115 protein-coding genes, 7 tRNA genes, 1 other RNA gene and 1 pseudogene (2 of these 124 cut by a window edge) are annotated in these 115,343 nt (G+C 30.0%); 89 read left to right on the plus strand and 35 right to left on the minus strand.

Annotated features, from left to right (window positions below):
• The 11 genes from dnaA to bhDAH_RS02220 all read left to right on the plus strand — a co-directional run.
• Window positions 1-972, plus strand: the 3' portion of a protein-coding gene (dnaA, locus tag bhDAH_RS02170) for a chromosomal replication initiator protein DnaA (protein WP_012422201.1). Its footprint begins 483 nt before the window's first position; 972 of the gene's 1,455 nt are visible here — the last part of the coding sequence; its start codon lies beyond the left edge, outside the window; it ends in the stop codon at window positions 970-972.
• A 241-nt stretch (window positions 973-1,213) separates the two neighbouring features.
• Window positions 1,214-2,374: a DNA polymerase III subunit beta gene (dnaN, locus tag bhDAH_RS02175; RefSeq protein WP_012422202.1), complete on the plus strand. Its 1,161-nt coding sequence runs from the start codon at window positions 1,214-1,216 to the stop codon at window positions 2,372-2,374.
• A 19-nt stretch (window positions 2,375-2,393) separates the two neighbouring features.
• Window positions 2,394-3,461, plus strand: a complete 1,068-nt coding sequence (gene recF / locus bhDAH_RS02180) for a DNA replication/repair protein RecF (protein ID WP_012422203.1) — start codon at window positions 2,394-2,396, stop codon at window positions 3,459-3,461.
• Window positions 3,442-3,741: a DciA family protein gene (locus bhDAH_RS02185; RefSeq protein ID WP_012422204.1), complete on the plus strand. Its 300-nt coding sequence runs from the start codon at window positions 3,442-3,444 to the stop codon at window positions 3,739-3,741. The genes recF and bhDAH_RS02185 overlap by 20 nt, the downstream gene beginning before the upstream one ends.
• A 90-nt stretch (window positions 3,742-3,831) precedes the next feature.
• Window positions 3,832-3,987, plus strand: a complete 156-nt coding sequence (rpmH, locus tag bhDAH_RS02190; RefSeq protein WP_012422205.1) for a 50S ribosomal protein L34 — start codon at window positions 3,832-3,834, stop codon at window positions 3,985-3,987.
• On the plus strand, window positions 3,968-4,312 hold the full coding sequence (gene rnpA / locus bhDAH_RS02195) for a ribonuclease P protein component (protein WP_012422206.1): 345 nt from the start codon (window positions 3,968-3,970) through the stop codon (window positions 4,310-4,312). Before rpmH ends, rnpA begins: the two co-directional genes overlap by 20 nt.
• Window positions 4,309-5,946, plus strand: coding sequence for a membrane protein insertase YidC (gene yidC / locus bhDAH_RS02200; protein ID WP_012422207.1), 1,638 nt, complete (start codon window positions 4,309-4,311; stop codon window positions 5,944-5,946). Before rnpA ends, yidC begins: the two co-directional genes overlap by 4 nt.
• Window positions 5,943-6,665 carry an RNA-binding cell elongation regulator Jag/EloR gene (jag, locus tag bhDAH_RS02205; RefSeq protein WP_012422208.1) on the plus strand — a complete coding sequence of 241 codons (723 nt, stop codon included), beginning with the start codon at window positions 5,943-5,945 and terminating at the stop codon, window positions 6,663-6,665. The genes yidC and jag overlap by 4 nt, the downstream gene beginning before the upstream one ends.
• Before the next feature lie 152 nt (window positions 6,666-6,817).
• Window positions 6,818-7,876, plus strand: coding sequence for an NAD-dependent epimerase/dehydratase family protein (locus bhDAH_RS02210; protein ID WP_012422209.1), 1,059 nt, complete (start codon window positions 6,818-6,820; stop codon window positions 7,874-7,876).
• Window positions 7,877-8,027: 151 nt separating this feature from the next.
• The gene (fbaA, locus tag bhDAH_RS02215) at window positions 8,028-9,107 is read left to right on the plus strand and encodes a class II fructose-bisphosphate aldolase (protein ID WP_012422210.1); all 1,080 of its coding nucleotides are present in this window, start codon (window positions 8,028-8,030) and stop codon (window positions 9,105-9,107) included.
• Between the two features lie 227 nt (window positions 9,108-9,334).
• Window positions 9,335-9,745: an Hsp20/alpha crystallin family protein gene (locus bhDAH_RS02220; RefSeq protein ID WP_012422211.1), complete on the plus strand. Its 411-nt coding sequence runs from the start codon at window positions 9,335-9,337 to the stop codon at window positions 9,743-9,745.
• A gap of 47 nt (window positions 9,746-9,792) precedes the next feature.
• Here the strand turns inward: bhDAH_RS02220 and aspS are convergent, their stop codons facing one another.
• From aspS to bhDAH_RS02255, 7 genes and pseudogenes are all read right to left on the minus strand, one after another.
• A complete protein-coding gene (gene aspS / locus bhDAH_RS02225) occupies window positions 9,793-11,550 on the minus strand; it encodes an aspartate--tRNA ligase (RefSeq protein ID WP_012422212.1) in 1,758 nt (585 codons plus the stop codon).
• A 3-nt stretch (window positions 11,551-11,553) separates the two neighbouring features.
• A complete protein-coding gene (locus bhDAH_RS02230; RefSeq protein WP_411431482.1) occupies window positions 11,554-13,614 on the minus strand; it encodes a cation:proton antiporter domain-containing protein in 2,061 nt (686 codons plus the stop codon).
• Between the two features lie 56 nt (window positions 13,615-13,670).
• The gene (locus bhDAH_RS02235; RefSeq protein WP_012422214.1) at window positions 13,671-13,952 is read right to left on the minus strand and encodes an HPr family phosphocarrier protein; all 282 of its coding nucleotides are present in this window, start codon (window positions 13,950-13,952) and stop codon (window positions 13,671-13,673) included.
• A gap of 14 nt (window positions 13,953-13,966) precedes the next feature.
• Window positions 13,967-14,263: an HPF/RaiA family ribosome-associated protein gene (locus bhDAH_RS02240; RefSeq protein ID WP_043924441.1), complete on the minus strand. Its 297-nt coding sequence runs from the start codon at window positions 14,261-14,263 to the stop codon at window positions 13,967-13,969.
• A pseudogene (locus tag bhDAH_RS02245) lies at window positions 14,253-15,488 on the minus strand (RNA polymerase factor sigma-54). The gene bhDAH_RS02240 and the pseudogene bhDAH_RS02245 overlap by 11 nt, the downstream one beginning before the upstream one ends.
• A gap of 2 nt (window positions 15,489-15,490) precedes the next feature.
• Window positions 15,491-16,024 carry a chromate transporter gene (locus bhDAH_RS02250; RefSeq protein WP_043924521.1) on the minus strand — a complete coding sequence of 178 codons (534 nt, stop codon included), beginning with the start codon at window positions 16,022-16,024 and terminating at the stop codon, window positions 15,491-15,493.
• Window positions 16,021-16,605 carry a chromate transporter gene (locus bhDAH_RS02255; protein WP_012422217.1) on the minus strand — a complete coding sequence of 195 codons (585 nt, stop codon included), beginning with the start codon at window positions 16,603-16,605 and terminating at the stop codon, window positions 16,021-16,023. Before bhDAH_RS02255 ends, bhDAH_RS02250 begins: the two co-directional genes overlap by 4 nt.
• A 173-nt stretch (window positions 16,606-16,778) precedes the next feature.
• Here bhDAH_RS02255 and bhDAH_RS02260 point away from each other — a divergent pair, with 173 nt between their 5' ends.
• The gene (locus tag bhDAH_RS02260; protein WP_012422218.1) at window positions 16,779-17,645 is read left to right on the plus strand and encodes a mechanosensitive ion channel family protein; all 867 of its coding nucleotides are present in this window, start codon (window positions 16,779-16,781) and stop codon (window positions 17,643-17,645) included.
• Here bhDAH_RS02260 and bhDAH_RS02265 read toward each other — a convergent pair.
• Window positions 17,642-18,793 (minus strand): glycosyltransferase, encoded by a 1,152-nt coding sequence (locus bhDAH_RS02265; protein ID WP_012422219.1) that lies wholly within the window; start codon window positions 18,791-18,793, stop codon window positions 17,642-17,644. The genes bhDAH_RS02260 and bhDAH_RS02265 overlap by 4 nt on opposite strands.
• Window positions 18,794-18,852: 59 nt before the next feature.
• On the opposite strand from bhDAH_RS02265, the gene holA reads away from it, so the two are divergent.
• Window positions 18,853-19,836 (plus strand): DNA polymerase III subunit delta, encoded by a 984-nt coding sequence (gene holA / locus bhDAH_RS02270; protein WP_012422220.1) that lies wholly within the window; start codon window positions 18,853-18,855, stop codon window positions 19,834-19,836.
• A gap of 93 nt (window positions 19,837-19,929) precedes the next feature.
• Here holA and uvrC read toward each other — a convergent pair whose 3' ends face one another.
• Window positions 19,930-21,738, minus strand: a complete 1,809-nt coding sequence (gene uvrC / locus bhDAH_RS02275; protein WP_012422221.1) for an excinuclease ABC subunit UvrC — start codon at window positions 21,736-21,738, stop codon at window positions 19,930-19,932.
• A 119-nt stretch (window positions 21,739-21,857) separates the two neighbouring features.
• Here uvrC and bhDAH_RS02280 point away from each other — a divergent pair, with 119 nt between their 5' ends.
• From bhDAH_RS02280 to bhDAH_RS02295, 4 genes are all read left to right on the plus strand, one after another.
• Entirely contained in the window at window positions 21,858-23,375 is a 1,518-nt protein-coding gene (locus bhDAH_RS02280; RefSeq protein ID WP_012422222.1) for a fibronectin type III domain-containing protein, read from the plus strand.
• Window positions 23,368-24,675 carry a tetratricopeptide repeat protein gene (locus bhDAH_RS02285; protein ID WP_043924442.1) on the plus strand — a complete coding sequence of 436 codons (1,308 nt, stop codon included), beginning with the start codon at window positions 23,368-23,370 and terminating at the stop codon, window positions 24,673-24,675. Before bhDAH_RS02280 ends, bhDAH_RS02285 begins: the two co-directional genes overlap by 8 nt.
• A gap of 68 nt (window positions 24,676-24,743) precedes the next feature.
• Window positions 24,744-24,833 (plus strand) — tRNA-Ser (locus bhDAH_RS02290).
• Between the two features lie 66 nt (window positions 24,834-24,899).
• Window positions 24,900-24,986, plus strand: a tRNA-Ser gene (locus bhDAH_RS02295).
• Window positions 24,987-24,994: 8 nt separating this feature from the next.
• Here bhDAH_RS02295 and bhDAH_RS02300 read toward each other — a convergent pair.
• Window positions 24,995-25,705, minus strand: coding sequence for a DUF3298 domain-containing protein (locus tag bhDAH_RS02300; protein ID WP_012422224.1), 711 nt, complete (start codon window positions 25,703-25,705; stop codon window positions 24,995-24,997).
• 128 nt (window positions 25,706-25,833) lie between these two features.
• Here bhDAH_RS02300 and bhDAH_RS02305 point away from each other — a divergent pair.
• The 17 genes from bhDAH_RS02305 to bhDAH_RS02390 all read left to right on the plus strand — a co-directional run bounded on the left by bhDAH_RS02305 (window position 25,834) and on the right by bhDAH_RS02390 (window position 38,554).
• Window positions 25,834-25,907, plus strand: a tRNA-Arg gene (locus bhDAH_RS02305).
• Between the two features lie 15 nt (window positions 25,908-25,922).
• Window positions 25,923-26,009, plus strand: a tRNA-Ser gene (locus tag bhDAH_RS02310).
• Window positions 26,010-26,011: 2 nt separating this feature from the next.
• An RNA gene (gene ffs / locus bhDAH_RS02315) (signal recognition particle sRNA small type) lies at window positions 26,012-26,109 on the plus strand.
• A gap of 173 nt (window positions 26,110-26,282) precedes the next feature.
• Window positions 26,283-27,935: a DNA polymerase III subunit gamma/tau gene (gene dnaX / locus bhDAH_RS02320; protein ID WP_012422225.1), complete on the plus strand. Its 1,653-nt coding sequence runs from the start codon at window positions 26,283-26,285 to the stop codon at window positions 27,933-27,935.
• A gap of 3 nt (window positions 27,936-27,938) precedes the next feature.
• Entirely contained in the window at window positions 27,939-28,238 is a 300-nt protein-coding gene (locus bhDAH_RS02325; protein WP_012422226.1) for a YbaB/EbfC family nucleoid-associated protein, read from the plus strand.
• A 3-nt stretch (window positions 28,239-28,241) separates the two neighbouring features.
• On the plus strand, window positions 28,242-28,826 hold the full coding sequence (gene recR, locus bhDAH_RS02330) for a recombination mediator RecR (protein ID WP_012422227.1): 585 nt from the start codon (window positions 28,242-28,244) through the stop codon (window positions 28,824-28,826).
• Between the two features lie 218 nt (window positions 28,827-29,044).
• Window positions 29,045-29,554, plus strand: a complete 510-nt coding sequence (locus bhDAH_RS02335) for a nucleoside-diphosphate kinase (protein WP_012422228.1) — start codon at window positions 29,045-29,047, stop codon at window positions 29,552-29,554.
• A 9-nt stretch (window positions 29,555-29,563) separates the two neighbouring features.
• Window positions 29,564-30,382, plus strand: coding sequence for a DNA adenine methylase (locus bhDAH_RS02340; protein ID WP_012422229.1), 819 nt, complete (start codon window positions 29,564-29,566; stop codon window positions 30,380-30,382).
• A gap of 237 nt (window positions 30,383-30,619) precedes the next feature.
• On the plus strand, window positions 30,620-31,153 hold the full coding sequence (locus bhDAH_RS02345) for a hypothetical protein (protein WP_411431478.1): 534 nt from the start codon (window positions 30,620-30,622) through the stop codon (window positions 31,151-31,153).
• Window positions 31,150-31,860: an LptA/OstA family protein gene (locus bhDAH_RS02350; protein ID WP_012422231.1), complete on the plus strand. Its 711-nt coding sequence runs from the start codon at window positions 31,150-31,152 to the stop codon at window positions 31,858-31,860. Before bhDAH_RS02345 ends, bhDAH_RS02350 begins: the two co-directional genes overlap by 4 nt.
• A complete protein-coding gene (lptB, locus tag bhDAH_RS02355) occupies window positions 31,838-32,629 on the plus strand; it encodes an LPS export ABC transporter ATP-binding protein (protein WP_043924443.1) in 792 nt (263 codons plus the stop codon). The genes bhDAH_RS02350 and lptB overlap by 23 nt, the downstream gene beginning before the upstream one ends.
• Window positions 32,626-33,315 (plus strand): peptidoglycan editing factor PgeF, encoded by a 690-nt coding sequence (gene pgeF, locus bhDAH_RS02360; protein WP_012422233.1) that lies wholly within the window; start codon window positions 32,626-32,628, stop codon window positions 33,313-33,315. The genes lptB and pgeF overlap by 4 nt, the downstream gene beginning before the upstream one ends.
• Before the next feature lies 1 nt (window position 33,316).
• Entirely contained in the window at window positions 33,317-34,063 is a 747-nt protein-coding gene (locus tag bhDAH_RS02365; RefSeq protein WP_043924444.1) for a Nif3-like dinuclear metal center hexameric protein, read from the plus strand.
• 9 nt (window positions 34,064-34,072) lie between these two features.
• The gene (gene lspA, locus bhDAH_RS02370; protein WP_012422235.1) at window positions 34,073-34,585 is read left to right on the plus strand and encodes a signal peptidase II; all 513 of its coding nucleotides are present in this window, start codon (window positions 34,073-34,075) and stop codon (window positions 34,583-34,585) included.
• 238 nt (window positions 34,586-34,823) lie between these two features.
• Complete coding sequence (locus bhDAH_RS02380) at window positions 34,824-35,642, plus strand: TIGR00282 family metallophosphoesterase (protein ID WP_043924445.1); 819 nt, start codon at window positions 34,824-34,826, stop codon at window positions 35,640-35,642.
• Between the two features lie 66 nt (window positions 35,643-35,708).
• On the plus strand, window positions 35,709-36,989 hold the full coding sequence (murA, locus tag bhDAH_RS02385) for a UDP-N-acetylglucosamine 1-carboxyvinyltransferase (protein WP_043924446.1): 1,281 nt from the start codon (window positions 35,709-35,711) through the stop codon (window positions 36,987-36,989).
• A 218-nt stretch (window positions 36,990-37,207) separates the two neighbouring features.
• Window positions 37,208-38,554, plus strand: a complete 1,347-nt coding sequence (locus bhDAH_RS02390) for an MATE family efflux transporter (RefSeq protein WP_012422239.1) — start codon at window positions 37,208-37,210, stop codon at window positions 38,552-38,554.
• A gap of 243 nt (window positions 38,555-38,797) precedes the next feature.
• On the opposite strand, the gene bhDAH_RS02395 is transcribed toward bhDAH_RS02390, so the two are convergent.
• A complete protein-coding gene (locus tag bhDAH_RS02395) occupies window positions 38,798-39,172 on the minus strand; it encodes a hypothetical protein (protein ID WP_417852128.1) in 375 nt (124 codons plus the stop codon).
• 404 nt (window positions 39,173-39,576) lie between these two features.
• Between bhDAH_RS02395 and tuf the strand changes: the two genes are divergently transcribed.
• From tuf to bhDAH_RS02550, 31 genes are all read left to right on the plus strand, one after another.
• Window positions 39,577-40,761 carry an elongation factor Tu gene (gene tuf, locus bhDAH_RS02400; RefSeq protein WP_012422241.1) on the plus strand — a complete coding sequence of 395 codons (1,185 nt, stop codon included), beginning with the start codon at window positions 39,577-39,579 and terminating at the stop codon, window positions 40,759-40,761.
• A gap of 46 nt (window positions 40,762-40,807) precedes the next feature.
• Window positions 40,808-41,119, plus strand: coding sequence for a 30S ribosomal protein S10 (rpsJ, locus tag bhDAH_RS02405; protein WP_011772424.1), 312 nt, complete (start codon window positions 40,808-40,810; stop codon window positions 41,117-41,119).
• 35 nt (window positions 41,120-41,154) lie between these two features.
• On the plus strand, window positions 41,155-41,784 hold the full coding sequence (gene rplC, locus bhDAH_RS02410; RefSeq protein WP_012422242.1) for a 50S ribosomal protein L3: 630 nt from the start codon (window positions 41,155-41,157) through the stop codon (window positions 41,782-41,784).
• 1 nt (window position 41,785) lies between these two features.
• Entirely contained in the window at window positions 41,786-42,415 is a 630-nt protein-coding gene (gene rplD / locus bhDAH_RS02415; RefSeq protein ID WP_043924447.1) for a 50S ribosomal protein L4, read from the plus strand.
• 21 nt (window positions 42,416-42,436) lie between these two features.
• On the plus strand, window positions 42,437-42,733 hold the full coding sequence (gene rplW, locus bhDAH_RS02420) for a 50S ribosomal protein L23 (protein WP_012422244.1): 297 nt from the start codon (window positions 42,437-42,439) through the stop codon (window positions 42,731-42,733).
• A gap of 17 nt (window positions 42,734-42,750) precedes the next feature.
• Window positions 42,751-43,584, plus strand: coding sequence for a 50S ribosomal protein L2 (rplB, locus tag bhDAH_RS02425; RefSeq protein ID WP_043924448.1), 834 nt, complete (start codon window positions 42,751-42,753; stop codon window positions 43,582-43,584).
• A 9-nt stretch (window positions 43,585-43,593) separates the two neighbouring features.
• The gene (gene rpsS, locus bhDAH_RS02430) at window positions 43,594-43,872 is read left to right on the plus strand and encodes a 30S ribosomal protein S19 (protein ID WP_011772429.1); all 279 of its coding nucleotides are present in this window, start codon (window positions 43,594-43,596) and stop codon (window positions 43,870-43,872) included.
• Between the two features lie 5 nt (window positions 43,873-43,877).
• A complete protein-coding gene (gene rplV, locus bhDAH_RS02435) occupies window positions 43,878-44,240 on the plus strand; it encodes a 50S ribosomal protein L22 (RefSeq protein ID WP_012422246.1) in 363 nt (120 codons plus the stop codon).
• 3 nt (window positions 44,241-44,243) lie between these two features.
• Entirely contained in the window at window positions 44,244-45,074 is an 831-nt protein-coding gene (gene rpsC, locus bhDAH_RS02440) for a 30S ribosomal protein S3 (RefSeq protein ID WP_012422247.1), read from the plus strand.
• A 19-nt stretch (window positions 45,075-45,093) separates the two neighbouring features.
• Window positions 45,094-45,510 carry a 50S ribosomal protein L16 gene (gene rplP / locus bhDAH_RS02445; RefSeq protein WP_012422248.1) on the plus strand — a complete coding sequence of 139 codons (417 nt, stop codon included), beginning with the start codon at window positions 45,094-45,096 and terminating at the stop codon, window positions 45,508-45,510.
• A gap of 3 nt (window positions 45,511-45,513) precedes the next feature.
• Window positions 45,514-45,714 carry a 50S ribosomal protein L29 gene (gene rpmC / locus bhDAH_RS02450; protein WP_012422249.1) on the plus strand — a complete coding sequence of 67 codons (201 nt, stop codon included), beginning with the start codon at window positions 45,514-45,516 and terminating at the stop codon, window positions 45,712-45,714.
• Between the two features lie 5 nt (window positions 45,715-45,719).
• Window positions 45,720-45,974 (plus strand): 30S ribosomal protein S17, encoded by a 255-nt coding sequence (gene rpsQ, locus bhDAH_RS02455; RefSeq protein WP_012422250.1) that lies wholly within the window; start codon window positions 45,720-45,722, stop codon window positions 45,972-45,974.
• 30 nt (window positions 45,975-46,004) lie between these two features.
• Complete coding sequence (gene rplN, locus bhDAH_RS02460; protein ID WP_025406557.1) at window positions 46,005-46,373, plus strand: 50S ribosomal protein L14; 369 nt, start codon at window positions 46,005-46,007, stop codon at window positions 46,371-46,373.
• A 10-nt stretch (window positions 46,374-46,383) separates the two neighbouring features.
• Complete coding sequence (gene rplX, locus bhDAH_RS02465) at window positions 46,384-46,689, plus strand: 50S ribosomal protein L24 (protein WP_012422252.1); 306 nt, start codon at window positions 46,384-46,386, stop codon at window positions 46,687-46,689.
• Between the two features lie 3 nt (window positions 46,690-46,692).
• A complete protein-coding gene (gene rplE / locus bhDAH_RS02470) occupies window positions 46,693-47,241 on the plus strand; it encodes a 50S ribosomal protein L5 (protein WP_012422253.1) in 549 nt (182 codons plus the stop codon).
• A 14-nt stretch (window positions 47,242-47,255) separates the two neighbouring features.
• Entirely contained in the window at window positions 47,256-47,441 is a 186-nt protein-coding gene (locus bhDAH_RS02475) for a type Z 30S ribosomal protein S14 (RefSeq protein ID WP_011772438.1), read from the plus strand.
• A 9-nt stretch (window positions 47,442-47,450) separates the two neighbouring features.
• Window positions 47,451-47,849, plus strand: coding sequence for a 30S ribosomal protein S8 (rpsH, locus tag bhDAH_RS02480; RefSeq protein ID WP_012422254.1), 399 nt, complete (start codon window positions 47,451-47,453; stop codon window positions 47,847-47,849).
• 21 nt (window positions 47,850-47,870) lie between these two features.
• Entirely contained in the window at window positions 47,871-48,413 is a 543-nt protein-coding gene (gene rplF, locus bhDAH_RS02485; protein WP_012422255.1) for a 50S ribosomal protein L6, read from the plus strand.
• A gap of 17 nt (window positions 48,414-48,430) precedes the next feature.
• Window positions 48,431-48,790 carry a 50S ribosomal protein L18 gene (gene rplR, locus bhDAH_RS02490; protein WP_012422256.1) on the plus strand — a complete coding sequence of 120 codons (360 nt, stop codon included), beginning with the start codon at window positions 48,431-48,433 and terminating at the stop codon, window positions 48,788-48,790.
• A gap of 11 nt (window positions 48,791-48,801) precedes the next feature.
• Window positions 48,802-49,296, plus strand: coding sequence for a 30S ribosomal protein S5 (gene rpsE, locus bhDAH_RS02495; RefSeq protein ID WP_012422257.1), 495 nt, complete (start codon window positions 48,802-48,804; stop codon window positions 49,294-49,296).
• 3 nt (window positions 49,297-49,299) lie between these two features.
• Window positions 49,300-49,611 carry a 50S ribosomal protein L30 gene (rpmD, locus tag bhDAH_RS02500; protein WP_012422258.1) on the plus strand — a complete coding sequence of 104 codons (312 nt, stop codon included), beginning with the start codon at window positions 49,300-49,302 and terminating at the stop codon, window positions 49,609-49,611.
• A complete protein-coding gene (rplO, locus tag bhDAH_RS02505; protein WP_012422259.1) occupies window positions 49,604-50,041 on the plus strand; it encodes a 50S ribosomal protein L15 in 438 nt (145 codons plus the stop codon). Before rpmD ends, rplO begins: the two co-directional genes overlap by 8 nt.
• Before the next feature lie 12 nt (window positions 50,042-50,053).
• The gene (gene secY, locus bhDAH_RS02510) at window positions 50,054-51,358 is read left to right on the plus strand and encodes a preprotein translocase subunit SecY (RefSeq protein ID WP_012422260.1); all 1,305 of its coding nucleotides are present in this window, start codon (window positions 50,054-50,056) and stop codon (window positions 51,356-51,358) included.
• Between the two features lie 9 nt (window positions 51,359-51,367).
• On the plus strand, window positions 51,368-51,481 hold the full coding sequence (gene rpmJ / locus bhDAH_RS02515; protein WP_002557090.1) for a 50S ribosomal protein L36: 114 nt from the start codon (window positions 51,368-51,370) through the stop codon (window positions 51,479-51,481).
• A gap of 9 nt (window positions 51,482-51,490) precedes the next feature.
• Complete coding sequence (gene rpsM, locus bhDAH_RS02520; protein WP_012422261.1) at window positions 51,491-51,868, plus strand: 30S ribosomal protein S13; 378 nt, start codon at window positions 51,491-51,493, stop codon at window positions 51,866-51,868.
• A gap of 30 nt (window positions 51,869-51,898) precedes the next feature.
• Entirely contained in the window at window positions 51,899-52,288 is a 390-nt protein-coding gene (gene rpsK, locus bhDAH_RS02525; protein ID WP_012422262.1) for a 30S ribosomal protein S11, read from the plus strand.
• A gap of 15 nt (window positions 52,289-52,303) precedes the next feature.
• Window positions 52,304-53,335, plus strand: coding sequence for a DNA-directed RNA polymerase subunit alpha (locus bhDAH_RS02530; protein ID WP_043924449.1), 1,032 nt, complete (start codon window positions 52,304-52,306; stop codon window positions 53,333-53,335).
• An 18-nt stretch (window positions 53,336-53,353) separates the two neighbouring features.
• A complete protein-coding gene (gene rplQ, locus bhDAH_RS02535) occupies window positions 53,354-53,725 on the plus strand; it encodes a 50S ribosomal protein L17 (protein WP_012422264.1) in 372 nt (123 codons plus the stop codon).
• Window positions 53,726-53,802: 77 nt separating this feature from the next.
• Entirely contained in the window at window positions 53,803-55,344 is a 1,542-nt protein-coding gene (rny, locus tag bhDAH_RS02540; RefSeq protein ID WP_012422265.1) for a ribonuclease Y, read from the plus strand.
• Window positions 55,334-56,125, plus strand: coding sequence for a TIGR00282 family metallophosphoesterase (locus bhDAH_RS02545; protein WP_043924450.1), 792 nt, complete (start codon window positions 55,334-55,336; stop codon window positions 56,123-56,125). The genes rny and bhDAH_RS02545 overlap by 11 nt, the downstream gene beginning before the upstream one ends.
• Complete coding sequence (locus tag bhDAH_RS02550; RefSeq protein WP_012422267.1) at window positions 56,106-56,897, plus strand: TlyA family RNA methyltransferase; 792 nt, start codon at window positions 56,106-56,108, stop codon at window positions 56,895-56,897. The genes bhDAH_RS02545 and bhDAH_RS02550 overlap by 20 nt, the downstream gene beginning before the upstream one ends.
• On the opposite strand, the gene bhDAH_RS02555 is transcribed toward bhDAH_RS02550, so the two are convergent.
• A complete protein-coding gene (locus bhDAH_RS02555) occupies window positions 56,894-57,652 on the minus strand; it encodes a GerMN domain-containing protein (protein WP_012422268.1) in 759 nt (252 codons plus the stop codon). The genes bhDAH_RS02550 and bhDAH_RS02555 overlap by 4 nt on opposite strands.
• An 86-nt stretch (window positions 57,653-57,738) precedes the next feature.
• On the opposite strand from bhDAH_RS02555, the gene der reads away from it, so the two are divergent.
• The 7 genes from der (at window position 57,739) to trxB (ending at window position 72,525) form a co-directional block, all read left to right on the plus strand.
• On the plus strand, window positions 57,739-59,055 hold the full coding sequence (gene der / locus bhDAH_RS02560) for a ribosome biogenesis GTPase Der (protein WP_012422269.1): 1,317 nt from the start codon (window positions 57,739-57,741) through the stop codon (window positions 59,053-59,055).
• A complete protein-coding gene (locus bhDAH_RS02565; protein WP_012422270.1) occupies window positions 59,052-60,305 on the plus strand; it encodes a hypothetical protein in 1,254 nt (417 codons plus the stop codon). Before der ends, bhDAH_RS02565 begins: the two co-directional genes overlap by 4 nt.
• Before the next feature lie 5 nt (window positions 60,306-60,310).
• Window positions 60,311-60,997, plus strand: a complete 687-nt coding sequence (locus tag bhDAH_RS02570; protein ID WP_012422271.1) for an HAD family hydrolase — start codon at window positions 60,311-60,313, stop codon at window positions 60,995-60,997.
• An 18-nt stretch (window positions 60,998-61,015) separates the two neighbouring features.
• Window positions 61,016-68,200, plus strand: a complete 7,185-nt coding sequence (locus bhDAH_RS02575; RefSeq protein WP_043924451.1) for a SpiroCoCo family coiled-coil protein — start codon at window positions 61,016-61,018, stop codon at window positions 68,198-68,200.
• Window positions 68,201-68,211: 11 nt separating this feature from the next.
• A complete protein-coding gene (gene pheS / locus bhDAH_RS02580) occupies window positions 68,212-69,759 on the plus strand; it encodes a phenylalanine--tRNA ligase subunit alpha (RefSeq protein WP_012422273.1) in 1,548 nt (515 codons plus the stop codon).
• Window positions 69,752-71,446: a phenylalanine--tRNA ligase subunit beta gene (pheT, locus tag bhDAH_RS02585; RefSeq protein WP_012422274.1), complete on the plus strand. Its 1,695-nt coding sequence runs from the start codon at window positions 69,752-69,754 to the stop codon at window positions 71,444-71,446. Before pheS ends, pheT begins: the two co-directional genes overlap by 8 nt.
• Before the next feature lie 101 nt (window positions 71,447-71,547).
• Complete coding sequence (gene trxB / locus bhDAH_RS02590; protein WP_012422275.1) at window positions 71,548-72,525, plus strand: thioredoxin-disulfide reductase; 978 nt, start codon at window positions 71,548-71,550, stop codon at window positions 72,523-72,525.
• A 27-nt stretch (window positions 72,526-72,552) separates the two neighbouring features.
• On the opposite strand, the gene rlmB is transcribed toward trxB, so the two are convergent.
• Genes rlmB through grpE form a run of 4 tightly spaced genes read right to left on the minus strand, consistent with a single transcriptional unit; the run spans window position 72,553 to window position 76,879 of the window.
• Window positions 72,553-73,287 carry a 23S rRNA (guanosine(2251)-2'-O)-methyltransferase RlmB gene (gene rlmB, locus bhDAH_RS02595; protein WP_012422276.1) on the minus strand — a complete coding sequence of 245 codons (735 nt, stop codon included), beginning with the start codon at window positions 73,285-73,287 and terminating at the stop codon, window positions 72,553-72,555.
• 1 nt (window position 73,288) lies between these two features.
• Entirely contained in the window at window positions 73,289-74,392 is a 1,104-nt protein-coding gene (dnaJ, locus tag bhDAH_RS02600; RefSeq protein ID WP_012422277.1) for a molecular chaperone DnaJ, read from the minus strand.
• Window positions 74,392-76,290 carry a molecular chaperone DnaK gene (dnaK, locus tag bhDAH_RS02605; RefSeq protein ID WP_012422278.1) on the minus strand — a complete coding sequence of 633 codons (1,899 nt, stop codon included), beginning with the start codon at window positions 76,288-76,290 and terminating at the stop codon, window positions 74,392-74,394. The genes dnaJ and dnaK overlap by 1 nt, the downstream gene beginning before the upstream one ends.
• Before the next feature lie 40 nt (window positions 76,291-76,330).
• Entirely contained in the window at window positions 76,331-76,879 is a 549-nt protein-coding gene (gene grpE / locus bhDAH_RS02610; RefSeq protein ID WP_012422279.1) for a nucleotide exchange factor GrpE, read from the minus strand.
• Window positions 76,880-77,150: 271 nt separating this feature from the next.
• On the opposite strand from grpE, the gene bhDAH_RS02615 reads away from it, so the two are divergent.
• Genes bhDAH_RS02615 through bhDAH_RS02625 form a run of 3 tightly spaced genes read left to right on the plus strand, consistent with a single transcriptional unit; the run spans window position 77,151 to window position 80,803 of the window.
• Window positions 77,151-77,633, plus strand: a complete 483-nt coding sequence (locus bhDAH_RS02615; protein ID WP_012422280.1) for a glutathione peroxidase — start codon at window positions 77,151-77,153, stop codon at window positions 77,631-77,633.
• A gap of 43 nt (window positions 77,634-77,676) precedes the next feature.
• A complete protein-coding gene (gene nadE / locus bhDAH_RS02620; RefSeq protein WP_043924522.1) occupies window positions 77,677-79,227 on the plus strand; it encodes an NAD(+) synthase in 1,551 nt (516 codons plus the stop codon).
• Window positions 79,220-80,803 carry a SpoIIE family protein phosphatase gene (locus tag bhDAH_RS02625; RefSeq protein ID WP_012422282.1) on the plus strand — a complete coding sequence of 528 codons (1,584 nt, stop codon included), beginning with the start codon at window positions 79,220-79,222 and terminating at the stop codon, window positions 80,801-80,803. The genes nadE and bhDAH_RS02625 overlap by 8 nt, the downstream gene beginning before the upstream one ends.
• A gap of 155 nt (window positions 80,804-80,958) precedes the next feature.
• Here bhDAH_RS02625 and bhDAH_RS02630 read toward each other — a convergent pair whose 3' ends face one another.
• Window positions 80,959-81,384: a hypothetical protein gene (locus tag bhDAH_RS02630; protein ID WP_012422283.1), complete on the minus strand. Its 426-nt coding sequence runs from the start codon at window positions 81,382-81,384 to the stop codon at window positions 80,959-80,961.
• Between the two features lie 117 nt (window positions 81,385-81,501).
• Here bhDAH_RS02630 and bhDAH_RS02635 point away from each other — a divergent pair, with 117 nt between their 5' ends.
• Both bhDAH_RS02635 and bhDAH_RS02640 read left to right on the plus strand, forming a co-directional pair.
• Window positions 81,502-83,304, plus strand: a complete 1,803-nt coding sequence (locus bhDAH_RS02635) for a hypothetical protein (protein ID WP_043924452.1) — start codon at window positions 81,502-81,504, stop codon at window positions 83,302-83,304.
• Window positions 83,297-84,082 carry a type III pantothenate kinase gene (locus bhDAH_RS02640; RefSeq protein ID WP_043924453.1) on the plus strand — a complete coding sequence of 262 codons (786 nt, stop codon included), beginning with the start codon at window positions 83,297-83,299 and terminating at the stop codon, window positions 84,080-84,082. Before bhDAH_RS02635 ends, bhDAH_RS02640 begins: the two co-directional genes overlap by 8 nt.
• A 97-nt stretch (window positions 84,083-84,179) precedes the next feature.
• On the opposite strand, the gene bhDAH_RS02645 is transcribed toward bhDAH_RS02640, so the two are convergent.
• The 3 genes from bhDAH_RS02645 to bhDAH_RS02655 are packed head-to-tail and all read right to left on the minus strand — an operon-like array spanning window position 84,180 to window position 86,879.
• Window positions 84,180-84,995, minus strand: coding sequence for a TIGR02757 family protein (locus tag bhDAH_RS02645; protein WP_043924454.1), 816 nt, complete (start codon window positions 84,993-84,995; stop codon window positions 84,180-84,182).
• Window positions 84,979-85,590 (minus strand): glucosaminidase domain-containing protein, encoded by a 612-nt coding sequence (locus bhDAH_RS02650; RefSeq protein WP_012422287.1) that lies wholly within the window; start codon window positions 85,588-85,590, stop codon window positions 84,979-84,981. The genes bhDAH_RS02645 and bhDAH_RS02650 overlap by 17 nt, the downstream gene beginning before the upstream one ends.
• 2 nt (window positions 85,591-85,592) lie before the next feature.
• The gene (locus bhDAH_RS02655) at window positions 85,593-86,879 is read right to left on the minus strand and encodes a hypothetical protein (RefSeq protein ID WP_012422288.1); all 1,287 of its coding nucleotides are present in this window, start codon (window positions 86,877-86,879) and stop codon (window positions 85,593-85,595) included.
• 401 nt (window positions 86,880-87,280) lie between these two features.
• On the opposite strand from bhDAH_RS02655, the gene bhDAH_RS02660 reads away from it, so the two are divergent.
• Genes bhDAH_RS02660 through bhDAH_RS02675 form a run of 4 tightly spaced genes read left to right on the plus strand, consistent with a single transcriptional unit; the run spans window position 87,281 to window position 92,417 of the window.
• Window positions 87,281-88,039, plus strand: a complete 759-nt coding sequence (locus bhDAH_RS02660) for an MBL fold metallo-hydrolase (RefSeq protein WP_012422289.1) — start codon at window positions 87,281-87,283, stop codon at window positions 88,037-88,039.
• Between the two features lie 19 nt (window positions 88,040-88,058).
• Window positions 88,059-88,820 (plus strand): exodeoxyribonuclease III, encoded by a 762-nt coding sequence (gene xth / locus bhDAH_RS02665; protein WP_012422290.1) that lies wholly within the window; start codon window positions 88,059-88,061, stop codon window positions 88,818-88,820.
• Window positions 88,821-88,842: 22 nt separating this feature from the next.
• Complete coding sequence (locus bhDAH_RS02670) at window positions 88,843-89,589, plus strand: hypothetical protein (RefSeq protein WP_043924455.1); 747 nt, start codon at window positions 88,843-88,845, stop codon at window positions 89,587-89,589.
• Window positions 89,586-92,417, plus strand: a complete 2,832-nt coding sequence (locus bhDAH_RS02675) for a M16 family metallopeptidase (RefSeq protein WP_012422292.1) — start codon at window positions 89,586-89,588, stop codon at window positions 92,415-92,417. Before bhDAH_RS02670 ends, bhDAH_RS02675 begins: the two co-directional genes overlap by 4 nt.
• Here bhDAH_RS02675 and bhDAH_RS02680 read toward each other — a convergent pair.
• The 8 genes from bhDAH_RS02680 to fusA all read right to left on the minus strand — a co-directional run bounded on the left by bhDAH_RS02680 (window position 92,414) and on the right by fusA (window position 98,165).
• Window positions 92,414-93,886: a hypothetical protein gene (locus bhDAH_RS02680; protein WP_043924523.1), complete on the minus strand. Its 1,473-nt coding sequence runs from the start codon at window positions 93,884-93,886 to the stop codon at window positions 92,414-92,416. The two genes, bhDAH_RS02675 and bhDAH_RS02680, sit on opposite strands and share 4 nt — an antisense overlap.
• 59 nt (window positions 93,887-93,945) lie before the next feature.
• Window positions 93,946-94,018 (minus strand) — tRNA-Glu (locus tag bhDAH_RS02685).
• 7 nt (window positions 94,019-94,025) lie between these two features.
• Window positions 94,026-94,098, minus strand: a tRNA-Lys gene (locus bhDAH_RS02690).
• Between the two features lie 96 nt (window positions 94,099-94,194).
• Window positions 94,195-94,268, minus strand: a tRNA-Lys gene (locus bhDAH_RS02695).
• Window positions 94,269-94,317: 49 nt separating this feature from the next.
• Window positions 94,318-94,953: a tetratricopeptide repeat protein gene (locus bhDAH_RS02700; RefSeq protein WP_012422294.1), complete on the minus strand. Its 636-nt coding sequence runs from the start codon at window positions 94,951-94,953 to the stop codon at window positions 94,318-94,320.
• The gene (locus bhDAH_RS02705; RefSeq protein ID WP_012422295.1) at window positions 94,950-95,300 is read right to left on the minus strand and encodes a bactofilin family protein; all 351 of its coding nucleotides are present in this window, start codon (window positions 95,298-95,300) and stop codon (window positions 94,950-94,952) included. Before bhDAH_RS02705 ends, bhDAH_RS02700 begins: the two co-directional genes overlap by 4 nt.
• A 78-nt stretch (window positions 95,301-95,378) precedes the next feature.
• Window positions 95,379-96,074: a Bax inhibitor-1/YccA family protein gene (locus bhDAH_RS02710; RefSeq protein ID WP_012422296.1), complete on the minus strand. Its 696-nt coding sequence runs from the start codon at window positions 96,072-96,074 to the stop codon at window positions 95,379-95,381.
• Between the two features lie 12 nt (window positions 96,075-96,086).
• A complete protein-coding gene (gene fusA / locus bhDAH_RS02715; RefSeq protein ID WP_012422297.1) occupies window positions 96,087-98,165 on the minus strand; it encodes an elongation factor G in 2,079 nt (692 codons plus the stop codon).
• A gap of 525 nt (window positions 98,166-98,690) precedes the next feature.
• On the opposite strand from fusA, the gene bhDAH_RS02720 reads away from it, so the two are divergent.
• The 6 genes from bhDAH_RS02720 (at window position 98,691) to bhDAH_RS02745 (ending at window position 104,265) form a co-directional block, all read left to right on the plus strand.
• Entirely contained in the window at window positions 98,691-98,918 is a 228-nt protein-coding gene (locus tag bhDAH_RS02720) for a KTSC domain-containing protein (RefSeq protein WP_025375539.1), read from the plus strand.
• Between the two features lie 185 nt (window positions 98,919-99,103).
• Window positions 99,104-100,183, plus strand: a complete 1,080-nt coding sequence (locus tag bhDAH_RS02725) for a hypothetical protein (protein WP_012422298.1) — start codon at window positions 99,104-99,106, stop codon at window positions 100,181-100,183.
• 65 nt (window positions 100,184-100,248) lie between these two features.
• On the plus strand, window positions 100,249-100,788 hold the full coding sequence (locus bhDAH_RS02730) for a tetratricopeptide repeat protein (protein WP_012422299.1): 540 nt from the start codon (window positions 100,249-100,251) through the stop codon (window positions 100,786-100,788).
• A gap of 84 nt (window positions 100,789-100,872) precedes the next feature.
• Window positions 100,873-101,508: a hypothetical protein gene (locus bhDAH_RS02735; protein WP_043924456.1), complete on the plus strand. Its 636-nt coding sequence runs from the start codon at window positions 100,873-100,875 to the stop codon at window positions 101,506-101,508.
• Window positions 101,509-101,675: 167 nt separating this feature from the next.
• The gene (locus bhDAH_RS02740) at window positions 101,676-102,896 is read left to right on the plus strand and encodes a ribose-phosphate pyrophosphokinase (RefSeq protein ID WP_012422301.1); all 1,221 of its coding nucleotides are present in this window, start codon (window positions 101,676-101,678) and stop codon (window positions 102,894-102,896) included.
• A 4-nt stretch (window positions 102,897-102,900) separates the two neighbouring features.
• Entirely contained in the window at window positions 102,901-104,265 is a 1,365-nt protein-coding gene (locus tag bhDAH_RS02745) for an FGGY-family carbohydrate kinase (protein ID WP_043924457.1), read from the plus strand.
• Here bhDAH_RS02745 and bhDAH_RS02750 read toward each other — a convergent pair.
• Genes bhDAH_RS02750 through bhDAH_RS02775 form a run of 6 tightly spaced genes read right to left on the minus strand, consistent with a single transcriptional unit; the run spans window position 104,248 to window position 109,440 of the window.
• On the minus strand, window positions 104,248-104,952 hold the full coding sequence (locus bhDAH_RS02750; protein ID WP_012422303.1) for an SPOR domain-containing protein: 705 nt from the start codon (window positions 104,950-104,952) through the stop codon (window positions 104,248-104,250). The two genes, bhDAH_RS02745 and bhDAH_RS02750, sit on opposite strands and share 18 nt — an antisense overlap.
• Window positions 104,953-105,549, minus strand: coding sequence for a dephospho-CoA kinase (gene coaE, locus bhDAH_RS02755; protein WP_012422304.1), 597 nt, complete (start codon window positions 105,547-105,549; stop codon window positions 104,953-104,955).
• A complete protein-coding gene (polA, locus tag bhDAH_RS02760; RefSeq protein ID WP_012422305.1) occupies window positions 105,528-108,245 on the minus strand; it encodes a DNA polymerase I in 2,718 nt (905 codons plus the stop codon). Before polA ends, coaE begins: the two co-directional genes overlap by 22 nt.
• The gene (locus tag bhDAH_RS02765; protein ID WP_012422306.1) at window positions 108,242-108,640 is read right to left on the minus strand and encodes a hypothetical protein; all 399 of its coding nucleotides are present in this window, start codon (window positions 108,638-108,640) and stop codon (window positions 108,242-108,244) included. Before bhDAH_RS02765 ends, polA begins: the two co-directional genes overlap by 4 nt.
• The gene (gene fliS, locus bhDAH_RS02770) at window positions 108,630-109,049 is read right to left on the minus strand and encodes a flagellar export chaperone FliS (protein WP_012422307.1); all 420 of its coding nucleotides are present in this window, start codon (window positions 109,047-109,049) and stop codon (window positions 108,630-108,632) included. The genes bhDAH_RS02765 and fliS overlap by 11 nt, the downstream gene beginning before the upstream one ends.
• Window positions 109,050-109,059: 10 nt before the next feature.
• Window positions 109,060-109,440: a response regulator gene (locus tag bhDAH_RS02775; RefSeq protein WP_012422308.1), complete on the minus strand. Its 381-nt coding sequence runs from the start codon at window positions 109,438-109,440 to the stop codon at window positions 109,060-109,062.
• A 216-nt stretch (window positions 109,441-109,656) separates the two neighbouring features.
• On the opposite strand from bhDAH_RS02775, the gene ligA reads away from it, so the two are divergent.
• Window positions 109,657-111,666: an NAD-dependent DNA ligase LigA gene (ligA, locus tag bhDAH_RS02780; RefSeq protein ID WP_012422309.1), complete on the plus strand. Its 2,010-nt coding sequence runs from the start codon at window positions 109,657-109,659 to the stop codon at window positions 111,664-111,666.
• A gap of 2 nt (window positions 111,667-111,668) precedes the next feature.
• Here ligA and bhDAH_RS02785 read toward each other — a convergent pair whose 3' ends face one another.
• Complete coding sequence (locus tag bhDAH_RS02785) at window positions 111,669-113,924, minus strand: hypothetical protein (protein WP_043924458.1); 2,256 nt, start codon at window positions 113,922-113,924, stop codon at window positions 111,669-111,671.
• A 236-nt stretch (window positions 113,925-114,160) separates the two neighbouring features.
• Between bhDAH_RS02785 and bhDAH_RS02790 the strand changes: the two genes are divergently transcribed.
• Window positions 114,161-115,343, plus strand: partial view of a PH domain-containing protein gene (locus tag bhDAH_RS02790; RefSeq protein WP_043924459.1) — the 5' portion only. The gene runs 683 nt beyond the window's last position; 1,183 of the gene's 1,866 nt are visible here — the first part of the coding sequence; it begins with the start codon at window positions 114,161-114,163; its stop codon lies off the right edge, out of view.

The following is a 115,343-nucleotide window of genomic DNA, read 5'->3' on the forward strand; positions in this document are numbered from 1 at the left end:
AATGCAAGCTTATCAATCGCAAAAAATCCAGGTAAAAAATATAATCCATGCCTAATTTATGGCGGAGTTGGTCTTGGCAAAACACATTTACTTCAAAGTATAGGCAATAAAACAGAAGAATTACATAAAGAATTTAAAATACTTTATGTAACTGCTGAAAATTTTTTAAATGAATTTGTAGAAAGCATAAAAACAAATGAAACAAAAAGATTTAAGAAGAAATACAGATATCTAGATATGCTACTACTAGATGATATTCATGATTTACAGAAAAAAGAAGGTATACAAGAAGAGCTTTTTCACACTTTCAATGCTCTTTATGAAGATAATAAACAAATGGTATTTACATGCGATAGACAACCCTCAGAACTCATAAATTTTACAGATAGACTTAAAAGCAGATTTACAAGAGGATTAAATGTCGACATATCAAAACCAAACTTTGAACTAAGAGTAGCAATTATAGAAAAAAAAGCAGAAGAAGATGGAATTAAAGTTCCAAAAAGCATTCTCAACTTAGTCGCTAAGAAAGTTACAACAAACATAAGAGATCTTGAAGCTGCGGTAACCAAATTAAAAGCTCATATAGACCTTGAAGATATAGAAATTGACACTAGCACAGTAGACAAAATAATTAAAGAGATAATAGTTTATGAGAACGATAACACAAATACGCATAACAAAATAAACATTGAAAGCATAAAAAAAGTTATCTTAAGGGAATTAAAGCTTACAAATAAGGATATTGAAGGCAACAGCAAAAAACCTGAAATCACAAAAGCAAGACACATTTATGCTTATCTTTTGAGGAATTTTACAGAGCTTTCAACAATTGAAATAGGTAAAATCATTGGGGGAAAAACCCATTCAACGGTGCTTTATTCAATAAATAAGATAGATAAAGAGAGAAACAATGACCTAGAAATTAACAATTTAATCATAGAACTTATGAACAAAATAAACAAAAAATAAAAAATCTATAAAATTCAAAATACTTTTGAACAAATCAAACAAATAATTCATCAAAAAACACAAACAATTAGACATATACTATTACTTGTGGTATAAGGAGATAGATAGAATTAGACAATTAGACAGCCCCCTACTAATACAACTATTAAAATATAATAAAAAAACATACAAATAATCAAAACAAAATTTGCATTCATAAAAGCTAAGAAGAGATGATAATATAATACAAGGAGGTAAAACATTGAGTGAGAAATTTATACTTTGCGATACGGAACAAATCTCAGATGAGATTGAAAAAGCCAAAAGCATAATTTTAAACAGAAACATAAATGATATTTGGAGTGCAATGTTGCTTGAAGTAGAAAATTCCAACCTTACGATAAAAGCAACAGATAGGAATATCTTCTTTGAAAGTACAATTCCAATTGTTTCAACAGAAAATTTCAAAGTATTAATTAATGCTTCCAACTTTTCAGATGCTGTAAAGGCACTAAATTTGTACAATGAACTAAAAATAAAATTTAGAGAAGACGAGAACAGACTAAACATTATTGGAGAATCAGAAAATAAGAGTGAGAATTGCACAAACGATCATTTAAGTGAACCCACTTTTTCCAATGAAGATATTGAGAGTTATAATTATGATATAAATGGAGAGACTTATAATTTTACAGTTGATTTGAACCAAAAAGAGTTTAAGAAGATTATAAACAAGATCTCATTCTCAGCATCACATGATGAATCTAAGAATGTTCTAAATGGGATTTATTTCACAAAAAACAAAGATTCTACATTAACACTTGTCTCTACTAATTCGCATAGAATGTCTGTGTATAAAACCGAATTAGTATTTGAAGAGGATATTAACTTCATAGTGCCTGTTAAAATGTTTAACCTTTTAAAGCAAATGATGATAGGAGAAGGCATGATAAAGCTCAAGGTTTCTGATAAGAAGTTTTATGTTGAGTTCAATAATTATAAAATAGCTTGCAGTCTTATAAATGGGAACTATCCTGATTATGAGAGTATCATACCAAATGAACAACAAAACAGATCACTAGTTGAGATTAGTGTTTTAAAAGATAGGCTTGCAAGGGTAAATTCCTACACAGATAAGAGATCTAAAAAGGTTATTCTAAATTTCTCCAGTAAACAACTAAGACTTATGGCAGAAGATCCAATTACAGGACGAAAGGGAGAATTTTTCATACAAGATCCCAATTATGATTATGAGGGGAGTGAGGAGGCTATAGCTATTAATAGTGCTTACCTTACTGAGGCAATGGGTGTATTTGATACTTCAAAGTTAGAGATAAAATTCAGTGGAGGAGGTATATTAAAATTGAATGAACCTGATAATTTTGACTTCATTCATTTAATAATGCCCATGATACTAAACTAAAATTCTTTCTATTGGCAAGATGATAAAGAAAATTGAGTTTTTTAATTTTAAGAATATAAAAAACCAGGTTATTAATTTTGATTTTAATAATATTTATTTTTATGGAGAAAATGGCTCAGGCAAGACTAATATTCTTGATGCTATTTATTGTCTTGCTTTTGCATCTTCATTTCTAGTTAATACCGATAGAGAACTTATTACATATGGCAAGACTGAGTTTTATTTAAAGTGTTTTTATAAAACTAGAGAAAAGGACGCAGAGATTAGTTTATCATTTAGGAATGGGAAGAAAGAAATAAAGGTTAATAATAGCCTTATAAAGGATAGGAAAGATTTGATATTAAATATTCCGGCTATTGTTTTTTCAAATTATGATACTGACTTTATCATTGGAGAGCCTGCTAAGAAGAGATGGTTTTTTGATCAGGCAATAAGTCTTGTTTCTTTAAGTTATTTAGATTCTCTTAGGAAATATAGAAGGATTTTGAAGCAAAGAAATTTGATCTTAAAACAAGGTAATAGAGATTTGCTTAAAGTTTATAATGAAGCATTTGTTGATTATGCTCTTGAGATAATAAGAATGAGGGAAAACTTTATCAAGCATTTTTATGAATTTTTTAAATACTATTATTCATTGATTTTTGATGTTTCTTATAATTTAGAGATTAAATATTTGCCTTCTGTTGCATATTGTGGGAGGGATGAATTTTTGCATCTTTTGTTTTTAAAAGAAAAAGATGAATTTTTAAATGAGAGCACTTTAATAGGTCCGCACAGAGATTTATATGAGATATTAAGTGGTGAGAGAGTGTTTACCCATCATTCTTCAACAGGAGAGACCAGGGCACTTGCTTTGATCTATAGGCTTGTTCAGGTCATTATTTTCAATAAGCGATTTGGTATAGCTCCCATTTTGCTTTTTGACGATGTATTTTTGGAATTGGATAGTACGAGACGGAAGAGAGTTTTTGATATTCTGCCAAAGGATTCTCAATGTTTCTTTACGTTTGTAGATGAATGTTATGATATTAAACAAAAGAGTAATTTTATAGTATATAAGGTTAAGAATGGAAAGATTGAGCTTTAAAAAAGCCGCTGATGTACTTAAAGAATATTTAGATTCAGATATATGTGCTAATGAAAATCTTAATGCTAGTTTTATACTGTCTCAAAGTTGGCAAATTATATTTAAAGACCTTGCAGATAGAGTTAAATTATTGAATTTAAAAGATAATAAAATATTATTTGTTACTGTAGGCAATTCAAGTGTTTTATATAGCATCTCTCTCAATAGATCAAAAATAATAAAATTAATAAAGGAGTCTACAGGTCTTGAAATATTGGATATAAAGGTTTTGATAAGATGATTTTATTGACAATTGCAATTGTATAATATAATATTGTAGTGTTTAACTTATATCTTATGAGTAGAGAATGTTTTTAATTGGAGGACTTTTTTGAAGAGGACTTATCAGCCGAGTCGGGTTAAGAGGAACAGAAAATTTGGATTTAGGGCTAGGATGAAAACTAAGGGCGGAAGACTTATTCTTGCCAGAAGAAGAGCTAAGGGAAGATCAAAATTAACTGTTTCTGATGAAAGAAAGAAATATTAGCATAAAATCAAAGGTAGAAATTCAAGAGCTTTTTAAAAAAGGTAGATTTATTAGGATAGAAGGGATTAATGTATTTTATGAGTTTACATGTTTAGCTATCTCTAGAATACTTGTTACCTTTCCTAGAATTTTTAAAGGTGCTGTTAAGAGGAATCGTGTTCGGAGAATTTTTAAGGAATGTTTTAGAAAACAATTTGCTTTACTTAAAGATAGGTATGTTGACTTTATTTTCGTAGTTTATCCTCAAAAAGCAGATGTTAATTATCATGAAGTTGAGACGATACTAAAGAATATAGTTGTGTATATCATGAAGAGGAATATGTGAGTCAGAGTAAAAGAATTTTAAGAGCCATTTATTTGTCTTTATTTTTTATCGGTATTTTTATGATTATTGATGATATCTTTTTCTCTCACAAATCTCCTTCTGTAATGGATAAGGAGATTGGATTTAACTTAGATAAAGATTTTGATATTGATAATTCTTCAATTGATGAAGATTATGCTTTAAACTTGAGCGCTAATTCTAAAGACATTGATGTTGAGACTGGCATATATTATGCTACTTTTTCGACATTTAGGGGAGATTTAATTTCTCTAAAGCTTAAGGATCATTTAAATTTAGAGAAAGAACCAACAGAAATGGTTAAGGTTAATATGGATAGGGAGAGTCTTTTTTATGTTACCCTTGATAACTTAACTAGAGATTTATTTTCATACGACAGAGTAGATGACTATACGCATGATTTTAAGACCAATTTTGAATATAATGGCAAGTTTTATGAGTACATAAAGAGATATACATTTTCAAACAAAGGCGAATATTTAATCAAGCTTGAAATCTTTTTAAATAATATTGATGCTAATGATAATTCTGATATTGATTCTTATAAGTTTGTATTAAGTTCTGATATTGAAAAGTTAAGCGAGAGAGGTAAGCTGCAATATAATAATTATTTATCTCAAGCTGTTTATTTTGATACTAAGCTTAGATATGGTAAGGATGGTTTAAGTGTTATTAGTCCTAAGTGGGTTGGTTCGGGTACTAAATATTTTGAAGTTTTAGTTTCAAAAGAAAATATGAATGTTGAATTTAAACAGGAAAGTAAAATTTTAAAGGCTTTTATTTTAAACAAAGTAGGTAATAAAAATATTAGTGATACCTTTTATATTTATGCAGGCCCTAAAGATAATGGATATTTAGATCTTTTTAATAAAGAGGATCTAAATAGTTTTGGTTTATCTAATGTTGAATTTGGAATGTCTGTAGAGAAGAGCTTGTTATACTTTATTCAAGTTCCTATGCAATTGATAATGCAAATTTTTTATAATGTTATTCCTAATTGGGGACTTTCAATAATGTTTCTTACAATTGTTGTAAGAATACTTATATTTCCTTTGACTTTTAAAAGTTTTAGGGCTACAGCAGAACTTTCTAAATTACAGCCAAAAATGAAAGAGATACAAGTAAAATTTAAAAATGATCCTAAAAGGTTAAATGAAGAGATGGGTAAACTTTATAGGGAAGAAGGAGTTAATCCTCTTGGAGGATGTTTTCCTATTCTTTTACAACTACCTGTATTTTTTGCTCTTTATGGCCTTGTGAATAATTTCTTTTTGCTAAGGGGGGCTAGTTTTATTCCAGGCTGGATTGATGATTTGTCAATTGGTGATAGCATATATTATTTTGGGTATAAAGTTTTTATGTGGACTGATATTAGAATTTTACCTTTTATTATGATGGTTACTCAGTTAATCTCTACAATAATTAGTTCTAATGTTAGTTTTAAAAGTCTTGGATCACAACAGAAAATTTTATATTTTGGTATGCCCATTATGTTTTTTTTCATACTGTATGATATGCCATCAGGACTTTTAATCTATTGGATTACAACCAATATTTTTACTATTTTGCAACAATACTATATAAAGATGAATGTATCTGAAAGGAGGAACAGATGAGTTATGAGTTTTATGGAAAAACAGAACAAGAAGCAATTAAAAAAGCTATGAGAGATCTTGATTTAAAAGAAGGCGAGTTTGATGTAGAGATTTTGGATAAGGAAAAGGTTGGGTTTTTATTTAAAAAAGAGATGATTAAGATAAAAGTATCCCCTCATGTGAGAGAAGACTCACTAAAATCTGAGGTTCAAGTTAATGAAGATGTTTATAATAAGGCTTTGGATTTTATTCAGGAAATGATAAATAAAATGGGGTATTATGTTGATTTAAAGATTGAATCTAGAGAAGGTGAGTATATTAAAATTTCTATTAAGACAGACAGTCCAAATATTTTAATTGGAAGAGAAGGAAGAAATTTGGATGCTTTGCAGCTTTTGGCAAATGTTTACGTATCTAGACTTATTGGAGATAATGGTAATTTTAATAGAATAATATTAGATATTGAGGATTATAGAGAAAGATTCAAATCAAGATTTATTAATTTGGCAATAAATTCTTTACATAAGGTTAAAAGAAGTAGGCGTTCTATTCTTTTGCCGACAATGAATCCTTTTGAGAGAAGAATTATTCATACTACTTTAAATCGTTATAATGATATTAAGACAGAGAGTGAGGGAGATGGAAATTTAAAGCGAGTTAGAATTTCTTATGTTAGGAGTAGTAAATATAATAATAATTTTCGTAGTTATCAAAAAAGGGATGCTAATGTTAGGAAGTAAAATTTTGACTTCTAATGTTTGTAGGCCGATGATTTAACTTTAAATTTTGCTTAAGCTATAACAACTGATATTTAATTAGTTGGTGCTTTATGGTTATAGGGATTTAAGATAGTCAATTTATTGTTTATGTAGTAATTGATGGAAGTTGTTGTATGAGAGTGTTTTTAACAGGTATTGCAGGATTTATTGGATTTCATGTTGCCAAGAGGCTTGCTGATAATGGGCATGAGGTTTTAGGTGTTGATGTTATAAATGATTATTATGAACCTAATCTGAAATATGAAAGGTTAAAAGCTTTAGGGTTTGATCGTGAGAATATATGTGGTAAAAAAATTCTTCAAAGCAATAAATATGATAATTTAAGTTTTATTTGTCTTGATATTTTAAATAAAGAGCAAGTCTTATCTCTTTTTTCTAGGTATAAATTTACGCATGTTTGTCATTTAGCAGCTCAGGCCGGTATTAGAGATAGTATTGAAAATCCTGATAGTTATATTTCAGTTAATATTGTTGGATTTTTTAATGTTTTAGATGCATGCAGAATACATAAAAGTCATATTGAGCATTTTGTTTATGCCTCAACATCTGCAGTGTATGGAATAAATGAAAAGATGCCTTCAGATGAGGATAGCATTACAGATCATCCTTTGAATTTATATGCAGCTAGCAAAAAATCTAATGAGGTCATAGCACATGCTTACAGTTCATCTTTTAACATTCCGACAACAGGATTAAGATTTTTTACGGTTTATGGGCCTTATGGACGACCTGATATGGCATTATATTTATTTGCAGATGGTATTACAAAACAAACTCCCATCAATGTTTTTAATAATGGAAATATGGCTAGAGATTTTACTTATGTCGATGATGTTGTAGATGGTGTTTATAGTGTACTTAAAAAGCCAGCTGAGAGTGATCGTAATTTTAATACACAAAATCCCAATTCCTCAAGCTCGCTTGCTCCTTATAAGATATACAATATAGGTACTGGACATGCTATTAAGCTTATGGAGTTTATTGATGAGCTTGAAACAAATCTTGGAAATAAAGCTTGTAAAAATTTTTTGCCCATGCAAAAAGCAGATGTTGTGGAGAGTTGCTGTAGTATTTCAAAACTTAAGAATGATTTTGCTTATGAGGCCTTAACCTCTATTAAAGAGGGGATAAAAAAATTCGCACATTGGTATAAATCTAAGATAGTTAAGTAGTGTATTGTTGTGTATCTGTGGCATGGAATTATTGTATTTGTTGTTTTTTTAAGATTTTGTTTTTTAAAAGTAGAGTCAATTTTGGGTTTTAAGGTATATAATAAAAATATATTAAAATATATGTCAATTTATGAGGAAGGAGGTATTGTAGGTGGGTGTGTTAGATAAGATTAAGCCTGGAGTGGTTTATGGTAAAGACCTGCATACTTTATATGAAATATGCAAGAGTGAAGGATTTGCGATTCCTGCAATTAATTGTGTAGGCACAAATTCAATTAATGCTGTTTTGGAAGCAGCTAAAGAAATTAATTCTCCTATTATGATACAGTTTTCAAATAGTGGTTCTGCTTTTGTTTGTGGTAAGGGACTCAAGGTTGAAAAACCTCAGGGAACTTCTATACTTGGAGCCATTTCTGGTGCTATGCATGTTCATTTGCTGGCAGAGTATTATGGAGTGCCTGTTGTGCTTCATACAGATCACTGTGCAAAGAAATTAATTCCTTGGGTTGAGGGACTCTTAGAGTATGGGGAGAAATATTATCAAGAGCATAAAAGACCTTTGTTTTCCTCACATATGTTAGATTTATCTGAAGAGCCAATTAAAGAGAATATTGAGATATCAAAAAAATTTTTAGAGCGAATGTCCAAGATCGAAATGTTTTTGGAAATTGAGCTTGGAATTACTGGTGGTGAGGAAGATGGCGTTGATAATTCAGATAGAGCACAGCATGAGTTATTCTCAACTCCTGAGGATATTTACTATGGGTATTCTGAACTTATGAAAGTTAGTCCTAATTTTCAAATTGCAGCGGCTTTTGGAAATGTTCATGGGGTTTATAAGCCTGGGAATGTTCAACTTACTCCTAAAGTATTAAGAGACGGACAAAATTATGTTATATCAAAGATTAATTCAAGCAATCCAAAACCTGTTTCATATGTATTTCATGGGGGTTCTGGATCTACAATGGAAGAGATCCATGAAGCACTCTCTTATGGTGTTGTTAAAATGAACATTGACACAGACGCTCAGTGGGCTGCTTGGGAAGGTTTATTAAATTATTACAAGAAAAATGAAAATAGATTACAAGGGCAGCTTGGTGATGGTAGTGATGCTGATGTTCCAAATAAAAAATTTTATGATCCAAGAGTGTGGCTTAGAGAATCTGAGATTAGCATGAAGGAACGTGTAAAGCTTGCTTGCAAGAACCTTAATAATATTAATAGAAATTGAGATAAGTGTAATTAAGAATTTGAGTTTTGTCGCCTAAAGAGGCGACTTTTTTATTTATGTGTGTTTATGTATAATAAATGTACGTCTTATTATATTTAATGTTTCATCAATGCTCATCATCATTATGCTTTTTGTTTATTTATTTTTATATTAATTCAATATTAAAATTGAATGCGTGGTATGGTTTTGCATAGGATTTTATATGAATTGGTAAAAAGGAGGTTTATGTGTGGTTAACAAATTATAAGAAAAGTTTTATAGATTTTTTGAATGATGATTTTGATTTTATGCGTTCTGGAGGCGTTCAAAATGTTCCAGTTAATATTAAGGATAAGGGAAAGTCATTTGCTCTTGAAGCTTACTTGCCGGGGATAAAAAGAGACGATATATCAATTGTAATTAAAAATGATTATTTGACAATAAGTTATGAGAGTAAGGATGAGGCGGAAGAGCAAAATGATCAGTACTTGAGAGTAGAGAGAAGAGATATCTCTTTTTCAAGAAGTTTTAGATTGTCTGGAAATATTGATCAAAATAAAATCAAATCAGAACTAAAAAATGGTGTTTTGCTTATTAATCTTCCTAAAAAGCCGGAAGTTGTTGAGAAAACCCAAGAGAAAAAGATTGTAATTGAATAAATTTTGTGGCTTTTAATGAGTTGTAATTAAGGGATGCCATGGCATCCTTAATTTTTATAATTTTCAATTGTTAAATTTAATTCTCTTAGTTGTTCATTTGAAATCCTAGAAGGAGATTTGTCGAGCGGACTGGCTGCGAATGAATTTTTTGGAAAAAGTATTACATCTTTTATTGAACTTGAATGTGTCATAAGCATTAAAAGCCTATCAATTCCAATGGCTATCCCACCATGAATAGGAGCACCATATTCTAATGCTTTTAAAAAGAAACCAAATCTTTCTTCTGCTATTTCGTTTTTAAATCCCACTATGTTAAAAATTCTTTGTTGAAGTTCTCTTGTGTGCACTCTGATTGAACCTGAACCAAGTTCCATGCCGTTTAATACAAGATCATAAACTTCTCCTAAGACTTTACTTGGATTGCTTTCTAGAGTATGGATATATTTTTGCTTGGGAAGTGAGAACATATGGTGGGCTGCTTGATAACTTTTTGTATCTTCATCATACTCAAACAACGGAAAATCATAAATCCATAAAAACTCGAATATGTTCTTGTTTATGAGATTAAGTTCAGTTGCAATCTTGATTCTAACTTGTCCCATGGCTTTGCAAGCAGTTTCCCATGAATCAGCTATAAAAAATATTATGTCGTTGTTTGCAAGTGAATAAGCTTCAATTAAAGTTTGTTTTATTTCATTTAAAAATTTGGCAATTCCTCCTGAAAATTCATTATTTTCTATTTTCGCAAAATAAAGACCACGCGCCTTATAAATTTTGGCATGTTCTTCTAAATTATTAATCTTGCTTCTTGAAAAATTATGAGCTTGATTTTTTATGATAAGTGCTTTTATTGTGCCTTTATTTTGTAGCATGTCTTGAAAGACATTAAATGAAGATTTTTTAAAATGTTTACTCATGTCTTGTATTAATAATTCATACCTAGTATCTGGTTTGTCGCTTCCATATGTATTCATTGCATGTTTGTAAGTCATTTTTTTGAATTTCTTGGGTAAGGCAATATTTAATGTATTTTTGAAAATGGTGAACATAAGGTTTTCCATTAATTTAAATATATTTTCCTTTTTTATAAAGCTCATCTCAAGGTCAAGTTGTGTGAATTCTGGTTGCCTGTCGCCCCTTGAATCTTCATCTCTGTAGCATCTAGCTATTTGAAAGTACTTATCAAGCCCAGCTACCATCGTAAGTTGTTTATAAATTTGTGGTGATTGTGGTAGTGCATAAAAGTGTCCTTTATGTATTCTTGATGGAACAAGGAAATCCCTTGCACCTTCTGGGGTTGATTTGACAAATGTTGGGGTTTCTAATTCTAGGAAGTCTTTTTTTGTTAAGTAATTTCTAATTATATGTGTTACCTTGCTTCTTAATATTATTTTTTGTTTTTGTTCTTCGCGTCTTAAATCTAAATATCTATATTCAAGTTTTGCATTGTCATTTGCATTATTATTGTCTTCAATCATAAAGGGTAGTTCATTACATCTTGAGATTATATCTATATTCTCTGCAAGTATTTCAAATGCTCCTGTTTTCATTTCTTTATTTGCAAGCTCTAAAGGTCTAAGCTCTAATGTTCCTTGAACTTTAATGCAGTATTCCATCTTTATTTGAGATGTTATCTTTAAAAGATTTTCATCACTTACAAGTACCTGTGCTTCATCATATCTGTCTCTAAGATTAATAAATGTAACTTTTCCGTGATGTCTTATTTTTTTGACCCAGGCATTTATTTCTATCCTTTGGTTTACAAGTTTATCGTTTATTTGATTGCATCTAATGGTTTTGAACATAATTTATCCTACTATTATATTATAAATTTCTTTATCGGTTTTAGCTTTAAGCATTGCTTTTTTATTAGAACCAACCTTACCCACAATAGATGATAAGATGCGTGGATAATTAACATGCTCTTTTGCTGGGTATAGTATTAATATAAATATATGGCTTAGATTGTTATCAATGGCATTAAAATCAATTCCATCATGACTGATTCCAATAGCAATATGCATTTTTTTAATTAAATTAGTCTTTAAATGAGGTATTGCAAATCCTTCTTTAAGGGCTGTAGTTATAAGTTTTTCTCTTTCCATTAAGTCTTGTAATATTGTTTCTTTATCAATTTCCACTTTTATTACACTGAGTAGTTCTCTTAATACTTCAATTTTATTTGTTGCTTTTAAATCTAAAATAATATTTTCCTTTTTAATTCTTTTATTTAGAGTGATGTTACTGCGTATTTTATCATAATTTATTGAGTAGTCTAATTTTTGTGCCTTCACAGAGACAGTTTTAACTTCTTCAGTTATTCTCTCTAAGTTTAAAATAGTTTCTCTAAATAAATCTTGTATGATAATTAGATGTTTGTTTGGACATTCAAATGTAATTTTGCTTCCTTCTCTTTTTATTGAGAGTGCAATATCATTGCGTCTTGCATTTATGTATTGTGAGAAGTCATTTTTTATTTGTTGAGTAAAAAATCCCTCGTTTCTAAGTTCATTTTTTAAATCCCATACAAGTATTTTTGTTAGGTTGTCATACTTAAATGATACTGTGATTTGGGTATTTTTTTCTGTTTTAATTTCTTTCTTTAATCCATTTTTATTTATTTGGAATAGAATATTTATTATTGGTGTTGCAATGATTGTTGGCAAGAAGACTATAATTATTATCATTCCAAATATTTTTTGACTTATAAATTCAGAGGAAAGTGCTACATTTGCGATAATTAATGATATTTCACCTCTTGGAACCATTCCAAAAGCTATTCTTAGTGCACCTAGCTTGTTAAAGCCTAAGAAATATGATGGAATGAAACAATATACGAGTTTTGTTGCTATGGCTATGAGACTGAGCAGAGTTCCAAGTATTAAGACTTCTTTTGATAATATTACATTAATGTCGGCCATAAGCCCTATTGACGTAAAAAATACTGGTATAAAAAATCTTTCAAATATTGTTAATTTATCTTGGATTACACATACAATATCCGTTTTTGACATGGCAAGTCCAAATATGTAAGCCCCAATTACAAATGACATTCCTATGTTTTGAAAAAAGCTTGCAATAATAAAGGTGAAAGTAATAGTTATCACGGTTGCTAAAGTTACACTATTAAAACTTTTGAGTAATTTTGAAATTGGTTCTGATAATAAGATCAATATAAATGTTAGACAGAACCAAATTAGTATGTTCTTAATTGTTGCTGTGATTGAGATTGCGATATCAAGATCTGAGAGTGATCTTGTTATCGTTATTACACTTGTTAGCATAATCATTGAGAGAACATCATCAATTATTGAAGTTGATATTATTGTAACTCCTTCTGATGTACTCATTTTTTTCTTGGCTGATAGTATGCTTGCAGCAATTCCTGCAGAAGAAGGTGTTGCAATAATTCCTATAAAAAGAGCTGTGGGGCTAATGAATTGTACATCAAACAAAATAGTAGATATTAATGCAAAACTTGTGAAAGTACCAATGACTTCCGTTATTCCTATTAGTCCCCCACGTGGTAAGAATTTAAGGAATAATTTTAAGTTGGTTTCAAGACCCGCCATAAAGAGTAGTATGATTGAGGCTATTGTTGAAATAGCAAATATCTCTTCATTTATTAAGTGATTCTCACCAACACTAATGATGCCTAATGGAAATAATAAAGGCATTTTAATCTTGCCAAGAAATGTTGGACTTAGAAGTATGCCTGCTGTTATTTGTCCTATTACCTTTGGGATTCCGAATTTGCTCACTAAGTTACCAAGGAGGCTAGATGATATTACAATAATTGCTAGACTCATTATGAAGGAAGAAATTTTGGCGTCTATGTTATTACTTGTATCTTTCATGTAGTCTGCCATTCCAAATGAAAGAATAGGATTTATGATAAATAATGTTTTATATAAGATTTTTTTGTTCATTCTTTCATCTCTTTTTTAAAGTTTGATTCTAATAGTTTTGATAGTTTATCAATTATTTCAGTTGCTTCTTTGCCATTTGCGATGATTTTTATTTTTTCTTTATATATAACTCCAAGTATCATAATTTCAACTGTAGATTTAGCATCAGCTTCTCTTCCATCTTCTGTAACTAATTTTATATTACAAGAAGGGTATTTGCTTGCAAATTCTGCAATCATACTTGATGGCCTTGCATGAAGGCCTTCTTTATTAGTTATTTCAATTATTATTGTTTGCATTTAATTTTACTTGTTTATTTTACTGTATCTTTTTTATTTTTTTCTTTATTTGCTGTATTTTGCAATCTCTCTATCAAGTTTTCTATTGAGTGATATAATTCTTTGCCCTCTTCTTTAATATGTATTATTTTCCCCCAATTAAAGTGAAGGTGAGCATCTATATCGAAAATATCATTTTCTTTTTTTATTGTAATTTTGAGACTTTCTGAATTTTGTTTAATGTGTGTCCCAAGTTTTTCTAATTTTTTTATAATAAAATCTTTTGTACTGTTGCTTAAATGGTAATTAATAGCTTGTATTTTAGGTTCCATAAATTTCTCCTTCAAATTTTAATTCCCTTCTATATTTATTTACAGTTCTTCTTGAAATAGTGATTCCTTTAGATTTTAGTATAGCAGAAATTTGATTATCTACCATATTTTATTTTGTTCTAATATTCCCTTTATTACTAGTTTAATACTTAATTTTGAAAATTCATTTGTTTTTGCACCGTCTACTGAATTAAATAGTTTTCTAATTAGGATTGTGTCCCAGTCGAATTTTAGGTATTTATTTTTTATTGTTCTTGATATAGTTGATTTTAATAGATTAATTTTTTCAGATATGTCAGCTAATTTCATTGGTCGTAGGCTTTTGAAACCTCTTTGCAAGAATTCTTTTTGTAATGTATATATTGCTATTCCTATTTTAGCTAATGTTTCATATCTGTATCTTAAAGATTCAATTAGCCATTTTACTTGTTTATATTTTATTGAATCTTTAATTTTTTGTTTTTTAGCGTCTTTTTTGAAAAAATTAACCCCTTTAATTTTTATCTTCAGTGTATTGCCTTTACTTATAATAATGATATCTGGTTCAATATAGTTATTTGTATCATTTTTGTCTTTAAACCCAAATGTGAGATTAGGAGTAAGCTTAAGTTTAATTGTGTTAAGAGCATCATTTAAATCTTGAGAGTTGATGTTAAGCTCTTCTTTTAGCTTGTCTTGAGTATTTTCAAGCAAGTCTGCTCTTTCAAGAATTTTAATTATATTGATATCTAATTTATGATATTTTGCTTGTAATATTAATGATTCTATGATATTAGGTATGCCAATTTCTATTGGAGCAAATTGTTGAATTAGTTTGATCATTTTAGTTTCCTGGGGCCAATCTTCTTTTTTAAAGAAATCATAAGGGTTGATTATATAAAATCCTTTGTTATTTAGATTATTTATTATGGTTTCTTCTATATTGATCTCAGCTTTGCTGAGTCTTTGAATTTTTAGCTTTAGTAAAGAATATTCTTTAAGAGAAATTGTGAGTGATGTTTTAGCCAGTGCAATCTCATATTGTGTTTTATTATTATAATTTTCTTTGTAGAAAAATTTTTTAAATTTATAAGTTTTTAGTGTTTCGAAAAATATTTTATTTGAGTCTACTTGAAGGTATTAATTATTTTCAATTTCGTTTAATATAACTTTTATTAATTTTTGTTTGTCAAGACTTAGCATTTTTTGTATTAATTTGTGTTAGTTTTAAGTTTTGTTTAATCATTTTTATATAATAATATATATTATTCCACTGGATATGATTAGTATTGCAGGAGTGATGTTTTTGTAAAGTAATAGAATTATTAAGTTCAATCCTGCAAGTGTGAAGCTTTTTAAAATCTCTATATTATTATGGCTTACTTTTAAGAATATGCTTTCAAATAGAATAACTATGGTCATTATCCATAATGCGATAATTACAGGTTTTAGGTTTTCAAGATAGTAATTTAAGAAATTTATCTTATGCAGTATTAATGTTATAAGGGTAATAATTAATATTGGGGCAGTTATTAAACCTATTGTGGCAATGATTGCACCAGTAATTCCAGCTACTTTGGCGCCAACATATGTTGCTATATTGGTAGCAACAGGACCTGGAGTAATTCTAGATATTGTAATGATATTAATAAAATCTTCTTTTGTTATCCATTCCTTATTAGCAATGATTTCTTTATTGATTATCGTTGTGATGCCGTTTCCTCCACCGAAGTTTAAAATTCCTATTTTGAAAAATGTAATGAATAAATTTATTAAAATCAAATTTGTGCCTTTTTCTGGGAAAATCTTTTCTTTACTGTATATGTTACCAAACATATGAATAAAAATACCAGCAATATGTATGATAGGTCTATATGAAGTTTATATAGTGTATATGTTATTAATAAGCATGTTGTCCATTTCGTTATTGATTGCTTTAGCATTTTTTTTGAGAATTCAAGTATGGTCATTGACATTATTATTATTGATGATATTTTTGCGCCTTCAAGGAATTTTTGAAAATAAATGTTATTTGAATTTAAGTTTATATAAAGGGCCATAATTGTTATTACAAATATGGATGGTAAGATTCCAGCGATAGTTAATATAATTGCACCTTTAAATCCTTTAAGTTTTTTACCAACTAAGAATGCAAAATTGATTGCTGTTACTCCGGGAATTACGTTTGATGTTGCCAATATTTCATTGAAGTCTTGCTCAGATATTAACTTTCTTTTATTGACGATTGTTTTTCGAAGCTCAGATATTATTAATAATCCCCCACCAAGTGTGGTTGTTGTTGTTTTTAATACAAGATAGAATAATGTTAGTAATTCATATGATGTTTCTTTTGTCTTATTCATGCATTCCTTATCCTAACTTTAAAGAGTGCGAGTATTAAATTATATTTTATCACAGTGGCTATGTAATATTGATTGTGATAGGTGCTTTTGTATATTAATTTTTTGTTTTGGAGCTGAGTATTTTAAGATTGTATTTTCCTATTATTTTTTTATACTATTAACCATGGTAGCTTATGAATGAACAGTTAGGAACATTGAATTTATTTAAAGAAATATCTATTTTTCAGGATTATATTAATACAATTTTTGAAACGGTACTAGGTTATGGATTAAAAGTTTTAGTAGCACTATTAGTGTGGTACATTTTAAGGTTTGTTATTAAGAGGATGGGTAAGTTTTTTTTTAAGGCTTTTGAAAAATCTAAGTTGGAGACGAAGCTAGATTCTACTGTTCTTAATTTTTTTAAGTCATTTTTTGCAGTGATGACAGATATGGTGTTAATTCTGGTGATTTTGCCTTATCTTGGTGTTCCTACGACTTCTGTTTTTGCTATATTTGGATCTCTAGGTCTTGCAGTTGGTCTTGCTGCTCAAGGAATTTTATCTAACTTTGTTAGTGGATTTATTGTTCTAAATTCCAATTTTTTTAAAATCGGCGATCACATTAGCTGTGATGATGTTGAGGGTGAGGTAAATGATATTCAGATATTTTTTACTACACTTAAGACTGTAGATGGTAAGATTATTAAGATTCCAAATAGTAAGTTTACAAGTACATCAGTTACTAATTTTTCTGCAAATCCTAAAAGGAGGATTGCATTCAGTTTTCAAGTGCCTTATGATACAGATATTGATGTTCTTAAAAGCAAGATAGAAAATTTGGCATTCTCAGTTAATAGGGAACAATATGGTGTTAAGGATCCCAGTGTTATTGTAAAGGAATATACGCCTTATTACGTAGTCATGCAAGTTAGATGTTTTGTAAAGACTGAGTTTTTTTGGGATTTTCAATATTTCATAGCAGAAAATATTAAAGGTATTTTAAGTGATATGGGAATAAAATTTCCCATTCATATTGTGGATTTTAGCAAATTGCATTAATATCTTGAGTTGTTAATGATTTCGGAATAATACTGTTCAATTTTTTCTATAAAGAGTGAGCTTGAAAACATCATAGACGTTTCTTCTGTGGTTCTTTTTAAAGTTTGTAATTTTTCATCGTTTTCTATTATTTCTTTCATGTATTTGTAGATATCTTCATAATTGTTTATTAAGAATCCATTTTTTCCTTGATGGATTACATCTTTGTATATTATGTCATTAATAAGTACTGCAGGTATTCCGGCAGTTAAGGCTTCAATTATTGTCATTGGATATACTTCGCTTTTTGATAAACTTGCAAATACATCGGATATTTTATAATAGTAATACATTTCTTCCCATGGGATTGTTCCAATGAGTATTATTTGTTTTTCAAGTCCATATTGCTTCTTAAATTGCCTTACCTTAGTTTCTTCTTTTCCCCTTCCTATGAGGATGAGCTTGCAATTTTTGTTCTCAATTAAAAGTTTTTTTAAATGTTCCATTAATAAACATATATTTTTTTCTTTATTTATTCTTCCAACAGAGATTATGATTTTATCGTTTGTGCTTATTCCATATTTATTTAGAATTTCTTGTCTTTTTTCTTGGCTTAGGTTTTTTATGAAAAGGTTTCTGTCGACTCCATTTGGGATTATTTTGTAGTCAGCATTTTTTGCAAGATGAAAATATTTATCATGTGCCTTAGTTGATGGATAAATGAAATGATGAATTTGATCATAAAATTGCTTCATCATTTTGTCTGGCTTAATTAAGTATTTAAGAATTCCTAGATAATGTAGATAATAATCCCACATTGTATGGTTTGTATGAACGATTGGGATATTGTATTGTAGGGCTAATTTTTTCCCGATTTTTCCCATAGTGAATTCCGAATGCGTATGAATTATTTCAGGTTTATATTCTTGTATTATATTTTTTATTTTTATCTCGTTTGGAAATGCTAAGTTGGCATCTAATGTGCGGTTCAATTTGATTGAGAAGCATCTGTAAATATGTTCTTCTCTTAAGTCTGATTTTTGAGATTGTGGACAGAAAATATAAACGGTGTGACCTTTTCTTTCAAAGCCTTCTTTAATTTGTTTTATAGATGTTGCTACTCCGTTTTTGTTTGGAAGATATGTATCTGTGAATATTGCAATTTTCATATTTTATCCTAATAATTGGAGTATAACATATTTATTACTTGAATTATAATGTTATTTAAATGCAAGAAATTTATTTACTCTTAGGCAAAGAACAGGGATTAAAAGAAGCTTATTTAAATGATATTTTTAATAAGTTGAATGCTGATGATATATGTATTACTAAGCTTTTTATGTCTGAATTATCATCATATGAGCTTTCTGAGCGGCTTTTGACCAATTCTCTTTTTTCTAAAGGGGAAGTTTTTATTATTTATGAGTCTGAAAATTTAAAAAATAAGAAAGATTTAGAGTTAATTTATAGTACAATCTTAAAGCCTTTAAATAAAATTATTATTTTTATTTCTAATGAAAATTCAATCAGTTTTGATCCTAAAGGTTCTTTGAATATAGTTAAGAAAACTTTTTATGAGCTATCTGATACTGATAAGTTTGTATTTGTAAAGAAAAGTTTTTTCAAGCTTGGAATTAAAATTACAGATAAAGCCATAAATTTAATGCTTTTTATGTTAGATGCAGATACTAGGATTTTGCAGTTTTATATAAATTCCTTTGCCCTTATGATTAAAAATAAAACCATTGATGAACATGATATAAATTCTTGGCTTAGTTTTGTGCGCATTGAGAATTCATTTTCCTTGTTTGAGTCAATTTTGAAAAAAGATATGGAGTGTGCTTTAGTTAAAGTTAAATCCATCTTGGAGCAAGGAGAAGATTTAATTAATATTTTAATGAGTCTTGGTTGGCAATTTAAAAAATTTTTAAAGGTAAAAATAGATTATGAGAGTTCAAATAATATTTCATCTGTCTTTAAAAAGCATAAAATATTTGTCTCACTAGAGAAAATTTATAAGATAGGGCTTAAAAATTATTCAATTTTGGATATCAAATTTATTTTGAAAATATTACATAAGTTTGATCTATATGCAAGGATCTATGGTAAGAATATGCATTTAAATTTATCATATTTTATGATATCAATATTATTAACTAAAGATGACACCATTCTTAATAATTTTTCTTTTAAATCTGAGTGTACTTTTTAAAGTATCTGCTTATCTTAAATTGAATTCATGGATTTATAAAGATTAGAGGTGATATCATTTTTGTCCATTATTTTTAATCATATCAAATGTAAATTAAGACTTTATGGAATATGTATTTTTTAAATTTTGATCTTCTGAAAATTTTTTTATTTTTTTTGCCATTTTAATGTTTATTTTCATTTTCTTAGCTATTTCATCTTCGTTTAGGAGCAATATATCTTTGTATGTTCCAAGTGTTTTTAAAATATTTTTAGCTTTTTCTTCACCAATTCCTTTTATTTTGCTGTAATTCAATTTTATATTTCTGCGTAGTGTTCTATTAAAGCTGTTTGCTCTTCTGTGAGCTTCATCTCGAACATTTTGTAATATCTGAAGAGCAGGATTTCCTTTTGAAAGTTTAATGCCTTGTGTTTTATTTGGCAAAAATATTATTTCTTCTTTTTTTGCTAATGCACAAACAATAACTTCATTTTCAATTTTTAATCCTTTTAAAATGGAATAAGCAGCACTTAATTGACCTTTTCCTCCATCGATTAATATTAAATCAGGTAATGCTAATTGTTCATTAATTAGCTTTGAGTATCGCCTTGATATAACTTCTTTTATTGCCTTAAGGTCATCAATCTCTCCATTATTTAATGAGTTGATTTTATAAACTCTATATCCATCTTTAAAAGGTTTACCCATTTTAAAGCTAACAAGTGATGCTACTGTTTTATGTCCATTAAGATGAGAAATATCAAATCCCTCAATTGTCTTTGGTAGTTTTGTCATTTCAAGAATGTTTTTTAGACTTTCTAGTGCTCTATTTTTTTCGTTATCATATTCTCTTAATGCGATTTTTGCATTAGAAATTGCCATTTCCATTATCTTTATAGTCTCTTTAGTTTCTTCGCATATTATTTCAGTTTTTGTATTTTTAAGTTCGTTTATTAGTTTTGTGATATTTTCAGTCTCAATTTTTTTAAAAATATATATTTTATTTGGTACTATCATGTTTAGGGCTGTATAGTATTGTGTTATAAATTTTGCTGTTAGCTCATCCTCTTCATATATGCTTTCATCAAAATTTATGTCTTTTTCTACTAGTTTGCCGTCTTTGTATTTAAGTATTACTATTGCATTTAAACTATCAGTTTGATGAATGTATATATAGTCTGCACTAAGTTTATTCATTCTTGTAATTATTTGTGTTTGACTTATCTCAATTAATGATCTTTTAGTTTCTTTTAATTTTATTGCTGCTTCAAAATCTTCCTTTTTAATTGCTTCTTTCATTTTTATTTCAGTTTCATCTAAAAGTTTAGATATCTTTCCATTTAGGATATGTCTTATTTTATCTACTTCTTTTTTGTATTGTTCTTCAAGATCTTCTCTGTAGCATACCCCAAGACATTGTCCCATGTGGAAATAAAGACAGGGAGTTTTTGATTTCTTTTTGCATTTTCTAGTTTTAAATGTTTTGTTAATAAGGTCTAATACTAAGTCTAGATTTTTTGCATTAACATATGGACCGAAGTATTCACTTCCGTCATTTATTATTTTTCTAGTTTTAAAGATTCTTGGGTATTTCTCGCAAGTTATTCTTATCATAGGGTACCCTTTATCGTCTTTTAACTTGATATTATAGTCTGGTTTGTATTCCTTGATTAAGTTGCACTCTAAGAGTAGAGCCTCGTATTCACTATTTGTGGTAATTACTTCTATATTTGCTACATTTCTCATTAGTATTTTTGTTTTATGGCTGATTCTTTTTAAAAAGTAGTTTTTTACTCTTGCTCTTAAGTTTTTTGCTTTTCCAATGTATAGTATTTTATTGTTTTGTGAGTACATCTTATAACATCCACTTGTTGTTGGTAATTCTTGTACTTTTTTGTGTAAGTGGTTTAAATGTTCTCTCATATTGTATCTATCATTGCTTTTAAATAATCATTTTTCTTTTTGTGATATAATATTATATCATATTTGAATCGTTGTATATTTTTTAATTCTTTTTCTGTTGAAAAAGATGAAGGTCTGTAATGAGATTGATTTTTATATTTGCGCTGTTTTGTTCGTGTATTTCTAGTGTTTTTTCTCAGGAACTTAAGTTGATTCTTGATTCTAAGGATGGATTTAAATTTATTCAGGAAGCCCATAACGTTAGCTTTACAAAAGGCAATAGAGATGTTCTTGGGATTTATTTGGGTAGATATAAGGGAGCTTTAGATTTTAATAGTGTTGATTTTAGATTAGAAATAGAAAAAGACAATATTGTTAAGGATGCTGCTTTAAACTATTTTGTTGATTCAAGCAATGCAAAGATTTCAAATTCTTTTTATAATATTGCAGGGAATTCTTTAATTTTTTATTCAAGTCGAAATACTATTAAGTTTAAACCATTAACAAAAAAGGCTTTCTTTTATTCAGGTAATGTAATTTCTGATTTTACTATCCAGTTTTGGGCATACCGTTCTACTTCTGTTACCGGAGAGGTTATTGTAAGTTGGAACGGGTATAAGAATATTAAAGGTGTTTGGCTAGATCAAGCCATTCGGTTAGAGAGTGAAGGCGGAACTTTTGTTTGGAATTTTAATAATGTGTTTTTAAACAATAATGGAGAACCGATTAAGATTAAGCTAAAGAGCGATGATGATTTTATTCCAAAAGAGTGGCATTTGCATACTGTGAGGTATAGGCAAAAAGATGGGTTATTGGAATATTTGATAGACTCTAAGCCCCAGGCTATAGAGTATGTGACTGCTGACAAGAGAGAAGGTTTTGGCTATTTGTTAAATATTGGTAATTTCATTGATTTTGCATTGGGACAGTATTTTACAGGGGCTATTGAGAATTTTGAAATTCATAAAAGTTTTGAAGACGTAAATAGTGCTTTCTTTTCAAGAGATAAGGGATATATTATTACAGAACCAATTAAGCTATCTAAGGACTATTCTCAAATTTTATCTATTGAATTTGATAGCGTAAAGCCAAAAGACACAGATATTTTTTATTATTATAGGTTGGATAATAAGGTGTTTTATGAAACAGGTAAGAATGGAGAGATAAAAAAGAATTTAACAGGAGATTGGATTCATTTTGATCCTAAAAATGGATTTCCTAAGTTTGATGTATCAAAATATATTCAAATTAAGGTGGAATTTTATCCAAGTGGTGATCCTGTGGAGAGTCCGGTTCTTTATGGCATGATTGTTACTTATATACCTGAGGCCGCACCTTTTCCGCCGCTAATAACAAAAGCTGTCCCAGGATCTGGTGAGATATTGATTGAATGGTTTCCAGTTATTAATAGTAATATTGGTGGCTATTATATTTATATTGGCGTTAGTCCTGGTAATTATCATGGTAAAGCCGGAAGTATTTTTACATCTCCTATTGATGTTGGTAATCAGACTTCTTTTAGAATTACAGGTCTTGAGAATGGAAGGCTTTATTATGTTAGTGTTGCTTCTTATAATTTAGACAAGAGTGTAAATGAAGCGTCTTTTTCAAAAGAGATTTCTGTCAGACCTATGGAGTTTTTTGAGCAATATGAATAGTATTAATTTTGAGCAAGCCTTAGAGCTTTATAAAAAGGGCGATTTTAAGAATGCTCTTTTAAATCTTGATGTTTTTGATGATAGTTTTGATTCTCTATCTCTTAAGTCTTTAATTTATTTTAAACTAAAGGATTATAAGGCACTCCTATATGTATTAGATACTTATCCTGTTTTAAATGAGTATAATTTTTTAATTAAACTTTTACATTATGGTAAATTTGAGGGTCAAGAAGATGAATTGAGTTATTTCCAAAATTATAATCTTGGTGTTTTTTATTTTGGATTAAAAGATTATGAGAAATCTTTAAGTTGTTTTTTAAAAGCCAATAAGCAACATCCTAGCTTGATTCAGGCTATTAATAATGCTGCTATTTTATTTGAGATTTTGGGCAGGAAAGATGAGGCTATCCAAATGATTGTTAAAGCTGTTGATGTGGATAAAAATAATGCTCTTGTTAAATTAAATGCTTGGTTTTTAAAAAATAATTGTATATTCAAGGATGCTAAACCATTTGAGATAGATGAGAGTTTTAAAGAGGCCAATCTTTCTCTTATTGTTAATTATTTAATGTATTATCTTTATTTTATTGGAGAGATCAGTGGTGCAATTAAACTTTCCGAGAAATTTTTAACAGATTCGAGTTATTCTAAATATATTTGGCATAATAGAGCAACTATTTTGCATAAAATAGGTAATATGACGCAAGCCACTAAATCCTATGTAAAAGCTATTTTAAGTTTTCCCAATATTTATACAATATATAATATGCATATTGCTACAATAGAGCTTTTAAATTTTTCTCCTAAGAGAGCTATTGATAGAATGTTGTTAGATTATCCTAATATGGATTTAGTTTATTTTTATGCATTTTTATTTTTTTTAAGGAATCGTGAGCTTGAAGATGCTCATTTTTATCTTAAAAAGCTTTGTGAAATTAAACCAGATATTTATTCTGCATTTTTAAATTTACTTGAATCTAGAGAAGATATTTTGATTGAAGAACTCTTAGACGAATTTGCAGTGTTTTTAAAGGGCAAATGGACGTTGGAATATTTGTTCTTTATTGACAATTCCTTGAATTTAAAAGATCCTGTTTTTGTATTTGATTATAATACTAGACTGTGTCCATATATTTGGAAAATTAGAGATGAACATATTGAACTTAGAGCTAGCAACAATGAAGTGGAACTTGCTGAGAAAATTTTTTTAGATGAACTTACACGAATTAAATTGGATGTTGCAATTAAAGAGATTAGAGACTTAATTGATGCTTATAGGGATTTTAGGATCAATTATTAAGGCTTTAAAAGTTATTTTTTGTTGACAATGTAATGACTCTAATATACTATTTATTAGTATACTTTCAAGGAGAGATGCCAGAGTGGCCGAATGGGGCTTCCTGCTAAGAAGTTGTCCTTTTAAAAAGGGGACCATGGGTTCGAATCCCATTCTCTCCGTAAGAGTTTTTGTTAAGGCTTATCTTGACAAAGATTTCTTTAGTTTATTAGTATGATAATAATTTAGGAGAGGTGGCAGAGTGGTTGAATGCTACGGTCTTGAAAACCGTCGTGGGTGTAAGCCTACCGTGAGTTCGAATCTCACCCTCTCCGTTTTTATTTTATTTTGAGCATATTGGACAATCTGTTTCCTGGTTTTCGGTATTGTTATCGATTGGAAAGATAAATTCAACTTTTCCATCTACGTGTGGGCGTATTACGATCGGGTCATAAAAAATTACTACATTATTGTTTTTAAAGTAATATTTATATTGTTTGAAAGTTTTTTCAAATTCTTTTTCAAATTCAGATTGATTGTCAGAATAAATACCAAATTTTCTAAAATCTTTCTCTACCTGTTCTCTTAATACTTGCATCAAAGAGTCTAATTGATCTTTTGAAATTATGTCTTTAAGTTTTATTTTTGCTTTTCCCCTTAAATTAATTGGATGATATGTTGTAAGTCCATTTGCATCATATTTGTCTATTGTGTATTGGCTGTATAGAACTGATGTTATTTTAAGGTCTGGGTTTTTGAATATTTCAAAGTCAGAGTTATAAGAAAATTCATAGGCATATTCTTTGGATTTGTTTGTTTTAAGTAATTCGGTTTTATAAATTTTCCATTCTTGTATAAACTCTTCAAATCCAAGTTCTAGGCCTTCTATGGTGGGAATTTGAGCATCGATGTGAAAAATATTATTATTCTCGTCAGTAATGGTCTCTTTGATAATTTTTGTTTCAATATTAATTTCAGTGCTTTCTATTTTTTCCTCATGTTTTGTGCATGACATCATTAATAAAAATATTGCTATTATGAGTTTAATTGCCATTTATTACTCCTTTTTTATAAATGAATCAATATTGTAATCTTTGTAAGAATATTTTTGACTTTTTTTATAAATTTGATTTTATTGTAATAAATAATAATTTTTATTACAATAAAATCAAATGTTTGTTTGTGCCCATAGCTCAGCTGGATAGAGCATTAGATTGCGGTTCTGAAGGTCAGAGGTTCAAATCCTCTTGGGCACGGAAGTCGTTGGTTTTGGAGAGATGGCCGAGCGGCTGAAGGCGCACGCTTGGAAAGCGTGTATACATGAAAATGTATCATGGGTTCGAATCCCATTTTCTCCGATTCCTAGGATCCGCACTATTGGGTGTTACCTAATCCCGTCAGGACTGGAAGGTAGCAGCGGTAAGTAATTACTCAATGAGTGCGTACGTCTTAGGATAAATTTATTTTGGTTTAGTAGGCAAGTATGCTTTTATAGAGTTAATACTTGATATTAAGTATTGATATTATATTTTACATATTGTAAAAGAATAATGTTTTTATTGTTTTAATGCTTTTGATTTTGTGTAATTTAAGGTTTAAGTGAGATTTTTATTGGTGTATGGGGAGATGGGATGATATCTGCAAGAGGTACTGCCATTAAGAGGCGTCCTAGAGATTTTAATTCTCTTGAGGGGCAAGATTTTGTTGTTGAGACCTTAAAACATTCAATAGAGAATAACAGAATAGCAAATGCTTATATATTTTCAGGACCACGAGGAGTTGGCAAGACTTCTTCTGCAAGGGCTTTTGCACGGTGTTTAAATTGTCAGGCAGGACCAACAATTATGCCTTGTGGTGTGTGTTTCAGTTGTAAATCTATTGATAATGATAATAGTCTTGATATTATCGAGATTGATGGTGCTTCAAATACTTCTGTTCAAGATGTTAGACAAATTAAAGAAGAAATAATGTTTCCTCCTGCCAGTTCTAAGTATAGGGTTTACATTATTGATGAAGTACATATGCTTTCAAATTCTGCTTTCAATGCTCTTTTAAAAACAATTGAAGAACCCCCTAGTTATATTGTTTTTATTTTTGCTACGACAGAGGTACATAAACTTCCAGATACAATAAAGAGCAGGTGTCAGCATTTTAATTTTAGGCTTTTACCTTTAGAGAAGATTTATGAGATGTTAAAGCATGTTTGCCTTGAAGATAACATTAAATATGAGGATGAGGCTTTAAGGTGGATTGCTTATAAGAGTGGAGGGAGCGTAAGGGATGCTTATACTCTCTTCGATCAAATTGTGTCATTAAGTAATTCTGACATTAATTTTGAACAAATCAAATCTAAGATGGGATTGACCAGTGATGAATTTTTAGAAAAATTGGCATTAAGCATTCTTAATGATGATTTAAAGGAATTGCTTTGTGTTTTAGATGCTGTATTTTTAACAGGGATTTCATGTGAGCAATTTCTTCTTGATGCAATTGAGTTTTTTAGAGAGATATTATTTCTGAAATTAGACATTAAAAATCTTATGTTTATTGGTATTAAACTTAAGAGTTTAAAAGAAAAATTATCAAGTTTTGATTTGAATCATGTTGAGAGAAGTATTAGTGTATTACTTGAGACTTATAGGAATTTGCAGTTTTCAGTAAGTCCTAAATATGAACTTGAGATTAGTTTTATTAAGATACTTAGGCTTAAAGATTATGTACCTAGTCATTTTTTAATTAAGCAAATTCAAGATATCGAAGCTAAGGTACTTGATGAGGTTAGTTTTGATGTAAATGATGTTGATGTTGATACTGATTTAAAATCAGAATTAGGTAATATTCCTTCAGTAGATCCAGTAAAATTGGGTTTAAGTAAAATTGATACCGCATTAAAGACTGAAGTTAAAGATTCTAGGCGTATTGATTTTGCTGATGGTGATGATATTGATGAGATTTTTATAGAGACAAAAGATAGTTTTGATAAGGTAGATGATAATGATAAAATTAAAGAAAGTTTTATTTATTTAGTATCTAAGTATGTTCAAACTTTAGTATATTCAGGAGAAGTTTTGATTGACAATGGTGTGCTTTATTATAAAATTTTTAGTGGATTTGAGTATAATCAGCTTCAAGCTTATCAGAATGAAATAAGAGCTGAATTTTGTAAAGAATTTCCTAGATTGAATGTTATATTTCAGAAGCAGTTTAAGGATAATGATGATGAGTTTGATAATGAGGTGCTTAAGATCAAAAACATTTTTGGAGCAAGTGAGGTGAAAGATTAGGATATGGCAGTAAATCCATTAGATTTTTTAAAAAATATGACAAGCTTTAAAGATAATATTGATAATCTTAAAAAAGAAATGTCTCAAATTGTTGTCTGTGGCAGGGCAGGAAGCGATGTTATCGTTGTTGAGATGAATGGAGAATTTCTTGTTAAGAAAGTTTCAATTAAAGAAGAATTTTTTAGTGATTTAGATAATGAGGCTCTTGAGCACATGATAAAATCGGCTTTTAATGATGCTATTTCTAAGGTTAAGGAAGAGATAAAATCAAAAACAATGGGCTCTATGCCATTTGGGATTTAAGATTTGATTATACAAGATTTAATTGTTTTAGTTTCTAAATTGCCAGGCATAGGTAAAAAGACAGCATCACGAATGGTTTATGATATTTTGTATAAGGGTGAGGAGTATGCAAAAAATTTGGGACAAATTTTAAGCAATCTCCATTCTAGCATAAGAAAATGTAAAAATTGTTACAATTTTGCTGAGGAAGAATTTTGTGATATTTGTATGGATTTAAGTAGGAATAAAAATGTGATTTGTGTTGTGGAGATGCCGCAAGACTTAGAGGTTATTGAATCTACTGGGGAATATGATGGATTTTATTTTGTACTTCATGGTCATCTTGATCCTTTAAAAGATATTGGTCCAAATAGATTAAATCTTGATAAGTTAGAAGGTTATGTTGGTGCCCTTGAGGCTCAGGAAGTGATTATTGCTACAGAATTTAGCATTGAAGGGGATGTAACTGCAAATTATATTAGTAGTATTTTAAAGAATTTAGATATTAATGTCACAAGAATAGCATCTGGTCTTCCTGTTGGAGGTAGCATTAGTAATGCAGATAAAATGACTACCCTGAGGGCTTTGCGTTTAAGATTTAATATGTAAGATTCAAGATGCATTTATTTTTTATAGATTTTAAAATTGTTTCAAGTGATTTTTGCTCATTTCAAGTATTAATTTTAATTCTTTAATTTATAGTTTGAGAATTAAAGTTTATTTATAATCTTATTTTTTATTTATTCTTTTGAAGCAGATGTTTATAAAGTCAATAACTTATATCTTATAATTAACTTGAATTGTAATGAAAACATTGGGAGGTTTTTATGTCTACTTTAATACAAAAAACTTTATGTATTATTAAACCTGATGGTGTTAGAAGGGGTTTGATTGGTAATGTAATTTCTAGATTTGAGAAGGCAGGATTGAAAATTGTAGCTGCTAAGATGACTTTAGTTAATAGAGCAATGGCCGAGATTCATTATCTTTATGATGATATTGCTGTAAGGCATGGCGAGTTTGTTTGGCGATCTTTAATTGATTTTATAATTAGTTCACCAGTTTTTGTGTTTGTTATTGAAGGTGTTGAAGCTGTTGAGGTTGTTAGAAAATTTTGTGGTTCTACAGAACCAAAAGTAGCTGCTCTTGGGACAATAAGGGGTGATTTTGCTTATCATAGTTTTAACTATGCGAATGAGAAAAAGTTTGCAGTTTATAATGTGATTCATGCTTCCGCTAGTGTTGATGATGCTCTTCGTGAAATACCCATTTGGTTTAAAGAAGATGAAATTTTAACTTATAAAAGGAATGATGAGCTTGAACATTATTATGGTTAAAATATTAATATGAGCGTTGCAATACGGCCTGTTTTGAAATGGGCTGGTGGTAAGAAAAATTTATTGAAAGTTATTTTAAATAATATTCCCCTTTCTTTTAATAATTATATTGAACCTTTTGTAGGGGGAGGGGCATTATTTTTTGCTTTGAATTTGAAAAATTCAATTATTAATGATATAAATTCTAATTTGATTAATTTTTATAGGGAAATTGCCTATAATTTGGATAATTTTTTATTAGAGGTTGAAAAATATAATAATGCTCCTTTAACTAAGGAGCATTATGTTCATATTAGAAATAGTTTTAATAATGAAGATTTAACTAATTTAGAAAAGGCATGTATTTTTCTTTATTTGAATAAAACTTGTTATAATGGTCTTTATAGAGAAAATGGAGATGGGAGATTTAATACTCCTTTTGGTAAATATAAAAAGATTAGTCTTTATGAAATTAAAAATTTACAATTGGCTTCTAAGCTTCTGCGGGAGGTTAAAGTTTTAAGTCTAGATTTTTTTTGTTTACTTGATTTTATTAAAAAAGATGATTTCGTTTATCTTGATCCACCTTATATACCTTATTCAAAGACAAGTAATTTTACAAATTATAGTAGATATGGATTTGATGTTAGAATGCATGAAAAATTACTACATTTTTGTGAGGAAATAGATAAAAAGGGGGCTAAGTTTTTGCTTTCAAATTCTAATACTGCATTTAGTCTTGGGTTATATAAAAACTATAATGTTGCTTTTGTTGATTCTAAAAGATTTATTAATGCAAATCCAGGTGGGCGTGGTAGTATAAGGGAAATTCTAGTGAAAAATTTTTAGTAGTATTGCATAATTGTTATAGTATTTGTGGATAGGCGTAAAGATGAGCTGTTTTAAATGGAAGCAGAGATCTTATATGGGTTGAGTAATTTATATTATAAATTTTAGATTTAAATGATTGTGGATAATAATTGTCTGAGTCTGGTGAATGAGAGCCATATTGAGATTCTGATATTTACTTTTCAATTGGAAAGCTTAAAAGGTGTCTTTTTATAAGCTTATGTAAGGACTTGTATGATGAGATTTGCTTTATTTTATTTTTTGCCGCTTTTGTTTATCTTAAATTGTACTTTTGATTACGATGAACACTCTGGTAGGGCAGAGACTGCTAAAGAGACCCCTTCAATACAAATATTGGGGATTAGTTATCATAATGTTGTAGGTGGGAAGAAGCAAACTGTATTGGAAGCTTTAAGCTTTAATTATTTTAATTATTACAAGATTTATAAAGTTGATAATGGAAGATTTTTGTATCATTCTTTGGAAAATCGGATTTCAGGTAAATTTAGTAGTTTAGAAGGCTCGCATGTTACTAAAGATTTAGATATGAAAGATTCTGTGGAGTTAAAGATAGAAGATATGAATAACTATTATCTGATTAATACCAATAGGCTTTTATGGAAAGATAATGAGAAAAAACTATTATCGCCCCCAAATGAGTCAGTATTTATTAGATTTGATGAGAGTAATATAACTGGAAAAGGATTTTCATATTTTTTAAAGAATAATAATTTTTATTTTTATTCTGGTATTGAAGGACTTGTAAAATGAGAAATTTGATTATCTGTTTAGTTTATATTACTTTTTTAAGTGGTTATGCACAAGATCAAAAGAGTTTTGATAAATCTGAAAAGTTGGCTGAGAAGTTAAAAACTGAAGATGGTACGCAGAAAAAGGGTGAATTTACTTTTAGAGCGGATTTTTCCTATGGTATTATGTCACCTCTTTATAGGAGAATTATTTTAAAGGGAAATCCTGAGGTTATTTCTTCTGATTTTAAGCTTAGGGCTGATGAGATTGAAATTTATGGAGAAGGGAGTGCTTATATTGAGGCCCGTGGCAATGTTTATTATGAAGATTATGTTAATAAAATGAATGTTAAGTCACAATTCTTATTTGTTAATAGGAAATTAGATAGTTTTTATCTTCAAAAAGGTGTTGAGCTTGAAGATTTGGAAAATGAACTTGTTGTTAAGGCTGAGAGAATTGAAGGTAGTCGTAAGACAAGTGTTTATATTATGCAGTATTCTGTTAAGATATATAAAGGTGATATTTTTGCACGAGCTGAGAATGGAATTTATAATAAGGAAGAAAAAGAAATTGTTCTTGAAGGTGTTCCGGTGATTTATCAGGATGATAATTATTATTCTGCTTCAAGGATAGTTTTAAATACAGAAACCAAAAAATATAATCTTGAGGGTGATGTTGAAGGTAAATTTACTCAAGTGGAGGGAGATGTTCCCCAACAGAAAAAATAGAATAAAATCGATTAAAGAAAAGCTTAGCCTTGGTACTGTTACTGATATTGTTCTAAAGGCAGATAACATTGTTAAGAAATATGGAGAAAAATTAGCCGTTAATGGTGTTACTATTGATGTGCATCGAGGCGAAGTTGTAGGTTTGCTTGGGCCAAATGGTGCTGGGAAAACCACAACATTTTATACTATTGTAGGTTTTATTAGAGCTAATAGTGGGCATGTCCTTATAAATAGTCATGATATTTCTGGTCTTAACATGTATGAGCGAGCACGGTTAGGAATTGTCTATCTGCCTCAAGAACCATCTATTTTTAGGGAGCTTACAGTTGAAGATAATATTTTAGTTGCTCTTGAGAGGAGGGAAGATTTATCTCAAGCTGAGCGTAAGATGGAACTTGTAAATCTTCTTAATGACTTTGAAATCAAGAGAATACAGCATCAAAAAGCTTATACTCTCTCTGGTGGAGAGAGAAGGCGAACTGAAATAGCTAGGGCTTTAGCTGTAAGTCCATATTTTCTGTTGCTTGATGAGCCTTTTGCAGGTATTGATCCTATTGCTATTGGAGATATAAAAGATATAATAAGGATTTTGAAGAGTAAGAATATTGGGGTTTTAATTACTGACCATAATGTAAGAGATGCTTTTGATATAATAGATAGGGCTTATATTATTTATCAAGGACAGGTGCTTGATGAGGGCAATGTTGATTATGTTATAAATAGCGAGAAAGCCAAAAAGCTTTATCTTGGTGAAGAGTTTAGATTATGAGAGTAGTAGAGAGGAAATTTTATTATGAGTTTGAATTAGATTCTAGCATTAAATTGATCTATACTAAGAAGCCTTTTGATTTGGATATAAGAGATATTAATAGCGATAATTTAAGTTTTATTCCTAAGGATAAAAAAATAAAATATTTAAAACAATTACATACGAATGTTGTTTATAAAGTTTCTGATGATTTTGTTAATTTTCAGGAAGGAGATGGACTTGTGTCTTCTTCTTGCAATGTTGCCCTTCTTGCTTACTATGCAGATTGTCTTCCGATATATATGTTTGACAAATCAAAAAAATATATCGGGCTTGCTCACAGTGGATATAAGGGTAGTTTTAAGCTTATCATTTTAAAAATGTTACTTATGTTTGAGAGTATGGGTTCAAATTTTGAGGATTTGAAAGTTATCTTTGGGCCTTATAATAGGTCATGCTGTTATGAGGTTTCATCTGAGTTTCTATCAGAAGTGAATTTAAAATTTAGTAAAAAATTGTTAGATATATCTTTTTGTAAAAAGGATGATAAAATATATTTTGACAATGCCAATTTTAATTTGGGATTGATTTCTAATTTTAATTTAGATGTTGAGGATTCAGGTTTGTGTACTTACTGTAATTACAATCTTTATTCTCATAGAAAGTTTAGGGGCAAGAGAAGTTACGCTTCGATTTGGAGAATTTAATTTGACTGTTAAAGAGTTATCATCCAATTTGGATGAAATTTTTAAGGTAAAAGATTATAGGAATATTGATAAGAGTCTTAATGGGCTTCAAGTAGGTAATTTAGAGCTTGAGGTTAAGCGAGTCGCTCTTGCTGTTGATGCAAGTATGGCAACTTTAAGAGAATCAAAAGATTATGATTTTTTAATTACTCATCATGGTATTTTTTGGTCAAAATCAGAAAAGATTGTTTCTGGAATGTATGAAAGAGTTAAATGGCTTATTGACAATGACTTAGCACTTTATTGCGTTCATTTGCCTATGGATGCTCATTCTGTTTATTCTCATAGTAAAGTATTCTCTGATTTCTTGGGGTTTCATAGCCCTATTCCCTTTGCAAATTATAAAGGGTTCAATTTAGGTATTATTTCTATTGCTGGATTTAATTTTTCTGAAATTTTAAAAAGAATTGAAACTCATAATAAACATGTTCTTTATTACAAAAAATTTAAGGAATATGTTGAAAAGGTAGCTATTGTTAGTGGTTCTGGATATTCTTTTTTTGAAGAAGCATTAGAACATGGAGTTGATTTGTTCATAACAGGGGATACCTCCCATCAGATATATCCTTTAGCTGAAGAATATGGTGTGAATTTGATATTTGCTGGCCATTATTTTACCGAAACATTTGGTTTAATCAAATTAATGGAATATTTTAAGATTCAAAAAGAATTAGAGGTTAATTTTATTTTAAAAGATACTAATTTATAAGGATTTTATATGAATATAGATAGAAACAGATTAATTGGCAGTGTTATATTTATCTTTATTTTAGTTTTTATTGATCAATGGTCTAAGTATTTGGTTGTTAAATATATCAGCATTGGAACTGAATATTTATCTTTTTTTGGCGATTTTTTTAAAATAATACATGTGAGAAATACTGGGATTTTATTCTCAATAGGTGCTAATATTAATTCTAGCTTGAAAAATTTGTTTTTTCTTGTAATTCCTATTATTATTTTGGTTTTTGTTTTTTGTTTTATTTTAAAAGAAACTAATAAAATAGCTAGAATTGCTCTTATATTGATTTTATCTGGTGGTATTGGGAATATTATTGATAGGCTTTTTAGACCCTTAGGAGTTGTGGATTTCTTGGACGTGAAATTTTTTGGTATTTTTGGCCTTCAAAGATGGCCAACTTTTAACTTTGCAGACAGCTATGTTGTTATTGGAATAACTTTATTTATAATTTATGATTTGTTTGCCAAAAATAAAAGTACTGATTTATGAATATTTTATACTTTATTTTATGTTCATTAATTAATTTAGCTTTAATGTTTTTGGTTTTTTTTATTGAATTTCTTGTTATTGCTAAACTAAATATTATTGTTTCTTCTGTTTTTCAGTTTATTTTGGTTTTTTTTATGATTATTATTTCAATTGTGGTAAGCTATTTTGTATCAAATATTTTTTTTAAAAATATTATTTCTAAGTTTTTTAATCTGGATAAATAAAGAGAGAGGCTTTGGTGAGTTTGCGGATTTTAGTTGCTGGGGAAGTTATAGGCAAGCCTGGCATTATTGTGATGAAGAATTTTTTGTCTTCTTTTAAACAAAGAAATGGCATTGATTTTGTGATATCTGGTAATAATTTTACTACAGGGTTTCGAGGCCTGTGTAAAAGACATGCATTTTTGCTAAAAAAGTATGGTATTGATGTTTTGACTTTAGGAGAAAATGCGTTTGTAAGAGCTGGACTTAGCGATGAACTTGATAAATATAATTTTATTTTAAAACCTTTAAATTGTCCTGCCAAATTAAAAGGTTATTCTTATTTTATTTACAATGTTAATGGCAGTAAGGTTGCCGTAATTAGACTTGTTGGACAGACAGGAATTACAAAATATAATTTTAATAATCCTTTTTTTGCTTTTGATTATTTTTACGAAAAAATTAAGTTGCATACTAATAATATAATTGTACTCTTTGATTCAAATACTACTGCTGAGGTTAATGCCATGTTTTTTTATCTAAAATCTAGAGTTAGTGCTTGTCTGGGTATTGGGAAGAGAATATTAACAGCAGATCTTAGAATTTTTGATCATACTGCAGTTATTACTGATCTTGGTAGAGTTGGCAGTTTAAATAGTGTTATTGGATACGCACCTAAATTTGAGATAGATAAATTCTTACGAGGTTTTTTAAATAATCGATTTACTGAATCTTGGGATGGGCTTGGTTTTAATGGTGTTATAGTTGAGATTAATGATGGGAAAGCTGTGATGGTTGAAGTTGTAAGGGAATACATCGATTTTGATGCTAGTCTTGAGAATAGTAATAACGTTTAAAACGACACCTTTAATTTTCTAAAATGTGTTTTATTGATGCAAGCTTTGTTTAGTTTGGAGGTAATAATGTATAGCTATCTTTTAGAGGGTGGTTTTAAAATAGGTGGAAAGATAACAGCTAGTGGAAATAAGAATGCAGCTTTGCCTTGCATTGTAGCGGCATTGCTTACAGATGAGGAAGTTATTTTAGATAATGTTCCAGATATTAAAGATGTAGAAGTTATTTTGCAAATTTTAAAGGACATAGGGGTTGAGGCGTTAAGGGAAGGTAATATCCTTAAAATTAAGGCTTTAAATATTATGAAAACTGAGTTAGATTCTTCCTTGACAGATTTAATTAGAGCCTCAATTTTGTTGGTGGGACCTATACTTGCTAGGTGTGGGAGAATCGATATTGCTCCCCCTGGTGGAGATGTTATTGGCAAAAGGCGTCTTGATACTCATTTTTATGGACTTGGTAAGCTTGGTGCTAAGTTAATAGAGAATAAACGGATTGTTTTAGAAATAGATAAATTGGTTGGTGCTGAGATGTTTTTAGATGAGGCATCAGTTACTGCCACTGAGAATATTATTATGGCCGCTGTTCTTGCTGTTGGTGAGACAGTGATAATGAATGCTGCATGTGAACCGCATGTGCAAGATTTATGTAGCATGTTGAATGCTATGGGTGCTGATATTTCTGGTATTGGTTCTAATATGCTTAGAATAAAGGGCGTAAAAAAATTAAGTGGAACTAGATTTCGCATAGGTGCTGATTTCATGCAGGTAGGTTCTTTAATTAGTCTTTCTGCATTAACAGGGGGTGAGCTTGAGATTAACAAGGCTGATCCTAAGAATTTTATCTTAATAAGACATGTATATTCAAGGCTTGGCATTAATTTTGAGTATGACAACGAAAATATATATGTTAAGGAAAAACAGTCTTTAAAGGTGAAATTAGATTTTGGGGGACATATTCCCAAGATTGATGACGGACCGTGGCCAGCTTTCCCAACAGATCTTATGAGTATAATGATAGTAACTGCAACTCAAGTTCAAGGAACTGTTCTTATTTTTGAGAAAATGTTTGAATCAAGAATGTTTTTTGTAGACAAGCTTATTAAAATGGGTGCTCAGATCGTTCTTTGTGATCCCCATCGTGTGGTAGTTACAGGGAAAACTATTCTTAAGGGAAGTAATGTGTCCTCTCCTGATGTTAGGGCTGGTATGTCTTTGCTTATTGCAGCTCTTTGTGCTAAGGGTGAGAGTCGTATTCAAAATGTTTATCAAATTGAGAGGGGATATGAGGATGTTGTTACCAAGTTAAGTTCTCTGGGAGCAAAGATTAAGAGAGTGAAAGAGCAATAAATTTTATTTTTATTAGGTAAAAGTAAGCTTGCCTTTTTAAGAAAGGCAAGATAATAGAATGTTATTTTTAGTGTTATCCAGATTTATGGGTTAGTCATGTGTTTTACATAAGTTTCACAATCTATTTTATTTATTTGTTTTTTTAGAGTTGAATAAAAGCGTGCTTTTTCATAAAACTTGCCAATTTGTCAGTATAATAGAATGCAAGGTATATTTTTATGTCAATAAGTAGGACTAAAATTAGAAAATTAATATTGGAAGACAATTTATATCGAGTGCTTTTAGTTATCAGTTTTCCTATCGTGGCAACTAATGTGTTTCAGGCTTTTTATGAATTTGCAGATATGTTTTATGTTGGGAAGCTTGGGGCTATGCCGCTTGCTGCATTATCTCTTACTGGGCCTATTAATTTCCTTATTATGGTTTTTGCTATGGGAATGGCTACAGGAAGCGTATCGTTAATGTCTAGATGTATTGGGGAAGAGACTTTTGCTAAGTTTTCAAAATATGCAGGGCAATTGATATTTTTAAATTTTGTATTGTCTTTATTTGTTACAGTTTTAGTTTTAATATTTATAGATCTTATTTTAGATGTTATGGGTGTAAGTGGCGAGCTTAAAGAGCTTGCAAAATCTTATTTTTATGTTGTAATCTATGCGATACCCATAATGTTTTTAAGTATTGCTGTTGTATACATATTAAATGCTCAAGGCGAGACTGTCATTTCAATGATGCTAATTTTGGTTGCAAATATTATTAATTTTATTCTTGATCCAATTTTAATGTTTACTTGTAATTTAGGTATTGCTGGTGCTGCTTGGTCTACTCTTTTTGCAAAATTAATGACAGTTTTTTCTTATCTTTTTTTTACTTATAGACTAAATTGTGGACTTAAAGTGCGCTTAAAGGATATTGTTCCAGATATTGCTATAATAAAAAATATTATTAACTTAGGTCTTCCAGCGGCTTTTGGCCATGTTATGGCTTCTTTGTCGTTTTTAATTTTTAATTATATTGTAATTCAAATTGGCTCAAAATTTTTAGCTGCTTATGGCATGGCCAATAATATTATTTCTTTTTTACTTCTTCCTGGAATGAGTATTGGTACTGGAATTGTTTCAATTGTTGGACAAAATCTTGGTGCAAAAAATATTAGCAGGGTAGAAGATACTTTAAAAAAGGGATTTCTTGTTACCTTAATAATAATGATCACAGTTGCATCGTTCATAATATCTTTTAGAGAGATTATAATAAAGATTTTCACAGATGATTTAGAAGTTTTTGATTATGCTAATCGTTATTTATTATTGGCATCAATTGGAACTGTTGGATTTGGATTGCAACAAGTTTTTTTTGGAGGATTGATAGGCGTAGGACTTACAAAGATTGTTATGATTGTTAGTTGTATTCGTCTTTGGATTGTTCGCTTGCCAGTTGTGTTTATCTTTCAATATTTTGGAGTTATAGAAGATTCGTTGGGATATGCTTTTATAATTTCAAATTATGTGGCTTTAATTATTGTGTTGTGTTTGACTTTTACTAGATATTGGATGAAAATACAGTAATATTAATTTATAAATTGGGATTGATTTACATCATATTTTAACTTAAGTTCTTTAGTTCAAGATGCTAAGGGCTTGCCAAAGAGCATTATTTTTAATAATTCTTACCAGAAAAAAATATAATCAATTTAATGAGCATGTTTTGGTTCATTTTATGTTAGTTTTATGTTGGTTGGATTAAAAATCAAGAGTGAATAATATTTATATTAGGAATAGAGAAATTATATAAAATTGGATATTGATAAATTAATCTTGTTTTAAAAATATATAAAATATATTTTTTTGTTTCTTGTTGATATTGATATTTAGTTTAAAAGTTTTTTCTTCTTCTGCTTTAATGCCTTCTTTAATTAGATGACCGGTTTTATTTCCTTTCTTAAAAATTGCTAATGAATTTTGCTTTATATCTGTTTTTCTGTTGTTTTTAAGAGTAATGATTAATTCGTTTTTATTGTTAGTATGAAATCTTATAATTTCAATCTTTTCTGTATTTTTCTTTATGCTGATAATATGGGTAATATCTCTGCTGATTTCTTTTGATTTTACGGAATTGTTTTTTATACATGATATAGTTATGGATACAATGAGTATTGTAATACTGTTTAATAGTCTATGTTTCAAATTGTGTCGTGACATATTGTTATTTTATTGTAATCCTTTAACCGTAATCTTAGAATAATCGGTAAATTTTAATATTCATATCATTATTTTCTTAAAATTTACCTTGTCTTTATGATTGTCAACTGTGCATTAGCACAATATTGCTTGTTTTGTATATTTTATATTAAGACATTAAACGTATTGACTATATTTTAAATAATATGTAGACTAATAGAGTTATTAAGAATTCTTTTAGAAAAACACGAAAAATCGGGTCAATTTCTAAGAAGTTATGTTTTTTAAATATAGTAGTTTTACTTATTTTATGATTGTTGTATCTTAATGAAGAAACAAGGTAGAATTCTTAAAATAAGAGTTTTGAAGAATAGGTAAAAATTGAGAGTATAAATTTTGGGAGGTGATTCATGGCTAAGGAAGTTTTTCAGAGAACAAAGCCGCATATGAATGTGGGTACAATAGGGCATGTTGACCATGGTAAGACAACATTAACAGCAGCTATTAGTATTTATTGTTCAAAGGTAAATAAAGATGCTAAGGCGCTCAAGTATGAAGATATTGATAATGCGCCTGAAGAGAAAGCAAGAGGAATAACAATTAATGCCAGACATATTGAGTATGAAACTGCTGGTAGGCATTATGCTCACGTTGATTGTCCCGGACACGCTGACTATATTAAAAATATGATTACAGGTGCAGCTCAGATGGATGCGGCAATATTGCTGGTTGCTGCTGATAGTGGAGCAGAGCCTCAGACAAAAGAACATTTACTTCTTGCGCAGCGAATGGGAATAAAGAAAATAATAGTGTTTTTAAATAAATTAGATTTAGCAGATCCTGAACTTGTTGAACTTGTTGAAGTTGAAGTTTTGGAACTTGTTGAAAAATATGGATTCCCTGGCGATACACCAATAGTCAAGGGTTCGGCTTTTGGGGCTATGTCAAATCCTGATGATCCTGAAGCTACAAAATGCATAAAGGAACTTCTTGAAACTATGGATAGTTATTTTGATCTTCCTGAGAGAGATATTGATAAGCCATTTTTGCTTGCTATTGAAGATGTTTTCTCTATCTCTGGACGTGGTACTGTTGCTACTGGTCGTATTGAAAGAGGTATTATTAAGGTTGGACAAGAAGTTGAAATCGTTGGAATTAGAGAAACCAGAAAGACAACTGTTACTGGTGTTGAAATGTTTCAAAAGATTCTTGAGCAAGGTGAGGCAGGGGATAATGTTGGTCTTTTGTTAAGAGGTGTTGATAAAAAGGATGTTGAGAGAGGTCAGGTTATTGCTGCTATTGGTACAATTACTCCTCATAAAAAGTTCAAGGCTTCTATATATTGTCTAACTAAGGAAGAAGGCGGAAGACATAAACCATTCTTTTCAGGATATAGACCACAGTTTTTCTTTAGAACAACTGATGTTACAGGTATGGTTAGCTTAGAGGGCAAGGAAATGGTTATGCCTGGAGATAATGTTGACATTGTTGTTGAACTTATATCTTTAATAGCTATGGATAAAAATGTTGAGTTTGCTGTTAGAGAAGGTGGTAGAACAGTTGCTTCAGGAAGGATTCTTGAAATATTGGAATAGTGTAGGGTTTAGAGGTTTTTATATCTCTAAAGTTTAGGAGAATAAATTGATTACTAAAGATAAGATACGGGTAAGACTTTTTAGTTTTGATGTTAAGATATTGGATCAGAGCGCTGAATCTATTGTTAGGGCTGTTCAAAAGTCTAAGGCACAAATTAAAGGTCCTATTCCTTTGCCGACAAAGATAAAGAAATATACTGTTTTGCGTTCTCCTCATGTTAATAAAAAATCAAGAGAACAGTTTGAAATGAGAACTCATAAGAGGCTTATTGATATTTTAGAGCCTACTTCTGCTTTGATGGATTCTTTAATGAAATTAGAGCTTCCTGCAGGAGTGGAGGTTGATATTAAGCAGTAAATAGATTTTTTAAGTTATGAATTTGAGGTGTTTTAATGTTGGGATTGATTGGAAAAAAAGTTGGCATGACGCAGGTCTTTCAAGGCAATGGAGTTGTGGTGCCTGTGACGGTGATAGAATTTGAGCCCAATTATATTATAGGAAAAAAGACGGTAGAGAGAGATGGGTATGATGCTCTGATAATGGGCTCTGTCGATCTTAAGAGTTCTAAAATTTCAAAACCTATAAAAGGTCAATATAAAAACCTAGAAAATGTTGAGCCTAAGAAATATGTGATAGAATTTAAAGGACTTAAAGGTTATGATGCTGGTGATGAGGTTGGCCTTGATGCTTTTAAAGAGATTAAGTATGTAGATATTACTGGTACTACTAAAGGTAAAGGTTTTCAAGGGGCTATGAAGAGACATAATTTTAGTGGTGGTCCATCTTCGCATGGTTCTAAGTTTCATAGACATCTTGGTAGTACAGGTCAAGCTGCTACACCTTCTAGAACCTTTAAGGGCACTAAAATGGCTGGCAGAATGGGTGGAGAGCAACAAACTATTCAAAATCTTGAAGTTGTTTTTATTGATGAGGAGAAAAGAGCCATTTTGGTAAAAGGAGCTGTGCCAGGAGTTAAGGGTTCTTTTGTTATTGTTAAAAAGGCAAAAAAAGTGGGTGTTTAGTATGGAAAGAAAAGTTTTTTCTAAGGATGGACAAGAACTTCGAACTATAGATTTAGAGGATAGAGTTTTTAATATAGATATTAGTTATGGTTCTATATATAATGCTATTAATAATGAGCTAGCTAATCTTAGAGTTGGAACAGCTTCAACTAAAACTAGGTCTGAGGTTAGGGGTAGTTCAAAGAAGCCTTGGAAACAAAAAGGCACAGGACGTGCAAGGGTTGGTACCAAGAGGAATCCAATTTGGGTTGGTGGAGGTATAGCTTTAGGGCCAAAACCAAGGGACTATAGTTATAAGCTTCCAAGGAAAGTTAAACGACTTGCTTTTAGATCTGTTTTAAGTTTATGTGCATCTGCAGAAGATAGATTAAAGATCGTTGAAAATTTTACTATTGAATCAGGAAAAACAAGAGAGCTTGCTTCGATAATGAAGCATTTTGTAAAGATTAATGGTAAAACAGTAATTTTATTGGGCAATGATGATCAGATGGTTAAAAGAGCAGGACGCAATATAAGAGATTTAAAGATTTTATCGTTCAATAGACTTAGAGTTGTTGATTTATTTTATGCTAAAAATTTAATAGCGCTTGAGTCTGCTGTTAATGGGCTTAATGAGCTTTATGTTAAATAAGATGGATAGTAGGGATGAGTTATGAAAGCTTATGATATAATAATTTCGCCTATGCTTACTGAGAAAACTAATATTCAAAGAGAGAATATGAATGTTTATGCTTTTAAGGTTAAAAAGCAAGCAAATAAAAAAGAGATTGGTGCTGCTATTAAGGAACTTTTTAATGTTACTCCAATGTCATGTAATTTGCTTAATGTTAAGAGCAAGGTTAAAACGGTTGTGTCAAGAAAAGGTTATCCTATTGGCAAAGGGAAAACTTCTTCATGGAAAAAGGCGTATGTTTATCTTAAAAAAGAAGATAAGATAGATATTTTTTAGTAGGTTTGGAGAAAAATATGGGTATTAAGACTTATAGGCCAAAAACTTCATCTTTGCGTTATAAGACAACTTTATCATTTGATGAGTTGAGTAAGGGTAATAACCCTTTGAAGTCTTTAACTAGAGGGAAGGTATCTAGGGCTGGAAGAGATTCTTCTGGAAGAATTAGTGTTAGAAGAAGAGGTGGAGGACATAAGAGACGGTATAGAGAGATTGACTTTGGCAGAAGGGATAAGTTCGGTATACCTGCTCGAGTTGTATCTATTGAGTATGATCCAAATAGAAGTTCTAATATAGCTTTGCTTGTTTACAAAGATGGGGATAAGAGATATATTATTGCTCCTAAAGGAATTAAAGTCGGCGATATTTTAGAGAGCGGTCCAAATTCCCCAATAAGGATTGGTAATGCTTTGCCACTTGAGAATATTCCTGTTGGTAAGACAGTGCATAACATTGAGCTTAATATTGGAAAAGGTGGACAGCTTGTAAGAGGTGCTGGGGGATATGCGATGGTGCTTGCTTCTGAGGGAGATTATGTAACAGTTAAGCTTCCATCAGGCGAGATGCGCATGATTTTTAAGAAATGCATGGCAACTCTTGGAGAAGTTGGAAATGAAGATTACGTAAATGTTTCTATTGGTAAGGCTGGTAAGAGTAGATGGCTTGGCAGAAGGCCTAAAGTAAGAGGTGTTGCGATGAATCCTGTAGACCATCCGCATGGAGGTGGTGAGGGTAAGACTTCTGGTGGTCGTCATCCTGTATCACCTTGGGGGCAGCCAACTAAGGGATATAAGACCCGGAAGAAAAAGAAGTATTCAGATAAATTTATCATTAAAAGAAGAAATAAGTAGGAGTGTGTAGTGGCAAGATCTATTAAAAAAGGACCTTTTATAGAAAAAAGTCTTTATCAAAAAGTTTTGGCCTCTTCTGGCAGAGAGAAAAGGGTAGTAATTAAAACCTATTCCAGAGCCTCAACAATAATTCCTGAGATGGTAAGTCTTACTATATCTGTTTACAATGGGAAGTCTTTTATTCCTGTGTATATTACTGAGGATCTTGTTGGGCATAAGCTTGGAGAATTTTCACCTACAAGAATTTTTAGAGGACATGCTAAATCAGATAAGAAGGGAAGGAAGTAGAGTTTATGTTTGTAAATAGAAGATATACTGCAAGAGGCAAGAATTTGCCATCTTCTCCAAAAAAAGTAAGGCCTATAGCCGATAATATACGAGGCAAACCTTATACTGAGGCCGTTGCAATACTTTATTCTATGCCCAATAAAGGTGCTAAACTTTTAGGTAAAGTGGTCAAGTCAGCAGCATCGAATGCTATGTATCATAATAGGAATCTTTCTGAAGATATGATATTTGTAAAGACAGTCATGGTAGACGATGGAAGAAAGCGTAGAAGCATTTGGCCTAGAGCTAGAGGTAGAGCAGACAGGCTTGTTAATAGAAGTTGTCATATTTTTGTTGAAGTTTATGAAAAGATGTATGGTGGAGAATAAGATATGGGTCAAAAAGTACATCCTTACAGTTTAAGAATTAAGATTAATAGGGATTGGAAATCAAAGTGGTATTTTGATAAAAAATTATATTCTGAGATTCTTCACGAAGATTTCTTAATAAGACGAGAAACTATGAAGTTTTTTAAAGGAATTAGATTTGATATTTCTGACATAGAGATTATTAGAAATAATCTTCAAAGAGTGACAGTAGTAGTCTCTACCCCAAGACCTGGTTCTGTTATTGGAGTTAAGGGTGCCAATCTTGAAAAGATTGGGCAGTTATTAACTAGAAAAATATCTAAAAAGATTAATATTAAAATAAAAGAGATTAAGAAGCCAGAATTTGATGCGCAAATTGTTGCTAATGGAATAGCAAAGCAGCTTGAGAATAGAGCTTCTTATAGGAAACTTTTAAAGTCTTCGCTTTTATCTTCTATTTCCAAAGGTGTTCAAGGTGTAAAAATTAAGGTTTCAGGCAGACTTGGTGGAGCTGAGATTGCCAGAAGTTTTGAAGTTAAAGAAGGACGGGTTCCTTTACATACTCTTAGAGCTAATATAGACTATGGTTTTGCCGAGGCTCAAACAACTTATGGTGTTATTGGTGTTAAAGTTTGGTTGTTTAAGGGAGAAGTTTTAGGAAAACAGACTAATTCAGATGCTGGTCAGGTAATTAACAGAAAATCTTCAAGAGAAAAGAGTGAGCATTTTGACAGAAGTAGAGTAGATGATAGGGGTAGAAAAGTTTTAAATGACGATAAATTTTCTAAGGAAAAATTAGAACTTGGATCTAAATCCAATAATGATTTTAAAAAGAAAAATGGTTCTGATGTCTAGAATCTTTAAGGAGCGTTAAATGTTAAGTCCTAAGAAGGTTAAATATAGAAAGAAGCAAAGAGGAAGACTTTCTGGAGAGGCTCATAAGGGTAATAAAATATCTTTTGGAGAATATGGACTTGTTTCTCTTGATACATATTTTATTACTGCAAGGCAAATTGAAGCAGCCCGTGTTGCTATGACTCGTAGGGTTAAAAGGGGAGGTAAGGTTTGGATCAGAATATTTCCAGATGTGCCTTATACTAAGAAGCCGGCTGAAACTAGAATGGGTAAGGGTAAGGGAGGAGTTGATCATTGGAATGCTCCTGTTAAGATTGGGACTGTTATGTTTGAGATGGCTGGAGTGCCTAGAGAGCTTGCTGAGGCAGCAATGATGCTTGCCAGTTCTAAGCTCCCGGTTAAGACTACATTTGTAGTAAGGCGAGATTTGAGGTGAATTATGTTAAAAAAATTTAAGGATCTTACTCTTGAGGATATGAAAGCTAGGAGATTGGCTTTAAGAAAGGAATATATGGATTTAAGATTTAAGGCTGTGGTTGGTCATGTTGAGAATCCTTTAAAAAAACGAGAGCTGAGGCGAGACATTGCAAGGCTTAATACAATAATTCATGAATATGCAATAGGTATTAGGAAGGTTTAAGTATTATGGCAAGGGAAAATAAGAAAGATCTAATTGGAAAGGTTGTTAGTGATAAGATGAGTAAAACAATAGTTGTTGAGATTGTTCAAAGAAAAATGCATCCTATCTATCATAAGTACTTAAAAGTGAGTAGACGAGTTAAAGCTCATGATGAGAGAGAAGAATCAAGACTTGGAGATAAGGTAAGAATTATTGAGTCCAGGCCTATTAGTAAAGAGAAAAGATGGATGCTTGTTGAAATCCTGGAGAGGTCAAAGTAATTCCAGTCATTTTTATAGAGGAGATTGATTATGGTGCAGATACAGACATATTTAACAGTTGCTGATAATACTGGTGGTAAGATCGCACAGTGCATAAAAGTTCTTGGTGGAAGTAAAAAACGATATGCTAGGGTTGGAGACATAATAGTTGTTGCTGTGAAACAAGCAATTCCCAATTCACCTGTTAAGAAGGGAGATGTGCATAAAGCTGTAGTTGTTAGAACATCAAAAGAGATAAGACGTAAAAATGGGACTTATGTTAGATTTGATGATAATGCATGTGTTATACTTGATGCTAATTTAAATCCAAGAGGTAAGAGAGTTTTTGGACCTGTTGCAAGGGAGCTAAGAGATGCTAACTTTATGAAAGTTGTTTCATTAGCTTCAGAGGTAATATAAGGGGCTATTTATGAAGACAAAATTGAAAGTAGGTGATAATGTAAAGATTCTTTGTGGTAAGGATAGAGGGAAGACGGGTGAAATTGTTAGCATAGATAGAAAAAATCTTAAGGTTGTTGTCAAGTCTTGTAATATGGTTAAAAAAGTTATCAAGGCAAGAACCCCTCAAGAAAAGAGCAAGATAATTGATAAAGAAGCACCTGTAGACATTTCAAATGTAATGTTATTTTCAAATGGTATAACTTCAAGAGTAGGGATTAAATTTGAAAATAAAGAAAAAAAGAGATACCTTAAAAAGAATGGGGAGAATGTTTAGCTTATGAGTTATGTTCCTGAGTTAAAGAGGCATTATAAAGATAACGTTATAAAAGAGCTTGTTAGTGAATTTCAATATAAGTCTATTATGCAGGCGCCAAAAATAGAGAAAATTGTTGTTTCTATGGGAGTAGGTGATGCTGTTAAGAATAAAAAGCTTTTAGATTCAGCTATTTCTGAGCTTAGTCAAATTACTGGGCAACGGGCTGTTAAGACAAAGGCTAAGAAAGCTATTGCTGGATTTAAGATTAGACAAGGTCAAGATATAGGAGCTAAGGTTACGCTTCGGGGTAATATTATGTATGAGTTTTTATATAAACTTATTAATTTAGCGTTGCCTCGTGTTAAAGATTTTAGAGGTGTAGATGGCAATGCTTTTGATGGTAATGGTAATTACTCTTTTGGGATAGCAGAGCAAATAATATTTTCTGAGATAGATTATGATAAAATAGAGAGGATATCTGGCTTAAACGTTACGATAGTAACTACGGCTTTAAACGACAAAGAGGGTAAAGCTTTGCTTTCTAAGTTTGGTATGCCATTTAGTAATTAAAGGAGTTTTTATTTATGGCTAAAAAATCAATGATAGTTAAGGCCTTACGAAAGCCAAAATATAAAACAAGGCAAAAGAATAGATGTAAGTTATGTGGGCGTCCAAAGGGGTATATGAGAGATTTTGGTATGTGTCGTATATGCTTTAGGAATCATGCATCTGCAGGATTAATTCCTGGTGTCTCAAAATCAAGCTGGTAAGGAGAATTTATGGCTGTTACGCATTCAGTGGGAGATATGTTAACTAAGATAAGAAATGCAAGTAGGGTGAAGCATGAGTCTGTAGACTTAAAGATGTCTAAAATAAATAAGTCTATCTTAGACATCTTAAGGGAAGAAGGGTATATTAAGGGTTATAATATTTTTGATAATAAGGGCATTTCTTTTATTAAAGCAATACTAAATTATGATAGTAAGAGAAATCCGGCTATAAATAGAATAGATGCTATTTCAACTCCTGGTAGAAAAGTTTATTCTTCATACAAGAATATGCCAAGAATAAAAAATGGATATGGCATATTGATAGTATCTTCTTCAAAAGGTGTTATTACTGGCAAGCAAGCTAAAGATAATAAAGTAGGTGGTGAGCTAATTTGCTCAGTTTGGTAAGGTTTAAGAGGTAGGTAAATTATGTCACGTATTGGTAAACTTCCTATAAAGATAGTTGATTCTGTGAAAGTTGACATTAATGACAACATAGTAACAGTTGAGGGTAAGAGAGGCAAATTAAGCCAAGAAATAAATAGTAGAATTCGGGTTAGAGTTGAGGATAGTAATATTATTGTTGAGCGTTCTTTGGACGATAAACAGACAAGAGCTTTTCATGGGCTTTATAGAAGTTTAATTTTTAATATGGTTAAGGGAGTATCTGATGGATTTTCAAAATCTCTCACTATTAATGGTATAGGGTATAGGGTTGAGCAACAAGGAACGAGTCTTTTCTTTAACTTGGGATATTCAACTCAATTTGAGTATGTAATTCCTGAAGGAGTTAATATTCGACTTGAGGGTAATACCAAAATTGCTGTTGAGGGTATAGATAAGTGCAGAGTTGGACAGGTTGCTGCTGAGATTAGAAGTTTAAGGGTTCCAGAGCCATATAAGGGCAAAGGAATTAGATATGATAATGAAGTAAGCAGACGAAAAGTAGGAAAATCGGGAGTAAAAAAATAGGTTTTAGGTGAGTATTTATGAAAAAAGTAAAAGAAGCTGAAAAAAGAAATATAAAACGTAAGAAGAGAATAAGAGATAGAATTGGATTTGGTGTTGCAGATAGGCCTAGGGTTACAGTTTTTAAATCCAATAAATATTTTTATGTTCAAGTTATTGATGATATGGCTGGCCATACTCTTGCAAGCGTTTCTACCATTGAGAAGGATCTTAAGTTGAACAAAAATATTGATGATGTAAAGAAACTAGGTGAAGTTCTTGCAAAGAGACTTAAAGATAAGAACATAAGTAGGCTTATTTTTGATAGAAATGGTTATAAATATCACGGCCTTATTGCAAGTTTTGCAACTTCTTTGCGTGAAGCCGGTATTGATGTTTAGGGGGAATTATAGTGGAAGCTCAAGTTCATAAGAAGCAAATAGAGAAATTAATATCATTAAATAGAGTTACTAAGGTTGTAAAGGGTGGGAGAAGGTTTTCTTTTTCTGCTTTTATGGTTGTTGGTGATGGTGAGGGTCATGTTGGCTGGGGATTTGGCAAGGCTAATGATGCTAGTGATGCAATAAAGAAGAGTTTAACTAATGCTAGGAAAAACTTAAGATCTGTTCCTATTAAAAGGGGTACTCTTCCTAATATGGTCATTGGGGATTTTAAAAAAGCCAAAGTTTTAATTAAACCAGCAACTCAAGGTACTGGTATTATTGCAGGTGGACCTGTTCGTGCTGTCATGGAAGCATTGGGAGTCCATGATATTTTAAGTAAATCTCTTGGGTCAAATAATTCTATGAATGTGGTAAAGGCGACTTTTAAAGCATTTGACTTAGTTTTGGATGCTAGAAAGGTAGCAGCGATAAGAGGTAAAACTTTAAGGACTTTATGGAGTTAGTTTATGATTAAGAGAAAATTACGACTTCAGCTTAAAAAGATTAGATTTAAAGCATCAAGATCTAGAGCTAAGAATAGAGCTTTTATTCAGAAGATGGCAATAAATAGAGAAATTCTTGCTAAGAGTGACATTAAGGTCGAAGTTGAGCTTAAGAGAAGTCTTATTGGAAAATTAGATAGTAAGGTTAAGACATTGAAAGCTTTGGGTCTTAAGAGAATAGGAGATAGAAAAATTCATGTTTTAAATAAGTCTCTTCAAGGGATGCTTAATAGTGTAATTAGTATGGTTTTATTAAGTGAGGTAAAAAATGGTTAAGCTAAGGAGACCTTCAGGGGCTAATAAGTCTCGAAAAATTGTTGGTAGGGGTCCAGGTTCTGGTCTTGGAAAAACCTCTGGTAGAGGACAAAAGGGACAAAAAGCTAGAAATAGTTCACCAAGGATTGGTTTTGAAGGGGGACAAACCCCTCTTTATAGAAGACTTCCAAGAAGAGGTTTTTCCAATCATGATTATAAGGTGAAGTATGAGATTGTGGGACTTGGGGACATAGATAGAAAATTTGAAACTGGAGATTTAGTAAATTATAGTACTTTGTTAGAAAAAGGGCTTGTAGGCAAGAATAAGAAAAAGATCAAGATTTTGGCTAATGGCGGGCTTACTAAGAAGGTGAATTTTGAAGTTACTCGTATTTCAAAGTCTGCTGAAGAATTGGCAACAAAAATTGGTTGCAGTATTAAATTACTTTAGAATGGTAGTGAAATGAAGGGTTTGTTTTTTAATTTATTTTCAATTAAGGATTTAAGGAGCAAATTTTTATTTACTCTATTTATTCTTTTTATTTTTAGAGTGGGTTCTTACTTGCCAATACCAGGAGTAGATCCTGTGGCTCTTAGAAGTTATTTTAAATCTCAGTCAGATTTTTCAATTACTAATTATTTTGATTTTTTTTCAGGTGGTGCTTTTAGTAATTTTTCTATATTTATGCTTAGCATAGGTCCTTATATTTCAGCATCAATTATTATTCAACTTCTTGTTTATTCTTTTCCTTCTCTTAAAAAGATGCAAGAAGGGGATAATGGAAGGAAAAAAATCAAAAAATACACAAAATATCTAACGATTGTTGCGGCAGTAGCCCAAGGATATGCTACTAGTCTTTATGCTAAAAGTATTCCAGGAGCGCTTAATATACCTTTTTATAGATACATTTTCATTGCTATTTTAACAGTTACAACAGGTACTTTTGTTCTTTTATGGCTTGGTGAGCAAATTAATCAGAGAGGAATTGGGAATGGTGTATCTTTAATAATCTTTTCAGGAATAGTAGTTAGACTTCAAGCAGCTTTATTTAATCTTTTTCAAAGCATGAGAGATCCATTGCAAAATATTAATCCTGTCTTTGTGATATTAGTGCTAGGTGTTTTTATTTTAGTTGTGATATTAATCATATATGAGTATAAGGCACAAAGACGAATTGCTATTCATTATGCTAGAGCAAACTCCAGGAATACAGTTAGTTCGTATTTGCCAATCAAGCTTAACCCGTCAGGTGTTTTACCTGTTATTTTTGCATCTGTGCTTATTACCTTGCCTTTGCAAATTTTGAGTGGATTTGCTGGAACTTCTGCTCTATCAAGGCAAATTTTATCTTATTTAAGACCCAATGGGCTTTATTATACTTTATTGAATGTAGTTTTAATAATAGGATTTACCTATTTTTATTCAAAGATACAATTAAGCCCAAAAGATATAAGTAATAATATTCGAAAAAATGGGGGAACTATTCCGGGTATAAAGGCAGATGAGATGGAGGGCTATTTGGATAAAATTATGAATAGAACATTATTTTCAGGCTCTATCTTTCTGTCTATTATTGCAATTATTCCGTTTTTAGTGCAAAATATTTTTAGATTTCCTTATGATGTCTCAAGGATTATGGGTAGTTCTTCACTGCTTATTATGGTAGGAGTAGCTCTTGATACATTAATTCAGATTGATGCATATTTAAAGACTCAAGGATTGTCTCGTGGAACTGGTAAAAAGTATGCTTTTTTGCAGAAAATTTAGGAGTAATTTATGAAAGTTAGGGTAAGCGTAAAGCCAATTTGTGAAAAGTGTAAAGTAATAAAGAGAAAAGGTGTTTTAAGAATTATTTGTGATAATCTTAAACACAAACAAAGACAAAAATAAGGGGAAAAAATGGCTAGAATAGCAGGAATAGATTTGCCAAATAACAAACAACTTCAGATCGCTCTTACGTCTATTTATGGCATAGGAAGAGCTAGGGCTTTAGAAATTTGCGAAAAAACGGGTGTTTTGCCAGATAAAAGAGCTAAAGAGTTGGATAATGATGAAGTTAATAAGCTTAGAAAAATAATTGAGAGTGATTATGTTGTTGAGGGGAAGCTTAGAAGTGAGTTAGCTATGTCTATTAAAAGGCTTATGGATATTGCATGTTATAGAGGGCTTAGACATAGGAAAGGTTTACCCTTAAGGGGGCAGAGAACTAAAACTAATGCAAGAACTAGGAAGGGAAAGAGAAAAACTGTAGCTAATAAAAAGATGGCTTCTAAATAAAGTTGTTTTGCTTATGTAGGAGGGAGAAGCTTGAGTGCAAAAGTATCAACTAATAAAAAAAAGGTAAAAAGAAGTATTGGCGAAGGCAATGTTTATATACAGGCTACTTTTAATAATACAATCGTGACTGTATCAGACATAAGGGGAAATACTTTAGCTTGGGCAAGTGCAGGTGGAATGGGCTTTAAGGGTGCTAAAAAATCAACCCCTTATGCTGCTCAGATGACTGCAGAAGCAGCTTTAGGCAAGGTTAAGGATTTTGGTATTAATTATGTTCATGTTTTTGTTAAAGGTCCAGGAATTGGTAGAGAGTCTGCCATACGAGCTGTTGGATCAACAGGTATCATTGTTAAATCAATCTCAGATGTTACCCCAATACCGCATAATGGGTGTAGGCCTAAGAAAACTAGACGAGTTTAGTTAGAGGAGCTATTGATGTCTTTAGGAAAACTTTTAAAAGATTTTACTATACCTGATAGGATTGAATTTTTAAGAGGGGAGGATGATGGCTCTTATGGGAAGTTTATAATATATCCTTTTGAGAAAGGTTTTGGTGTTACTATTGGTAACACTTTAAGGCGCGTCTTGCTGTCTTCTATTGAAGGATATGCTATTTCTGCTATGAGAATTCAGTCTAATCAAGGTGGATCTTTAAAGATCGTTTCAAGTGAATTTGATTTAATACCTGGTGTTGTAGAAGATACTCTTGAAGTAATTGCTAATATTAAAAATATTCATTTAAAGTTAGATGAGGGAGTTAAGAGTGCAACAATAAGTGTTTCTGTTAATGGGAAAGATACTAATGTCTTAAAGGCAGTTCATCTTGAAAGAGAAGGTGTTGAGGTTTGTAATAAAGATTTAGTTATTGCTACACTTTCAAGTGAAGCGAATTTGGATTTTGAATTTCAAGTTGATTATGGAAGAGGGTATGTTTCTTCTGAACATAATGCTAAGTATTTAGAAGAAGTTAATACCATTGCACTTGATTCTATATTCTCCCCAATAGAAAAGGTTACATATTCTGTTGAAGATACTAGAGTTGGACAGAGATCTGATTATGATAAGCTTGTTATGGAGATTTGGACAACAGGTGTAATTAGTGCTAAGGATGCAATTAAAAAGGCGGCGTCTATAGTAAGGGAGTTTTTACTTCCATTGGTTAATTTTGAAGATAAAGTTGTACATTCTGTTGATGATTCTGAATTTAGAGATTCCGATATACTTAACATGAATATTGAGAAATTGAATTTGTCTGTTAGATCTCTTAATTGTTTAACCAAGGAAAATGTTAAGACTTTAGGAGAGCTTATTAGCAAGAGTGCAGAGGAACTTTCAAAGGCAAGAAACTTTGGAAAGAAAAGTTTAGAGGAAATAGTTGAAAAACTTAGTGTTTATGGATTGTTTTTGGGAATGTCTAAGACAGAAGCTCTAAAAATATTGAATAAAAACGATAAAATATCTCATTAGAAGGGAGACCATTTTTATATGAAGACTAAGGTAGGATTTAATAGGTTAAATAGAAAGTCAAGTCATAGAAAGGCGCTTTTAAAAAATATGGTAATTTCTCTTTTTAAGCATGAAAAAATAACTTCTACTAAGGCAAAGTTAAGTGAAGTTAAGAGATTTGCTGAGAAGTTAATTACAAGAGCTAAAATTGATAGCGTGCATAATAGGAGAGAAGTGTCAAAATTTATACATGATAAATTTATTCTTAATAAATTATTTACTAAAATTTCCCCTATCTTTAAAGAAAGAAAGGGTGGTTATGTTAGGGTTATTAAGCTAGGACGAAGGTATGGAGATGCAGCTGAGATGGCAATTCTTGAACTAGTTGATAAAACCTTAGAAGAAAAGTAATAGTCTTACATATTAAATATGTCCTTCTTCTAAAGGATTTATATTTAATTGGTTTGGTGGAATAGGGGGTAAATTGTATGTCATATATTACTTTTTCTTCTATTCTTGCTGGTATTTTAGGTATTGTATTAGGTTTTGTAATAAGAATTATTTTAGGTAGATTTTCTTTATTAAATTTAGATAAAAAGCTAAAGAAGGTACAAGAAGAGGCAATCTTAGAGATAGAAAATGAAAGAAAACGAGTTATTTCGCATACAAAAGCCCAAATGCTTAAAGAGAAGAATCAGCAAGATAGGGAAATAAGAGAACGAAAAAATGAAGTTTTTAATTTAGAGAGAAGATTATTACAAAGAGAAGAGACTTTAGATAAGAGAATATCAGCTCTTGATAAGCAGCAGAGTAGGATTGATTTTAAGCTTAAAGAATTTGAGCAAAAAGAAAAAATTATACGAGATAAGGAATTATCTCTTGTTAAAAAGTTAGAAAATATTGCTGGTCTTACAAAAGAAGAAGCAAGAAAGATTGTAATTGAAAGAGTTGAAAATGAATCTAAAAGAGATGCTCAGATTATTATTAATAAAAGTGAGCAAGAGGCTCAACTTTTAGCAGATAAGGTAGCTAAAGATATATTGGTCTCTACTATGCAACGCATAGTAACAGAGGTCAGCTCTGAGTTTACAGTTACTGCTGTTGAACTGCCTAATGATGAGATGAAAGGTAGAATCATCGGCAAAGAAGGACGTAATATTAGGGTTCTTGAGACATTAATAGGTGCAGATATTATTATTGATGATACTCCTGAGGCTGTTGTTATATCTTGTTTTGATCCAGTAAGAAAAGAAATAGCTAAAAGGACCCTTGAAAGACTTGTTGCAGACGGGAGAATTCATCCTGCAAGAATTGAAGAGATTGTTTATAGTGTTACTAATGAGATCAATAATATTATTCTTGAGGAAGGCGAGAAGGCAGTATTTGATTTAAATATACATGGATTTGATAAAAGACTGATTAGAGGTCTTGGAAGACTTTACTTTAGAAGCAGTTATGGTCAGAACGTTTTAAGTCATTCAAAAGAAACAGCAATAATCGGAGAAATTTTAGCTAAAGAGATGAAATTAGATCCTGTTGTTGTTAAAAGGGCATGTCTTTTACATGATATTGGAAAGGGCATGGAGAGTATTTCTGAGAATAGTGAGGGACATGCTATTACAGGTGCTGAGCTTGCTCAGAGTTGTGGGGAGAGCGATATTGTCGTTAATGCTATTGCTGCACATCATAATGAAATAAAGCCTGAAAGTTTTGAGGCTATCATTGTCCAAATAGCTGATGCTATTTCCGCATCTCGTCCTGGTGCAAGACGTGAGAGTTTAAATAATTACATAAGTAGACTTAAGAGACTTGAAGAGATTGCGTATGGATTTGAGGGCGTCCAAAAATGTTATGCAATTCAGGCGGGTCGTGAAGTTAGAATAATTGTTGATAATTTATTGGTTAATGATGAGAAAGCTACTATGCTTGCAAGAGATATTGCAAAAAAGATAGAAGTTGAGATGAGGTATCCTGGCAAAATAAAAGTTACTATTATTCGTGAGACTAGAGTTATTGAGTATGCAAGATAATGATGTTATTAGAGCTTTGATAATTGGAGATATCATAGGTGATGGGGGACTTAAAAAGATTTTTTTTAATCTTAAGAGTCTTAAAGAGAAGTACAATATAGATTTGGCAATTGTTAACGGAGAGAATTCCTCAGGTGGCTTTGGAATTACTCCGGAGATAGCGGAAAATCTTTTTAAGGCAGGTGTAAATGTTATTACTACAGGTAATCATGTTTATGCAGAAAGTAGTATAAGAGAATATTTGGATAAACAAGAGTATATTTTAAGGCCAAATAATTTTTCAGATCTACTTGAAGGGCATGGATATTGTATTTTAAATGTTAAGAATGAAAAGGTTGCTGTTATAAACATTCAGGGATTTTTAGGAATGACTTTCATTGTTAAAAATCCTTTTGAAAATATAAAAAAAGTTGTAAACATGATTAGGAATAAGGTTAAGACTATTTTTGTTGATTTTCATGCTGAGAGTAATTATGAGAAAGAAAGCTTTGGGTATTTTTTGAATGGATTGGTAACGGGGGTTGTTGGTACACATACACATATAATGACTCAAGATGAGAGAATTCTAGACAAGGGAACTGCTTATATTAGTGATCTTGGAATGACTGGTAGTTTAAACTCTGTAATAGGATTTAATCCTGAAATTTCTCTTAAAGGATTACTTGAATATGTAGCTTTACGAACAGAAACCGTTGAAGATGATGTAATTATACAGGGAGTTGTTATTACTTCTCATTTAAAGACGGGACGTGCTTTGAAAATTGAAAGAATACAGAAATAGTTTATTAAATGTGCTTTGTAAAACTTATCCAAGTTTAACAAGAGAAGAACTCAGAGTTCTAATTTTGACTGGCAGGGTGTATGTCAATTCTCATAAAGAAAGAAATCCTAAGGTTTTGCTGTTAAGAAATAGTAAAATAGATTTAGTAGAGAATAAATCTAGGCAGTTTGTTTCAAGAGGGGGATTTAAACTTTTTGAATCTTTAGAAACATTTAAAATTACACTTAAAGATAAAATCTGCATTGATGTTGGCGCTTCAACAGGTGGTTTTACGGATTGTCTTTTGCAAGAAGGTGCAAAGTTAGTCTATGCAGTTGATGTTGGATTTAATCAACTCTCTTATAAGTTAAGAGTTGATCCGAGGGTTAGAGTTTTTGAAAAGACTAATATTTTTGATATTCAACAATTTGACATGCAACCTAATTTAGCTGTTATTGATGTCTCTTTTAGATCTGTCGTAAGTATATGTGCAGATTTAATTGATAGACTTTCTGATAGGCTTATCGTTGCTCTTGTTAAGCCTCAATTTGAGCTTAAAGGATTAGATTTAGATATAAAAGATTTTAATGGTGTAGTTGAAAATAGGTATTTAAGTGAGATATTAGAGAAGGTAATTAGAAAATTTTATGATAATAACTTACAAATTAAAAATATTTTAAAACTTACAATCAAGGGACGGAAGGGAAATCAAGAATTTATGTTTTTAGTTGTTAAAGATAGTTCAATAAATCTTGCGCAATCTCTTGCACTTATTGGTGATATTAATTTTTAATATTTTGCGAGTTTTGTGTTATCTAGAATTCCTGAAAAGTTTAAATTTAAATCTTCAAGTATTATTGGATTGTTTTCAATTTTTAAGGTTATTCCATTGATGCCTTGAATTTCAAGACATGTTGAAATAATTTGCTTTATCTGATTGATTGTTCCTTCTACTCCAAAGCTATTTTCATAAAACTCTTTAGATAAATTTATGTGAGCAATTCCATCACTTATACTTAAGTTTAATACTTTGGTATTGATAGGAATTAGACTTAAGAAATTATTTTTAAGTTCATATTCATTCGGACCATTAATTAGTGCTTTTAATGTTTCTTTAAGAATATTTTTATCATATTGAATAGTTCTCTTAATCCCTTGTTTTAAAAAATGTCCCTCAGCAGTTACTTTTATAAAATATAGCTTAACTTCTTTTTTGTTTTTTAAGTGTTTTTGTTCTTGATATTTAAATTCTTCTTCAATCTTCTGTATTTCAGGTGGCTTGATTAAAAAATTTTCATTACTAAGTATTTTTATAGTTTCATTTTTTGTATTATCTAGTCTTGCTTCTATTTTATTAGGTTTTGATTGACTAAATTCAAAATTGTCATTATTGTCAATTTGTTCATTGAATATATTTTTAATTAGTGAATTTTGAATTATGAGTAATAAGCACAGTCCTGTTAGGAATATTGCAAATAATATTAAAAATATATCTATTTGATTAAAGCTACTTTTTTTTCGTTTACTATTCCTTTTTTTCCTTATCAATTAAGCATCCGTTTATAATTGGCATAAAGCTGTAATATTTGATATTATAATAGAAATACCTACATAAAGAAAGAGGCAGGTTAGCTTTGATTAATTCTAAAGTTCAAAATTATAAAAGTGTTCTTATTGCTGGCAGGCCAAACGTTGGAAAGTCTACTTTGTTTAATAAGCTTTTAAGCTCGAATAGGAGTATTACTGATGAGGTTTATGGAGTTACTAGGGATTTAGTAAAAGAGGTTTGCACAGTAGATTCTTATAAGTTTTATTTGATTGATGCTGGTGGATTTACCCTTTTAAGGGATGAACTTAGTAGGATTGTGGTTAATAAAGTTATAAGTTTGCTTGATAGCATTGATTTAATCTTACTTGTTTTAGATGTAAATGAAATGTTATTAGAAGATTATGAGCTTATTGAGAAGTTAAGAAAATATAGCGATAAGATAGTTTTGGTATTAAATAAAATAGATAGTAATCATAAGGAAGTTTTGACTTATGAATTTCAAAAGTTGGGCTTTAAGAAGAGCTTTTTAGTTAGTGCTACTCATGGAAAGGGAATTAATAGCTTAAGAATTTTTTTGAAAAACTCAGTGGGCAAATTGGCAAGTGAGGATAATACTGATGTTAAAATTGGTATTATAGGAAAGCCAAATTCAGGCAAGTCGACTCTTATTAACTTTTTAGCTGGAGATGAGGTTTCAATTGTGTCTCCGATAGCTGGAACTACAAGGGATTTTATTAAAGCAAGATTTCAAAGGAATGGTAAGATATTTGAGCTTATTGATACGGCTGGAATAAGGCGGAGAGCGAGAGTAAATGAACTTGTTGAACATTATTCTGTAAGTAGAGCTTTAAGAGTAATTGATATGGTAGATATTGTCTTTTTGTTAGTTGATGTTAAGGAAGAATTAACGGCTCAAGATAAGAAAATTGCACATTATGCAACTAAACGGGGGAAAGGGATTATTATTGTGTTTACCAAGTGGGATCTTGTAGATTCAAAGAGCGGTTATTTTGAGGCTTTAAAGAGTCGTGTTAAGTTTTTTTTTCCAGTTTTAAGTTTTTCTCCCATATTAAAAATATCTGTTCATAAAAAAGTGGGGTTAGATAATCTTTTTAAAGAAGCAATTAAATTAAAAAAACAACTTGAACTTAAGATGAATACTTCTGATTTGAATAAGATGTTAAGTTTATGGATTAAGGATTATCATTTGAATGCTTCACATAAAGTTAAATATATGACTCAGATTAGTGTTAATCCTGTTAAGTTTATTTTATTTGCGAATAAAATAACTAATTTTCCAAATTCTTATTATAATTATTTAGTAAATAATATTCGTAAAATTGGTTATTATAATATTCCAATTTTAATAGAACTGAGAGAAAAGACAAGAGACTTAAAGTGAGATATATATTTTTATTTTTGATAGTTGGGAATCTAAATCTCTTTGCATTTGAAAATTTTCTCTATGATTTTAGCGTTAGAGCAAATTATGCAAAATATTTTAATTCAAGTAATACTTTTTTTAAGATAAAATCTCAAAAATATTATATTGAAGATAATTATTATGTTGAAGTATCAAATTCAATATTGGGAGATTATGCTTACTATTCTTTTTTTAATCGAAAAAATGGAGTGTCTTACATTTTTCCAGGCTCTTATGTGATTAAAGTTGGAAGATATGGTATTGAACAGGTAAAAATATTTTTCCTTAATAGGGCAGATACTTTTATTAGAATAAAAGCAGGCGATGTTCATTCCAGTGCTGACTTTTATTTAATTAATACTTTAATTTATAAAGATATTAAATTGCCCTTTAAAATTAGTGATATTGCTACTGGTTCTTTTCTAGAAATAGCTAGATATATTAGTGATTTTATTGATTTTGAGCTTTTTAATCCTAAATATCTTGAAGCTTATGATAATATTTATAATATTGTTGAGAGTCTTAGAGCCTTTTTAAAGTCTTCTCCTTTAATGATTGAGATGCATGATGGTGCAATGAATGAACTGGGTGAGATGGTATATATTAAGACAGGTGAGCCTCAAAGAGAACCTGTAGGATTTAATTGTTCTGGATTTGGCAAATGGGTAGCAGATTCAATTTATAGGGCAATGACAGGAAAGCTTTTAAAAATAGAAGATCTTAAAGTTAAGCATATTGGCATTAGAGGTAATAGTTTTACGAAGTACTATGAATTTAGTAGGGATCCATTTTTTGGACTTGATTGGACTCGTAATATTGCCTATAAGCTTAAAAATATTCATGCTGCTCTGGATTTGTCTAGGGTTAAGGAATCGGATGTAAATAGTGTTGGTTTTATTAAATATGTTGAAAATCGTGGATATGAGATTGATAATTTAGAGTTTATTTTGTATTATTTAGCTGTAAAGGAGCCTGGTCATATGTATTTTGGCTCTATTAATACGACAATTAAAGGATTCCCAGGAAAGGTTTTTCATAAACATGTTGTTGTGTTATTTCCATTTATTGATAGAGAATCTATTTTTAGAGTATCTTTAATGGAAATTAATGATGAAACTTCAATTAAATCACTTAGAGGTAGATATCCAAATTCATATATTCATTTAGTTAAGGTTAAAGTTCCAAAGAATGTATCTATAGTGTCAATACCAGGAAGGATAAATAATTAGATATTATGATAAAAGCCGTAGTATTTGATCTTGATGGGACTCTTTATCCTGAAATGGGTATTAATTTAGTAATGTTTCCTGAATTTTTAAAAAATATTAAATTTTTTTTAGCTTTTAAGAAGGTAAGAAAGGAAATAAGAGTTTTACAAAGTGGGAGAAGCGTTCCTTCTAGTAGAGATGAGTTGATTTCTATGCAGGTTGAAATGCTTGCTAATTATCTGGGTTTTAATAAGAATCGGTGTGAATTTTTATTAAATAAAATATATTATGGTGAATCTTTTAGCAATAAATTTAGAAATCTCAAACCGTATTTTGGTGTTCGTGATTTGATTTATTCTCTTAAATCTAAGGGAATAAAATTAGGAGTGATGTCAGATTTTCCGATTGCAACTCGTGTTAGTAATTTGTTAAGAATTGAGGATAGTTTTTGGGATGTTCTTTATTCATCAGAGGATACCGGTTACTTAAAACCAAACAAAATAGCTTTTTTAAGGATTATAGATGAACTGGGTATAGATAGTAATCATATTTTATATGTTGGCAATTCTTATGAATATGATATTTTGGGTGCTAGTGGTGTGCGTATGAGAACAGCTTATCTTTCTAAGAGAAGATTGCTTGAAGATATGAAGTGTGATTTTATTTTTAGTAATTATAAAGACTTGCAAAGATATATACTTTTAAATATATAGAGTGTGGGTAAAATATTTATGATAGATTTTGTAACCATTTTGGTTAATCTTTTATTGGTTTTTGTGATTTTATTTATTTATAGGCAGTATGACAGACGTTCAAGGGCTTTAGAGAAGATTAAAAAATTTATTGATCTTGCTAAGGATAACCTTGAGGATTTTATTGATGAGAAAACAAAAGAGATAAGTAATCTTGCTGTTGATATGGAAGCGTATCAACGTTCTAGTATAGAGATCATAAAAAAAATAGACGAAGTTCAGCAAAAGATTAAAAATAAAAGTAATGATTTTGCAGAAGTTGAAAAAAAAATTGCTTATCATGATTCTATGCTTAAAGATCTAGATGACATGGCTCTTAAAGTGCAAGATAATATACAACGACTTCAAGTGGATGGGAAAATAGTAGATAAACTTTCAAAAACCTTAAAGAATTTTAATACTCAGATTGATTCTATTGATTCTAGATTAAATACAGTTTTTGAAAAATTCGATAAAGCAAATAAGGAAAATCTTGAGGCTATCAAGATTGAGAGTTGGGATAAGTTTGATAACACCATTAAAGATTTTAGTGTGAGAATGGATAACCTGGATAGGGATCTTATGTCTTATCAAGAATCTTTAGTAATGATTGAAGAGAAAAAGAGAGAAATTTTAGATAAGGGTAATGAAAAGCTTGAGAATGAGTTTAAGGAGTTTTTGTTTAAAATTGAATCTAGCATAGATAATTATGATAAATCAATGGAAGATTCTTTTAATATATATGCAACTAAATATAAATCAATAGAAAATTCTCTTGATCTTATTGTAGAACAAGCTAAGACTAAAATTAATGATAAAGAAGATTTTATTTTAACTAGATTAAATGAGGAGCTACAGATAAAATTTGATGAAGTCTTTATGTATGTCGATGAGCGCTCTAATCAGATAAGAGATAAACTTGAAGGCAAATTGGTATTAATTGATAATGAAATTTCTTCTCTGGGTTCTGTTTTTAAAGACAATACCTATTCTAGGCTGAATTCTCTTGAAGAGACTATAAGACAAGAGATGAGGCAGTATGAAGAGCAATTTGCAGATATTTTGGAGCAGTTTAGGGTTCAAATTGAATCTAATGTTGGTGATATTTATAGAGAATATGATAGTAGGATAAATCAATTTGATAAGGGCATAAGAGAGAGGATAGAGAGTAGCTTAAAGGATGCTAATTCTAAGATAGAGGGTGTTCAAGGTAGTGTTAAGACGTTGCTTGATGATCTTGAAGATGATTCTAATAGGATATATGTTGAATTTAAGGAAAAAGTTAAAGGGGATATTAATAGTTTTAGCGAGAATGTATTTTCAAGGATGAGTGATATTGGAAATGAATTGGAATTGAGACTTTCACATATAAGCACAGATATTCATGATAGGATTTCCAAGTTGGATGGTAACTTATATTCACAGCTTAAAGAAATGAATGAAAGGTTTGTTAATGATTATTCATGTTTAGATGGTAGCATTAGTTCAAAGTATGAAACTTTATTAGAAGCTTTGAATTTAAAAAGTAGTGAATTAGAAACCCAACTGGAGAGCAAGTACAAGAATGTTGCAGATAAGTTTGAGAGTGATATTGATAATTTTGCTATTAAATGTGATGAAAAGTTTAGCAAGATCTCTGAAAAATCAGATTATGATTATCAAAATTTTGAAATTACTAGTAAAAAGATAAAGGAAGGTATAGGGTCTTTAAATGATTTATTAGTGCAAGACTTTGAGACTTTAAGAAGAGATTTCGAATCCAAGTTGAGTGGCATAAGCGCTGATATTAATGATGAAGTATCTAATTTAAAGAGTCATTATGGAGAGGATATAGGTAAATTTATTAGGCAAATGGAAGCTAACAAATTGCAACATGAACATTGGCAAAGGGAAGTAGGTTTAAATTTAGAGGATATTAAATTCCATTTAAATAAAACTAATGAAGAATTTTTAAATTTGATTGAAACTCAAAGGACTAAGGGAAAAGAACTTAGTGAGAATATTTTCAATGAACTCTCAGGACATATTCAAAAAAAAGCAATGGATATGCATACTAATTGGAAAGATGAGCTTATTGTTTTAAACAAATCTTTACTCGATATTAAGATTTCGAGTGAAGAATTACTCTTATCAGCTTCTTCAAAGATCGAGTCTTTTGAAAAAGATATTAATGAGAGACTTGAATATGTCTCGTCAAAGACGGAAGATTTTGAAAGTTCAGTATTAGATAAATATAAAGAATTAAGAGATATGTCATATAAGAACAGTGAAGAGACTTTATCAGGGATTAAGGAATTTATTGATGATCAAGCCGAAATAATTCACGACAAAATTATTATGATGCTTAATGGACTTAATGATGACTTTTCTAATAAAGAAGAATTAATTAAAGGCAAGGTAGAAGAACTTGATTATAGACTTAAAGATTTCAAAGTTGAATGCGAAGATGTTTTAAATAATCTTAGATCAGACCTTGATGGATTTATTGAATCTAGGATGCAAAAAGTCTCTGAAATTAAAGTGGATAATCAGAGGCAGATAGATACTTTTTTAAGTCGAATATCGGAAGACATTTTAAGTAAAAGAGATATGCTTAATAGTGAAATAGATAATAAGCTTAATGATTGGCAAGGTAAGTTAAGTGAGATATCAGTTAATATTGAGAACATATTATCATCAGGAAAGATTGATATAAATGCAATTGATTCTGAGATGACTTTAAAGATCAAGGATCTTAAGACTACTTTTGAAGGGCTTGAGAGTTATTATCTTGAAAAAATAGATGAATTTAGAAATCAAGGGAATGTATATGCAGATGAACTTCTGAAAAACATTATGAATCATTTTGATGCAGATACTAAAGAGCTTGAGGAAAGTTTATCTAAGAAATTTGCTACAGTTTTAGAAAGGTCAGAAGAGTTTGTTAAGGAAGTTGATAGTTTGCTTAAGGATAAAAGGACAGATATTTCTTCATTCCAGGCAAGTATTGATATTACCATTGATTCTCTTAATTCAAGATTCTCTGATTTAAATAGAGAAATTAATGAAAAATATAGTAAAGTAATATCTGATTCTAGAGGATATTCAGAAACACTTGCAAATAAATTAGAAAGTGAGATAGGATATGAGATTGAAAATGTAAATAGAAGGCTAACAGATAAAATAGATATTCTTAACAGGAATATGGATGAAAATTTAGAGAAGTTTAAATCATCTTTTGATGTATCAAAGTATCAAGTTGAAAATTTTGAAATCAAAATTAAGAACATAATAGAGCACGAGGAACTAAGAATTGGCGAATTCTTTAGAGAAATTGAGCATCAGTATAAAATTAGACGAGAAGAGGCAATTGATTACAAGAAAACCATAGATAGCGATATTCTTCAGTTAAGAGAACAGTTTATAGGAGTAATTAATGAGCTTAAGAATAATATTGAGGATAAATCTGAATTTTTAAATGAGCTTTATAAAGAAAGATTTAAGATTATTGAAAATAATTTCGAAGAGAGATATTCAACATTTTTCATTGAGAGCGAAGGGGCTATTTCAAAGATTAGAGATGAAATATATAAGATACTTACAGATAATGATGAGCACTTGAGGGCAAAAATTTCTGAGATGGATCGTAATTTCGAGATAATCGAGGAAAGGTCAAAAGAAATTTTAGAACTTGAGGAAGGTTTAAGACAGAAAATACAAGAGGATAGTAATAACATATATAATCAATTTGATGCCATTAAGTCTGGTATTGAAAAAGAAATGAAATCCCAATTTGATATGTATATGATGAGAGCTACTGCTGCAATTGATGAAGAGATTGAAAAGTATGAGCATGGGATTAATGAGAAGATATCTGCTATTAAGTCAATTGAAAATCATTTTGAGATGATAGAGAAAGATTTAAAGGATAAAATTAGTGGATATCATAATGAATTAGATAAAACTCTTGCTTTGAAATATGCTGAGCTTGAAGATAAGTATGATGAGAAGTATTTGTTTGTAGAGAAGAAGATAGATGATAAGACTACTTCAATTGATGGTCTTATTGCAAGCAAATATGCTGAGCTTGAAGATAAGTATGATGAGAAGTATTTGCTTGTAGAGAAGAAGATAGATGATAAGACTACTTCGATTGATGGTCTTATTGCAAGCAAATATGCTGCGCTTGAAGATAAGTATGATGAGAAGTATTTGCTTGTAGAGAAGAAGATAGATGATAAGACTACTTCAATTGATAGTCTTATTGCAAGCAAATATGCTGCGCTTGAAGATAAGTATGATGAGAAGTGTTTGCTTGTAGAGAAGAAGATAGATGATAAGACTAATGCAGTTGATGGTCTTATTGCAAGCAAATATGTTGAGCTTGAAGATAAGTATGATGAGAAGTATTTGTTTGTAGAGAAGAAGATAGATGATAAGACTACTTCAATTGATGGTCTTATTGCAAGCAAATATGCTGCGCTTGAAGATAAGTATGATGAGAAGTGTTTGCTTGTAGAGAAGAAGATAGATGATAAGACTACTTCAATTGATGGTCTTATTGCAAGCAAATATGCTGAGCTTGAAGATAAGTATGATGAGAAGTATTTGTTTGTAGAGAAGAAGATAGATGATAAGACTACTTCAATTGATGGTCTTATTGCAAGCAAATATGCTGAGCTTGAAGATAAGTATGATGAGAAGTATTTGCTTGTAGAGAAGAAGATAGATGATAAGACTACTTCGATTGATGGTCTTATTGCAAGCAAATATGCTGATCTTGATATCAAATATTCCGATATGTATCTTGATATGGAAAATAGATTAAATACATGTATTTCTGCTCTAACTGCAAAACTCTCTAGTTCAGGTGAAAGGATGGAGAGAGAGATTAATGAACAATTGCAAAATCTTGGTAAACTTAAGTTAAGCTTGAGTAATGTTGAGGAAGATGTATTAAAACTTAAAGAGGACTCTTATCACAATGTGTCATCTCATCTCAAACTTCTTGAAGAGGACTTTTTTAAAGATTTAAGAGAAAGAAGCGATAATTTAAAAAGTTCTTTGGAAAATTTTGTGGCATCCTCAGATCAAAGAATTGAGAATTTAGAGAGAGATATAATTAAGAGTTTGGAAGAAAAAGAAATCCTTATGAAGAATTTTAAGGTTGAATTCGAACGGGAACTTCTGCTTAATAAAGAAAATTTTTACTTGGAATTTAATAAAGAGTTTGACATCAGAAAAAGAGATGCGGAGAGCAAGATAGTTTCAATGGAAACTAATGTTACCAATCGAATAGATGAGTTTATTCAACTTGTAGACAATCGTCAAGATAATGTTGACTCTTGGTTTTTAAAAGTTAAAGATGATATGACAAATTGGCAAGAGCACACTTATAAAGAATTTGAAGAGAGAGCAGGTATTACAGCTAAAAGTTTAAATGAAATTAAGAGCGATGTTTTGGTTATTGAGAATGGCTTAGAAGTTATTAAAGATAGTGTTAATCAGAGAACAAAAGAAATTTTTGATCGTTTACATGTAGATATTAAGGAATTTGAGAATAGATCTTACCTTAATTTGAAAAATATTTCAGATGAGGTACAGGGTAGAGTTTTAAATATTGAAAATTCCATGGATTCTAAGATTAGTTCTATAAATGAGAAGATAAATTCACATGTTGAAGAGCTTGCAACACAAGTGGAAATTAGGTTTTTAAGTCAGCAAAAAGATATTGAAGATAAAATTCTTGAGGCTAATGAAAAATTAGAATATGAATTCAATTTAATGGCTTCTAGGCTTGAGGAAGAAAAGCAAGACATTGTAAATAGTTTTTTAAATGATAAAGGTGGTGTTGAATCCCAAGTAAAATTGATGCAAGATGATGTTTTAAAGCTTTCTGATAAAGTGAATGAATATAGAGCTAATATTGAGAAAACAATTAGGGAAAATTATGATTCTTTTACCAGCTCTATAAGAGAGGAGTATGTTTCTTTTGAAAATGAACTTAAGCATAGTTTAAGTTATTCAGAAGAAGAGATAAGAACTTTAAGGGATGGCTTGAAGGTTCAAGTTAATAGCATAGAATCTGAGTTTAAGGACAAATATAATTTCATGATTGAAGGTATTGATGAGAATGTGTCACAACTTAAGTTGAAGGTATTAAATTATGATAGTGAGCTTAATCATTTTATAGATGAAGTTAAGGACAATCTAATTGTATACAAGGCTGATTTGAAAGAAGAACTTGATAGTCGCTATGCTGTTATTAGTTCTAAGCTTGAGAATTTCAAGAGACTTGAAGTTGAGTTAGAGAAGAATAACGTACTGATTAAAGAAGTTTATTATTTCAAGGATAAATTAGAAGAATTACGAGAAGCTTTAGCAAATGAAATAAATCTTGTTCAAGGATATAAAGGTGACTTTGAAGGCATTATTAGAGAAATTGGCGATATTAAAGCTAAATCATCAGATATTATTGAAATATTTGATGATTTAAAGATGCATCAAATGGATATTGAGGGAATTAAAAAGGATCTATCTCAATTTCTTGAATTTTACACTTCCTTTAAGGAGAGGTATAAGAAATTTACAGAATCTTATGATGAAATGCAGCTTTACAAAACTAAGTTTAAGGAGATAAAGGAAGAACAAAATAATATTCTGGATAATTATGATAGGATTAGCAATAAAGATAGTTTATTAAAGTCTACATTAGAATCTGTTGATAAAAATTTTGATTTGATAAATGAAATAGAGAGTAGAATGCATGTATTATTTAAAGAGAGTTCTGGGTTTCAGCAGAGTCTTGGTGAGCTTAAAGGTATTATGTCAGAGCTGCTGGTAAATAAAGATTTATCGCAAGAAGTGCTAGATAATGCTCAAACTCTTAAAGAAATGCTAGGGGAAATTGATCGTAAATTGGAACATACTAGAAATATAAGAGAAAAGGTTGCAAAATCTGAAACTCGACTAGAAAATTTAAATATTGCTGCAGAAGAGAGAATTAAAACCCTTGGAATTCTTGTAAAAACAGAGTCTAAATATAAAGATAATGTTGGTCTTAATAACGAAACAGTTAGAGATTCTGTCATTAAGCTTATGAGACAAGGTTGGAGTGCCTTGGAAATTTCAAGAGCTACTAAATTATCTGTTGGAGAGGTTGAGCTTATTTTGGAACTTGGAATTATTAGTAAAAGTGATGATTAAGGGATAGTTTTGTGGAGAATAAATTTGAGGTAGTAAAGACATTACATCCCCTTGAGATAAAAGTGATTTTGAATTATAAAGAGGGAGATGATATTTTTGCTTTAAGGCTTGCTGCAGACTTACTTTATAATGAGGGGCAATCAAATAAAACAATTGAATGGCTTGTTTCTAAAGGTATTCTTAGAGAAACTTTTAGAAAGCTTAATGTGTTTTATCGTCTAACTGAAAAAGGTATTGATGCTTTAGATAATGGTTTAATTGAAGAGAAAATAATCAGTCTTGTATCTAGAAAGACAGTTTTCGTTGCCAATTTGTCATCAGAGTTAGAAATTGATGCTAGAGATGCTGGTAAGGCATTTGGCAATTTATCTAAAGAGGGAGTTTTGTCTTTGGGATTGGGTAAGGAAATTATTGTGAAAGATTTAAATCGTGCTAATTACAAGATAGTTAAAGAATTGCTTGTAAAAGCTAAAGATGGTGATCTCTTAGAAGATGATTTATCCCAAGATGAATTGTTAGTCATTTCTAATTATTCTAAGAAGAAAGGTGCTAGTGATGTGTTATTTAAAGTAATAGAGAAATTAGACTTAAAATTTGAATTTTCTAAGTTTGGATTAGAAGTAAAATCCGAACTTAGAGAGAGTAATTTAACAGGTGATGAGATTGTAAAGTTGACCCCTGAGCTTTTAAAAAATAAAGCTTATGAGAATAAAAATTTTAGGGCTTATAATATTCATGTTTCATCAAGTAAGACCTTTATTGGACGTGCAAATCCTTATTCAGAGTATATTGCTAAAGTTAAGGATAAACTTGTAAGTCTTGGTTTTGAAGAATTTGATGGTCCCTTAGTTGAGAGTGAGTTTTTTAATAATGATGCTCTTTTTATGCCTCAATTTCATCCTGCACGTGATGTGAGAGATGTTTATTATATTAAAGACCCAAGCTCACTTTTATCTTTGCCTGAGCCTTATTTTTCTAATGTTAAGGCTGTTCATGAGAATGGTTACACTACAGGTTCAAGAGGTTGGAGGTATGATTTTAGCGAGAGTATTTCAAAAAGATTAGTGCTTAGAACTCAAGGTACAGTGCTCTCAGCAAAGCAATTAATTAATGCAAAAAATCCTGGCAAATATTTTGGAATTGTTAGGTGTTTTAGATACGATCAAGTTGATGCTACTCATGGAGCTGATTTTTATCAAACAGAAGGAATTGTTATTGGAGATGTTAATATTAAGATTTTACTGGGTCTTCTTGAAATTTTTGCTAAAGAATTGGCAGGTGCTACTGAGGTTAAATATGTTCCTGCTTATTTTCCATTTACAGAGCCTTCAATTGAAGTGCATGTAAAGCATCCTGTGCTTGGTTGGTTTGAATTAGGTGGGAGTGGTATTTTCAGACCAGAGGTTACAAAACCTTTTGGAATTGATGTGCCCGTTATTGCTTGGGGTATTGGTATTGATAGAATGGCTTTAATGCATTTAGGTTTAAGTGATTTAAGGGAGCTTTTTACCCATGATATTGGTGATGTTGTATTAAGGCGGGGAAAAGTAAATGCCTAAAGTTGAAGTTTATAGAAGTATTTTATTAGGAAAGATAGGAAAAGATTTAACGGATTGTGAGCTTGTATCTATTCTTGAAATGGCTAAGGCTGAAATTTGTGAATTTTATACGGGTAATGACAAGATAAAAATTGAATTTAATGATACAAATAGACCCGATTTGTGGTCTTATACAGGACTTGCGCGTCAAATTAAGACATATCTTTTTGGTCAGTTACCTTCGTTTGAGTTTTTTTCAACAGCAGATAATTTGCAAAAATTTTATGGTGAAATTTTGGTCAGTCCTGAAGCATTTAGTATTAGGCCTTTTATTTTTGGATTTTTAGCAAAAGGGATGATTTGTAATGAGCAAATGCTTGAAACTTTAATTCAGTTGCAAGAAAAGCTTTGTCATAATTATGGACAAAAGCGTAAAAGAGTGGCAATGGGAATGTATTCATCAGCTTCTATTGAGTTTCCGGTAAGTTATGTTACATGTAATTCTGATTATAGATTTATTCCTTTAGGTATGGACATTGAAATGTCTATTAAAGAGATCAATAAGAGACATCCTAAGGGAATAGAATATGCATCAATTCTTGAGCATTTTACCGAATATCCTTTATTGTTGGATTATAATGATAAAGTACTCTCTTATCCGCCGGTAATCAATTCTCATGATATTGGAGCTTTAAAGGTAGGTGATACCGATTTGTTTATTGAAGTTACGGGAACTAATCTCGAGGCTACTTTGTTATCTTTATCAGTTGTTGCTTGTGATTTGCATGATATGGGATTTGAAATTTTACCAGTAAAGACTGTTTTTCCTAAGGAGACTCCATTTGGGAAGGAAATCATTTGTCCTTATTATTTTCAAAATACTCTAGAGGTTAGTGTTGAGAGTGTTAATAGGATGTTTGGTAGCAATTTTACAGTAAATGATATGTGTCTTGATTTAAAAAAATTAGGGATATCAGCGTACTTTAAGGAGTTAGATAAGTTTTATATTATTCCTCCTGTTTATAGGAATGATTTTCTTCACGAAGTGGATGTTATTGAAGAAATAATGATAGGTAGGGGATTGGATAGTTTTAAACCAGAGCTTCCCAAAGATTTTACTTTGGGAAAATTAAGTCAGATAGAAGAGTTTTCAAGAAAGATTAAAAATTTAATGATTGGAATGGGATTTCAAGAGATGATTTATAATTATCTAGGTTCTAGGACAGATTTTATTGAGAAGATGAATATTAAGAGTGATGAATTCTTAAGTGTTGCCAATCCAATGACAGAGGGTTATGAGTATGTTAGAGGCTCAATAGTGCCTGATTTACTTAAATCTGAGAGCATTAGTTCAAATTTCCCTTATCCGCATAAGATTTTTGAAATTGGCAAGGTAGCTTTAAAGGATTTAAGTAGTGTTGATGGTACTATGACTTATGATAATTTAGCTTTTTTGATGGCTGATAAGGAGTTTTCATTTAATGAGATTAATTCTTTAGTTTCATCTCTTTTTTATTATTTAAATATTGAATTTAAGTTAAGGGAATCAAGTCAAACTCTTTATATAAATGGTAGGGGAGCTGATATTTTAATCAATGATATCATTTTAGGTAGCTTTGGTGAGGTGTCGCCTTACATATTGAGCAATTTTGGAATTATGGTGCCATGTTGCGTTCTAGAGATTAATCTTAATAAGATTTTACATTAAAAGAAATGCATAAAATTTTTTATTTGTGGCATTTGAATGAAGTTATATTTAAATATTTGATGTAGTGCATTTTATAGGTTAAATGGAGTTAATGGATATTTATGTTAAAGTTTGAAACACTGGATATAAAAAAGAGCAATAAAAGAATTGTAAGAACAGAGATGGGCTCTGTTGAAGATGTGGTTATTGTTGGTTCAGGGCCCGCGGGGCTTACGGCTGGAATTTATACTGTTATGAGTGGATATAAGACAGTTGTCTTAGAGGGCCCTGAGCCTGGGGGACAGCTTACAACGACTACGGAAGTGTATAATTATCCAGGATTTAAAAATGGTGTGAATGGAAGAGAATTGATGTTAAATATGAAAGAACAGGTGATCAATCTGGGTGCTACCACGTATCTTGAAACTGTAAGATTCATAGAAAAGAGAGATAATATTTTTTATATCTTTACTGATAATTATATTTATAAAAGCAGAGCTGTTATTATTGCAGCGGGCTCGGTACCTAAAAAACTTGATACTCTTAAGAATTCAGATTTGTTTTGGAATAAAGGTATTTCTGTGTGTGCAATTTGTGATGGGCATCTTTTTAAGGGTAAAACTGCTGCAGTAATTGGTGGGGGCAATACAGCAATCTCAGAAGCTATTTATTTAAGCAAATTATTAAAAAATGTATATGTTATTGTAAGAAGAGATTGTTTGAAAGCTATTGCTATGCTAAGAAGAGATGTTGAAAAGTTACCTAATGTTGAGATTTTATATAACTGTGAGGCTATAGAAGTTAATGGAGATAATGTTGTATCTGGTATGCAAATTATGAATAGTAAGGATAATTCTACTTTTAAGTTAAGTGTAGATGGAATATTTATAGCTATTGGTTATAAGCCAAATACGGATTTTTTAAAAGGGTTTTTGGAATTAGATGAAGATGGATATATATCTACTCAAGCTCTTGTTAAGACTAGTGTTAAGGGAGTATTTTCGTGTGGTGATGTTAGTAACAAGCTTTATGCACAAGCTATTACGGCTGCTGCTGAAGGGTTCCTAGCTTCTGTTGAAGTGAGAAATTTTTTGGGATAATTGGTTGGCTTAATTATAAAAAATGTGTTAAAGCAAATTAAGTTGTCTTTTTATTTCAAATATTAAAATTCCTGTTGAAACTGATACATTCAATGAATCTATCTTACCCTTAGTTGGAATTCTTACTAAAAAATCTGAATTTTCTTTTATTAGTTTATGTATTCCTTTGCCTTCATTTCCCATAATAAGTGCAATTTTAGTGTCATTTATTGGAGTGGTGTTTATTGCCTTTCCTTTGATATCACTTGCATATATCCAGAATCCATTTTTTTTTAAATATTTTATTACGTTATTTATGTTTGGAACTACCAGTTTATTAACATATTGACTTGCACCAGAGCTAGTGCGCAAGATGGTTGCATTATCTTTTGCACTTCGTCTCTGGCTAGTAATTACAAGATCAATGTTAAATTGCTCTGATGTTCTAAGAATAGCTCCAAAATTTTGAGGATCTTCTATTCCATCAAGTATTAAGATAAATACATTATTTTGATGTTGAAATTCTTCTAAGAATTCTTCTAAGTTTTTATCTTGTTTTTTTGTATTGTTAGATTTTAAAGTTTTTAATTTTAATGCAAAACCCCTATGATCGTTGTTGCCAATTATCTTGGCAAGATCATTCACTTTTATTATTTGAATTTTATGTTCTTTAGCTAGTTTTTCAATGTTTATACTCTTTGGACTTGTCTTTGAAATGTATAACCTAAGTCCTTTATTATTTTTTATGCTTTCGATTATTGAATTGGCGTGTGTGATGTACATACTAAACTTTATTTAAAGTGATTTCATCAATATCTTTGATTTCCTTGCTTAAATCTTCCAGTAGACAAGTGGCATTGTGACTTAGATTTTTAGGAGTTTTGATCTTAATAATTAAAATAAGATTTCCAAATTTTTCTGTATGTAGTATTGGCATGCCCTCATTCTTGATAATAATTTGTTCATCATTTTCTGTGCCCTTTGGAATCTTTATTGCAATCTTTTTTGCTGCTATTGTTTGTATTTTTATTTCTTTTCCAAGTGCAGCTTGAGTAAAGCTTATTGGAAGAGTTGCGTATAGATCTTTCCCATTCCTTTTAAAAATTTTATGAGGCTTTATTGATACTCTTATGTAGAGATCTCCGTATTGTTGATTATCGGGATTTACGCTACCTTTTCCTCTTATTTTAATTTGTTGTGAGTCATCAATACCTGCTGGAATCTTGAGTTCGATTGTTTCTTTGTATTTCAGACTTCCAGTTCCTTTGCATGATTTGCAAGGATTTGATATTATTTTGCCATTTCCATAGCATTTCGGACATGTAGTTGTTACTCTGAAAAATCCCCCTCCTTGCATTACTCTGCCACTGCCATTACACACGTTGCATATTGAAGGACTAGTTCCTTTTTCAGATTTTTTTCCTAAGCAAGATTCACATAGCATATTTCTTGCAATATTAATGTTATTGTTATAACCTAAATAGGCATCCTCAAGTGATATTTCGATTTGGTATGTTATGTCTTGACCCTTTTCATGCTGTCTATTTTTATCTTGCCCACGTTTTCCAGTAAAAAATGAATCAAAGATATCTCCGAAATCTTCAAAAATATCTGAAAAGCCACTAAATCCGCTAGAAAACCCATTAAATCCTGAGGTTCCCCCGCCTTCAAAAGCTGTATGTCCAAATCGATCGTATTGAGCACGCTTGTTATCATCTCCCAAAACCTCATAAGCTTCTGTTGCTTCTTTAAAAATAGATTCAGCCTCTTTGTTATCTTTATTTTTGTCTGGATGATATTTGATTGCTATTTTTCTATATGCTTTTTTTATTTCATCTCTTGAGGCTCCTTTTGAGAGCCCCAAAATTTCATAATAATCTCTTTTCACTATTTCTTATCCTCATCAACAACTTCGTAATCAGCTTCTTTGCTTTCACTACCTGCATTGTTTTGAGCATTATCTTGATTTGATGAACTGGCTTGAGCGTCTTTGTACATCATTTCAGCTATTTTATAAGAAGCTTGTTGAAGTTCTTCTGTTTTTGATTTAATTGAAGATACATCCGATCCTTCTAGTGCGTCTTTAAGTTCTTTTATTTTATTTTCAATAGCTTCCTTGTCTTCACTTGTTATTTTATCTCCATATTCTTTTAGAGATTTTTCTGTTTGGTAAATTAAGGAATTAGCTATGTTTTTTGTTTCTATGCTTTCTTTTAGTTTTTTATCTTCCTCAGCGTGAGCTTCAGCATCTCTAACCATTCTTTCAATTTCTTCCTCAGATAGTCCTGATGATGACTCAATTCGAATTTTTTGTTCTTTTCCAGTTCCCATATCTTTAGCAGAAACATGAACTATTCCATTAGCATCAATGTCAAAACTAACTTCTATTTGTGGGACTCCTCTTGGTGCTGCTGGTATTCCGTCAAGAATGAAATTACCTAGTACTCTGTTTTGTGATGCCATCTCACGTTCACCTTGCAAAACTTTAATGTCTACGGAAGTTTGGTTATCTGCTGCTGTTGAGAATACTTGACTCTTCTTGGTAGGAATTGTAGTGTTTCTTTCAATGAGCTTTGTCATAACTCCACCAAGAGTTTCAATACCTAGTGAGAGGGGTGTAACATCAAGGAGCACCATATCTTTAGTCTCTCCTGTCAAGATTCCACCTTGAATTGCAGCTCCTATTGCAACAGCTTCATCAGGGTTTACACCTTTATTTGGCTCTTGAGCGAATATTTCTTTTACGATTTTTTGGATGGCTGGTATTCTTGTAGAGCCTCCAACAAGTATTACTTCATTAATGTCAGAAGCTTTAAGCCCAGCGTCTTTAATAGCATTAAGACATGGTTCTTTTGTTTTTTGAACTAAATGATCTACCATCTGTTCAAATTTTGCTCTTGTTAGAGTATATTGTAGGTGTTTAGGTCCATTTGCATCGGCTGTGATGAATGGAAGGTTTATTGATGCTTCTTGAGCACTTGAGAGTTCTATTTTTGCCTTTTCTGCTGCTTCTTTAAGCCTTTGAAGTGCCATTTTGTCGTTTGACAGGTCAATAGCACTATCTTTTTTAAATTCAGTAATTAAATGTTTGATGATTTCATCATCAAAGTTATCTCCTCCAAGATGGGTATCCCCATTTGTTGATTTAACTTCAAAAACACCGTCTCCAAGTTCAAGTATTGAGATATCGAATGTTCCCCCACCAAGATCGTAAACAGCAACTATTTCTTCATTTTTTTTCTCAATCCCATAAGCAAGAGCTGCAGCTGTTGGTTCATTAACAATTCTCTTAACATCAAGCCCCGCAATCTTTCCTGCATCTTTTGTTGCTTGTCTTTGAGCATCATTGAAATAAGCCGGAACAGTGATTACAGCTTCAGTAACTGTTTCTCCTAAATATGCCTCAGCTGTTTCTTTCATTTTGGTAAGAGTTGCAGCTGATATTTCTGGTGGTGACATTTGTTTTTTTATATTGGAAATGTTTACACGAGCATCTCCATTTTGTCCCTTTTCTACTTTATAAGGAACCATTTTGATTTCACTCGCAACTTCCTCAAATCTTCTTCCCATAAATCTTTTGATTGAATATATGGTATTTTCAGGATTTGTAACCATTTGATTTTTTGCTACTTGTCCTACAAGTCTTTCACCTTTGTTTGTGTAAGCTACAATTGATGGAGTAGTTCTTCCTCCTTCTGAATTTTGTATTACAACAGGTTTTCCATGTTCCATTATTGCTACACATGAATTTGTTGTGCCAAGGTCAATTCCTATTATCTTTCCCATATAAAGCCTCCTTTTATTATTTTTTTGTCTCTAATATTAATTAATTTTTGCTTTGTGCAACTTTAACTTTTGCAGTTCTTAATACTCGATTATTGTAGCAGTATCCTTTTTGGTATACTTCCACGATTTCAGGAGTTTTAACCCCTTCTTTTTCTTCTATGCTTATTGCTTCATGTTGGCTTGGATCAAAGTCCTCTCCCGGTTTGCCAAACTTTTTTAGATTATACTTTTTGTCAAAGCTTGAGAGCACTTCACTTTCAATCATACTAATTCCTGATAATAGAGTATCAAAATCCTTTGATTGTTTTGATGAATCTATTGCTCTTTCTAAATTATCAAGAAAGTTAATTATATCTTTCATTATGTTTTCATTTGCGAATTTAATAAAATTTTCTTTATCTTTTTCAAGTCTTTTTCTAAAATTTTCAAATTCTGCTTGTTTCCTTAAATATAAGTCTTTTAGATTTGAAATTTCATTTTCTAGTTCAGCAACTTTTTTCCCCATGCTAGGACTGTCTTCATTTGGGAGCGTTTCATTTTCTTGTTCTTTAATTTTTTCAGATTCTTCGCATCTTTTCTTTTCTTCCACTTTGGCCTCCTTTTATAAAGCATTTTATCTTTAAAGAAAATATTTTACAAATTTTTTCTTTAAAGAATTTTTTGTTAATTTGATTCATTTTAATTATCTTTAAAAGAGCCGATTTTGACTATTAAGCGATAATAGTATAATATTGACACATATTTCAAGCTTAATAAATTCTTATGTGTACTTTTTTGTCAAAATAAAAAAAATACATTGGTTGTTTTTGTTATTTAAAATTATGTCTAAAAATTGGCTTGAATATATTTAAGGGGTTTTTATGAGTGTGTATGGTTTTAGAGCAAGGCTTGCATCAGGGCCTGAAATTTCTCTTTCAGATTATATTCGAAAAGTATTGCTTATAGTTAATGTGGCAAGTGATTGTAGTTATACAAATCAATATCAGGATTTGGAAGTGCTTTACAAGATATATAAACGGCGGGGGTTTTTAATATTGGGATTTCCTTGTAATCAGTTTGGATTTCAGGAGCCTGGATCAAATAATGAGATTTTAAAATTTTGTCGGACAGTTTATAATGTCTCATTTCCTATTTTTTCTAAAATTGATGTTAATGGTGAGAATGCACATCCTTTATATAGATATCTAAGAGAAAAATCTCCAGAGGAATTTAAAGGAGATATTCGTTGGAATTTTACTAAATTTTTAATAAACCGAGAAGGCAATGTGGTAGGTAGGTATACTCCTAAGATAGCCCCAATTAAAATGAAAGATGATATTGAGAAATGGTTAAGTGTGATTTAGAGTTTTCTTGTAATTTTTTCTGTTATTGCTTATTATTTATTTTGTGAAAATATGTATAGCGCAGACAAAATGTAGACTTTTTAAGTTTAAACAGATTCTGAGTGAGTTTAAGGAAAATTATGAGTATGCTATTCAAAATAAGGTTGATATTTTAGTTTTTCCTTTTATTTTTATTGGGGGCATTGAGTACAAGAATTTATTTGATAGGGCAGAATATTTGAGCAAAATTCTTTATTGCCTTGATTTTATAAAAGAGCAAGTTGATGATAGACTTTGTGTTGTATTTGGACATTATAGTTTTTATGAGGGTAAATTATTAGATTGCATATCTGTAGTAAATAATCATCGGTTTGTCTTGACATCTAGGGAAGTCAATGTGCCGGTTTTATTTGATTATAAGGGTAAAAGTATTGCTGTATTAAATCTGGGAGATGAGCTTTTATTTCAGGGATTTGATGAAAAATTTAGTGCGTCTTTTAGTAACATTGATTATCTCTTAATTCCATCAAAGTCTTATTTTACTGGAGATAAGAATAATTTGAGGCTTGAATTTTTCAAAAAAATAGCTGTTAAAAATAATTTGGAAGTTGCTTATGCCAATTTATATGGTACTTATGATTCTATTGTATTTGATGGTTTGAGTTTTTTTATTAATAAATACGGTAAAATAAAACAGGCTAGAGAATTTAAAGACGATATTTTATTTAATGAAAGATTTCATGATTTAGAGCTTGACTGTGAGTCTAAAATTTTTGATAGACTTATTGAAGCATTGATAAGTAGTTTAAAAGAATATGTTAAGCTTTCTGGGTTTGATAAAGTTCATTTGGGTGTTTCTGGAGGCATTGATTCTGCTCTTGTTGCTTATATTGCATGTGTTGCTTTAGGGGCTCATAGAGTTGTTGGCGTTTCTATGCCTAGTAGGTTTTCATCAAAAGGATCTGTTTTTGATGCAAAAGAACTTGCTAGAGAATTGGGATTTAAGTTAATTGATATGCCTATTGAAAGCATGTTTCAATCTGCTTTAGAGTTTTTTGATGGGTATTTTGATACAAAGGGAGTTACTGAGGAAAATCTTCAAGCTAGACTTAGAGGGATTTTTTTAATGTCTTATAGTAATGCAAATAAATCTTTGCTTCTAAATACTGGAAATAAAAGTGAAATTGCTGTTGGTTATTGCACTCTTTATGGCGATTCTTGTGGTGGAATTGCTTTAATTGGTGATTTATTTAAGCGAGATGTTTATAGTCTTGCAAAATATATTAATTTAAAAGAAGGAAGATCAGTTATTCCTGTTGATATTCTTTTAAAAGAACCTTCTGCCGAGCTTAGACCTGGTCAAAAAGACAGCGATTCTCTTCCTAGGTATGAAATTCTTGATGAGATATTAAGTCAATATTTACTTAAAAATGAGTCCTTGGAGTTGCTTTATGAATCTTTTGGAAAAGAAGTGGTTACAAAGGTGTTAGATCTTTATTCTAGAAGTGAGTATAAAAGAAGGAAAGGCCCTATGATAGTTAAAGTTTCTAGAAAAGCTTTTGGTAATGACATTTTACTTCCTATTTCAAGAGTTGCGTTAACTGAGGATGAATAGTAATAATGTTATTAGTATATTAAATGAGTTTAGTTTAAAATTAGAAGAGATTTTCTTGCTTATCAATACTGATTCTTCTGAACTTTACAAAGAGACTCCTAGATATTTTTATAATGATATTACAAATTATCTTGAATTAACTTTAGAGATCGCTAATAAATTTCAGGGGGAATTCGAAGACCCACAAGACTTAAATTTAGGCAAATTTTTGATTAGAAGTATGAAATGCGATTTAATTTCTTATTTATATTTATCTTTGGAATTAATAGATAATGCTATGCGTTATAGTGAGATTAAAGATGCTGGTATTGCCTTTTTTAAGGCCATTGCTTTTAAGATCTCATCGATAATATCTTATATAGAGATTGAGCTTGAGAATGTGGTTCTCTCTTCTGCTATTGCAAGTAGACAAGCTTTAAATAAAGATGGACATAAGATATTAATTTTCTCTTGTGATAGTATGTATAGTAAAAAGCTTAAAGACCATTTGATTTTAAAAGACTATGCTGTTTTATCTACAAATACTGTGGACTTATTTAATCAGTTACTCTGTAATGATTTTTATGATTTAATTATTTTTGATTTAAGTTCGGATAAAGATATACAGTTGATTTTAAACTTGCTTAAGAATGTTAAGAATAATAGTTTTTATGAAATGATTCCTGTTATTGTTATTTCTCAAATAAATAGGAAAGATATTATTCAGACTTTTATTGAAGAGCAAGTCGATGATTATTTTTTAAGAAATCTAGATTTCTTGGTATTAGATCTTAGGATAAGTAGTTTTCTTGAAAAGAAAAAGGTTATAGAACAGGGACAAAAATATTTAGATCTTATACTTCATAATAGAGAATATTTCGAGAGTGAGCTAATTGAGGCTGGGAATTATATTGAAACTTTATTGCCCATGAAGATGCAAAATGAATTTTTTAGTTCTAATTGGATTTTTGTTCCATCAAAACGAATTGGCGGTGATTTTTTTAATTATTATTTTGTTAATGATGATAATTTAATAATCTATTTGATAGATATTTCAGGTCATGGAGTAGGTTCTGCACTTTTATCCCTTAGCGTTTCAAGTGTTATTAATTCTTATATCATGAACAATAATGATATAAGTCCTTCTAAGGTATTAAGATATGTTAACAGTTATTTTGTTAAGTTTAAAAGTGATATGCTGATTACATTGTGGTATGGTGTTTTAAATGTAAAAACAAGACATCTAAGGTTTGCATCAGCAGGAGCACCACCTGCTGTTGTTTTAAGTGCTGAGGATAATATTTATCTTCAGACAAGAGGGGCGATTCTTGGGATTGAAGAGATGTATTCTTGTGAGGAAAATGAATATTCATTGAGTAAGTTTTCGCATCTCGTACTCTTTAGTGATGGTGTTTATGAGATTGAAAATAAGCAAGATATAATAATGTCTATTGATGATTTTTATAAGATATTGAAAAAAAATTCATATGATTTAAATGATTTTATTTTAGTAAGTCTTTATGAAAAGATGTTGAATTTATCAAAATATAATGCCTTTAGGGATGATTTTTCTATTTTGGAGTTTATTCTTAATTAGTTGATAAGCTAGATTGGGATTTCAAGGGCTACGCATGTTTGTTAAATAATGTTGCTATTTTGGGAATTAAAGTTTAATTTGATTTATATTGTGACTTGCATTAAAAGATGGCTTGAATATTGATATTAGTTATTCCAATAGGTGGGGTTATTTCTTTACATTTTTTTAGATGTTTTTTTGTTTTGTGGGATGTTTGAGTTATTAATAGATTTTAATAGTTTATTTAGTGTCCAAGTTGAAAACTTGATATAAAGTTTTTTTATAGGATTTTTTGTGTTTTTAAGTAGTACTCTTAAAGATTCTATATTCATTATAGTGATTATTTCTTGTAAAGTTTTTGGCAAGTTGTTAAAAATCTTAGAACCGACTTTGTGTCCTTCCATGATGAAGTTTTGAAGCATTACTTGATCTTTCTTTTGTAACCTTCTCATATATAATTTCAGTATTTTCTCTTGTGAATTCATTATTTCTGCATTTATTTGTTCTTGTTTTTTTGATATTTTTTTTGATTCAATAATAGGTTTTTTAGGAAGAGATTTATATGGATTTGTTCCTGGGATATAATTTTTTGGAATCTTCATTTATTTCTTTACTCCTATTTGTATTGATCGCATATACTTTGATTAATTTTATTAAGTTTTTTGCTTTTATACAACCGATATTGATATTTTAATTCTTTATTATTAATATTGAATGATATGAATAAATATTTGAGTTTAAGTTTTTTATACTTGCTAATTGGTATTTTGTTTTTATTTTTGGTTGTTTTTATGCAGTTTCGAGACTTAAGTTTAAATGTGTTTTTATTAAAGGATTTAAAATTTTTAGTTAATAATAAGGTTGAAGATAATCAATATGTTTTAGATAATCTCACTCTTAGCGTAAGGGGTATTAAGATAAATTTGTCTAAGACAAAACCGCTTATTATTCCTGAAAATGGGCTTCATCTTTATCCCCTTTCTTACAAAGTGCAAGATAATGCTATTTACGTTTATTTTGAAAATAATATTTTTTTACTCTTTTCATTTGATTCAAATAATAACTTTAATGTTAGTTCAAATCTTTCTAAAAAACTGCTAATGAGTTATGAAATTGAGAGTGATTATAAAATTTTATTTGATGATAATATTATTATTAAGGCTACAGATAGTCATTTTGAGGTTTCTTTGGGAAAGCATAGTCAGATGAATGAGAGAGAAATTTCAGTTAGTCCTCAAGAAGTTTTTCAGATCGGAGATTTGGTTGAAGGAGCTAAAACCTCAGATGAATTGATTTCTAGCAAATCGGATATTCCTTTAGATGTAAATTCTCCAGTTGTGTATTCATCGATTAAGAAGGTAGGTAAAGAGGATTTTGACTCAGCATTGGTTAGATTTAGAGATAAAGCCTATGCTGCATGGAGCAACAAGTCACGATTTAGTGTTGAAAAGGGTGGATGGCGTAAGGGTAATGTATATTCTTTTGATGAGGATATATTTATTTATTTTTTGGCTGAGTCTTTAACAAGACCTGATTATGAAGCTCTATTTTTGAAGCTTAAATCTTTAATAAGCCTTAATGAAGAGCATTTAACGTATTTAAGTGCAAGTTACTATGTTGATGCAGACAAACTTGATAAGTTTTTTCGATATTTATCTGTAAATAAAACTTTTATTAATTCTCTTGAATCGGATAAGCTTTTGAAATATTTAAAAGAAGATGCGTATCTTTTAGAGAAGATTTTTTTATCTGAGAATGTTTCTATTTTAAATGTTGCCTTAAAGATTTTAAGGGAGCCAGAAGTAATATTGACTTCTGGATTTAATTTAATCCAAGCTTATAATGTTCTCTCTAATTATATTATCTTCTTGCAATTTGATAATGATCGTTTTGTGCTTGGTAAGCTTAAAGAAGAATTAACTAAATTTGTATCTACTTTATTTTCTGTAACTAGTAATGGAGAAGCGTATGTTCCTGGGAATAGGAGTAATGTATCTTGGGATTTTGAATATACACTTAAGATTGCGGGTTTACTTAAAAGACTTGCTTCCCAATTAGGTAATGATTTAATCTTGGAGTTTGTTTGTAATGCTATTTATTATTCTTTACTTAAGCCTGATATCGAGAAGATTCCTTATGAAAATTATTATGCTGATATTGTTGATAATGATTATATTCCGAGATTTAGGTTGTTGTCAAATCTTGGAGTTGGACATTGGATATATGGCGCAACAAAGATTATAAATTTTAATCTTTCTAATGCGTTTTATTCTATTGATTTTGATCGTGTTTTAAATTCCCCTGGGTATTTCTTTTTTAAAGGTATTTCGAATCCTACCTTGGTTAGGTTTAGAAATATTAATTGGTTTACAGATCCTCAGTTTTACATGTATTCTGATGGATGGAGATATTATTCTGATAATAAGATATTGGTTTTAAAAATAACCCCTAAGAAATCTGATGATACAAAGATTCTCTTAAGATTTGATGATATAAAGGCATTTGAGAATATTGATGAATAAATTTGTTGGTGCAGTTCAGTTAATCATTGATATTGGAAACACAAGTATATCTTTTGCATTGTATAGACTGGACAAAATGCAGATATATTGCAAGCTTGGCACAAAACGTGATTTGAGCTTTAAGGAGCTTTATAAGTTTCTTAAGGTTAAATTTGACTACAAGGTTGATCAAGTGTTTGTAAGTAGTGTTGTACCTGTTATTGACACAGTACTTATCAATGCAATTGTTTCCCTTTATAAGGTAAATCCTTTATTCATTCGATTTGATTTAAGTTATGACTTAAGTTTTAATCTTTATAATAACAATAGATTCGTATTAGGGTCGGATGTTTTTGCAAATCTTGTTGGAGCTATTGAGTATTATAATATTAATGATGCTTTGGTAGTAGATCTTGGAACAGCTTGTACTATTTTTGCGATTAGCAGAAGGGAAGGTATACTTGGTGGTCTTATTAATGGTGGGCCATTCACAGATTTGAATGCATTAATTCAGAATGCATATCTTTTAAATGATTTTAATCTTGCAGTACCAAAAAAATTGCTAGGTTTATCAACTATTGATAGTGTAAATAGTGGTGTAATTTATCAGTATAAGTATTTAATAGAAGGCGTTTATCATGAACTTAGACATAATTATGATAAGGAATTTAGATTGATAATTACAGGTGGAAATTCTTATTTAGTTTTACCTTTAATAAGCGTGGATTTTATAGCTAATTTGTATTTGACCCTTGAAGGAATTAGGATTTTGGGAAATGCTTTTAAAGGTGATTATTAGTGCTTTTATTATGTGTTTTTTTAATAAAGGTTTTTATGATGCGTAATTATTAATATTATATTATGTGATATAAATTAAATTTTCTTGTTAATAATGCCTAGTATTTAAATTTGAAAATGTTTGTAAATAGTTCTTCTTTATTAAATGTTCTGTTTATTCCAAATCGGGTTAAAGAAAAATCATATTTTACAGGGTCATCTTTATTCTTTTTTGAGAAATGTTTTGTGACTTCTATTGCTCTCTTAAGACTTACATTTTTGTTGTTTTGGAGATTAAATAGTTTTGATGAGATGTCTCTCATGTGAGTATCCATTGGAATTATTAAATCTGATGGGCTGAATTTATTCCAAATTCCTAAGTCAACATCATCTTTTCTTATCATCCATCTTAAGAATAGAAATAGTCTTTTACAGGCACTTCCCTTTGAAGGTTTTGGAAGTATTATGCTGAATGAGTGTTCATTGATATTTTCCATTTGTGTTATTAGTTCGTTTAGGCTTGATATGAAGTTTTTATTTTTTTTGTAAATGTTATAGAGTAAATTTTCAATTGTTAAGTATTTTTCTTGTATTTTTTTCAAAGGTATTAGTAGTCTTATAATATCTTCTGTTTTGAAAAATCTATAAGTAAAGTCTTTATATGTTGTCTTTAAATCTTCTTTTGTAAGTGTTTTGAGTGTTTTTGAAGGTTTGCTTCCAAGTGGTTTTAAAACGCAATCAATTGCTTTTAATATTTGTTCAACTCTTCCTAGTGCGAGTGATGAGCTAATGAGACCTGCAAGTTCAATATCTTCTTTTTCTGTATATTTGTACAAAAATTCTAGTGGATCTGGATGCACAAATTCTCGTTTATTGTATTTGCTATATATAATTTCTAATATGTCTAATATAGTATCCTTATTTTTTTGCTTCATCAAATTCTAATAATCCAAGCAATATTTTTTTTAACTTTTTATCATAAAGTTTATCTTTGGCCCATTTTCCGGTAAGATCATATATTGTTGGAGCAGAGCCTCTTTTGACGAGGTAAAATCTAGGATCAACCATATTGGAATTTATGTTTTGTCTTGAAGCATAAGCTTTTAAATGTTGAATATGTGCTCTTATTCCTTCTTTGATATTAGAAAAAGAATTTCCCTTTGTAAAGTTATCAGTAGCTCCTATGCCTGAGAAATTATGCTGTTCTTTAGAAACGATACCATTAAATTTTAAAATGCCTGTTTCAAGTAGCATTTGAGCATAGGCAATATCATAATTTATGCCTTCAATTATGGCTTCATCTATGTAAGTTTGTGCAATTGTTTTAACGTATTCTGCTTCAAGGTGGGGATTCATTTTTAATGTATATCTTATAAGATCTTCTACTTGACTTTTTCCTTTACTTAGTAGGAAGGGAATATATTTTTCTTTTTGTATTTCAGTATTTATTTCAATTATTTCTTCAATACAGTAACTCTTTACTGTTAGCAATATCAAAGATATTGCTAACAGTATGAATTTTTTTTGCATTTTTAAGATCCTCTGTCCTCAATGAATTTATTGATTTCGTTGATTACAAAATCAAACCTTGGTAGCATTAATTTTTTGTCTTTAAAGAAATTGAAACTTTCTAAATAACTTCTACTGAAGATGAAATCAGAAATTTCACCAATGTTATTCATGTTTATTACTTTTATATAAGATGGATCTGTGTTTGTTTTTTGCCATTCATTCTCATCTTGTTTTATTAGTAGTTGCAGTGTTTTTATTTTGAAGTTTTGAGGTTTTCCACCGATATTTATGTATTTTTTTATTTGCTTGTTTTTACTAATGATTGCATTTGCAATATTTGCTTGATTCCCCATTGTAATTAGAATTAATTGATTCAGCTCTACTCTTGGATCTAGAAATTTTAATTTTTGAGTTGATTTAATAAGTTCAAGAACATTTTGAATTTCTATAACTTCAGATGTTTTGTCTTTTCTGTCGCTGAAAATTTTGATAGGTTCTATTAGATACTTAATAGTTGCGTTTGAAATATAAGTTAACAAGCTTGTATTGTTGTTTGTAATAAAATTACTAGCGTTCATATGGTTGTATTGTGGAGCGTATAGATATACGATATTTCCTTTTTTAACTAGTCTGTTTACAAATGATTTAAACATTGAATCATGAGAATAAAATGGCAGTATAATTAAGATACTATCATATAATTTTTGATTATTGCTAATTGGAGCATCTTTATATACATTCTCATATTTTGGCAGATAGTTCATTTCATTTATAAAAAATGGATTAAAATCGTAATGAAAAAAAGGATTTTGACGTTTAAGTCCTAGCGTAAAATTGATTGGATACCATACTGATAAATTTAAATTATTCTTATGATCTTTGATTTTTGTAAATCCTACTTTGTAGCTGGAATTTACATCTTTTGGATAGTCTGTAAAGAAACCAAGGTATGAAAATATAGTTGCAATTAGTACGACCATTATAGATGGTAGTACTATCATTATTTTAAATGGGATAGTAAAAATGATTCTTTTAAGTTTATTATCTTTTCTCTTTGTGCGTCTTCTAAGAATTATTGTTTTTATGATTTTCATGGTAGTTGTTATTAAAAAGAATAAAAATATGGATCCGGCATAAAACATTAATGGTCTTATTTCTATGAGATATAGAGTAATTATAAAAAAGATTCCGGGGAAGACTATGAAATAATCTTCGTAAGAAAATTCTCTTTTAAAATTGAATAAATTTATTATTAAAAATATACTAAAACTTAATAAAAATATTGTTTCGTAAGATTGTTCATGCATAAAAAATAATTTTTCCTTAGATAATTATAAGCATAAAAACGCTATTTACAAAATAATTTATTAAGTTATAAAGTAGATTATTATGATATAATGTAGGCGATGTTATTTGATTTTTATTTTAATAAATAGGGATTGATATTTATCTTGTTTGATTTTAGGTATTAATTATTGATTATGACTTTTTGAATTTTTATTTGAAAATCTAAAATTAGAGTTATAATTAATGATGGTTGAGGGGGTGGTTTATAATTTCTTTTTCTGAAAACTAAGTTAGTTTAATTTTGTGTTTCTTGCATTTAAGTCATTTATTATGTATTGTTTTATCTGATATCTTATTTTATTCTTTTATCGTTTGGTTTTATTATGGTATAATTGGATTCCTTAAGGGGTAATGTTAGTACATGTTGGGAATCTTTTTAGGAACCGGTGCATCAAGTGGTGTTCCTATGTTGAATTGCAGTTGTAGAGTATGCAGTTTAAACTTTGGTAAGAATAAAAGACTTAGAAGTGCCTTTTTCCTTAGTTTATATGGAATGAACTTGTTAATCGATACAGGTCCTGATATTAGAGCTCAGCTTTTAAGAGAAAATATCGTTAAGTTGGATTTGGTATTGTATACTCATGAGCATTATGATCATATTATGGGTCTTGATGATATTAAATTTTATACAAGGACTGCTCCTTTGCCTATTTATGCGCGAGAGAGCACAATGCAACACATTAAAAATGCCTTTCCGCATAATTTTTCGTCAAAAGTATCTATAAGTGGGAAAGCAAATATTATTCCTGGATTGGCAGTGGATTTGCAACAAATTTTTTTTAGAGGAATAAAGATAATGCCAATTCCTTTATTACATGGAGATATAATTAGTTTAGGCTATAGAATAGATAATCTAGCATATCTTACTGATGTTAAATCTATTCCTGAAATTTCTTACAACTATTTAAAGGGCTTGGATGTACTCGTAATAGATGCCTTAAGGATTAAACCTCATCCTGGACATCTGAATTTTGATGATGCTATTAATGAGGTTAAAAAAATAAATCCTAAGATTGCTTATTTTACACATATTTCACATGATATCCTGCATGAGGAATTTGATTATCTAAAGAGAGATGATATTTATTTGGCTTATGATGGGCTGCAGATACATGTTTAACTTGAATTGGTAAATAGTTATGAATTTAATTTCTTGGAATGTCAATGGAATAAGAGCTGTTTTTGGTAAGGGTTTCTTTGAGTTTATTGAAAAATATAATCCGGATATCTTGTGTCTTCAGGAAACCAAGGCTTGCAAAGAGCAGTTACCAAAAGAGCTTATTAGCATTGAGGGGTATTATTCTTATTTTTCAAAATCCATAATCAAGGGTTATAGTGGGGTTGCTCTTTATTCAAAGATTGAGCCTATTAAATTAGAGAATATGAGAATGGAAATATTTGATAGAGAAGGGAGATGTCTTATTGCTCATTATCGTGATTTTATCCTTATTAATGCGTATTTTCCTAATTCCCAAGCTTTAAGAAAAAGACTTAATTATAAGCTTGAATTTTTAATGAGCCTTGAATCTATTGCAAATTCATTTGTAACTGCTGGAAAGAATGTTGTTATTTGTGGTGATTTTAATATTGCGCATACAGAAATTGATCTTTCTAATCCTAAGTCCAGCAGAGAATCTGCTGGTTTTTATATTGAAGAGACTACTTGGATGGATAACTTTTTAAATGGAGGTTATGTAGATACCTTTAGAATGTTTAACGGGGAGCCAGGTAACTATACTTGGTGGGATTATAGAACAAGGGCAAGAGAGCGTAATATAGGTTGGAGGATTGATTATTTTCTTGTAAATAAAGTCTTTAAATCTGAGGTAAGGGATGCTTTAATTTTAAATGAGGTAATGGGTAGCGATCATTGTCCTGTTTTTTTAGAGTTAAAGCAGTAAAGTGTGTGTATGGAAGATGTATATGAGTAGATATTTTATAACAATTCTGTTTTTTTTTATTCATGGTTTTATTTTTGGGATTAATTTAGAGAGTGTTGATTTTTACCGCAGTCTTGATAAGGAAGAGTTATTATTTGTGATTCACTTATTGGAGCGAGAGAAAAATTTGACTCAAAAAAATGAATTTTTTACGTATATTGATCTAGCAAAGCGGGTTTTAACTGAAAGGGGTGTTCAAGTTTTAAGTGGCGGTAATGAGTTAGATGGTATGCATCATATTAATATTCTGCAACGCCCAGAGAATTATAATAGTTCGAAGTTCGTCTTAAAGGCCTCGAAAGATTTAAATATTTTTGTTTATTTTGATGGTAGTGATAGATTTTTAAAAACTTTAGATGGGCGCAATGTAGGTGTTCAAGATGGTAATTTTGTGATTTTAGAGCCAGTATCCTTTAAAGGGTATGATAATGTATCAAGTGAGCATACTACTATTGAAATTTATGAGACGAGTATTTTAAGTCCTGATTTTAGTAAGTTTGTTTTAGATAAATTGAAACCTTTTGTATATGTTAGGGAATTGAATAAGAGGGTTTACCTTGATGATATTTCAAAGTTATCGAAGGGGGAACTTTTATTTTTATTTTATGAATTGTTTCCCATTTCTAGGTTAAAGGGTTTACAGGATTGGTATGATTTTGGATTTTCATCTATTTTAAGAGAAATTAAAAAAGTTTATGACATAAGAATAAATGCAAGGAAAAGGGAATGAAATACGAACATATTCATATTAACAATATTAGTATATTAAAATTTGTCTTTTTAATTTTGGTCTTTCTGTTTTTATCTTGTTCATCTGCTAAGTTAAAGGTTGATAAAAACTTAGTAAGTGGCCAGCTTGAAAATGGACTTAAATATTATATTTATGGCAATCAACTTCCAAGTAAGGCTGTTCATATGGGAGTTTTGTTTAATGTTGGATCTTTAAACGAAGAGGAAAATGAGAGAGGTTTGGCTCATTATCTTGAACATATGGCTTTTAAGGGTACAGCGGATTATCCTGGTGGTGAGGGTGTTTTTGAAGTTCTTAAGAAATTTGGGATGAAATTTGGAGCTGATATTAATGCTTATACTAGTTTTGATAAAACTTATTATCACCTTGATTTGCCAGATGGTGGTAATGAGTCAGAGATTGATGAGGCCTTGAATGTATTAAGGAACTGGGCTTTTCAAATTGAATTTGATGAAACAGAAATAGATAAAGAGCGTAATGTTGTTCTTGAAGAGAAAAAGCGTGGAGATAATTATTCTGGTAGGGTAGCTGAAAAAATGTTCGGGGTTATTTTGGGCGATAGTAAATATGCAGTCAGATTTCCTATTGGACTTGAAGAGAGAATTTTATCTTTTAAATCAGAAGATTTTAAGAAATTTTATAAGAAATGGTATAGACCAGATCTTACTAGCATCATTGTTGTGGGAGATATTGCTCCTGATAAAATTGAAAATAAAATAAGAGAACGGTTTGCATCTTTAGAGAAACCGGTAAGTGAGCCTGAAAAGGTTAAAATAAATTTGGGTACGAGCATTGATGAAAAATTTATAAGTATAGAAGATATTGAGATACCATTTCCTAGTCTGAATTTTGTTATTAAAAAGAGGATTAAAAATAATAGTTTTGATACTGTTGATTATGTTGCAAGAATGGTTGAGAAAACCTTATTAGATGAGCTTTTTGTAAATAGATTTTATGAGTTAAAGATCGCTGGAACAAATTATTTTATGTCATTTGATAAATTTGATTCGGAATTTAAATCCGATGATAATTATGTTTTGATTAATGAAATTTCATTTAAGATTAATCCAGAGCATTTTAAAGAAGCTATTGAAGGGTTTTTCTATGAAATTGAGAGAATTAAGAGATTTGGTTTTACAAAAGGTGAAATCGATAAGATCAAGTCTAAGCTTATAAGTTCTGCTAAGCTAAGCAAGGATAATATCAATAAGCGATATTCATCTAGTATTGCACGTACCTTAGTAGATAGTATTTCTCAAGATTCTTTGATGTTTGATATGAATGAATATTTTGATATTATTATTGAGCATCTAAATAAAATTAGCCTAAGAGAAATATCAAATTTTGCCAAGCGTGAAGCATCCATAGATGATATGGCTATTATTTATTCTTATTCTAAGAAATTTCATCCCAATTTAACTTTTGAAGAGATGAAAGAATTGCGTGATCTTGCTTTAGAGAGAGAAATTAAACCTTATGATGATATATCAATTCAGGGTGAATTCTTTAAAAAGTCTTTGGAAAGTAAAAATATTATTGATGAGAAAGAATTATCTGATGGAATTTCATCATTTATGCTGGAGAATGGAGTTGAAGTTTACTTTAAGCAAAATGATCAGAAAAAAAATGTAGTTAATTTTAGAGCATCTTCTTGGGGTGGTTTGTTAAGTGAGGATGCTGAACTTGTTCCTGTTTTGTCTTTAGCCCCAGGAGTAGTTTCTAATTCAGGGTATGGGGATTATTCTCAGCTTCAAGTTGAAAAATATTTGTCAGATAAGGTTGTAAGTTTAACCCCAACAGTTGGTGATCAAATGTCGATCATTAATGGTAGCGCTGATACTAAGGATATTGAAACTCTTTTTAAGCTTATATACTTTACATTTAATGAGCCAAAGATAGATGATGTTGTTTTGCAAAGTACCATTGATGATGTAAAAGCAACAATTAAGAGTAAGGAGAATAGTTCTAAATATCTTTTTAATAGTGCTGTTAGGAGATTTTATAATAATGATGATTACCGTTTGAGAGACATTAAAGAATCTGATTTGAAAAATGTATCAAAGGGTGTTCTTTTGGATTTCTATAAAAGGAGATTTACTTATGCAAATAACTTCAAATTTGTTTTTGTGGGAGATGTTGACTTAGAGACAATAAAAAATCTTTCAAGTAAGTATTTAGGTAATTTAAGTTCCAAAAAATTGGATGAGTTTAGAGATTTGGATTATTCTTATAAGAAAAGTACGGATAGAATAGTTATAAAAAAAGGTGAGGATTCAACTAGTACTGTGTGCATTTTGTATCCTTTTAAGTTCAATTATACACCTGAGGATCTTATAAATTATGAGGCTTTAGCATCGCTATTAACTGAAGGTCTTGTTAAAACTATTAGAAGAAAGCAATCTAGCGTTTATTCAATAGGAGCATCTTTTGATTATTTACTTAGAAAACATTCTAATTCGGATGGTTTTTTAACTGTGTATTTTACTGTTGAACCTAAGGTCTTAGATAATGTCTTGAAGGCTGTTAATGAGTATATATTAGAAAAACAAAAAGTAGCTTTTGTGGACGAGGATTTTAATTATATTAAGAAGAATATTATTAAAAATCATAATATTAGTTCTGAATCTAATGGGTATTGGATTTCAAAGATATTATATACAGTTATTTGGTATGGTGCCTTAAGAGATACTTTCAGTGCTAAATTTATTGAAAATAATTTAAGTAAAGACACCATAAATATGTTGTTTAAGAAAATTGATGTTAAGCAAGGAGTAGAGATTGTATTAAGCCCAGAAAAGGGTAATTAATTTGCAATTTTGTTAGCATATATATTTTTCTTTTTTATTATTTTATCCTTGAAAAGGATTAATAGTTCTCCGGCTATTAATCCTTTTGCTTTCCATAATAATTCTTCTAATTTTATAGCCCATGCTTTATATCTCTCAAGTCCAAGTTTGGAGAAATATTTGGTGTTAGTTAAATAATTTGCAATATCTTCTTTTGGAATTTGAGTGGTGTAGGTGTAGAATTCGTTGATTACTAAATATTTAGACTTAACATCATAACCTTTATTGTCTAAAAATTTAATCCAGGCTTTTTTATCTTTTGATAAGATATTTTTATTCCAAAAATTAGAGATTGCTTTATTGAAATTATTGTCTATAAAGAAATACATGTGTAATATTTCATGCATAAATATTATCATTTGAGCTATTTTTGACGTAGTTGCATCTTCTGAATAGGTTGCAAATGCAGTATTTCTTGATTTGTCTTTGATTTTAATTGTGTTGTTTTCAATATATGCTAATTTGTTGATTATAATTAAGTTTTTTAAAATTGTTTCTTCTTTGTTTAATTTTATATTTGATTTTTGTGCTGCATTGAAAAACAGAATTATGTCTTTAAGTCTATAATTGTGACCTTTCCATCCTACTTTATTTTCTAGCTCGTTGTTTGGTAGTAACGTTCCTCTGAATTCTTTTTTTTCGATAAAAAATGCCATTCTTTTTAGCATTAGAGACTGATCGTTTAAGTTCTTGAATTTTAATACATATATGTTAGGTTCTGCTATTAGTTTGAAAAGCTCAAATGAATCTCTTCTGTAATTTTCTTTTTTATAGTTGAAAATAAATTTGAGATCAGAATTTATTGGTTTGTTTATGTCATAGTAAGCATTCATGTCAATATATCCAATTTTACTTATTTGAAGCATATTGCTGTTTTTAGTAGACTTTATTTCGTCATTATTATTGTCTAGTGATGTGTACTTTATGAAATTAGATAATACTATTTTTTGAGATTCTTTTTCTGAATATAAGTTTGTGAGCATGGGATTTAATATTATTTTTTTTGCTTTAAAGCCTACGATAGGAAACATATTTTTGTTAAGATTAAATTTAATAGAATATTTATTTTGACTAATTAAGATTTTGAATTTCTGAAGACTTGATCTTGTTGTTTTAATCTTTGAATTTTTTATTTCAATGTTATTTAGTTTGATGGATTTGATATTATTCATTTTGATTTCTATCGTTAATTCTTTGTCTTGATTTATTATTTTTGGAATATTATATAAGTAATTTTTGTCTTGAGTCTTGATTTCTATGCTTGCATTTTCATTAATCCGGAGATTTAGTACAATGTGACTTACTTTTTTTTTATCATAACGTATTATTTTGTGATTGTTATTACTGATAGGAGATTTTTTTTCATTTTTGTTTGCATATATTGCGTAGAGACTTGTTAATAAAACCACTGTTGCTAGAATATTTTTCATTATCACATATATATTAATACAATAATGAAAAAGAGAGAACCTATGAGGATCTCTTTGTACATCCTCTAGGGGAATTGAACCCCTGTTGCCAGGATGAAAACCTGGAGTCCTAGGCCACTAGACGAAGAGGACAAAAAATTGAGCTCAGTAGGACTCGAACCTACGACCCTCGCCTTAAAAGGGCGATGCTCTACCAGCTGAGCTATAAGCCCGTAAACAATTAAATCTACCAAAGATAATTATATCATTTGTTTCAAAATATGTCAATACTCTGAAATAAGCAAAACCTTTAGCTTAAATCATTCAAATGAGCTGCACAGGACTCGAACCTGTGACCTGCGGGTTAAGAATCCGATGCTCTGACCACCTGAGCTAGCAGCCCTCTGTTATTAATAAACTAATAAATAGGATAAATGCTTACAGGTATAATGTCAAGGATTATGATTATTTTTTTCTATCTTTTTTAGCAGATTTTTTGCTTCTAAGTGATTGGGATTTAAGGTTAGCAATTTTGTTAGAGTTTCTTTTGCTAAAATTTTATTTTTTGCATTAAGTCTTGCTTTTGCAAGCTTTAATAGTATGTTCTGATTATTTGGTAAGAATCTTAAAGCATTTTCATACGCGAAATCAGCCTCATTATATCTTTCAAGTTTATAAAAAGAGTCTGCAGTTAAAATGTATACTTTAGCTATTCGTGCTCCATTGGAGCCAAGGCTAATATATTTCTGAAAATGTTTAAGAGCATTTTTATATTGCCCTTGGAAAAAATAAGCTTCTCCTAATGTTTGGATGATTCTTGAATCATGATTGTTTATTTCAAGTCCTTTGATGGATTCGAGTTCGGCCCTTTTATATTCACCTGTTGCTATTAGACTCCATATAAGTATTACCCTTGCATCTAAATTATTTGGCTTGTGTTTTATTTCGTTTTGGGTATTGATAATAGCTTCTTGGAATTTTCCTTGCCTGTAGAGTAAAAGCGAGTCTTCTTTTTCTTGTGCTTTTAGTAGGCTTAGGCATGAAAATAGCATAAGGATTATTTTTAGGAAAAAACTTTTATTTGTCATTTTTCTTCCATCTCACAATTTCCATTAAAGAGTGCTCCTGAGTCTATGAAGAGCTCTTTTGTTTTAATGTTGCCGATTAACTTTCCAGTTTTGTAGATTTTTATTGTCTCTAAAGCTTCTACATTACCTTTTATTGTTCCATGATTTAGGAAATTATTACACTTAATTTCTGCTTCTACATTAGCTTTTTCTCTTAAGTAAATTGAACTTGTGGAATTTATAAACCCTTTAAGTGTTCCTTCAATGATTATTGGTTTATTGCTTTCTATATATCCTTCAAATTCAAAATTATTCTTTATAACATTTTGGGTATTACTTTCTTCAAATTCTAGGCTATCTATACTCAATTTAACTCCTAAAAATGAATGCTCAAGTTAAGCATTCATTTTTGCTTTAACCTTAGCTTTAAACTTGCAAGTTAGCTTTTAATCTCTTCTTTGCCCTAAGAATCTTAGTAAATATAGGAATAAATTTATGAAATCTAGGTAAAGCTTTAAAGAGGCTACAACTGCCATTCTATTTTTAATTTCAGTACCATCTTCTAACATTCTATTCATTTTAGAAATATTTTGAACATCGTAAGCAGTTAAACCTGTAAATAATATGACACCTAGAATTGAGATTAAAAAATTAAGTCCTGAGCTTCTAAAGAATATGTTAAAAATAGATGCAATAATGATGCCCCATAATCCCATAATGAAATAACTTCCCATTTTTGTAAGGTCTGTGCTTGTTGTATATCCGTAAAAGGACATTGCAAGGAAAGTGAGAGAAGTAATTCCAAATGTATAAAATATTGAACCTTGAGTATATATCATAAATACAGAAGAGAGTGTTACTCCTGTTAAAGCTGAGTACCCTAGAAAAAGTGCTGTTGCTGTGCTGCTTGATATTTTCTCGATTGCTCCGCTTATTGCATAAACAAGTCCAAACTGTACAAGTAGCATTGCTATGTACGACATTGGATTTGTGAATATTATAGCTTTCATTATCTGATTTTCAGATGTTGTATATGCAAAGATTGCAGATATTAAAAGACCAATTGCCATTAATCCAAAAACTTGGGCTAAAAATTTATTTTTTATTCTTACTTCTTGTTTATCTTGCGTTAATTCAAACATAATGTTTCCTCCTTATTTATTTTGTTCGTTAAATTTTTTACATAATTCATTAAATGTTGCACTTGGAACTTTACCGTATCTTAAAAATTCCATTGAAAATTCAGCTTTTCCTTGTGTGGAAGATCTTAAAACGGTTGAAAATCCAAACATCTCGCTTAAAGGTACCTCAGCTTCAACTTTTGAGAAATTTCCCTCTTCAACAGAGCCCAAAATTATTCCTCTTCTTTGATTTAAAAGGCCAAACATATTGCCTTGGAATTCGGTTGGACCTTCAAGAGTTACTCTCATTATTGGCTCGAGTATTGTAGGTTTTGCCTTATTATAAGCTTCTCTGAATGCACCAATTGCTGCAAGTTGGAATGCAATGTCTGATGAGTCAACGATATGATATTGTCCGTCATTAATTGTAACTTTAATACCTACAATTGGGAAGCCTATTAAAGTTCCCTTTTCCATAGCCTTTTGAAATCCTTTGTCACATGATGGAATGTATTCTGTTGGAATTACTCCACCCTTTATAAGATTGACAAATTCATAAGTTTGTCCTTCTTCATCAAGTGGCTCCATAAATCCAGCAACTCTTCCAAATTGACCAGCACCTCCTGATTGCTTTTTATGAGTATAATTAAATTCTGCTTTGTCTGTTATGGTTTCTCTGTATGCTACTTGAGGCATTCCTGTTTCAACTTCTGCTTTGAATTCTCTTTTCATTCTTTCAATATAAACTTCTAAGTGCAGCTCACCCATTCCTTGTATTATTGTTTCTTTTGATTCGGCGTCTACATAAGTTTTGAATGTGGGATCTTCTTTAGTAAACCTTCCAAGAGCTTTTGCCATATTGTCGGCTGATTTTTTATCTTTGGGTTTTATTGATAAAGATATTACTGGTTCTGGAACATACATTGATGTCATTGAGTAGTTAATTGAAGGATCACAGAATGTATCTCCTGATGCACATTCTATTCCAAATAATGCAACAATATCCCCACTGCTCCCAAATTCAATGTCTTCAGTGTTATTGGCATGCATTCTAATAAGTCTGCCAACTTTAAACTTTTTAGAAGTTCTTGAATTTATTAGTTCTTGTCCTTTTTTTAAAACCCCTTGATATATTCTTACATAAGTTAATTGCCCATATTGTCCATCTTCCAATTTAAAAGCCAGTGCTACAGTTGGTAAGTTTTCGTCGGTTTTAAGTTCAGTTTCTTTTTCGTTTGCGTTTAAGTCAAGTGCCACATTTTTGATGTCATGAGGAGAAGGCAAAAATCTATTTACAGCGTCAAGTAAAAGTTGAACACCTTTGTTTTTATAAGCAGAACCCATAAATACTGGACAAAGTTTTAAGGCCAAAGTACCTGTTCTAATGGCATCATATATTGTCTCTACAGCTACATCTTGTCCTTCCATATGAAGTTCCATAAGTTCATCATTAAAGTCAGATAGTGCATCAAGCATTATTTTTCGCTTTTCTTCAGCCTCATTTAATAACTCGGCAGGAATTTCCTTTTCTATGATTTCTGTTCCATCTCTACCTTCAAAGTAATAGGCTTTCATTACAATAAGATCTACAATCCCTATGTGTTTATCTTCAAGTCCTATTGGAATTTGCATTAGAACTGAGTTTAATCCAAGCTTATCTTTAAGCTGATCTTTTACATTGTTAGGATTCGCTCCGGTTTTGTCACATTTATTTACGAAAGCAAGGCGTGGTACATTATATCTTTTTAATTGTCTGTCAACTGTAATTGATTGAGATTGAACTCCTGCAACAGAGTCAAGAACAAGTATCGCTCCGTCTAGAACTCTAAGTGAACGTTCAACTTCAATTGTGAAGTCAACGTGACCCGGAGTGTCAATAATATTGATTGGATGGTTCTTCCATTCAACGTGCGTTGCAGCTGATGCGATTGTGATGCCCCGTTCTCTTTCAAGTTCCATTGAATCCATTGTTGCTCCAACTCCGTCTTTTCCCTTAACTTCATGAATGGCGTGAATTTTATTACAATAGAAAAGAATACGTTCTGTGAGTGTGGTTTTCCCTGAATCAATGTGGGCACTAATACCTATGTTTCGTAATTTTTTATAATCCATGGAATATTTTTCCTCCTGAGCATGTATAGTTAGAACACTAATTATCTTAAATATTGTACATGATTTTTTTTTAAAAGTCTATTTGAAACTGTTCACGTCAATTCTGACTTAAGAGAGTTTCATTGTTTAAAAGGTAGGCAATGTATTTATATTGTCTTTTTTTTTTAAATCAAGGGGGGAGTTTGCATGTTTATGTGGATATAAAAGCATATGATGTTATTGCATAATTATGGAAGAATGTTTGATGTTAAAGATATTGTTTTGTTTGTTAATTTTAATTTTTTATTTGTGTAATAAAATCTGATCATTTTTTATTGGATTTTGTGAGAGAATCCAGTTATTTGCAGACTTACTTGACTAAGTTGTATTAAAAGATATACAGTTAATTATAAGGAATATATCATTTAGTAAATTTTTTTAGTAAATTTTGATTTTATTGATTAAAAATACTTAACATTTAATAAATTTACTCTTTCTTTACTTTATATTTTATACTCCTAAGAATAACCATTGGAGGATATAAGTTTGAATACTTTAACAATATCTCATGAATTAAGCAAGATATGTCAAGTTGATTATGATTCTGCTTTGTCTGAACTTTCTGTATTTTTTAAAGACGGAAGAGCTTATAAATATTTCAAAATTGAACCAAGACATTTTAATATAATATCTAAGCTTGTTCAAGAAAAAAGGTCAGTTGGCAAATATTTAACAGAACATATATTTAATAAGTATGACCAAGAAAAGCTTTAATTTTAGTTTTTGACTTAGTTATTTTAGAAGGATTCTTAAATATTATATGAATCCTTCTTTATTGATTTGCTTTTAAGCTTATATTACAATGCAATTGTGTTTTTTAAATTGCATTGTATTTTTTTGCAATAAAGGTTATTATAATTTAGTTATTAAATAATTTTTGTTTAATAAGGGTTTAATGGATGAAGAAATTTTTGATTGTTATTATATTATTCTTGTTTTTTAGTACATCTTATGCTAAAGTTTTGTATTTCTCAGCAGGTTTTAGCACACAAATTAGTCTTGAGTCACTTTCTTTATTTAATAGAAAGACTGGTACAGTTTTCGATAAGTTGCTAAGTTCTGAATTATTCCCTATATTGCAAAATTTTAGAAATAATTTTTTTCCTCGTTGGAGTGCATTTGAGGATAGTGCATCTGATTTATATGTTTCTTTTAAAAAAAATTTAGGTATTTTTAAGACATTGTATAGGGGGAGGAAAAATAAAGATTCACAACTGAGTAAAATGGAAGAATCTGATTTGGATGAGCTAGGTGCACTTTTAAATAGTAGTCATGATTTAAGAAAATTTTTGACTGAACTAAAAAAGTTAGACAAAAGGTCTACACTTAAAAAGTTGGATGAAGCTGGATTGAATATGAAAAAGCTTTTAGCTACTTTGGGAGAAACAACAGAACGTGCTATTGAGCTACAGGAAGTGTTATTTGGACAATTAAGTGAATTTGGAATTGATAGTCACGATGATTTTATGAGATTATGGAAGGAAGTTTTTATACCAGGGAGTGTTTTAAATAATGCTTTGCGGCAAAAGTTGTCACCTTTATTTAGTGCTGGTTTTCAAGGTTATTTTCAGATTGGTCTTCCTATTGCTTCCAGTAATTTTTATTATGGATTTGAACTTGGGTTTGGTGTGAATCTTGGAAGGATGATTGCACCCAATTTAAACCTTTTAAAGGCTTCCTATCCTGTTAATTTGGGCTTAGGAATAATGCCAAGATTATTCATGAAATATGATATTTATTATTTAGCAGCTACTTTATTTTCAGGCTTTGGTGATAGATCTTTAGTTGTAGATCCTATTTATGTTGGGAATTTAAGTGATAATGCTGTAGTAACTAATCCTTTTAGCGTTATTGAGACGGGTCTTAGATTGAGACTAGCCTTTATTAATTTGGAATCATCAGTATTATTTTCTATTAATGATTTTAAATATAGAGACTTAAGGGTTGGGCTTGGATTTGAGATTCCAATAATTATTTAGGCATCAATATTGATTGATATTTTATTTAATATTTATACTAATCTAGTATTCAGGTTTTGCTTTAAGTGTATAAGGAATTATTTTTATTTCTTTTTTATTTTGTATTATCTTGTAAAACTTTTTCTCAAGATTATCAAGCTATCTCGGATGAGTATTATAAGCTTGCCAAATTAAATGAGGAACTTGGTAATAATCAGGCATCAGTTTTACTTTATGAACAAGCTATTAAATTTAATCCTAATGCGAATGATGCATCTAGTTATAATTTTATTTTGGCTTACATCAATTTAAAGAAATATGATGAGGCTGAGTTAAAGCTAGAATCTTTATTGAAAAATGATCCAAATAATATTTTGTTGATTAATTTAAAAGCTTATTTATCCTTTAGAAAGGATAAATTGGAAGAGGCTTTAAAATTTTATTTAAGCACTTTAGAGGTAGTGCCCGCTAATCAAGAAGCGTTATTTAATGTTTTTTATATTTATCATTTAAAAAAGGATATAGAAAATGCGAAGAAGTATATCTTAAAATATAAGGAATTCAAATATTCAGTTCCTTCTAATGCAAGTGAGATAGTATCATCCGTTTTGAAGGATCAAAGTTAAAAATTGTTTTGTACTAATTTTGATATTTGTTGTTCCATGAGCTTAATGTGCAATTTCATTTAAGTATTTTGGGAGGAGTTAAATATTATGCAGATAAAGATTTTATTTTTAAGCTTGTTGATCTTTGTTACAAGCAATGCTTTCACGGATGTTAAATTTGAACTTAATCTGGGGTTTGGTTTGGATTTTCCGGTAAGTACTATTTCAAACTTTTATAATACGGCTTTAGATGTTGGCGAAAGACTTGAGAATAGTATGTCTGATTTGGAGAGAGAGAAGATCATTAAAGATTTTGCGGATATGGTTAATATTTCTAAGACTGGTTTGACTTATGGGGGACATGCTCAAATGGGAGCAAGATTTGATGATTTCTGTTCACTTGGTTTTGAACTTGGATTTAATTTTAATGTATTTAGGTGCGTTAATCGTAAAGGACGATTGAATGATATTCATTCATTCATTGCGGCTATTGAATCTAGGTTTTATACAAGGTTAGACTTTTTCATTGGATCTGTTGCATTATTTACAGGGCCTAGAGCTAATATGGCTACCGCTATTGTTGATTCTATCTTGAATGAATTTGATATGTTTGGTTGGGATCTTGGAGCAAGGGCTACATTTGCTTTCTTGGCACTTGAGGGATATTATTGTTGGAATATTCATAATAATAAATTTTCTGATTTTAAGGTTGGTATAGGGTTTGAGTTTGAAGTTATCTAGATAACAAATAAATTTTTGCATTATTTAGTTTTTAATTTACTCATGATGAATATTTTTACTGTTTTAACTTTATAGATCTTTCTTAAGCTTGTGTGAATTATTTGAATTAATGTACAATAAGATGACAATAAAATAAAGATTTTCTGTCAAAATAGGGAGTTTGAAAATTGAGTTTGCTTATTAAAAAATCAATAGGAATTATTGCCTGTCCTGGTGGGAGGGTATTTGCAGATAAAATAATGGAAGAGCTAAAGAAAATATTTTTAGATACTGAGAGTAAAGTTATTGAAAAAATTTCGCAAACTTCTCATTGTTTAAAAGAAGATGTTTTAAAACTTGAAGGAATTTTGTCTCCTTTTTTAGAAGGGTTTGGATTTTCTAACTCAAGATTTGATGAGGCTATGGAAATTCCTGTGAGTTTTGTTAAGTTTGCTAATGGTGAATTTAAAGCAGAAATTTTAAAAACCATAAGAAATAAAGATATTTTTATTGTGCAAGATGTTTCTAATACTTATCCAGTTAATGTAAATAATAATGAAAAAGTAGTAATGACAATTAATGATCATTTAATGAATTTGATGACTACAATAGATGCCTGCAAGCAGGCTAAGGCTAATTCTGTGAGCGTTATTGTTCCTTCTTATCCTTACTCAAGGCAAGATAAGAAGCATTCAAGAGAAGGATTAACAGCAAGTCTTGTTGGGAGGTTTCTGGAGGAATTAGGAGTTAAGCATATTTTAACATTAGACATTCATTCAAAAGCTATTGAAAATGTTTTTAGAAAAACGTATTTTGAGAATTTAAATGCATCTTATGAAATTTTTGATGCTTTAGCTGAATTAATAGATATTAGAGATTCAAATTTAGTAGTTGTTTCTCCTGATACGGGAGCTGTTAATAGGAACAAGTTTTTTGCATCTAGTCTTAAAAGGCCCTTAGCTTTGCTTTATAAGGAAAGGGATTATTCAAAGGTAACACACAATGTTAATGATTCTAATATTTCTGTTACTAAGCTTTTAGGAGATGTTGAGGGTAAGAATGTTTTTATGAGTGATGATATGTTGGCTACTGGTGGGACTTTTATTAAGGCTGTGAAACTGTTAAAAAGTATGGGAGCTAAAAAGATTATATGTGCAATAAGTCTGCCATTTTTTAATGGGAATGCAATTAGATATTTTGATAAAGCTTATGAGGAAGGCTATTTTTATAAGATAATTGGAACAAATGCCGTTTATCATGATGATAGACTTATTAGTAAACCTTGGTATTATGAAGCTAATGTTGCGCATCTTTTTGCAGGTGCAATTTTTGCAATTCACAATAGGGTTAGTTTGCAAAAAATTCTTGATAGAAGTCATGATATTCAAGCTTTAATTTCTAAGAGTTAGTTTGATGGATGTACTCAGTATTGATATTGGTACTAGTACTTTGAAATCTGCTTTAGTTAATTCTCATCATGGGGTTTTAGAGAGTTTTGATGTAAATTATTTTGAGTATTTTAGTGTCGATTTTGAGAACTTTGATTACAAAATATGGCTTTTTGCTTTAAAGAGAGTAATTTCTAATTTTAGGCATAAAAAAATAGATTGTATTTCTATTAGTGGCATTTCTCCATGTCTGATAGCTCTTGATTCAGATTTAGTTCCTTTGGAAGTTTTACATTGGAATTCTTCTAAGGTGGTTGATAACTTTAAAGGGAAATCGGCTTTTTTACCCCTTGTTCTTAGTACACTTGAGAGGGGAATTTATGGTAAGGTTAGATATTTTGTATCTTGTTTTGAATATTTTATTTATTTGCTTACAGGTAATCTGATTACAAGCTATCCAAGTTTGTCTTATATCCCTTTTATTTGGAATAATCTTGAGATAAGAGAGTATAATCTTGATACAAATAAATTCCCCCCTTTCTTAAAGATGGGAGAGATTGCTGGTCGGGTTACTAATGGTGCGAGTATTGAATTTGGCATTGATAGTGGTATAGAGGTAATTAATGCTGGAATTGATTATTTAAGCGTGCTTGTTGGAAGTGGGGCATTCTTTTCTGGAATTGTATCTAATAGGACAGGTACAAGTGAGGGTTTTAATTTTGTCTCAGATGCATATTTGTCAGGCTTTTCTTTGGAGTATCCTTATTTTTTAGATAATTTATTTGTTATTGGAAGAATAGTGCCTTCTGGATACTTATTACAATTACTTAAAGATAGATTGTTTAAAAATAAAAAGTCGTTTGAAGAATTTCTTGAAGACATTGCTAAGGCATATGATTTAGGTGATGTTTATTTTTATCTAAGCAAGAGGGAGCTTTTCTCCGACCATGTTTTAATAGATTTGCAAGTAAGAGATGATTTGAGTAAAGGTATTTTTGGCAAAGTAGATAATCCTTTACAGATAGGAGCTGCAATGCTTGAGTTTTCTTATTTCTCCTTTTACAATAAAATACTTCAGCTTAAATCTTTTAAAAGAGATGTCTTAGATATTTTTGTCAGTGGTTCTAATTCGGATAATTTGTTTTTAAATGAGCTAAAAGCTAATATTATTGGTAGGGATTTAAAGATTTTTGAATTTAAACATTCTGAGATTATCGGTAATGCGATCTTAGCTTTTTGTTGCTTAGGGGAGTTTGATAGTTTGGATAAGGCATTTAAAAAGCTTGCTAAATTTAAACAGGTTATATCTTTTAATGCTAGTATGCATGATATTTATTTAGAGAAATATCACAAGTATGTCTCTAATTTTAATTTATTTATTAATAGTTAATATATAAGCATCTTTAAATTCACTTGATCCTGATATTTTCTTAAGATCAAGTTTAGCCTCTGATATGGTTTTGTAAGGCCCAGATCTGACCCTATAAGTGTCTTTATCATTTACTGTTGCTGAATAAATCTTTGCATGTATTTTATATTTCATTAATTCTTGAATATTGTTGTCAGCAGAGATTGGATCTGAGAGTGATGCAAATTGTATGTAGTATTCCTTTCGAGGGTCATATTTGTTTTCAAATTTATTATAGTTTTGTTCTTTTTTGGTTTCTTGATCCGTTTTTGCAATGGTTTGAGTTTTTTGAGATGTGTTTTTCTTTATGTGTGTTTTTGTAGGTTCATGTTTATTTATGACTTGTGGTTCTTTTTTAGTAATAATTTTTTTATTATTTTGATTTATGCTACTACTCAAATTTTTATCTTGTGTGGGATTTTGTGTGAGATCAATTATAATTTCATTTGGCTTTTCAGTTATTGATAAGGCTTTTTTATTATTTTCATGTTCTATAACTTTTTCATCTTTTGTTTCTTGTAAAATAATATTTTTACTTGCAATGTCGGAGGCTAAGTTTTTATTTGGAAAGAAAATAATTATTCCAAGAAATATAATTGTACAAACGATTACAATTGAAGTTAATGCTACTAAAAATCCTTTATTGTTATTTTCATTAAAATCTTTCATCTATGTGACCTCTTTCATCTTTGCCCTAATCTCTTTTTCTAGATGCTCATAGCTCTTACTGTTAATTATATTTATTATTTTTGAATTTAGAATATTTTTATTTAAAAAAATATCATCTTGCCACTTAAGGATATTGATAACCAAATTTTCATCAAGGTTGCGGCTTGCTCTTAGTCTTTTCTTTATTATCTCATCATTTGCTTTTATTATAAATATATGCCCGCAGAACTTTGCAATATTTAATTTAAAAAGTAATGCAGCATTAATTATGATTTTATCAAATTCATTCTTTAATATTATTTGTTCTATTTCTTTGTATATAGCGGGATGTGTTATTGCTTCTAATTTTTCTAGTTTTTCCCTGTCGTTAAATACAATATTTCGAAGTTTTACTCTTTCTATTTCATTTTTATTATTTAATATTTTTTTGCCAAATATCTTAACTACTCTATCTTGTTTTGCTTGTAGGACTATGTGTCCAATTTTATCTACATTTATTTCATGAAAGCCATACCTACTGCAAATGATTTTTGAAGCGGTATCTTTACCAGTTGATATTCTACCAGTTATGCCAATTATCGATGAATTTCTCCCCATGATTTTCCAGTCTCAATATTTATCCTTAAAGGAAGCTTTAAAGGATAAGCATTTTCCATCATTTCTTTGATTATTGTTTTTGCTTCTTCACATTCTTGCTTAGGTGATTCGATTAGTATCTCGTCGTGTACTTGTAAGAGTATTTTTGATTTGAGATTTTTACTTTTAAATTCATTATATACTCTGACCATTGCGATTTTCATTATATCAGATGCGCTTCCTTGTATTGTACTATTTATTGCTATTCGTTCAGCTCCTGAGCGTTCCGAGTGATTTTGACTATTAATTTCTTTTATATATCTTCTTCTTTTAAGAAGAGTTTCACTGTATCCATTTTTTCTGGCAAAATCTATTCGATTTTGTATAAAAATTTTTATTTTAGAATAAAGATTAAAGTATGAATCGATGAACTTTTGGGCTTCTTCTCTTTTAATAGATAATTCTTGTGAGAGCCCATGGGCTGACATGTTATAAATTATTCCAAAATTAATTGATTTTGCTACCCTTCTCATGGAAGGCGTTACTTTGTCTGTGTCTACTTTAAAAAGTTGCGATGCTGTTTTGATGTGAATGTCTTCTTTATTTTTAAATGCTTCAATAAGTGCTCCGTCTTCTGAGAAGTGTGCTAGTATGACAAGTTCAATTTGTGAATAATCGGCAGAAATAAAAAGATTGCCTTCCTTGGGTTTGAATGCTTCTCTTATTTTGCGTCCTTTTTCATCTTTGATTGGAATATTTTGTAGGTTAGGTGCGGTGCTTAAAATGCGTCCCGTTGCTGCTTTTGCTTGTATAAAGTTTGTGTGTATTTTATTTGTTTTTGCGTTTATAAACTTTATTAAATTATCCGTATATGTGTTTTTTAACTTTGAGATTTTTCTATATTGTATGATTTTTGGTATAGATTCATGTTGATCTTTTATTGCCTCTAGTACTTTAATACTTGTTGAATGTTTTTTGACATTTGGGGGTAGTACCAGCTTTAGTTCGTCAAATAATACCCTATACAGCTGTTTGCTTGAATTTAGATTAAATTTAATACCTATACTTTGTATTATTTCATTTTCAATTAATTTTAATTCTTTGGTAAGTTCTTGGCTATATTGTCTTAGATAATCTTTATCAAGGTAAATTCCATTTTCTTCCATTTCTGTAATAACATTGCTAAATGGCATTTCTACGTCTATCATTAGGCTTTCAAGATTATCTTCTTTGAGTTTTTTTGCGAAGATTTTAAATAATCTGAAAGTAATATCAGCATCCTCAGCAGCATAATTAGAGACTGTCTCAAGTGGTATATCTTTCAAAGTACCATTTTGTGATACTATTTCTTGGTACTTGATATTTTTATGCATTAAATACTTTTCTGATAAAAAGTCAAGGGATACTTTTGTGTTTGGATCAATAACATATGCTGCTATCATTGTATCAAAATAGGGGGGTATTGCGTTAAATCCATGTCTTGTAAATATTTTGTAATCGAATTTGTAGTTTTGGCCAATTAATTTAGGTTTTGTTTTAAAAAATTCATTGAATTTTTGTGTTATGTATTCTCTTTCGATAGATTTTTTTTCTTTAGTTTCTATGGGAATATAGTAGCTTTCAAATTCTTTAAATGAAACCGAAATACCGAGTATTTGTGCTTCATAGACATTAGTAGAAGTTGTTTCTGTATCTATTGATACATAGCTTGTTTTTTTTAGTTTTTCTATTAGTAAGTCAAGTTGTTCTTTTGTTAATATTGTTTCGTATTTAATATTTTCTTCTTGTATTGTTTTAAGAGTATTTAAATATGATGTTGTTTGTAAAGTCCCTTGTGTTTGATTTGTAACATGTCTTTTTTTTAATATAGCCTTATAAGATTTAATTAGGGTCGTTGCAGAGTATTCCTCAAATAGTGAAAGGACGTCTTCTTTCAAGTTTTCCAGTTTAAATTCTTCAAGTGCCGGCAATTCTAGATCTTCTACAAGACTGATAAGTTCATAACTTAAAAAGGCATTTTTTATCTCTCTTAATAGGATTTCTTTGTATCTATTATTAATAGAATCTATATTTTCGTATATTCCTTTTAATGTTTGAAATTCATTTAGTAGCTTGACGGCTCCTTTTCCTCCAATTCCTTTGATACCTGGTATATTATCTGATCTGTCTCCAACAATGGATAAATAATCTTTGATTTGGGATGTGTTTACTCCAAATTTTTGCATAACATAATCATTATCCATTTTCACAAAGCTACTATTCTCTATTTTAAGTATTTTGGTTTGATCTGACATTAATTGCAATAAATCTTTGTCTGGGGAAATGATATAAGTTAAGTAATTGTTGCGTTCTGCTTTTTTTGCAAAGCTGGCTATAAGATCATCAGCTTCGTATCCTTGTCTTTCAAAGAATGGAATGTTTGCTTTTAGTAGACCTTCTTTTATCCAATGGATTTGTGGGATCAAATTATCTGGAGGAGCATCTCTTGTTGCTTTGTAACTTGGATATTTTTGTTGCCTAAATGTTTGTGTCTCGGAATCAAAGGCTACAATTAAATTTTCTGGATTTTTTTCTTTTATTATAAAAAAAAGAGTTTTGAAAAATCCAATAAATGCATTAACGTTTTCCCCTTTACTATTTGTTAAAGGGTTGTTTTTCATTGCATGATAATTTCTAAATATTATATTTAAAGCGTCGATTAGGTAAATTTCTTTCATATCTTGACATCTACTATAATTGGATTATTGTAGTTAAAGAGACTTTTAGAAAATTGAGTTTTTGGTATTGTTGTTTTTTGAACAAATAGCTCTTTTAAGGTTTTGCATGTATTTTGGTATTGAATGCATATTTTTTCTTTTAATAAGCAAGTGTCCTCAATTGATTTTCTAACGTCTTCTTGTATTTGCTCTTGTCCCTTTAGCCATGAATTTATGCTTACATAATAATTCTTAATTGAATTTAAAATTAAATCCTTTGCAGGATTTGTAATATTTAATGTGTCTAGAATTCCTTTATTGATTTCTTCGTTTTCAAATTCTAGGATGGCTTTTAGTTTTTTTAGTTCAAGTATTAGATCTTTTAAATATATTTTTAGTATTCTATTAGCTGACAATGTTGATCCCTAATTTTTTGTTAGTAATATTATTATCTTTTTTAAGTAATGTTTTCCAAGCTGTGTGCAGATTTTTAAGGTGCTTTAAGACTTCTTGAATATTGTCCCTATTCTTTTCCAATGTAACACTTTCTAATGTTTTGCTCAAAAAGGAATATATTGAGAATAAGTTATTTGAAATTTCCCCACCATCTTCAAAATTTAATGTAGACATTAATTCAATGATGATATCTTGTGCATGGTAAACTTTTTCATCGGCCTTTGCTGTACTGTTTGGATCCTCGCTTTTATAAAATTCTTTGGCAATTTCTAGATCTTGTATTGCTTTCTCATAAAGCATTACTAATATTGATATAGGACTTGATGTGTTGATTTGTGTTTTTTTATAGATTTCTTCTTTTGTTATCAAGGATTTTCTCCTAGTATAATTTTTTTATCTGTCCTGCTATTTGATCTTCTCCGAAAGGTTTTGTAATATACCCTTTTGCTCCAAGTTCTAAAGCTTTTGCAATGAGTTCTTGCTTTCCGAGAGCTGTAACCATCAATACATTTATTTTGCGGGCAAGGCTCTTGTTAATTTCATTTATTTTCTCAAGGGTCGTAATGCCATCCATGCCCATCATTGTTATATCAAGGGTTATCAGGTGAATTTCTTCCTGTTTCTCAAATTCTTTAATAGCTTGTATTCCATCTTCTGCTTCAAAAAATTCGCTAAAGCCTAATTTTTTCAATATCTTAATTAAGTTTTTTCGCATAAAAATAGAATCATCAACTACCAAGGCCTTTCTATTCTCTTCCAAACCTCACTCCTTACTTAATTTTAACATAATAACATATTAAAAATCATTTAATACAAATAAAGATATTATGTATGATTATCTATATTGTATTTTACTTTAGATTTTAAGATGAATGAGTTTATTACTCAAGAACTTATCCCTGAAAATTTATATTTTTATTTTCATTATTTTGTTAAAATGTAACTTGAGCTTTCAATTAAGTTCGATGTCAAATTTATGATCGAAGATGTAGAAGATGAAATTTTACGTTTGAAAAATATCATTAAAAGATGGAACAGAGAGTATTATGTCGATTCTTCACCCAGTGTGGGTGATTTGACTTATGACAAAGCTCTTTTGCGACTTCAGGATTTGGAAAGTAAATATCCTGAATATAAAACCTTGGATTCCCCCACTTTTAGGTTTGGTAGCGATCTTTTAAATGATTTTGAAGAAGTTAAACATTCTTTCCCTATATTAAGTTTGGATAAAACTTATGATATTAAGGGATTATCATTGTGGATTGAGAAGATGGTGCTAGAGAGTGCTATCTCAGGATTGCATACTGGTATTTCAGTTGAACCTAAAATTGATGGGTGTTCAATTGTTCTCCATTATAAAGATGGGATACTTGAGAAAGCTTTGACTAGGGGAGATGGAAGGGTTGGTAATGATGTTACTGAAAATGTTAAAACAATTAGAAATGTTCCTTTGCGTATTGATGAAAAGATTGAATTAGTGTTGCGGGGTGAGATTTATATTACTAAGGAAAATTTTTTGAAAATAAATCGCACATTAAAAAATCCTTATGTTAATGCTAGAAATTTAGCCTCAGGTATATTGAGAAGAATAAGTAGTAAAGAAGTTGCTAATTTTCCTTTAGATATTTTTGTTTATGATATTTTATATTCTAGTTTGAAACTGAATACTAGTCATGATGCTTTTGACAAACTTAAGCAATTTGGATTTAAAGTTAATCCTTTTTGTGAATTTTTTGGTGGCAAAAACTTAGAAGCAGGTATTATTGCTCATGTTAAAAAGATAGAGGCCTTAAGAGATTCTTTTGAATATGAAATTGATGGTGTTGTGCTGAAGATTGACAGCTTTATTTTAAGGAAAATTTTGGGATCTACTTCTCATCATCCAAAGTGGTCAATAGCTTATAAGTTTGAATCTTGCACAGGTATGAGCAAAGTGGTAGACATAGTTGTTCAGGTTGGCCGCAGCGGGAAGATTACCCCTGTTGCACATGTAGAAAAAGTGCTTGTTGCTGGGGCTTCTATTACTAATGCAAGTCTGCATAATCAAGATTATATAGATTTTGTTGGTTTAAATGTTGGAGATATTGTTGTGATTTCAAGACGTGGGGATGTGATTCCTGCTGTTGACTTGGTGATAGAAAAGCTTGCGGTTGGTAGTTTTAAAATTCCTAGTAATTGTCCTTCGTGTAAAATGACTTTAATAAAAGAGGGTGCACATCTTTTTTGTGTAAATAGACATTGTTCTTGTCGAATAATTGAACAGGTAAAATATTTTTGTAGTAAGAAATGCATGAATATTGTAGGACTTTCGGAGAAAACAATAGAGTTCCTTTTTGAAAAGAAGTTTATATCTTCAGAAGTCGAGCTTTATACTTTTAATTGTGATAGGCTTATTAATCTAAAGGGTTTTAATCTTAAGAGAATAAATAACTTAAAGCGTTCAATTGAAGACAGTAAAAGTAGGCCGTTTAGAAAGTTGCTTCTTGGTATGGGAATTAAAGACCTTGGAGAGAATACAATATTAGTGCTAATTAATAACAATTTAAACTCGTTTGATACAATTAGTACTCTTTGCAAAAATAAAGAGGCTGCTCTTGCCAAACTTTTAAAGATTAAGGGAATAGGGGAGAGGATAGCTTTAAATATTATTGAAGCATTTAATGATAAGACTATTCTTGATAAGTTTAATTTTTTTAAAGAATTAGGGTTGAAAATGGAGGAAGATAATACTAATGATGCTGTGTATGATTCCTTTTTATTTGGTAAAAAATTTTGCATTACAGGTTCTTTTAAAGGGTATTCTAGGGATGTACTTATTGAAAAGCTTACTAAGAAAGGTGCTGTTTTCAGCCGTTCAGTTACTAAGTGTTTAGATTTTTTACTTGTTGGAGAAAAGTTTGGATTAAAAGTGCAAAAAGCCAATAATTTGGGTATTAAGACCTTCAGTCTTTTTGATATTAAGGATTTTGTGGATTTAGATGATTAAATTTATTTTATTATTCTTATGTTTTTAAATTCTGATGCTAGATTTTTATATAGAGTAATTATTTCATTTGTATGCTCTACTTTTATTAGGTTTCTGAAAAATTTTTCTTTATGTTTTAATGATGGGTTGATGAAATGGGTTTTAACATTATATTTTGGGATTAGTCTGTAAATTTCTTTTGCTCTATATAAGTTTTTTGTTGGTTCTACTTCAATGTAATATCCGTTAGATTTTTTAAAATCAAATTCACTACTTTGATCTTTAAAATTATAGTTATTTAAATGTGTATCTGGATATATTTGGAATTCAGCAGTTTTTATCACGACATTTTTATGTGTTGTTTTTTCATTGTTAGGATAAAATTCATTTTTTTTGTATTGTGATTTTTTATTTTCGCGAGTTAAGAGATCTTTGTTTTTATGTTTTGCAAATTCTTCTTTAAGTGTTAGGATAGTATTTTCATTGTCCGTTAATTTTTTATCCAATGTATTTATTTTGTCTTGCTTTTGTTGAATTATATCTTTGTTTTCTTTGTATAATTCTTCATTTTTATCAATTTTGTCTTTTAGTATATTTATTACTTTCTCTATTGAAGATAAATTGTTTTCGATATTTTTTAAGCTAGTGCCATGATTGTTTTTTAAATCTATTAATTCTTTTTGAAATGCTAGTAAGGTATCTTCATTGTTATTGATTTTATCGTCAAGGTCACTTAGTCGTTGAATATTATTGTTAAGAGTCTCTTTGTTGTTATTGATTTTATCGTCAAGGTCACTTAGTCGTTGAATATTATTGTTAAGAGTCTCTTTGTTGTTATTGATTTTATCGTCAAGGTCACTTAGTCGTTGAATATTATTGTTAAGAGTCTCTTTGTTGTTATTGATTTTATCGTCAAGGTCACTTAGTCGTTGAATATTATTGTTAAGAGTCTCTTTGTTGTTATTGATTTTATCGTCAAGGTCACTTAGTCGTTGAATATTATTGTTAAGAGTCTCTTTGTTGTTATTGATTTTATCGTCAAGGTTACTTAGTCGTTGAATATTATTGTTAAGAGTCTCTTTGTTGTTATTGATTTTATCGTCAAGGTCACTTAGTCGTTGAATATTATTGTTAAGAGTCTCTTTGTTGTTATTGATTTTATCGTCAAGTTCACTTAATTTGTGAGTGTTCTTAAGAAGAGCATCTTTAAGAGTCTCTTTATTGTTATTGATTTTATTATCAAGTTCACTTAATTTGTGAGTGTTCTTATGAAGAGCATCTTTAAGAGTCTCTTTGTTGTTATTGATTTTATTATCGAGTTCACTTAATTTGTGAGTGTTCTTATGAAGAGCATCTTTAAGAGTCTCTTTGTTGTTGTTGATTTTATTGTTAAGCTCATTTAGTCTGTGGATATTGTTGTTAAGAGCATCTTTATTGTTATTAATTTTATCGTTAAGCTCATTTAGTCTGTGGATATTGTTGTTAAGAGCATCTTTGTTATTATTAATTTTATCGTTAAGTTCATTTAGTGCTTGGGTTTCTGAATTAAAATATTCTTGTTCTTGAGCATACATATCGTATCTGTTCTCTTCAGATGGATAGTTATATTCTTCATTTGATATATATTCGTTTTGATTCTCTTCATATTCTTGAGCTTTGTTGTAAGTATTGTTTGTTGATTGAAGAGCATGATTAAGTAAGTTTTCTTTTTCGTTAATTAATTTTTTTATTTTTTTAATTTCTTCTTTTAAATTTTTTGTTAGAATTTCGTATTCTTCGTTCTTTTTTTCAATTGATTTTATGTTTTTTTGCCTTAAAAGATTTTCTAGATTTTCTATTTTTTTCTCATAGTTTTCAATTCTAAGTTTTAAGTTATCTATATTTTCTATAAACCAATCATTTATATTGTCTTGTTCTGAGTAAAAATCATTTGTGTTTAAATTTTGTTGGTATTGTAACTCTTCGTTTGTTAAGATACTATTTATTGCTTGTCTGTTGTCTGATATTTGAATTTGTTCTGAATCTTTAAATTTAAGTTTATTTGATTTTTTATTTGATGCATTTGATTTGTTGTCTTTTAAAATTTTGTTTTTCTTATGGTAAATCATCCCTTCTTCATTGTTGAAATCTTCGTTTAAATCTTCTTTGGGGATATAAATTTTTGAGTGATTTATTATATAGTCACTTGCATTTTTTTTGGGCTCTCCAAAAAGTAATGTGCACGAAAATAGCATAAGAATTCTAGAGAGTATTGGAAGTATCTTTTTGCCTTTACCCATAAACACCCTATTGATATTATTTGACATTCATTCTAAATTTAATGTTACCATAGTTTTTAAAATTTATCAAAAGAAAATATGTAACAGTGTAAAAATGATTTCAGCGTTGAGATCCATATTTTAATTATTGCATCATGTTTTGATTTGCAATAGTAATTTTGTTGGTATTATGACATAATTATAGAAATAGAAGGTAAATTATAAATTTTTGACTTCTTATTTTACTTAAGTTGTTTATGAAGTTAGAGAATATGGATGAAGTTTGGGCTTTGCCAGTTTGTTGCAATATCAACAATTCTATTATTGATGATTTTAGACTTTCAGATAAATATAAAGATCAGGTTTTTTATATAAGTTATAAAGATGATATTATCTTAAAGTTTATTGATATTGTTGATTCTAATGAATTTGATTTAAAACTTTTTGATAATAAAATAGATTTTGAAGGACAAATTCCTGTAGTTTTATATTCTGAGAGCTTAGATTCTTTATTAGGAGCAGAAGAAAGCATTGATTTTGAATTAAAAGACATTGAGCAGAATGATGTTTATTTTGATTCAAGAGTGAAAGAATCAGGTGAATTTAAAATTCATAATTCTTATTATGAGTTTTCAGATTATTTAAATTATTGCAGTGATATTCTTTTAGTTAGAGTGTGCTTTAAAGGCGATAGTTTAATCATTGATGCAGACCTTGATAATATTGCACTTGTAAAGCAAATTATTAGTAATAATTTTTGTATTGCTTTCGATAAGATTATTATTAATCCTATTAATAATGATTGTTTGAATGGTTTGTTTCCAGTTTCTTTTAATGCTGTCTTACAAGGTATAATAATTGCTAAGAAACTTGGGCAAAAAGTTAATGTTATTTATTATAAAAGACATTTTTTAATGGCACAATCCTTAAGTTTAAAGTTTTCAGCTGTTAATTATTTATCAGTAGAAAATAGGCTTGCTAAGATTATGTTAGATCTTGAAATCGACAGACCATTAAACTTTTTATATAAATTTTATTTTGATTGCCTCAGGCATATTTTTAGTAATTTATTTTTTGATGTGTGTGTACATATTAATTTCATATCGACTAAGAGTAATGCTATATTTTTTTATGACAATTATTTCTTCTTTGAGAGCTCTGTTTATAATTTTATTTATTCAAACTTTTATAATCTTGCAGTCAGTTTGTCAATTGAACCTCTTAGTTATTTACTCAGCTATGTTAAGGGTGAATATAATATTTTTTTAAAGCTTTTTAAGGAGATGGATTTGAAAAATTCTATCATGCGCAAGTCATCTTCTATAAGCTTAAATAATGAATATAATATTTTTGATGTGAGAAGAAAAGGTATAGGATTTGCCTTTTTAAATCTAGACCCTAATCTAGATTCTGCTTTCTTAAGTGGCAATCAGACTGTTT

Source organism: Borrelia hermsii DAH, from assembly GCF_023035675.1.
Classification (GTDB): Bacteria; Spirochaetota; Spirochaetia; order Borreliales; family Borreliaceae; genus Borrelia; species Borrelia hermsii.

What these genes read in the sequence shown, in the direction of transcription:
- bhDAH_RS02670 (WP_043924455.1), top strand. Translation starts at nt 88,843, where the DNA reads ATGAGTAGATATTTTATAACAATTCTGTTTTTTTTTATTCATGGTTTT.
- bhDAH_RS02345 (WP_411431478.1), top strand. Translation starts at nt 30,620, where the DNA reads ATGAGATTTGCTTTATTTTATTTTTTGCCGCTTTTGTTTATCTTAAAT.
- rplQ (WP_012422264.1), top strand. Translation starts at nt 53,354, where the DNA reads ATGAAGACTAAGGTAGGATTTAATAGGTTAAATAGAAAGTCAAGTCAT.
- bhDAH_RS02680 (WP_043924523.1), bottom strand. Translation starts at nt 93,886, where the DNA reads ATGAAAAATATTCTAGCAACAGTGGTTTTATTAACAAGTCTCTACGCA.
- rpmJ (WP_002557090.1), top strand. Translation starts at nt 51,368, where the DNA reads ATGAAAGTTAGGGTAAGCGTAAAGCCAATTTGTGAAAAGTGTAAAGTA.
- coaE (WP_012422304.1), bottom strand. Translation starts at nt 105,549, where the DNA reads ATGGGGAGAAATTCATCGATAATTGGCATAACTGGTAGAATATCAACT.
- rny (WP_012422265.1), top strand. Translation starts at nt 53,803, where the DNA reads ATGTCATATATTACTTTTTCTTCTATTCTTGCTGGTATTTTAGGTATT.
- rplE (WP_012422253.1), top strand. Translation starts at nt 46,693, where the DNA reads ATGAGTTATGTTCCTGAGTTAAAGAGGCATTATAAAGATAACGTTATA.
- bhDAH_RS02645 (WP_043924454.1), bottom strand. Translation starts at nt 84,995, where the DNA reads ATGAAGCAAAAAAATAAGGATACTATATTAGACATATTAGAAATTATA.
- bhDAH_RS02530 (WP_043924449.1), top strand. Translation starts at nt 52,304, where the DNA reads ATGTCTTTAGGAAAACTTTTAAAAGATTTTACTATACCTGATAGGATT.
- fusA (WP_012422297.1), bottom strand. Translation starts at nt 98,165, where the DNA reads ATGGATTATAAAAAATTACGAAACATAGGTATTAGTGCCCACATTGAT.
- rplF (WP_012422255.1), top strand. Translation starts at nt 47,871, where the DNA reads ATGTCACGTATTGGTAAACTTCCTATAAAGATAGTTGATTCTGTGAAA.
- bhDAH_RS02475 (WP_011772438.1), top strand. Translation starts at nt 47,256, where the DNA reads ATGGCTAAAAAATCAATGATAGTTAAGGCCTTACGAAAGCCAAAATAT.
- murA (WP_043924446.1), top strand. Translation starts at nt 35,709, where the DNA reads ATGTATAGCTATCTTTTAGAGGGTGGTTTTAAAATAGGTGGAAAGATA.
- bhDAH_RS02255 (WP_012422217.1), bottom strand. Translation starts at nt 16,605, where the DNA reads ATGAATAAGACAAAAGAAACATCATATGAATTACTAACATTATTCTAT.
- bhDAH_RS02650 (WP_012422287.1), bottom strand. Translation starts at nt 85,590, where the DNA reads ATGCAAAAAAAATTCATACTGTTAGCAATATCTTTGATATTGCTAACA.
- bhDAH_RS02660 (WP_012422289.1), top strand. Translation starts at nt 87,281, where the DNA reads ATGTTGGGAATCTTTTTAGGAACCGGTGCATCAAGTGGTGTTCCTATG.
- bhDAH_RS02285 (WP_043924442.1), top strand. Translation starts at nt 23,368, where the DNA reads ATGAATAGTATTAATTTTGAGCAAGCCTTAGAGCTTTATAAAAAGGGC.
- rpmC (WP_012422249.1), top strand. Translation starts at nt 45,514, where the DNA reads ATGTTAAAAAAATTTAAGGATCTTACTCTTGAGGATATGAAAGCTAGG.
- bhDAH_RS02390 (WP_012422239.1), top strand. Translation starts at nt 37,208, where the DNA reads ATGTCAATAAGTAGGACTAAAATTAGAAAATTAATATTGGAAGACAAT.
- rplO (WP_012422259.1), top strand. Translation starts at nt 49,604, where the DNA reads ATGGTTAAGCTAAGGAGACCTTCAGGGGCTAATAAGTCTCGAAAAATT.
- jag (WP_012422208.1), top strand. Translation starts at nt 5,943, where the DNA reads ATGAGTTATGAGTTTTATGGAAAAACAGAACAAGAAGCAATTAAAAAA.
- bhDAH_RS02635 (WP_043924452.1), top strand. Translation starts at nt 81,502, where the DNA reads ATGAATAAATATTTGAGTTTAAGTTTTTTATACTTGCTAATTGGTATT.
- bhDAH_RS02570 (WP_012422271.1), top strand. Translation starts at nt 60,311, where the DNA reads ATGATAAAAGCCGTAGTATTTGATCTTGATGGGACTCTTTATCCTGAA.
- bhDAH_RS02700 (WP_012422294.1), bottom strand. Translation starts at nt 94,953, where the DNA reads ATGACAAATAAAAGTTTTTTCCTAAAAATAATCCTTATGCTATTTTCA.
- lptB (WP_043924443.1), top strand. Translation starts at nt 31,838, where the DNA reads ATGTTCCCCAACAGAAAAAATAGAATAAAATCGATTAAAGAAAAGCTT.
- bhDAH_RS02265 (WP_012422219.1), bottom strand. Translation starts at nt 18,793, where the DNA reads ATGAAAATTGCAATATTCACAGATACATATCTTCCAAACAAAAACGGA.
- bhDAH_RS02710 (WP_012422296.1), bottom strand. Translation starts at nt 96,074, where the DNA reads ATGTTTGAATTAACGCAAGATAAACAAGAAGTAAGAATAAAAAATAAA.
- bhDAH_RS02335 (WP_012422228.1), top strand. Translation starts at nt 29,045, where the DNA reads ATGTCTACTTTAATACAAAAAACTTTATGTATTATTAAACCTGATGGT.
- bhDAH_RS02630 (WP_012422283.1), bottom strand. Translation starts at nt 81,384, where the DNA reads ATGAAGATTCCAAAAAATTATATCCCAGGAACAAATCCATATAAATCT.
- bhDAH_RS02625 (WP_012422282.1), top strand. Translation starts at nt 79,220, where the DNA reads ATGAATAGTAATAATGTTATTAGTATATTAAATGAGTTTAGTTTAAAA.
- polA (WP_012422305.1), bottom strand. Translation starts at nt 108,245, where the DNA reads ATGAAAGAAATTTACCTAATCGACGCTTTAAATATAATATTTAGAAAT.
- pgeF (WP_012422233.1), top strand. Translation starts at nt 32,626, where the DNA reads ATGAGAGTAGTAGAGAGGAAATTTTATTATGAGTTTGAATTAGATTCT.
- rplB (WP_043924448.1), top strand. Translation starts at nt 42,751, where the DNA reads ATGGGTATTAAGACTTATAGGCCAAAAACTTCATCTTTGCGTTATAAG.
- rlmB (WP_012422276.1), bottom strand. Translation starts at nt 73,287, where the DNA reads ATGTACATCACACACGCCAATTCAATAATCGAAAGCATAAAAAATAAT.
- rplC (WP_012422242.1), top strand. Translation starts at nt 41,155, where the DNA reads ATGTTGGGATTGATTGGAAAAAAAGTTGGCATGACGCAGGTCTTTCAA.
- rplN (WP_025406557.1), top strand. Translation starts at nt 46,005, where the DNA reads ATGGTGCAGATACAGACATATTTAACAGTTGCTGATAATACTGGTGGT.
- bhDAH_RS02545 (WP_043924450.1), top strand. Translation starts at nt 55,334, where the DNA reads ATGCAAGATAATGATGTTATTAGAGCTTTGATAATTGGAGATATCATA.
- rplP (WP_012422248.1), top strand. Translation starts at nt 45,094, where the DNA reads ATGTTAAGTCCTAAGAAGGTTAAATATAGAAAGAAGCAAAGAGGAAGA.
- rplV (WP_012422246.1), top strand. Translation starts at nt 43,878, where the DNA reads ATGTTTGTAAATAGAAGATATACTGCAAGAGGCAAGAATTTGCCATCT.
- bhDAH_RS02615 (WP_012422280.1), top strand. Translation starts at nt 77,151, where the DNA reads ATGAGTGTGTATGGTTTTAGAGCAAGGCTTGCATCAGGGCCTGAAATT.
- bhDAH_RS02575 (WP_043924451.1), top strand. Translation starts at nt 61,016, where the DNA reads ATGATAGATTTTGTAACCATTTTGGTTAATCTTTTATTGGTTTTTGTG.
- bhDAH_RS02340 (WP_012422229.1), top strand. Translation starts at nt 29,564, where the DNA reads ATGAGCGTTGCAATACGGCCTGTTTTGAAATGGGCTGGTGGTAAGAAA.
- secY (WP_012422260.1), top strand. Translation starts at nt 50,054, where the DNA reads ATGAAGGGTTTGTTTTTTAATTTATTTTCAATTAAGGATTTAAGGAGC.
- tuf (WP_012422241.1), top strand. Translation starts at nt 39,577, where the DNA reads ATGGCTAAGGAAGTTTTTCAGAGAACAAAGCCGCATATGAATGTGGGT.
- rplD (WP_043924447.1), top strand. Translation starts at nt 41,786, where the DNA reads ATGGAAAGAAAAGTTTTTTCTAAGGATGGACAAGAACTTCGAACTATA.
- rpsH (WP_012422254.1), top strand. Translation starts at nt 47,451, where the DNA reads ATGGCTGTTACGCATTCAGTGGGAGATATGTTAACTAAGATAAGAAAT.
- rplR (WP_012422256.1), top strand. Translation starts at nt 48,431, where the DNA reads ATGAAAAAAGTAAAAGAAGCTGAAAAAAGAAATATAAAACGTAAGAAG.
- recF (WP_012422203.1), top strand. Translation starts at nt 2,394, where the DNA reads ATGATAAAGAAAATTGAGTTTTTTAATTTTAAGAATATAAAAAACCAG.
- ligA (WP_012422309.1), top strand. Translation starts at nt 109,657, where the DNA reads ATGATCGAAGATGTAGAAGATGAAATTTTACGTTTGAAAAATATCATT.
- bhDAH_RS02640 (WP_043924453.1), top strand. Translation starts at nt 83,297, where the DNA reads ATGAATAAATTTGTTGGTGCAGTTCAGTTAATCATTGATATTGGAAAC.
- bhDAH_RS02300 (WP_012422224.1), bottom strand. Translation starts at nt 25,705, where the DNA reads ATGGCAATTAAACTCATAATAGCAATATTTTTATTAATGATGTCATGC.
- uvrC (WP_012422221.1), bottom strand. Translation starts at nt 21,738, where the DNA reads ATGAGAGAACATTTAAACCACTTACACAAAAAAGTACAAGAATTACCA.
- bhDAH_RS02235 (WP_012422214.1), bottom strand. Translation starts at nt 13,952, where the DNA reads ATGCAAACAATAATAATTGAAATAACTAATAAAGAAGGCCTTCATGCA.
- dnaK (WP_012422278.1), bottom strand. Translation starts at nt 76,290, where the DNA reads ATGGGAAAGATAATAGGAATTGACCTTGGCACAACAAATTCATGTGTA.
- dnaX (WP_012422225.1), top strand. Translation starts at nt 26,283, where the DNA reads ATGATATCTGCAAGAGGTACTGCCATTAAGAGGCGTCCTAGAGATTTT.
- pheT (WP_012422274.1), top strand. Translation starts at nt 69,752, where the DNA reads ATGCCTAAAGTTGAAGTTTATAGAAGTATTTTATTAGGAAAGATAGGA.
- rnpA (WP_012422206.1), top strand. Translation starts at nt 3,968, where the DNA reads ATGAAAGAAAGAAATATTAGCATAAAATCAAAGGTAGAAATTCAAGAG.
- trxB (WP_012422275.1), top strand. Translation starts at nt 71,548, where the DNA reads ATGTTAAAGTTTGAAACACTGGATATAAAAAAGAGCAATAAAAGAATT.
- bhDAH_RS02230 (WP_411431482.1), bottom strand. Translation starts at nt 13,614, where the DNA reads ATGGCAGACTACATGAAAGATACAAGTAATAACATAGACGCCAAAATT.
- xth (WP_012422290.1), top strand. Translation starts at nt 88,059, where the DNA reads ATGAATTTAATTTCTTGGAATGTCAATGGAATAAGAGCTGTTTTTGGT.
- rpmD (WP_012422258.1), top strand. Translation starts at nt 49,300, where the DNA reads ATGATTAAGAGAAAATTACGACTTCAGCTTAAAAAGATTAGATTTAAA.
- bhDAH_RS02350 (WP_012422231.1), top strand. Translation starts at nt 31,150, where the DNA reads ATGAGAAATTTGATTATCTGTTTAGTTTATATTACTTTTTTAAGTGGT.
- aspS (WP_012422212.1), bottom strand. Translation starts at nt 11,550, where the DNA reads ATGTTCAAAACCATTAGATGCAATCAAATAAACGATAAACTTGTAAAC.
- bhDAH_RS02325 (WP_012422226.1), top strand. Translation starts at nt 27,939, where the DNA reads ATGGCAGTAAATCCATTAGATTTTTTAAAAAATATGACAAGCTTTAAA.
- lspA (WP_012422235.1), top strand. Translation starts at nt 34,073, where the DNA reads ATGAATATAGATAGAAACAGATTAATTGGCAGTGTTATATTTATCTTT.
- bhDAH_RS02185 (WP_012422204.1), top strand. Translation starts at nt 3,442, where the DNA reads ATGGAAAGATTGAGCTTTAAAAAAGCCGCTGATGTACTTAAAGAATAT.
- bhDAH_RS02750 (WP_012422303.1), bottom strand. Translation starts at nt 104,952, where the DNA reads ATGAAAGATTTTAATGAAAATAACAATAAAGGATTTTTAGTAGCATTA.
- bhDAH_RS02725 (WP_012422298.1), top strand. Translation starts at nt 99,104, where the DNA reads ATGAAGAAATTTTTGATTGTTATTATATTATTCTTGTTTTTTAGTACA.
- bhDAH_RS02745 (WP_043924457.1), top strand. Translation starts at nt 102,901, where the DNA reads ATGGATGTACTCAGTATTGATATTGGTACTAGTACTTTGAAATCTGCT.
- rplX (WP_012422252.1), top strand. Translation starts at nt 46,384, where the DNA reads ATGAAGACAAAATTGAAAGTAGGTGATAATGTAAAGATTCTTTGTGGT.
- bhDAH_RS02655 (WP_012422288.1), bottom strand. Translation starts at nt 86,879, where the DNA reads ATGCATGAACAATCTTACGAAACAATATTTTTATTAAGTTTTAGTATA.
- bhDAH_RS02210 (WP_012422209.1), top strand. Translation starts at nt 6,818, where the DNA reads ATGAGAGTGTTTTTAACAGGTATTGCAGGATTTATTGGATTTCATGTT.
- rpsC (WP_012422247.1), top strand. Translation starts at nt 44,244, where the DNA reads ATGGGTCAAAAAGTACATCCTTACAGTTTAAGAATTAAGATTAATAGG.
- rplW (WP_012422244.1), top strand. Translation starts at nt 42,437, where the DNA reads ATGAAAGCTTATGATATAATAATTTCGCCTATGCTTACTGAGAAAACT.
- bhDAH_RS02260 (WP_012422218.1), top strand. Translation starts at nt 16,779, where the DNA reads ATGAATGAACAGTTAGGAACATTGAATTTATTTAAAGAAATATCTATT.
- rpsQ (WP_012422250.1), top strand. Translation starts at nt 45,720, where the DNA reads ATGGCAAGGGAAAATAAGAAAGATCTAATTGGAAAGGTTGTTAGTGAT.
- rpsM (WP_012422261.1), top strand. Translation starts at nt 51,491, where the DNA reads ATGGCTAGAATAGCAGGAATAGATTTGCCAAATAACAAACAACTTCAG.
- holA (WP_012422220.1), top strand. Translation starts at nt 18,853, where the DNA reads ATGCAAGAAATTTATTTACTCTTAGGCAAAGAACAGGGATTAAAAGAA.
- bhDAH_RS02675 (WP_012422292.1), top strand. Translation starts at nt 89,586, where the DNA reads ATGAAATACGAACATATTCATATTAACAATATTAGTATATTAAAATTT.
- bhDAH_RS02280 (WP_012422222.1), top strand. Translation starts at nt 21,858, where the DNA reads ATGAGATTGATTTTTATATTTGCGCTGTTTTGTTCGTGTATTTCTAGT.
- bhDAH_RS02785 (WP_043924458.1), bottom strand. Translation starts at nt 113,924, where the DNA reads ATGGGTAAAGGCAAAAAGATACTTCCAATACTCTCTAGAATTCTTATG.
- bhDAH_RS02240 (WP_043924441.1), bottom strand. Translation starts at nt 14,263, where the DNA reads ATGGAACCTAAAATACAAGCTATTAATTACCATTTAAGCAACAGTACA.